This window comes from Mesorhizobium sp. WSM3879, from assembly GCF_002294915.1.
In the GTDB taxonomy this organism is placed as follows: Bacteria; Pseudomonadota; Alphaproteobacteria; order Rhizobiales; family Rhizobiaceae; genus Mesorhizobium.
On record NZ_NSFZ01000003.1, the window covers coordinates 331,570 to 441,627 of the forward strand.

The 110,058-nt window shown below is 64.8% G+C and carries 121 protein-coding genes and 1 tRNA gene (2 of these 122 cut by a window edge); 70 read left to right on the forward strand and 52 right to left on the reverse strand.

The window, feature by feature from the left end; all coding sequences use genetic code 11:
- Positions 1-51: the beginning of an arginase gene (gene rocF, locus CK218_RS08210; RefSeq protein ID WP_095827391.1), read on the reverse strand. It extends 882 nt beyond the left edge of the window; 51 of the gene's 933 nt are visible here — the first part of the coding sequence; the start codon lies at positions 49-51; its stop codon lies beyond the left edge, outside the window.
- 132 nt (positions 52-183) lie between these two features.
- Here rocF and CK218_RS08215 point away from each other — a divergent pair, with 132 nt between their 5' ends.
- Positions 184-624 (forward strand): Lrp/AsnC family transcriptional regulator, encoded by a 441-nt coding sequence (locus CK218_RS08215; RefSeq protein WP_095827560.1) that lies wholly within the window; start codon positions 184-186, stop codon positions 622-624.
- A gap of 228 nt (positions 625-852) precedes the next feature.
- Positions 853-1,146: a hypothetical protein gene (locus tag CK218_RS08220; RefSeq protein ID WP_095827392.1), complete on the forward strand. Its 294-nt coding sequence runs from the start codon at positions 853-855 to the stop codon at positions 1,144-1,146.
- Between the two features lie 67 nt (positions 1,147-1,213).
- On the opposite strand, the gene CK218_RS08225 is transcribed toward CK218_RS08220, so the two are convergent.
- A tRNA-Gly gene (locus CK218_RS08225) sits at positions 1,214-1,288 on the reverse strand.
- A gap of 209 nt (positions 1,289-1,497) precedes the next feature.
- Here CK218_RS08225 and CK218_RS08230 point away from each other — a divergent pair.
- The 4 genes from CK218_RS08230 (at position 1,498) to CK218_RS08245 (ending at position 4,270) form a co-directional block, all read left to right on the forward strand.
- The gene (locus CK218_RS08230) at positions 1,498-1,995 is read left to right on the forward strand and encodes a prolyl-tRNA synthetase associated domain-containing protein (RefSeq protein ID WP_066991899.1); all 498 of its coding nucleotides are present in this window, start codon (positions 1,498-1,500) and stop codon (positions 1,993-1,995) included.
- Between the two features lie 86 nt (positions 1,996-2,081).
- The gene (trxA, locus tag CK218_RS08235; protein ID WP_095827561.1) at positions 2,082-3,077 is read left to right on the forward strand and encodes a thioredoxin; all 996 of its coding nucleotides are present in this window, start codon (positions 2,082-2,084) and stop codon (positions 3,075-3,077) included.
- Between the two features lie 196 nt (positions 3,078-3,273).
- Positions 3,274-3,945 (forward strand): LON peptidase substrate-binding domain-containing protein, encoded by a 672-nt coding sequence (locus CK218_RS08240; protein ID WP_095777066.1) that lies wholly within the window; start codon positions 3,274-3,276, stop codon positions 3,943-3,945.
- A gap of 79 nt (positions 3,946-4,024) precedes the next feature.
- Entirely contained in the window at positions 4,025-4,270 is a 246-nt protein-coding gene (locus CK218_RS08245) for a Trm112 family protein (RefSeq protein WP_066991609.1), read from the forward strand.
- A 24-nt stretch (positions 4,271-4,294) separates the two neighbouring features.
- Here CK218_RS08245 and CK218_RS08250 read toward each other — a convergent pair whose 3' ends face one another.
- The 3 genes from CK218_RS08250 to CK218_RS31065 are packed head-to-tail and all read right to left on the reverse strand — an operon-like array spanning position 4,295 to position 10,138.
- Positions 4,295-7,627: an error-prone DNA polymerase gene (locus CK218_RS08250; protein WP_095827393.1), complete on the reverse strand. Its 3,333-nt coding sequence runs from the start codon at positions 7,625-7,627 to the stop codon at positions 4,295-4,297.
- Complete coding sequence (locus tag CK218_RS08255) at positions 7,624-9,099, reverse strand: DUF6504 family protein (RefSeq protein ID WP_095827394.1); 1,476 nt, start codon at positions 9,097-9,099, stop codon at positions 7,624-7,626. Before CK218_RS08255 ends, CK218_RS08250 begins: the two co-directional genes overlap by 4 nt.
- On the reverse strand, positions 9,041-10,138 hold the full coding sequence (locus tag CK218_RS31065) for a hypothetical protein (protein ID WP_095827562.1): 1,098 nt from the start codon (positions 10,136-10,138) through the stop codon (positions 9,041-9,043). The genes CK218_RS08255 and CK218_RS31065 overlap by 59 nt, the downstream gene beginning before the upstream one ends.
- Before the next feature lie 183 nt (positions 10,139-10,321).
- On the opposite strand from CK218_RS31065, the gene CK218_RS08265 reads away from it, so the two are divergent.
- A complete protein-coding gene (locus CK218_RS08265; protein ID WP_095827395.1) occupies positions 10,322-10,759 on the forward strand; it encodes a metallopeptidase family protein in 438 nt (145 codons plus the stop codon).
- 25 nt (positions 10,760-10,784) lie between these two features.
- On the opposite strand, the gene CK218_RS08270 is transcribed toward CK218_RS08265, so the two are convergent.
- Positions 10,785-10,991 (reverse strand): DUF1737 domain-containing protein, encoded by a 207-nt coding sequence (locus tag CK218_RS08270; protein WP_095782767.1) that lies wholly within the window; start codon positions 10,989-10,991, stop codon positions 10,785-10,787.
- Between the two features lie 55 nt (positions 10,992-11,046).
- Positions 11,047-11,928: a CoA ester lyase gene (locus CK218_RS08275; protein WP_245434945.1), complete on the reverse strand. Its 882-nt coding sequence runs from the start codon at positions 11,926-11,928 to the stop codon at positions 11,047-11,049.
- Between the two features lie 537 nt (positions 11,929-12,465).
- Here CK218_RS08275 and CK218_RS08280 point away from each other — a divergent pair.
- From CK218_RS08280 to CK218_RS08290, 3 genes are read left to right on the forward strand one after another with little or no spacing between them, the layout of a single operon-like run.
- Positions 12,466-13,164, forward strand: a complete 699-nt coding sequence (locus CK218_RS08280) for a response regulator transcription factor (protein WP_095827397.1) — start codon at positions 12,466-12,468, stop codon at positions 13,162-13,164.
- The gene (locus CK218_RS08285) at positions 13,152-14,723 is read left to right on the forward strand and encodes a HAMP domain-containing sensor histidine kinase (RefSeq protein ID WP_095827398.1); all 1,572 of its coding nucleotides are present in this window, start codon (positions 13,152-13,154) and stop codon (positions 14,721-14,723) included. The genes CK218_RS08280 and CK218_RS08285 overlap by 13 nt, the downstream gene beginning before the upstream one ends.
- Positions 14,724-14,746: 23 nt before the next feature.
- Positions 14,747-15,913 carry an FAD-binding oxidoreductase gene (locus CK218_RS08290; RefSeq protein ID WP_095827563.1) on the forward strand — a complete coding sequence of 389 codons (1,167 nt, stop codon included), beginning with the start codon at positions 14,747-14,749 and terminating at the stop codon, positions 15,911-15,913.
- Here CK218_RS08290 and CK218_RS08295 read toward each other — a convergent pair.
- From CK218_RS08295 to CK218_RS08315, 5 genes are all read right to left on the reverse strand, one after another.
- Positions 15,832-16,641 carry a DUF72 domain-containing protein gene (locus CK218_RS08295; protein WP_095827399.1) on the reverse strand — a complete coding sequence of 270 codons (810 nt, stop codon included), beginning with the start codon at positions 16,639-16,641 and terminating at the stop codon, positions 15,832-15,834. The genes CK218_RS08290 and CK218_RS08295 overlap by 82 nt on opposite strands.
- Positions 16,642-16,683: 42 nt before the next feature.
- Positions 16,684-17,172, reverse strand: a complete 489-nt coding sequence (locus CK218_RS08300) for an SRPBCC domain-containing protein (protein WP_095776713.1) — start codon at positions 17,170-17,172, stop codon at positions 16,684-16,686.
- A 34-nt stretch (positions 17,173-17,206) separates the two neighbouring features.
- Positions 17,207-17,656: an SRPBCC family protein gene (locus CK218_RS08305; protein ID WP_095776712.1), complete on the reverse strand. Its 450-nt coding sequence runs from the start codon at positions 17,654-17,656 to the stop codon at positions 17,207-17,209.
- Positions 17,653-17,973, reverse strand: coding sequence for a metalloregulator ArsR/SmtB family transcription factor (locus CK218_RS08310; RefSeq protein ID WP_066991637.1), 321 nt, complete (start codon positions 17,971-17,973; stop codon positions 17,653-17,655). Before CK218_RS08310 ends, CK218_RS08305 begins: the two co-directional genes overlap by 4 nt.
- A gap of 75 nt (positions 17,974-18,048) precedes the next feature.
- Positions 18,049-18,474 carry a GNAT family N-acetyltransferase gene (locus tag CK218_RS08315; protein ID WP_095827400.1) on the reverse strand — a complete coding sequence of 142 codons (426 nt, stop codon included), beginning with the start codon at positions 18,472-18,474 and terminating at the stop codon, positions 18,049-18,051.
- 179 nt (positions 18,475-18,653) lie between these two features.
- Between CK218_RS08315 and leuD the strand changes: the two genes are divergently transcribed.
- The 6 genes from leuD (at position 18,654) to CK218_RS08345 (ending at position 22,950) form a co-directional block, all read left to right on the forward strand.
- On the forward strand, positions 18,654-19,259 hold the full coding sequence (leuD, locus tag CK218_RS08320) for a 3-isopropylmalate dehydratase small subunit (protein WP_066991643.1): 606 nt from the start codon (positions 18,654-18,656) through the stop codon (positions 19,257-19,259).
- A 73-nt stretch (positions 19,260-19,332) separates the two neighbouring features.
- Complete coding sequence (locus CK218_RS08325) at positions 19,333-20,277, forward strand: hypothetical protein (protein WP_095827401.1); 945 nt, start codon at positions 19,333-19,335, stop codon at positions 20,275-20,277.
- A gap of 128 nt (positions 20,278-20,405) precedes the next feature.
- Positions 20,406-20,789, forward strand: coding sequence for a RidA family protein (locus CK218_RS08330; protein WP_095827402.1), 384 nt, complete (start codon positions 20,406-20,408; stop codon positions 20,787-20,789).
- Between the two features lie 62 nt (positions 20,790-20,851).
- Positions 20,852-21,205 carry a VOC family protein gene (locus CK218_RS08335; RefSeq protein WP_095827564.1) on the forward strand — a complete coding sequence of 118 codons (354 nt, stop codon included), beginning with the start codon at positions 20,852-20,854 and terminating at the stop codon, positions 21,203-21,205.
- 138 nt (positions 21,206-21,343) lie between these two features.
- The gene (gene leuB, locus CK218_RS08340; protein ID WP_095827403.1) at positions 21,344-22,447 is read left to right on the forward strand and encodes a 3-isopropylmalate dehydrogenase; all 1,104 of its coding nucleotides are present in this window, start codon (positions 21,344-21,346) and stop codon (positions 22,445-22,447) included.
- Positions 22,448-22,452: 5 nt separating this feature from the next.
- On the forward strand, positions 22,453-22,950 hold the full coding sequence (locus CK218_RS08345) for a GNAT family N-acetyltransferase (RefSeq protein ID WP_095827404.1): 498 nt from the start codon (positions 22,453-22,455) through the stop codon (positions 22,948-22,950).
- Here CK218_RS08345 and CK218_RS08350 read toward each other — a convergent pair.
- Complete coding sequence (locus CK218_RS08350) at positions 22,940-23,647, reverse strand: DUF805 domain-containing protein (RefSeq protein WP_095827405.1); 708 nt, start codon at positions 23,645-23,647, stop codon at positions 22,940-22,942. The genes CK218_RS08345 and CK218_RS08350 overlap by 11 nt on opposite strands.
- A 147-nt stretch (positions 23,648-23,794) precedes the next feature.
- On the opposite strand from CK218_RS08350, the gene CK218_RS08355 reads away from it, so the two are divergent.
- On the forward strand, positions 23,795-25,204 hold the full coding sequence (locus CK218_RS08355) for a glycosyltransferase (RefSeq protein WP_095827406.1): 1,410 nt from the start codon (positions 23,795-23,797) through the stop codon (positions 25,202-25,204).
- A 285-nt stretch (positions 25,205-25,489) separates the two neighbouring features.
- On the forward strand, positions 25,490-26,524 hold the full coding sequence (locus CK218_RS08360) for an aspartate-semialdehyde dehydrogenase (protein WP_095827407.1): 1,035 nt from the start codon (positions 25,490-25,492) through the stop codon (positions 26,522-26,524).
- Positions 26,525-26,769: 245 nt separating this feature from the next.
- Here the strand turns inward: CK218_RS08360 and CK218_RS08365 are convergent, their stop codons facing one another.
- Complete coding sequence (locus CK218_RS08365; RefSeq protein WP_095827408.1) at positions 26,770-27,177, reverse strand: ACT domain-containing protein; 408 nt, start codon at positions 27,175-27,177, stop codon at positions 26,770-26,772.
- 141 nt (positions 27,178-27,318) lie between these two features.
- Here CK218_RS08365 and CK218_RS08370 point away from each other — a divergent pair, with 141 nt between their 5' ends.
- Positions 27,319-27,729, forward strand: a complete 411-nt coding sequence (locus tag CK218_RS08370; RefSeq protein ID WP_095827409.1) for a DoxX family protein — start codon at positions 27,319-27,321, stop codon at positions 27,727-27,729.
- Positions 27,730-27,964: 235 nt separating this feature from the next.
- Positions 27,965-28,228 (forward strand): YMGG-like glycine zipper-containing protein, encoded by a 264-nt coding sequence (locus CK218_RS08375; RefSeq protein ID WP_066991674.1) that lies wholly within the window; start codon positions 27,965-27,967, stop codon positions 28,226-28,228.
- 76 nt (positions 28,229-28,304) lie between these two features.
- Here the strand turns inward: CK218_RS08375 and rpsP are convergent, their stop codons facing one another.
- From rpsP to CK218_RS08405, 5 genes are all read right to left on the reverse strand, one after another.
- A complete protein-coding gene (rpsP, locus tag CK218_RS08380) occupies positions 28,305-28,706 on the reverse strand; it encodes a 30S ribosomal protein S16 (protein WP_066991677.1) in 402 nt (133 codons plus the stop codon).
- Between the two features lie 107 nt (positions 28,707-28,813).
- Positions 28,814-29,140 (reverse strand): chorismate mutase, encoded by a 327-nt coding sequence (locus CK218_RS08385; RefSeq protein WP_066991680.1) that lies wholly within the window; start codon positions 29,138-29,140, stop codon positions 28,814-28,816.
- A gap of 7 nt (positions 29,141-29,147) precedes the next feature.
- Positions 29,148-30,737: a signal recognition particle protein gene (gene ffh, locus CK218_RS08390; protein WP_095827410.1), complete on the reverse strand. Its 1,590-nt coding sequence runs from the start codon at positions 30,735-30,737 to the stop codon at positions 29,148-29,150.
- A 374-nt stretch (positions 30,738-31,111) separates the two neighbouring features.
- The gene (locus CK218_RS08400) at positions 31,112-32,053 is read right to left on the reverse strand and encodes a glycosyltransferase (protein ID WP_095827411.1); all 942 of its coding nucleotides are present in this window, start codon (positions 32,051-32,053) and stop codon (positions 31,112-31,114) included.
- 67 nt (positions 32,054-32,120) lie between these two features.
- Positions 32,121-33,062, reverse strand: coding sequence for a CPBP family intramembrane glutamic endopeptidase (locus CK218_RS08405; protein WP_095827412.1), 942 nt, complete (start codon positions 33,060-33,062; stop codon positions 32,121-32,123).
- Between the two features lie 258 nt (positions 33,063-33,320).
- Between CK218_RS08405 and CK218_RS08410 the strand changes: the two genes are divergently transcribed.
- Positions 33,321-34,385: a TraB/GumN family protein gene (locus CK218_RS08410; protein WP_095827565.1), complete on the forward strand. Its 1,065-nt coding sequence runs from the start codon at positions 33,321-33,323 to the stop codon at positions 34,383-34,385.
- A 545-nt stretch (positions 34,386-34,930) separates the two neighbouring features.
- On the opposite strand, the gene lpdA is transcribed toward CK218_RS08410, so the two are convergent.
- The 13 genes from lpdA to CK218_RS08480 all read right to left on the reverse strand — a co-directional run bounded on the left by lpdA (position 34,931) and on the right by CK218_RS08480 (position 48,949).
- Entirely contained in the window at positions 34,931-36,337 is a 1,407-nt protein-coding gene (gene lpdA / locus CK218_RS08420) for a dihydrolipoyl dehydrogenase (protein ID WP_095827413.1), read from the reverse strand.
- A 24-nt stretch (positions 36,338-36,361) separates the two neighbouring features.
- Positions 36,362-37,117, reverse strand: coding sequence for a glucose 1-dehydrogenase (locus tag CK218_RS08425; protein WP_095827414.1), 756 nt, complete (start codon positions 37,115-37,117; stop codon positions 36,362-36,364).
- Positions 37,114-37,536, reverse strand: a complete 423-nt coding sequence (locus CK218_RS08430; RefSeq protein ID WP_245434960.1) for a hypothetical protein — start codon at positions 37,534-37,536, stop codon at positions 37,114-37,116. Before CK218_RS08430 ends, CK218_RS08425 begins: the two co-directional genes overlap by 4 nt.
- Before the next feature lie 124 nt (positions 37,537-37,660).
- Positions 37,661-38,947 (reverse strand): 2-oxoglutarate dehydrogenase complex dihydrolipoyllysine-residue succinyltransferase, encoded by a 1,287-nt coding sequence (odhB, locus tag CK218_RS08435; RefSeq protein ID WP_095827415.1) that lies wholly within the window; start codon positions 38,945-38,947, stop codon positions 37,661-37,663.
- A gap of 51 nt (positions 38,948-38,998) precedes the next feature.
- Complete coding sequence (locus CK218_RS08440; protein WP_066991705.1) at positions 38,999-41,986, reverse strand: 2-oxoglutarate dehydrogenase E1 component; 2,988 nt, start codon at positions 41,984-41,986, stop codon at positions 38,999-39,001.
- A gap of 126 nt (positions 41,987-42,112) precedes the next feature.
- Positions 42,113-43,015, reverse strand: coding sequence for a succinate--CoA ligase subunit alpha (gene sucD / locus CK218_RS08445; RefSeq protein WP_095779971.1), 903 nt, complete (start codon positions 43,013-43,015; stop codon positions 42,113-42,115).
- Between the two features lie 12 nt (positions 43,016-43,027).
- A complete protein-coding gene (locus CK218_RS08450; protein ID WP_066991709.1) occupies positions 43,028-43,525 on the reverse strand; it encodes a DUF1579 family protein in 498 nt (165 codons plus the stop codon).
- A gap of 4 nt (positions 43,526-43,529) precedes the next feature.
- A complete protein-coding gene (locus CK218_RS08455; protein WP_066991712.1) occupies positions 43,530-43,901 on the reverse strand; it encodes a cupin domain-containing protein in 372 nt (123 codons plus the stop codon).
- A gap of 5 nt (positions 43,902-43,906) precedes the next feature.
- On the reverse strand, positions 43,907-45,100 hold the full coding sequence (sucC, locus tag CK218_RS08460; protein WP_066991715.1) for an ADP-forming succinate--CoA ligase subunit beta: 1,194 nt from the start codon (positions 45,098-45,100) through the stop codon (positions 43,907-43,909).
- A 25-nt stretch (positions 45,101-45,125) separates the two neighbouring features.
- Positions 45,126-46,094, reverse strand: a complete 969-nt coding sequence (mdh, locus tag CK218_RS08465) for a malate dehydrogenase (protein WP_040996351.1) — start codon at positions 46,092-46,094, stop codon at positions 45,126-45,128.
- Between the two features lie 404 nt (positions 46,095-46,498).
- The gene (zapE, locus tag CK218_RS08470; protein ID WP_095827416.1) at positions 46,499-47,695 is read right to left on the reverse strand and encodes a cell division protein ZapE; all 1,197 of its coding nucleotides are present in this window, start codon (positions 47,693-47,695) and stop codon (positions 46,499-46,501) included.
- A 78-nt stretch (positions 47,696-47,773) separates the two neighbouring features.
- Entirely contained in the window at positions 47,774-48,313 is a 540-nt protein-coding gene (locus tag CK218_RS08475) for a protease inhibitor Inh/omp19 family protein (RefSeq protein ID WP_095779966.1), read from the reverse strand.
- Positions 48,314-48,505: 192 nt separating this feature from the next.
- On the reverse strand, positions 48,506-48,949 hold the full coding sequence (locus tag CK218_RS08480) for a hypothetical protein (protein WP_245434947.1): 444 nt from the start codon (positions 48,947-48,949) through the stop codon (positions 48,506-48,508).
- A 133-nt stretch (positions 48,950-49,082) separates the two neighbouring features.
- On the opposite strand from CK218_RS08480, the gene CK218_RS08485 reads away from it, so the two are divergent.
- From CK218_RS08485 to CK218_RS08520, 8 genes are all read left to right on the forward strand, one after another.
- Complete coding sequence (locus CK218_RS08485; RefSeq protein ID WP_095782739.1) at positions 49,083-50,096, forward strand: MBL fold metallo-hydrolase; 1,014 nt, start codon at positions 49,083-49,085, stop codon at positions 50,094-50,096.
- Positions 50,097-50,155: 59 nt separating this feature from the next.
- The gene (locus tag CK218_RS08490; protein ID WP_066991727.1) at positions 50,156-50,317 is read left to right on the forward strand and encodes a DUF1328 family protein; all 162 of its coding nucleotides are present in this window, start codon (positions 50,156-50,158) and stop codon (positions 50,315-50,317) included.
- 116 nt (positions 50,318-50,433) lie between these two features.
- Positions 50,434-51,318: a diaminopimelate epimerase gene (gene dapF, locus CK218_RS08495; RefSeq protein ID WP_095827417.1), complete on the forward strand. Its 885-nt coding sequence runs from the start codon at positions 50,434-50,436 to the stop codon at positions 51,316-51,318.
- Positions 51,318-52,646, forward strand: a complete 1,329-nt coding sequence (mtaB, locus tag CK218_RS08500; RefSeq protein ID WP_095827418.1) for a tRNA (N(6)-L-threonylcarbamoyladenosine(37)-C(2))-methylthiotransferase MtaB — start codon at positions 51,318-51,320, stop codon at positions 52,644-52,646. Before dapF ends, mtaB begins: the two co-directional genes overlap by 1 nt.
- 13 nt (positions 52,647-52,659) lie before the next feature.
- Positions 52,660-54,570 (forward strand): signal recognition particle-docking protein FtsY, encoded by a 1,911-nt coding sequence (gene ftsY, locus CK218_RS08505; protein ID WP_095827419.1) that lies wholly within the window; start codon positions 52,660-52,662, stop codon positions 54,568-54,570.
- 42 nt (positions 54,571-54,612) lie between these two features.
- Entirely contained in the window at positions 54,613-55,278 is a 666-nt protein-coding gene (locus CK218_RS08510; protein WP_095779961.1) for a septation protein A, read from the forward strand.
- Positions 55,279-55,302: 24 nt separating this feature from the next.
- Positions 55,303-55,923 (forward strand): pyridoxamine 5'-phosphate oxidase family protein, encoded by a 621-nt coding sequence (locus tag CK218_RS08515; protein ID WP_066991742.1) that lies wholly within the window; start codon positions 55,303-55,305, stop codon positions 55,921-55,923.
- 40 nt (positions 55,924-55,963) lie between these two features.
- Positions 55,964-56,497 carry an NADPH-dependent FMN reductase gene (locus tag CK218_RS08520; RefSeq protein WP_095827420.1) on the forward strand — a complete coding sequence of 178 codons (534 nt, stop codon included), beginning with the start codon at positions 55,964-55,966 and terminating at the stop codon, positions 56,495-56,497.
- A 12-nt stretch (positions 56,498-56,509) separates the two neighbouring features.
- Here the strand turns inward: CK218_RS08520 and CK218_RS08525 are convergent, their stop codons facing one another.
- Positions 56,510-57,427 (reverse strand): SMP-30/gluconolactonase/LRE family protein, encoded by a 918-nt coding sequence (locus CK218_RS08525; RefSeq protein ID WP_095827421.1) that lies wholly within the window; start codon positions 57,425-57,427, stop codon positions 56,510-56,512.
- A gap of 229 nt (positions 57,428-57,656) precedes the next feature.
- Between CK218_RS08525 and CK218_RS08530 the strand changes: the two genes are divergently transcribed.
- Complete coding sequence (locus CK218_RS08530) at positions 57,657-57,824, forward strand: hypothetical protein (protein WP_082953829.1); 168 nt, start codon at positions 57,657-57,659, stop codon at positions 57,822-57,824.
- Between the two features lie 81 nt (positions 57,825-57,905).
- On the opposite strand, the gene CK218_RS08535 is transcribed toward CK218_RS08530, so the two are convergent.
- The 4 genes from CK218_RS08535 to ccmA all read right to left on the reverse strand — a co-directional run bounded on the left by CK218_RS08535 (position 57,906) and on the right by ccmA (position 60,094).
- Entirely contained in the window at positions 57,906-58,487 is a 582-nt protein-coding gene (locus tag CK218_RS08535; RefSeq protein ID WP_095782731.1) for a DsbE family thiol:disulfide interchange protein, read from the reverse strand.
- Positions 58,484-58,657: a heme exporter protein CcmD gene (gene ccmD / locus CK218_RS08540; RefSeq protein ID WP_095782730.1), complete on the reverse strand. Its 174-nt coding sequence runs from the start codon at positions 58,655-58,657 to the stop codon at positions 58,484-58,486. Before ccmD ends, CK218_RS08535 begins: the two co-directional genes overlap by 4 nt.
- A gap of 128 nt (positions 58,658-58,785) precedes the next feature.
- Positions 58,786-59,451: a heme exporter protein CcmB gene (gene ccmB, locus CK218_RS08545; protein WP_095827422.1), complete on the reverse strand. Its 666-nt coding sequence runs from the start codon at positions 59,449-59,451 to the stop codon at positions 58,786-58,788.
- Between the two features lie 40 nt (positions 59,452-59,491).
- Positions 59,492-60,094 carry a heme ABC exporter ATP-binding protein CcmA gene (ccmA, locus tag CK218_RS08550; RefSeq protein ID WP_066991924.1) on the reverse strand — a complete coding sequence of 201 codons (603 nt, stop codon included), beginning with the start codon at positions 60,092-60,094 and terminating at the stop codon, positions 59,492-59,494.
- 283 nt (positions 60,095-60,377) lie between these two features.
- Here ccmA and acnA point away from each other — a divergent pair, with 283 nt between their 5' ends.
- From acnA to CK218_RS08570, 4 genes are all read left to right on the forward strand, one after another.
- Positions 60,378-63,068, forward strand: coding sequence for an aconitate hydratase AcnA (acnA, locus tag CK218_RS08555; RefSeq protein WP_095782728.1), 2,691 nt, complete (start codon positions 60,378-60,380; stop codon positions 63,066-63,068).
- A gap of 350 nt (positions 63,069-63,418) precedes the next feature.
- Positions 63,419-64,207 carry a thioredoxin family protein gene (locus CK218_RS08560; RefSeq protein ID WP_066991763.1) on the forward strand — a complete coding sequence of 263 codons (789 nt, stop codon included), beginning with the start codon at positions 63,419-63,421 and terminating at the stop codon, positions 64,205-64,207.
- A gap of 64 nt (positions 64,208-64,271) precedes the next feature.
- On the forward strand, positions 64,272-64,865 hold the full coding sequence (locus CK218_RS08565; protein ID WP_095827423.1) for a GNAT family protein: 594 nt from the start codon (positions 64,272-64,274) through the stop codon (positions 64,863-64,865).
- A 427-nt stretch (positions 64,866-65,292) separates the two neighbouring features.
- Positions 65,293-65,679 (forward strand): DUF2794 domain-containing protein, encoded by a 387-nt coding sequence (locus CK218_RS08570; protein ID WP_095779977.1) that lies wholly within the window; start codon positions 65,293-65,295, stop codon positions 65,677-65,679.
- On the opposite strand, the gene CK218_RS08575 is transcribed toward CK218_RS08570, so the two are convergent.
- From CK218_RS08575 to CK218_RS08590, 4 genes are all read right to left on the reverse strand, one after another.
- The gene (locus CK218_RS08575) at positions 65,676-66,251 is read right to left on the reverse strand and encodes a GNAT family N-acetyltransferase (protein ID WP_095827424.1); all 576 of its coding nucleotides are present in this window, start codon (positions 66,249-66,251) and stop codon (positions 65,676-65,678) included. The genes CK218_RS08570 and CK218_RS08575 overlap by 4 nt on opposite strands.
- 113 nt (positions 66,252-66,364) lie before the next feature.
- Complete coding sequence (locus CK218_RS08580; protein ID WP_067323688.1) at positions 66,365-67,105, reverse strand: Bax inhibitor-1/YccA family protein; 741 nt, start codon at positions 67,103-67,105, stop codon at positions 66,365-66,367.
- 244 nt (positions 67,106-67,349) lie between these two features.
- Positions 67,350-69,890 carry an ABC transporter permease gene (locus CK218_RS08585; protein ID WP_095827425.1) on the reverse strand — a complete coding sequence of 847 codons (2,541 nt, stop codon included), beginning with the start codon at positions 69,888-69,890 and terminating at the stop codon, positions 67,350-67,352.
- Positions 69,890-70,588 carry an ABC transporter ATP-binding protein gene (locus CK218_RS08590; RefSeq protein WP_095827426.1) on the reverse strand — a complete coding sequence of 233 codons (699 nt, stop codon included), beginning with the start codon at positions 70,586-70,588 and terminating at the stop codon, positions 69,890-69,892. Before CK218_RS08590 ends, CK218_RS08585 begins: the two co-directional genes overlap by 1 nt.
- Positions 70,589-70,672: 84 nt before the next feature.
- Here CK218_RS08590 and CK218_RS08595 point away from each other — a divergent pair, with 84 nt between their 5' ends.
- Together CK218_RS08595 and thpR are read left to right on the forward strand one after the other, a co-directional pair.
- On the forward strand, positions 70,673-71,314 hold the full coding sequence (locus tag CK218_RS08595) for an arylesterase (protein WP_067323694.1): 642 nt from the start codon (positions 70,673-70,675) through the stop codon (positions 71,312-71,314).
- Positions 71,315-71,435: 121 nt separating this feature from the next.
- Positions 71,436-72,032, forward strand: coding sequence for an RNA 2',3'-cyclic phosphodiesterase (thpR, locus tag CK218_RS08600; RefSeq protein ID WP_066991784.1), 597 nt, complete (start codon positions 71,436-71,438; stop codon positions 72,030-72,032).
- On the opposite strand, the gene CK218_RS08605 is transcribed toward thpR, so the two are convergent.
- Entirely contained in the window at positions 71,936-72,454 is a 519-nt protein-coding gene (locus tag CK218_RS08605) for a low molecular weight protein-tyrosine-phosphatase (protein ID WP_082980364.1), read from the reverse strand. The two genes, thpR and CK218_RS08605, sit on opposite strands and share 97 nt — an antisense overlap.
- Before the next feature lie 49 nt (positions 72,455-72,503).
- Here CK218_RS08605 and CK218_RS08610 point away from each other — a divergent pair, with 49 nt between their 5' ends.
- From CK218_RS08610 to CK218_RS08620, 4 genes are all read left to right on the forward strand, one after another.
- Positions 72,504-72,797 carry a 4a-hydroxytetrahydrobiopterin dehydratase gene (locus CK218_RS08610; protein ID WP_066991930.1) on the forward strand — a complete coding sequence of 98 codons (294 nt, stop codon included), beginning with the start codon at positions 72,504-72,506 and terminating at the stop codon, positions 72,795-72,797.
- Positions 72,798-72,926: 129 nt separating this feature from the next.
- Positions 72,927-73,289 carry a YkvA family protein gene (locus CK218_RS08615; RefSeq protein WP_066991933.1) on the forward strand — a complete coding sequence of 121 codons (363 nt, stop codon included), beginning with the start codon at positions 72,927-72,929 and terminating at the stop codon, positions 73,287-73,289.
- On the forward strand, positions 73,286-73,495 hold the full coding sequence (locus CK218_RS29995) for a hypothetical protein (RefSeq protein WP_127214559.1): 210 nt from the start codon (positions 73,286-73,288) through the stop codon (positions 73,493-73,495). The genes CK218_RS08615 and CK218_RS29995 overlap by 4 nt, the downstream gene beginning before the upstream one ends.
- 59 nt (positions 73,496-73,554) lie before the next feature.
- The gene (locus CK218_RS08620) at positions 73,555-74,061 is read left to right on the forward strand and encodes an invasion associated locus B family protein (protein ID WP_066991787.1); all 507 of its coding nucleotides are present in this window, start codon (positions 73,555-73,557) and stop codon (positions 74,059-74,061) included.
- Positions 74,062-74,158: 97 nt separating this feature from the next.
- Here the strand turns inward: CK218_RS08620 and CK218_RS08625 are convergent, their stop codons facing one another.
- Complete coding sequence (locus CK218_RS08625) at positions 74,159-75,505, reverse strand: chloride channel protein (protein WP_095827427.1); 1,347 nt, start codon at positions 75,503-75,505, stop codon at positions 74,159-74,161.
- A 181-nt stretch (positions 75,506-75,686) separates the two neighbouring features.
- A complete protein-coding gene (locus CK218_RS08630; RefSeq protein WP_245434949.1) occupies positions 75,687-76,124 on the reverse strand; it encodes a hypothetical protein in 438 nt (145 codons plus the stop codon).
- An 87-nt stretch (positions 76,125-76,211) separates the two neighbouring features.
- On the opposite strand from CK218_RS08630, the gene rlmN reads away from it, so the two are divergent.
- Complete coding sequence (rlmN, locus tag CK218_RS08635) at positions 76,212-77,447, forward strand: 23S rRNA (adenine(2503)-C(2))-methyltransferase RlmN (protein ID WP_095827428.1); 1,236 nt, start codon at positions 76,212-76,214, stop codon at positions 77,445-77,447.
- A complete protein-coding gene (locus CK218_RS08640; RefSeq protein WP_066991800.1) occupies positions 77,444-77,911 on the forward strand; it encodes a hypothetical protein in 468 nt (155 codons plus the stop codon). Before rlmN ends, CK218_RS08640 begins: the two co-directional genes overlap by 4 nt.
- Positions 77,912-77,925: 14 nt before the next feature.
- On the opposite strand, the gene CK218_RS08645 is transcribed toward CK218_RS08640, so the two are convergent.
- Entirely contained in the window at positions 77,926-78,567 is a 642-nt protein-coding gene (locus tag CK218_RS08645) for a LysE family translocator (protein WP_066991805.1), read from the reverse strand.
- Between the two features lie 180 nt (positions 78,568-78,747).
- On the opposite strand from CK218_RS08645, the gene CK218_RS08650 reads away from it, so the two are divergent.
- Entirely contained in the window at positions 78,748-79,971 is a 1,224-nt protein-coding gene (locus CK218_RS08650; protein ID WP_095827429.1) for an argininosuccinate synthase, read from the forward strand.
- Between the two features lie 258 nt (positions 79,972-80,229).
- Positions 80,230-80,721 (forward strand): hypothetical protein, encoded by a 492-nt coding sequence (locus CK218_RS08655; RefSeq protein ID WP_245434950.1) that lies wholly within the window; start codon positions 80,230-80,232, stop codon positions 80,719-80,721.
- A 113-nt stretch (positions 80,722-80,834) separates the two neighbouring features.
- Here CK218_RS08655 and CK218_RS08660 read toward each other — a convergent pair whose 3' ends face one another.
- Positions 80,835-81,632: a lytic transglycosylase domain-containing protein gene (locus tag CK218_RS08660; protein ID WP_066991813.1), complete on the reverse strand. Its 798-nt coding sequence runs from the start codon at positions 81,630-81,632 to the stop codon at positions 80,835-80,837.
- A 467-nt stretch (positions 81,633-82,099) separates the two neighbouring features.
- On the opposite strand from CK218_RS08660, the gene CK218_RS08670 reads away from it, so the two are divergent.
- Both CK218_RS08670 and CK218_RS08675 read left to right on the forward strand, forming a co-directional pair.
- Positions 82,100-83,194, forward strand: a complete 1,095-nt coding sequence (locus CK218_RS08670) for a putative zinc-binding metallopeptidase (RefSeq protein ID WP_095827430.1) — start codon at positions 82,100-82,102, stop codon at positions 83,192-83,194.
- Positions 83,195-83,258: 64 nt separating this feature from the next.
- Entirely contained in the window at positions 83,259-83,864 is a 606-nt protein-coding gene (locus CK218_RS08675) for a DUF1236 domain-containing protein (RefSeq protein WP_095827431.1), read from the forward strand.
- 185 nt (positions 83,865-84,049) lie between these two features.
- Here the strand turns inward: CK218_RS08675 and CK218_RS08680 are convergent, their stop codons facing one another.
- On the reverse strand, positions 84,050-84,988 hold the full coding sequence (locus CK218_RS08680) for a tyrosine recombinase XerC (RefSeq protein ID WP_095827432.1): 939 nt from the start codon (positions 84,986-84,988) through the stop codon (positions 84,050-84,052).
- A 98-nt stretch (positions 84,989-85,086) separates the two neighbouring features.
- Between CK218_RS08680 and rimM the strand changes: the two genes are divergently transcribed.
- Together rimM and trmD are read left to right on the forward strand one after the other, a co-directional pair.
- Positions 85,087-85,683 (forward strand): ribosome maturation factor RimM, encoded by a 597-nt coding sequence (gene rimM / locus CK218_RS08685; protein WP_095827568.1) that lies wholly within the window; start codon positions 85,087-85,089, stop codon positions 85,681-85,683.
- Positions 85,680-86,381 (forward strand): tRNA (guanosine(37)-N1)-methyltransferase TrmD, encoded by a 702-nt coding sequence (trmD, locus tag CK218_RS08690; protein ID WP_095827433.1) that lies wholly within the window; start codon positions 85,680-85,682, stop codon positions 86,379-86,381. Before rimM ends, trmD begins: the two co-directional genes overlap by 4 nt.
- On the opposite strand, the gene CK218_RS08695 is transcribed toward trmD, so the two are convergent.
- Positions 86,363-87,115 (reverse strand): sulfite exporter TauE/SafE family protein, encoded by a 753-nt coding sequence (locus CK218_RS08695; protein ID WP_095827434.1) that lies wholly within the window; start codon positions 87,113-87,115, stop codon positions 86,363-86,365. The genes trmD and CK218_RS08695 overlap by 19 nt on opposite strands.
- A gap of 322 nt (positions 87,116-87,437) precedes the next feature.
- Here CK218_RS08695 and rplS point away from each other — a divergent pair, with 322 nt between their 5' ends.
- The 5 genes from rplS (at position 87,438) to leuC (ending at position 92,681) form a co-directional block, all read left to right on the forward strand.
- The gene (gene rplS / locus CK218_RS08700) at positions 87,438-87,956 is read left to right on the forward strand and encodes a 50S ribosomal protein L19 (RefSeq protein WP_040974610.1); all 519 of its coding nucleotides are present in this window, start codon (positions 87,438-87,440) and stop codon (positions 87,954-87,956) included.
- 344 nt (positions 87,957-88,300) lie between these two features.
- Positions 88,301-89,098 carry a transporter substrate-binding domain-containing protein gene (locus tag CK218_RS08705; RefSeq protein ID WP_095782807.1) on the forward strand — a complete coding sequence of 266 codons (798 nt, stop codon included), beginning with the start codon at positions 88,301-88,303 and terminating at the stop codon, positions 89,096-89,098.
- A gap of 266 nt (positions 89,099-89,364) precedes the next feature.
- Entirely contained in the window at positions 89,365-90,177 is an 813-nt protein-coding gene (locus tag CK218_RS08715) for an amino acid ABC transporter permease (protein WP_095827436.1), read from the forward strand.
- Positions 90,178-90,233: 56 nt separating this feature from the next.
- The gene (locus CK218_RS08720) at positions 90,234-90,869 is read left to right on the forward strand and encodes a methyltransferase domain-containing protein (protein WP_095827437.1); all 636 of its coding nucleotides are present in this window, start codon (positions 90,234-90,236) and stop codon (positions 90,867-90,869) included.
- A gap of 402 nt (positions 90,870-91,271) precedes the next feature.
- Entirely contained in the window at positions 91,272-92,681 is a 1,410-nt protein-coding gene (leuC, locus tag CK218_RS08730) for a 3-isopropylmalate dehydratase large subunit (RefSeq protein ID WP_095827438.1), read from the forward strand.
- Between the two features lie 60 nt (positions 92,682-92,741).
- Here the strand turns inward: leuC and CK218_RS08735 are convergent, their stop codons facing one another.
- Complete coding sequence (locus CK218_RS08735) at positions 92,742-93,056, reverse strand: hypothetical protein (RefSeq protein WP_066991843.1); 315 nt, start codon at positions 93,054-93,056, stop codon at positions 92,742-92,744.
- A gap of 126 nt (positions 93,057-93,182) precedes the next feature.
- Between CK218_RS08735 and CK218_RS08740 the strand changes: the two genes are divergently transcribed.
- Positions 93,183-94,376 (forward strand): GGDEF domain-containing protein, encoded by a 1,194-nt coding sequence (locus CK218_RS08740; RefSeq protein WP_066991846.1) that lies wholly within the window; start codon positions 93,183-93,185, stop codon positions 94,374-94,376.
- A 114-nt stretch (positions 94,377-94,490) separates the two neighbouring features.
- Positions 94,491-95,693, forward strand: a complete 1,203-nt coding sequence (locus tag CK218_RS08745; RefSeq protein ID WP_095827439.1) for a GGDEF domain-containing protein — start codon at positions 94,491-94,493, stop codon at positions 95,691-95,693.
- Here CK218_RS08745 and CK218_RS08750 read toward each other — a convergent pair.
- Entirely contained in the window at positions 95,677-96,030 is a 354-nt protein-coding gene (locus CK218_RS08750; RefSeq protein ID WP_095779929.1) for a hypothetical protein, read from the reverse strand. The two genes, CK218_RS08745 and CK218_RS08750, sit on opposite strands and share 17 nt — an antisense overlap.
- A 247-nt stretch (positions 96,031-96,277) precedes the next feature.
- Here CK218_RS08750 and CK218_RS08755 point away from each other — a divergent pair, with 247 nt between their 5' ends.
- From CK218_RS08755 to CK218_RS08785, 7 genes are all read left to right on the forward strand, one after another.
- Positions 96,278-96,751, forward strand: coding sequence for a hypothetical protein (locus tag CK218_RS08755; RefSeq protein WP_095827440.1), 474 nt, complete (start codon positions 96,278-96,280; stop codon positions 96,749-96,751).
- A gap of 222 nt (positions 96,752-96,973) precedes the next feature.
- Positions 96,974-97,396, forward strand: a complete 423-nt coding sequence (gene sdhC / locus CK218_RS08760; RefSeq protein WP_066991855.1) for a succinate dehydrogenase, cytochrome b556 subunit — start codon at positions 96,974-96,976, stop codon at positions 97,394-97,396.
- Positions 97,396-97,791 carry a succinate dehydrogenase, hydrophobic membrane anchor protein gene (gene sdhD / locus CK218_RS08765; protein ID WP_066991857.1) on the forward strand — a complete coding sequence of 132 codons (396 nt, stop codon included), beginning with the start codon at positions 97,396-97,398 and terminating at the stop codon, positions 97,789-97,791. The genes sdhC and sdhD overlap by 1 nt, the downstream gene beginning before the upstream one ends.
- A 4-nt stretch (positions 97,792-97,795) precedes the next feature.
- Complete coding sequence (gene sdhA / locus CK218_RS08770) at positions 97,796-99,631, forward strand: succinate dehydrogenase flavoprotein subunit (RefSeq protein ID WP_095827441.1); 1,836 nt, start codon at positions 97,796-97,798, stop codon at positions 99,629-99,631.
- Position 99,632: 1 nt separating this feature from the next.
- Entirely contained in the window at positions 99,633-100,067 is a 435-nt protein-coding gene (locus tag CK218_RS08775) for a DUF3052 family protein (RefSeq protein WP_095779925.1), read from the forward strand.
- Positions 100,067-100,846: a succinate dehydrogenase iron-sulfur subunit gene (locus tag CK218_RS08780; protein ID WP_095779924.1), complete on the forward strand. Its 780-nt coding sequence runs from the start codon at positions 100,067-100,069 to the stop codon at positions 100,844-100,846. The genes CK218_RS08775 and CK218_RS08780 overlap by 1 nt, the downstream gene beginning before the upstream one ends.
- A 295-nt stretch (positions 100,847-101,141) precedes the next feature.
- Positions 101,142-101,771 carry a DUF480 domain-containing protein gene (locus CK218_RS08785; RefSeq protein ID WP_095782700.1) on the forward strand — a complete coding sequence of 210 codons (630 nt, stop codon included), beginning with the start codon at positions 101,142-101,144 and terminating at the stop codon, positions 101,769-101,771.
- A gap of 218 nt (positions 101,772-101,989) precedes the next feature.
- Here the strand turns inward: CK218_RS08785 and CK218_RS08790 are convergent, their stop codons facing one another.
- Positions 101,990-102,415, reverse strand: coding sequence for an OsmC family protein (locus tag CK218_RS08790; RefSeq protein ID WP_095782699.1), 426 nt, complete (start codon positions 102,413-102,415; stop codon positions 101,990-101,992).
- 215 nt (positions 102,416-102,630) lie between these two features.
- Here CK218_RS08790 and CK218_RS08795 point away from each other — a divergent pair, with 215 nt between their 5' ends.
- The 3 genes from CK218_RS08795 to CK218_RS08805 all read left to right on the forward strand — a co-directional run bounded on the left by CK218_RS08795 (position 102,631) and on the right by CK218_RS08805 (position 103,837).
- Positions 102,631-102,849 (forward strand): hypothetical protein, encoded by a 219-nt coding sequence (locus tag CK218_RS08795; protein ID WP_095782698.1) that lies wholly within the window; start codon positions 102,631-102,633, stop codon positions 102,847-102,849.
- Positions 102,850-102,851: 2 nt separating this feature from the next.
- Complete coding sequence (locus CK218_RS08800) at positions 102,852-103,208, forward strand: YciI family protein (protein WP_095782697.1); 357 nt, start codon at positions 102,852-102,854, stop codon at positions 103,206-103,208.
- 98 nt (positions 103,209-103,306) lie between these two features.
- On the forward strand, positions 103,307-103,837 hold the full coding sequence (locus CK218_RS08805) for a hypothetical protein (RefSeq protein WP_067322954.1): 531 nt from the start codon (positions 103,307-103,309) through the stop codon (positions 103,835-103,837).
- A 271-nt stretch (positions 103,838-104,108) separates the two neighbouring features.
- On the opposite strand, the gene CK218_RS08810 is transcribed toward CK218_RS08805, so the two are convergent.
- A complete protein-coding gene (locus CK218_RS08810; RefSeq protein ID WP_095827442.1) occupies positions 104,109-105,371 on the reverse strand; it encodes a ubiquinone biosynthesis hydroxylase in 1,263 nt (420 codons plus the stop codon).
- Positions 105,372-105,478: 107 nt separating this feature from the next.
- Here CK218_RS08810 and tesB point away from each other — a divergent pair, with 107 nt between their 5' ends.
- The 5 genes from tesB to CK218_RS08835 form a co-directional block, all read left to right on the forward strand.
- Positions 105,479-106,342: an acyl-CoA thioesterase II gene (tesB, locus tag CK218_RS08815; RefSeq protein WP_066998363.1), complete on the forward strand. Its 864-nt coding sequence runs from the start codon at positions 105,479-105,481 to the stop codon at positions 106,340-106,342.
- A gap of 248 nt (positions 106,343-106,590) precedes the next feature.
- Positions 106,591-106,929 (forward strand): P-II family nitrogen regulator, encoded by a 339-nt coding sequence (locus CK218_RS08820; protein ID WP_095827443.1) that lies wholly within the window; start codon positions 106,591-106,593, stop codon positions 106,927-106,929.
- Between the two features lie 196 nt (positions 106,930-107,125).
- Positions 107,126-108,307 carry an ammonium transporter gene (locus tag CK218_RS08825; protein ID WP_245322420.1) on the forward strand — a complete coding sequence of 394 codons (1,182 nt, stop codon included), beginning with the start codon at positions 107,126-107,128 and terminating at the stop codon, positions 108,305-108,307.
- A 294-nt stretch (positions 108,308-108,601) separates the two neighbouring features.
- On the forward strand, positions 108,602-108,877 hold the full coding sequence (locus CK218_RS08830; RefSeq protein WP_066998346.1) for a hypothetical protein: 276 nt from the start codon (positions 108,602-108,604) through the stop codon (positions 108,875-108,877).
- A 210-nt stretch (positions 108,878-109,087) separates the two neighbouring features.
- Positions 109,088-110,058 carry the start of a DNA translocase FtsK gene (locus CK218_RS08835; RefSeq protein WP_095827444.1) on the forward strand. The gene runs 1,687 nt beyond the window's last position, so 971 of the gene's 2,658 nt are visible here — the first part of the coding sequence; its start codon is at positions 109,088-109,090; its stop codon lies off the right edge, out of view.

Here is a 110,058-nt window from a genome sequence, read left to right on the forward strand (position 1 = left end):
CATCCTGCCCGCGCCGTCCTGCACCGGCGCGCCGACGATCCTGCAGCGCATCACTTCTTTCCGCTTTTGCGTTTGATTTGCCGAAGTGAACCACCGCTGCCTGGCGGTTTGAACAGGATAAATTGGCATTTCGAAAAGGTCGATTTATCATAGTGGGCATATCGGCTGCTCGAAATGGTCAAAATGGACGCGCTCGACGAGAGACTGGTGACGCTTCTGAGGCACGATGCGCGGCGCAGCGTCTCCGATCTTGCGCTCGATCTCGAGGTCTCGCGCGCGACGGTCAGGGCGCGGATGGAGCGGCTGGAAAAGTCCGGCGAGATCATCGGCTACACGGTGGTGCTGCGCGCCGACGCGGTTGACCAGAGGATACGCGGCGTGATGATGATCGAGATCGAGGGCCATGCCGCGGACCGCGTCATCCGCGCGCTCGGCGGCTTTCCGGAGGTGTCGACCATCCACACCACCAACGGCCGCTGGGACCTGGTGGTCGAGCTCGGCACCGCCTCGCTCACGGATTTCGACGCCGTGCTGCGTCGCATCCGGCTGATCCCCGGGATCACCGGCAGCGAGACGAGCCTGCTGTTGGCGACGCCGAGGACGACGAGGGCGAGGCTTGGGTAGAGCGGTTCGTTTTATGGAAACGCCGAACCGCTCGAGTTCCTTTTTTGCGCAATTCCGGACTGAAGGCTTCGGCGAGGAGGACGAGCCGTTAGGGACTTTCCTGAATTTGTTCCAGCAAAGGCGCCAACCCGTCAGGATCAGGCGGCAGGGCGCTTCCTTTCCGTCGCGACGTTCCTCTATTTTGCCCGGCCAGCATGGGCCGAGCAACAAATCGCGGAGAGCAGCGTCATGCTGAAGACAATCGCGGCCGGCGTCGGCCTGGGCCTTGTCGGGTTCCTCATCGCGCTTTTCACGATGGGCGCAGGGCACGGAACGAACGTTCCCGGTTTCGTCGTGGTCCCCTGGATGATGCTGCTGATGATGGCGGGCGTTGGCGCTTTGCCCGGGTTGCTCGCGGCATGCGCCCAATTCACGATCTACATCCTTCTGATCCGCTCCAAGCCGTTGCTGGCGCTGCCGATCGGGATCGTTCACTGCGTCGCCACGGTATTGGGGATGGCGGGGAACGGAATCTTGTTCTGAAGGCTACAAACGCGAAAAAGCCGCGGAAAACCGCGGCTTTTCGTTTGCTTGATCCCCTGAAGGAAACTGGAGCGGGTGAGGCGATTCGAACGCCCGACCCCAACCTTGGCAAGGTTGTGCTCTACCCCTGAGCTACACCCGCTCGCGCGGCCTTGGGCCGCAAGCCGCGCCTATATGGCCGAAGAGCGCGGCGATTGCAACAGGGAAATGACGGTCTTTTTCGAGCTAGCTCTTCGTATGGCGAGGGGTGCGTTTCGACCCGGCGAATTCGGTTGGCTCAACCGGGCGATCTTGCCCCAAGGGCATCGTTGGCCGTAAACGGCACAAGCTTTCCAGATGATGCGAGGACCGATGCCGAAGACCGAAGCCGAGCTTTATGCCTTTCTTGCCGATCTCGGCATTTCCGTCTCGACGGTGCGCCACCCGCCCTTGTTCACGGTTGCCGATTCGCAGGCGCTGCGCGGAGAGATCCCGGGCGGCCACACCAAGAACCTCTTCCTCAAGGACAAGAAGGACAATTACTTTCTCGTCACCGTCGGCGAGGAGGCCGTGGTGGATCTCAAGCAGATCCACCATCTGATCGGCGCCGCCAGCCGCGTCTCCTTCGGCAAGCCGGAAATGCTGATGGAGCTGCTCGGCGTCATTCCCGGCGCGGTTACCATCTTCGGCCTGATCAACGACACGGCCGGGCGGATCAAGGTGGTTCTGGACCAGGAATTGATGAGCCACGAGGTCATCAACGGTCATCCGCTGACCAATGAGGCGACGACGGCCATCGCCGCTGCCGATCTCGTCAAATTCGTCGAGGCAACGGGCCACGATCCTGTTATCTTGAAAGTCTCGGGCTGATCGCCACATGGATGGCGAAACCGAAATCCGACAATAACGCGCCGCACTCCCGAAGCGGGCGACGACGCGACCGAAAGGGCGACGACATGAGTGACAACAATCCGTTCAGCGGCTCATTTGGCGGCAATGCCGGCCAGTACGCCCAATCCGTGCAATATGGCGGGGCGGACCGCGGCAAGGCCTCGCTCGGCGAGGCGCCTGCGGCCACGGATCTCGTCAAGGACACGACGACCGCGACGTTCGCGGCCGACGTCATCCAGGAATCGCGCCGCCAGCCGGTGCTGGTCGACTTCTGGGCGCCCTGGTGCGGGCCGTGCAAGCAGCTGACGCCGCAGCTCGAAAAGGCGGTCAAGGCTGCCGGCGGCAAGGTCAAGCTGGTCAAGATGAACATCGACGACCATCCCTCAGTCGCCGGCCAGCTCGGCATCCAGTCGATTCCCGCGGTCATCGCCTTCAAGGATGGCCAGCCGGTCGACGGCTTCATGGGCGCCATTCCGGAAAGCCAGATCACGCAGTTCATCCAGAAGGTCGGCGGCAAGGGCGGCGGCGGCGCGCCGCAGATCACCGAAGCGCTGGCCGCGGCCGCCGAGGCGCGCGAGGCAGGCGACACCCAGACCGCGGCCGACATCTATGATGCGATCCTCGAGCAGTCGCCCGAAACCATCGAGGCCATCGCCGGGCTCGGCGAGATCCTGTTCGAGGCCGGCGACAGCCAAGGCGCCGAGGCGGTGCTTGCCAAGGCGCCGGAGGACAAGAAGGACGCGCCGGCGCTTGCCGCGCTGCGCGCCAAGATGACGCTCGCGGCGGAAGCCGCCGCGCTCGGCAATCCGGCCGAGTTCGAACGCCGGCTCGCCGCCAACCCGAACGATCACCAGGCGCGGTTCGACCTGGCGATGGTGCAGAATGCACGCGGCGAGCGGATGCAGGCCGCCGACAACCTGCTGGCGATCGTCAGGGCCGACCGGACGTGGAACGACGATGGCGCGCGTGCGCAGCTCTTGAAGTTCTTCGAGGCATGGGGGATGACCGACGAGGCGACGCTGTCGGCGCGGCGCAAGCTGTCGTCGCTGTTGTTCTCCTGAGCGTTTTGCCGGCTTTGCTGCCGGCCCCTTTTGCCAAGAGGGTCTTGCGCAAGGCGGCGACTACGCCAGATAGGCGGCAGCGGCTTGCCCCTGCCGGTTAAGGGTTTAAACAGGCTGGGTTGCGTAAGAGGAGATCGCAGATTGATACGCTGCCCGGCGACACTTTCGAGAGTTGAAGCGCAGGCGGAGGGTTGAGGTGCAGGTCGGAAACGCCCGCTACCGGCTCGCGAGGGATCTGCCGTCGAGGATCCCGGTGTTTCCGCTCGCCGGGGCGCTGCTGCTGCCCGGCGGCCGCATGCCGCTCAACATTTTCGAGCCGCGCTATCTGGAGATGATCGATGAGGCGATGGCCGGGCCGCGGTTGATCGGCATGATCCAGCCCAGCCTCGACGGCGCGCTGCGCGACGACGGCGAGCCCGAGCTTTGCAGCGTCGGCTGCGCCGGGCGCATCATCTCGCTTGCCGAGACCGGCGACGGGCGCTACCTGATCTCGCTGCAAGGCGTCTGCCGCTTCCGTGTCACAGATGAGCTGGCGGTCAAGACGCCGTTCCGGCAATGCCGGATGGCGCCCTTCCTCGCCGATCTCGAGGAGGATCCGGCCGGTGCCGAGGTCGACCGCCCTGCCCTGCTCAAGGCGTTCCGCGCCTATCTGCAGGCCAATGACCTCGAGGCCGACTGGGAAAGCGTGAGCCGCGCCGAGAACGCCATGCTGGTCAACGCGCTGTCGATGATGGCGCCCTATGGGCCGGCCGAGAAGCAGGCCCTGCTCGAGGCGGCGGATCTGAAGACGCGCGCCGAGACGCTGATCGCCATCACCGAAATTACGCTGGCGCGCGAAGATGAGGATTTTGGCTCGAGCCTGCAGTAAACGTAATGATTCGGGTGAAATCGGCCTGACCTGAATCTCAACACTTAGGCCGGCGGCAGTTGGACAATGGAAAAGTGCGATGGCGGCGGACGGACGTGACGGGCGCAAAGCCACGGTCGACCCGAAATTGCTGGAACTGCTCGCCTGCCCGCTGACCAAAGGACCGCTGACCTGGGACGCCGAGCGCAGCGAGCTGATCTCGCGCGTGGCGAAACTTGCCTATCCGGTGCGTGACGGCATCCCGATCATGCTGCCTTCGGAAGCACGCACGATCTCGGCCGAAGACGCGCTCAAGCCGCCGCCGCGGCTCGGCGGGCCGTCGTGAATCGCGCTGGCGGACCGGTTGCCGCTACTGGAAATTGCGCCCCTTGGGCATGACCTGTTGCGCCGCGCCCGACAGGGCGTCGACATCCTGCCGCCCCGGCAGGCCGCAGTTCGCGGAGCGCTCCGGTCCATTCGATGACCCGGCGGGCTGATGCTCGATGGTGGGCGGCTCCTGCAGGAGGACGCTCAGCCAGGGCGTCAAATCCTCGATCCTGTCGGCGACGATGTGGATGACATCCGATTCCTGCTGCAGCTTCCCGGTGACGCGAATGAAGCGTGCGCCCATCACGATAGAGCGGAAGCGGTCGAAGACGCGCGGCCAGATGATGACATTGGCGATCGCCTTTTCGTCCTCCAGCGTTAGGAAGATCGCATTGCCCTTGCCGGGGCGCTGGCGCACCAGCACCAGGCCGGCGACGGTGACGCGGCGGCCGTCGCGCACCGACGGCAGGCGGACATTAGGGGTGATGCCGGCGCGGTCAAGCCGCTCGCGCAGGAAGGCGACGGGATGTTCCTTCAGCGACAGGCCGAGCGAGCGATAGTCGTGGACGACATGCTCGCCGAGCGGCATTTTCGGCAGCTTCGTCTCGGGCTCCAGCTCGCGCAAGCGGAGCGTGGGCTGGTCGAACAGCGGCAGTTTCTCGGCAGCGCTCCTGCCGTCCAGCGCGCGCACCTCCCAGAGCGCCGCGCGGCGGTCGAGGCCGAGCGAGCGGAAGGCGTCGGCCTGGGCCAGCCTTTCGATCTCGCCGACATCGAGGCCTGAACGCAGCCAGACATCCCTGACCGATCGATAGCCGTCGCCGCGCCGGGCGACGGCGGCCTCCATCCCTTCCTCCGAAAGCCCCTTGATCTGACGGAAGCCAAGCCGCACCGCATGAGCCGTCTCGATGACGCCGCGCATCGAGGCATGGCGTTCGAGGATGCGCGAAGGATCGAAACCGGCCCCCTCCAGCGTGCAATCCCAGACGGAATGGTTGATATCGACCTCGCGCACCTCCACGCCATGGTCGCGCGCGTCGCGAACCAGCTGGGCGGGCTGATAGAACCCCATCGGCTGCGAGTTCAAAATCGCGGCGCAGAAGACGTCGGGATAGAAGGTCTTGAACCAGCAGGAGGCATAGACCAGCAGCGCGAAGGAGGCGGCATGGCTTTCCGGAAAGCCATATTCGCCAAAGCCTTCGATCTGCTTGAAGCAACGTTCGGCGAATTCCTTTTGGTAGCCCTTGTCGACCATGCCGTCGATCATGCGCTGGCGGTAGTTGCCGATCGTGCCGGTGCGCTTGAAGGTGGCCATGGCGCGCCGCAGCTCATCGGCCTCGCCCGGCTGGAAGCCGCCGGCAACGATGGCGATCTTCATCGCCTGCTCCTGGAACAGCGGCACGCCCAGCGTCTTGCCGAGAATCTCCTTCAGTTCCGGCTTCGGGTATTCGGCGTTCTCCTTGCCCTGCCGTCTACGCAGATAGGGGTGCACCATGTCGCCCTGGATCGGGCCGGGCCGCACGATAGCCACCTCGATGACGAGATCGTAGAATTCACGCGGTTTAAGCCGCGGCAGCATCGACATCTGGGCGCGCGACTCGATCTGGAAGACGCCCAGCGTGTCGGCCCGGCAGATCATGTCGTAGACGCGAGGGTCCTCCGGCGGGAGCGAGCTCAACTGATGCGGCCGGCCGTATTTGTCACGCGCCTGCGGATAATGATGCGTGAGCAAGGTCAGGGCTCGCTTCAGGCAGGTCAGCATGCCGAGCGCCAGCACATCCACCTTGAGGATCTTCACCGCGTCGAGATCGTCCTTGTCCCACTCGACCATCTTGCGCTCTTCCATCGCCGTCTTGACGATGGGCACGACCTCGTCGAGCCGGTCGCGGGTGATGACGAAGCCGCCGACATGCTGGGAGAGATGGCGGGGGAAGCCGATGATCTCGTTGGCGCGTTCCAGCACCTGCCGCGACAGCGGATCGGCGCGGTCGAGGCCGCCGGCATTGGCTTCCCTTTCGCCGAGCTCCGAGGTCGACCAGCCCCAGATGGTGCTCGACAGGGCGCTCCTGACGTCTTCGGACAAGCCCATGGCCTTCGCCACCTCGCGCAGGGCGGAGCGGCCGCGATAGCTGATGACGGCGGCGGCCAGCGCCGTGCGCTTGGCGCTGTATTTCTCGTAAATATAAGCGATGACCTCGTCGCGCCGTTCATGCTCGAAGTCGACGTCGATGTCGGGAGGCTCGTTACGTTTCTCGGAGATGAAGCGCTCGAAGAGGGCATCGATCCGGTCAGGGCCGACCTCGGTGATGCCGATGCAGAAGCAAATGACCGAATTGGCGGCCGAGCCGCGCCCCTGGCAAAGGATACCCTTGCTGCGGGCGAATTTCACGATGTCATAGACGGTCAGGAAATAGCGCGCATAGTTCAGCCGCTCGATCAGAGCGAGCTCGCTGCCGATGCGCCGCAGCACTTCTTCCGGGATTCCGGCCGGATAGCGCACGGCCGCTCCTTCCCGCGCTAGGCGTTCGAGCTCGGCCTGCGGTCCGAGGCCGGATTCCGTCGGCTCGTCCGGATAATTGTATTCGAGGTCGCTGAGCGAGAAGGTGAGCTCGTCGGCGAAGCGCAGCGTCTCCGCCAGCGCTTCAGGGTGTCGGCGGAAAAGCCGCGCCATCTCCAGCGGCGTCTTCAGATGACGCTCGGCATTTGCCGTCAGCTCCAACCCGACCTCGGAAACCGGCGTGTTGAGGCGGATCGCGGTCAGCACGTCCTGCAGCGGGCGGCGGTCGGCGGCATGATAGAGCACGTCGTTGGTCGCCATCAGCGGGATGTGCAGATGGTGGGCCATCGCCGCCGCCTGCTCGATACGGAAGCGGTCGTTGCCGCCGTAATCAGGCGCCACGGCAAGCCGAAGCGCGGCGCCGAAACGATCCTTAAGCCGGCTAATGAGCGTCAGATTGTCTTCCGCGCCTCCCGACAGGTTGGGCAGGATGGCCAACGACATCAGATCGCCCCATTCGAGAAGGTCGCTGAGTTCGAGCAGCGTCGCGCCCTTCTCGTTCTCGTCGCGCAGATTGGCCTGCGTCAGCATGCGGCAGAGATGCCCCCAGCCCTTGCGGTCGCGGGGGTAAGCCACAATGTCCGGCGTGCCGTCGCAGAAAACCAGGCGGCAACCGGGATGATAGGCCAGCTTCTCGACCCTGGCCTGCTGCCAGGCCCGCACGACGCCGGCGACCGTGTTGCGGTCGGCAAGGCCGATCGAGGAAAAGCCGTAGAATTTCGCCGTGACCACCAGCTCCTCGGGCTTGGAGGCGCCGCGCAGGAAGGAAAAGTTCGACTGGATGCCGAACTCGGCATAGGGGATGGCGGTCAGCGCGTTCATGCGAAGACCCCGTGCATGAACCAGCGCGGCGCGGCATGCGAGGCGCTGCTGTAGAGGCCCTGGCGGTAGAGCCAGTAGCGGCGCCCCTCGCTGTCCTCGATGCGGTAATAGTCGCGTGTCGGCGCCTCTTCCTCACCGGGCAGCTGCCGCCACCATTCGGCGGCGATGCGCTCCGGCCCTTCGGCGCGGGCGACGCGATAAAGCGCGCGCCGCCAGCGGAAATTCATCGGCGGGCCCTCGGGGATCTCGGTCGCCGGCACCTCGATCGGCTCGGGCGAGCGGAACAGCCGTACCGGCCGCTCCGGCGGGAAGATGGTCATCGGCGGTGCTGTCCGGTCGGGCTTCGGCGGCCTGCGCCTTTGCGGCGCCTCCGCGAAAGGAACCGTGGTAACGGCGCGCTCCGGCAGGTGGCTATCGACGACGACCGGCTTCAGCACGGCGGCTTCGCCGAGGCGGGCACGCACGCGGTCGGCGAATAAAGCGATGTCGGCGTCATCGTCGCTTGTCTCGCCGGCAAGGTCGCCCTGCAGCATGTCGAAGGCGGCGACCGAAAGCACCGACAGCCGCACGAGGTCGAAGCCGAAGCCGGCATCGATGGTCTGTTCCAGCGCGGTCAGCCGTTCGTGGAACAGTTTTCGGATCAGCTGCGGCTCGCGCATGGGGCGCGAGGTGCCGACCGCGATGCGGCTGACGGCGCCGTCGACGCGAAAGAGGAGAAGGGCGAGCGCCCGCGCCCCTTCGCCGCGGCGCTCGAGGTCGGCCTTCAAGGCCACGGCAAGCCGGCTCACCAGCCGCTCGATGTCGTCGGTGAGCACGATCGGCTCGGCAAGATGGCGCTCGACCGAGAGCGGCGCCACGGGAAGGCGCGGCGACACCGCCTCGTCGAGCCGGCCGAGCGCCTGGTCGAGGCGCAGAAGCAAGGTGGCGCCGAAGCGGCGGGCGAGCGGCGCGCGGGGTGCGGCCATCACCGCCCCCGCCGTGCGCAGGCCGACGCTTTCTAGGCTGGCGCGGGTTTCCGGCGCGATGCGCAGCGCCGAAAGCGGCAGGGGCGAAAGCAGCGCCGCCTCCTCGCCGCCGGCAACGATGCGGTCGCCGTGGAAGCGCGCCGCCGCCCAGGCGGCGCCCGGCGTCGAGGCGAGGCCGGCGCGAACATCGAAACCCTGCTGGAAGAAACGGGTGAGGATCTCGTCCTGCATGGCCCGCTCGCCACCAAACAGGTGCGTGCAGCCGGTGACGTCGAGAAACAGCCCGTCCTCGCCGTCGATCGCCACCAGCGGCGTGTAGCGGTCGCACCAGTCGGCGAGGCCTTCGAGCAGGCGGCGGTCGGCCTCCGGGTCGGCCTCCACCACATCGATCGACGGATGCATGGCGCGCGCGTCGGCAATGCCCATGCCGCGCTTCAGCTTCAGCGCCTCAGCCCGCTCGTCGAGGGCTGCGATGCGCTGGGCGTTGCTGTCGCGATGGCTGATCACAAGCGGTGGGCAAGATGGGGGCAGGTGATGCGAGGGCCGGGAACGCCAGGACCGCCCCAGACGCTGGCGCAGGATCCGCTCCGCGCAAAGATAGGGGAACCACAGCGACAGAATTCGTTGCCCGCTCTTCCTCGGGCCTTCTTTCGGCAAAAGCGTGCTCATCGGGGTTCCACTCCAGTGTGAATTGTCCGGGCAGGGCCGTGCGGCTCTTGCCGATATCGACGGTGAAGGCGGGGCGGCCGATCGAGCCGGCCAGCGCGCCGGCGAGCGTTTCGCGGCTCGCCGCGGGCGCTGCCGAAACAATGAGGCGCACGGGCGCCGCGGTGGGCTCGGCCTGGCCGGCCTGACGCAGCAAAAACACTGGCCGGCCGGCGCTCTGGGCACGGGCGTGCAGCCGCCGCGTCGCGGTAAGGTCGAGAAGCCGCGGGCTGCCGCGGATCTCGAGGAGGACGGCGGCGAAGGCCGTCATGCGGGCGGCCTCCTCGGCGATCCACAGCGCGTCGACCAGTTTCGGCGCTTCGGAAAACAGCAATTGTTCGGGCTCGATGCCGAAGAAGGCGTTGAGGCCCCTGGCATAGGGAAAGCCGGCCTCGCGGAAAATCTCCGCCGTTCCGATCCAGAGGACCGGCAGGCCCTGCTTCTGTTTAAGGATCAGGCTGGCGAGCGACAGCGCAAAGCCGGCGACGGCGCCGGCATCGCGGGTCTCCAACCCATGGATTTCACTGAGCGCCGCCTTGGGCACGCCGCCGCCGAGGGCGGTGTCGAGGCGTTCTATGCCGGTGTGCAGGAAGGCAGGCGAGGCCACAGCGAGGCCGCGCCGGACGATGGTGATTTCGGGGGTGGCGTCCGATCCCGCGGCATCGCCAGCTATTTGTTTTTCCGCAAGTCCGGACGGAAAACCGCTTCGCACTGTTCCTGGAATCGCTTTTGGCGCGCCGGAAGCCGGCGCTTCCAGGCGCTCGGGCAGCGTTCCCTCGATCTTCGCGATCTGGCGGCGCAGGGCAAAAACAGTTTCCCGCGCCACGGCGCTTATCGCCATGACGTTCACTTCCGGCAGTAGTTGTTCCTGTTATGTTCTTATAGATTCCAGAGGGGCCTGGAAGAGTCAAGCGGAGTCGCAAGGAATTTATTCCTTCGGCTTTCAGCTTCCAAGACCCAGCCAGCCGGGCCCATTTGCCTCGACCGGCGCGAAAGCCTATATGCCGAGGTCAAAGGAAACCTCATGGCCCGCATCTACAAGACCCGCATCTGGCATGACCAACTCTCGCCATCGATGGATGAGTTGGAACTTCTGGCGCTGGAGGCCTACGCCCATCTGCCGGAGGAGTTCCGCAAGCTCACCGGCGAGATCATCATCCAGATCGCCGATTTTCCGACCGACGAGATCATGGACGACCTGTCGCTGGAGACGCCCTTCGATCTGCTTGGCCTGTTCGAGGGGCGCGGCATCGCCGAGCGCTGGAACCCGCAAACCGGCGAGGGACCGAACCGCATCACGCTCTACCGCCGCGCCATCCTCGACTATTGGGCCGAGAACGAGGAGACGCTGGGCGACATCGTCACCCACGTTCTGATCCACGAAATCGGCCACCATTTCGGCCTGTCGGACGACGACATGGAGCGGATCGAGGAAGCGGCGGAGCAGGCAGCGGCGGGGTGACGACTGAGAGGGCTGCCGCCCTTTCCTACCACTCGCTGAGCTTGGTGTCGGGCGTATATTCCTGGCCCTCGACATCCTTCACCACGGCCTGGCCGCAGCGCATCGACTTGGTCGTCTTGTCATAGGCATAGGTCGGCGAGCCGAACAGGTGCCAGCCCTTGTTCAGGGCCGAAGTCACCTTATGGCAGAAAGTGGAATCGTCCGGACCGGACAGAAAGCGGTAGAGTTTCATTTTCGACCCTGTCGTGACCAATGCTTGTCTATCTTCCTGGAATCGCTCGAGCGCATCATGCGCCGATGATTGCGGCCTTCGCCAGAAGTTTCTCGGCTTCCGCCAGATGCAGCCGCTCGACCATGCGGCCGTCCAGCGCAATGACGCTTTTGCCGGCATTTTCGGGCCGTGAGAACGCCTCCCTGATCGCGCGCGCCTTGGCCAGCGCCTCCGGCGCCGGCGCAAAGGCGCGGTTCGCCGGCTCGATCTGGGCGGGGTGGATCAGCGATTTGCCGTCGAAACCCATGGCGGCCGCCTCGGCGCATTCCCGCGCCAGGGCGTCCAGGTCGCGAAAGTCGTTGGCGACGCCGTCGATCACGTCGAGGCCGCCGGCGCGGGCGGCGAGCACAAGCTGCAGCAGCCAGGGCGTGAGATAGCGCCGGTCGGGCGTTGCCAGAATGCCGGTTGCCTTCACCAGATCGTTCGTTCCGGCGACGAAACAAGCAAGGCGGGAGGCGGGATCGCGGCCAAGCTCGGCGATGGCGCCGACGTTGAGCAGGGCCTTGGGCGTCTCGATCATCGCCCAGAGTTTCACGGTATCTGGGGCGAAATTGTCGTCGAGCAGGTCGCCGGCCTCGAGGATGTCGCGCGGCGTGCCGATCTTGGGCAAAAGAATGCCGTCGGGCTCTGCCTTGGCGACGGTTAACAGGTCGTCGATGCCCCATTCACTGCCGAGCGGATTGATGCGCACCACCATCTCGCAGCGGCGCGCCGGCCGCGCGGCGAGGATGCCGGTAAGCTTGTGGCGGGCGGAAACCTTGTCGGCCAGCGCCACGCCATCCTCGAGGTCGATGATGACGGTATCGCAGGCGAGCGAGGCGATCTTGGCCAGCGCCTTGTCGTTTGAAGCGGGCACGTAGAGCACCGAGCGGCGCGGGCGGTAGGTGTCAGAGGTCATGGCCGATCTATGCAGGCTGGAGACGAGTGAGGCAAGGCGCGGCACCATAGAACTCATTTGCGTTCTGGCTAATTGTCGAAGCGAAGCCGGCGATGGCAGCGCCCCTCTCCCCGTCACTATACGGGGAGAGGATGCCGGCAGGCAGGTGAGGGGCGGCGCCAGCCTGAAACGACTTTGCTGCTGCACGAAATCTGCAAATCCTTGCGGAAAACCTCCTCCAATCCGCCGCGCGCTTTCCGCAGCCGCCGGCGAAACAGGCGGCATGCGAACACATCACAGATCCCGCTGGTCCCTGCCCCGGCGCCTCCGCAACGAAGGCTGGTGGTTGGTCGAGCCGCAGAGGCCGCGCATAACGGCGGTCATGCTTCCTTTCATCCCAAGATCACGGCTGCGGCATGCCATGCGAGCGGCGGCGCTCGGGACGGTTCGGTCTTGACGCCAGCTTTCACGACTGGCGGCCTTTGCGCGCTCTCGACAAGCACGGCCCGCTTGCTAATCCTGTCATGACAAAACCGTATTCAGCGAGCTGCCGATTCCATGCCGCACAACATCCTCGTCGCCGACGACGATCCGCATATCCGCGAGATCATCTGCTTCGCGCTGGAAAAGGCCGGCATGAAGACGGCCGCCGTCGCTGACGGCGCCGCCGCGCTGCAAGCGGTCGAGCGCCGCGCGCCCGACCTCATCGTGCTGGACATCGGCATGCCGGAAATGGACGGGCTGGAGGTCTGCCGCAGGCTGCGGCAGCGCTCCGACGTGCCGGTGCTGTTCCTGTCGGCCCGCGATGAAGAAATCGACCGCATCCTCGGCCTTGAAATGGGCGGCGACGACTATGTGACGAAACCGTTCAGCCCACGCGAGCTGGTTGCCCGCGTCAACGTCATCCTGCGGCGGGCGCGCCCGGCGGTGGTGGAGGAAGGCGCAGACGACCGTCGGTTCGCGCATGGCAAGCTGGTGCTGGTTCCGGCAAGCCATGCGGCGAGCTTTGAAGGCAAGCCGCTCACCCTAACAGCGATCGAGTTCGCGATTCTGAAAGGGTTTCTTGGCCGCCCGCAGCATGTGCTTGGCCGCGATGCGGTGATGGCCAATGCTTACCAGTCCAACATCCATGTCTCGGAACGCACCGTCGACAGCCATATCCGCAACATCCGCGCCAAGCTGGCGGCGGTCGGCTGTTCGGATGCGATCGCGACCGTGCATGGCGTCGGCTTCCGGCTCGGCCGATGCGGTGGCTGAGCAAGGAGAAATGGCGGCCCAGGCTCGCCACCGTGGTCGTCGCCATCCTGATCGTGGTGATGGCGCTGCCGCTGGTCGGGCTGTTCTTCTTCCGGCTCTATGAAAATCAGCTGATCCGCCAGACCGAGGGCGAGCTCATCGCACAGGGCGCGGTGATTGCCGCCGTCTATGCCGATGCGGTGCGCGCGGCCGGCATTGCACCGGAACGGTTGGGAACACCGATCTCGGCGGATCCGGCAAAGGACAATAATTACCCCTATCAGCCGATCGAGCCGCAGCTCGACCTTGCCTCCGACAATGTCATGCCGTCGCGGCCGGCGGCCGTTCCCGCCACCGCCGATCCGGACTTCGCGGCCATAGGCGCAAAGCTCGACGGCATTCTGGACGAGGCGCAGAAGACGACGCTTGCCGGCTTCCGGCTGCTCGATCCGCATGGCGTGGTGATTGCCGGCGGCGCTGAGGTCGGACAGTCGTTCGGTGAGGTCGAGGAGGTGCGGCAGGCGCTCGCAGGCGTCTATGCAAGCGAGCTTCGCCTGCGGATTCCCGACCAGCCGCCGCCGCCGCTCTATTCGGTGAGCCGCGGCACCAAGGTGCGCGTCTTTGTCGCCTTGCCGGTCGAGCTCGACGGCAGGGTCGCCGGCGTGGTCTATATGTCGCGGACGCCGAACAACATCGTGAAACATCTCTATGGCGAGCGCGGCAAGGTCACGCTCGCGGCGATCGCGATTCTCGGCGGCACGCTGCTGATCGCGCTGGTGTTCATCCGCACCGTCAGCCGGCCGATCTACGCGCTGATCGAACGCACCAAACGCATCGCCGCCGGCGACCGCGAGGCAATGCGGCCACTCGCCCATCACGGCACGCGCGAGATGGCGGCGCTGTCGGCCGCCTTTCTCGACATGGCGCAAAAACTCCAGGCGCGCTCCGACAGCATCCAGACCTTCGCCACCCATGTCTCGCATGAGCTGAAATCGCCGCTGACGGCGATCCAGGGCGCGGCCGAGCTGCTGAGGGATTCCAGCGGGACGATGGACGAGGCCGAGCGACGGCGTTTTTCCAACAACATCGTCACCGATGCCGGACGGCTCAATCTGTTGGTGCGCCGGCTGCTCGAACTGGCGCGTGCGGAAAACCTGGCGCCGAGCGGCGAAAGCACGACAATCGGCGCGGCGCTGGCGCTGCTGCCGGTCGACGCCAGGCTGGAGGTACGCGTCGAATCGGGCAGCGATATCGGCCTCGGCATCTCGGGCGAGAATCTCGCGATCGTGCTCGCCAACCTCGTCGACAATTCCGCACGGCACGGCGCGAATCAGGTGACGGTCGGCGCCGAAAAGGCGGGCGAAAGGGTGGCTCTCCATGTCGGCGACGACGGCGGCGGCATTTCGGCGGCCAATCGCGCAAAAATCTTCGAGCCGTTCTTCACCACAAGGCGCGAGGCCGGCGGCACCGGCATGGGCCTCGGCATCGTGCTGGCCCTCCTGAAAGCGCATGATGGCACGATAACGCTGGTTGACTCCGAACGCGGCGCGCGCTTCGAGATCAATTTGCCGGTCGCGTGAGGACCGGCGAATCGGAGAACAAAGTGCGTTACGACATCGTCATCATCGGCGGCGCCATCGTCGGGTCCTCGGTCGCCTACTATCTGCGCGAAGAAGGTTTTACCGGCTCCATCGCGCTGATCGAGCGCGATCCGCAATTCTCGCAAGCGGCGACGACGCTGTCCCTGGCCTCGATCCGCCAGCAATTTTCCATTCCTGAAAACATCCGCCTGTCGCAATTCACGCTGAAGCTGTTCCGGCGGCTGAAAGAGACTTTCGGCGCCGATGCCGATATCGGCTTTCGCGAGGGCGGTTATCTGATCCTTGCCGGCGAGGCGGGGCTGCCGATCCTCAAGGCCAATCACGAGGCGCAGATCGCTGAAGGCGCCGATATCGTGCTGGAGGATGCAGGCCAGCTCGCCCGCCGCTTCTCCTGGCTTTCGACCGAAGGCATTTCCGCCGGCGCCTATGGCCGCGGCGGCGAGGGCTGGTTCGACGCGCATGCGCTGCTGATGCTGTTCCGCAAGGCGCTGCGCGAGAGGAGGATCGACTTCACTACCGCGTCGGTCACCGGTATCGCGCGCCAGGGCAATCGCGTCACCGGCGTCGCCCTCGACAATGGCGAGACGCTGGAAGCGGGCATCATCGTCAATGCCGCCGGCCCGAACGCCGGCAAGGTGGCCGCCCTTGCGGGGCTCGCGCTGCCGGTCGAGCCGCGCAAGCGCAACGTCTTCGTCTTCGAGGCGCGGGAAAAATATGCCGACATGCCGCTGCTGGTCGATCCCTCCGGCATCTATGTACGGCCGGAAGGCTCGGTCTACCTCACCGGCGGCGCCGAGCCGGAGGAAGGCGACCATGCACCCGATCCCAATGATTTCGAGGTCGAGTGGCCGCTGTTCGAGGACGTGATCTGGCCGACTTTAGCCACCCGCGTCCCGGCCTTCGAGGCGATCAAGCCGACGCGCGCCTGGGTCGGGCACTATGATTACAACACGCTCGACCAGAACGCGGTGATCGGGCCGCATCCGGAGGTGAAAAACTTCCTCTTCGCCAACGGCTTCTCCGGCCATGGCCTGCAACAGGCGCCGGCGGTGGGCAAGGCGCTCTCGGAACTCATCGTGCATGGCGGCTATCGGACGATCGATTGCACGGCGTTCGGATATGAGCGCGTCGCTGAGGGGCGGGCGTTCAGGGAATTGAACGTCATCTGACGCATAATCGCATCGACCGCCAGCGCGTTGCCGAGCGCGTGCCCGCGCGCCGTATTGTCGAAAATGCACCACACCTCGGTGGCTGAGGCGCCCGCGTCGGCGAGCTGGGCGCTGATTTTTAGCAGCCGGCCGGCGTCGTAGTCCGAAAAATAGACATGCGGCGCGCCGTGAAAGCGGAAATAGGCGAGCTCATGCCAGCCGCCGGGCGCGGAAGCGGCGGGAACTGAGGCAGGGTCCGCCGCCACGCGCCCGACGCGGAGGCGGCTCAGCAAAGCGTCTGCTCCCGGCTCGAACCAACTGGCGTGACGCGGTTCGCAGACCAAGCGGCAGTCGATCTTGTCGTGCAACAAGGCGAAGAACTTTTTGGCTATCTGCCTGTCGAACTGCAGACTGGGCGGCAGCTGGACCAAGAGCGCGGCCAGCCTTTCACCTAGACCTCCGACCTCACCCATGAAAGCATCCAGAAGATCATGGCAATCTACCAGGCGGCGCTCATGGGTCGCGGCTTTGGGGATTTTGACAGAGAACCGAAAACGATCCGGGACCGAGCACGCCCAGCGCTCATAGGTTTCGCGCTGATGCGGTTTGTAGAACGAGGAGTTGATCTCCACGACAGGAAGACGCGAAGCGTAACGCTCCAATTGCGAGCCCGTCGCCGGAACAGAGGACCTGTGCGCTGCCGGTATGGTCCATCCGGCTGTTCCGACAAAAGATTTGTTTTGTGCCATGTCCACAATCTGGACAGGCGCGCGTGCAGGTCAAGGCGGGGCTCAGGCGGCGAGGCGGCAGCCCAGATGTGCCTGTAGCCAGCCGAGCACGCGCGCCCAGCCTTCGGCGTGCTCCGCCGCGGCGTCCGGGAAGCCGGCGAAGCCGCCATGGCACACGGTGAGCCGCGTGCCGGCAGAGGTCGGCTCCAGCAGATAGGCAACCGTCGTTTCGTGACGGCCGAGCGTCGGGTGATCCCAATCGTAGCGCCTCGTCTGCACGACCCTGAGCCCCGTCTCGATCTCGAGGAAGCTGCCGCTGGCGGGCAGGGTCCTGCCGTCGGCCGTCCTCACGATGACGCGCCACGATCCGCCGACGCGCAGATCGGCGGCCCAGCCGATCATCCGGTAGGTCTCGGCCGACCCCCACCAGCGCTCGACGTCGCTGGTGAGAAGCGCGGTGACGACTTGTTGCGGCGAAGCGGGAAGTTCCGCCGAAGCCATGACCGTCTCGGTGTTCGCCATGGCGCGCGGCCAGCTATGCGGCAGTATCATTGCCAACCTCCTCCGCGGCCGTTCAATGCGTCGTTCAGCCCTTCGATGGCGGGCGCTCGAAACCCTTGCCGGTCTCCAGCAGGCTCTTGAGGCTCGCCAGCACCAGCGGCCAGCCCTTGGACACGTTCGGAATCAGCCGGTGCGGGCCGTCGGCCTCGTGGGTGACGGCAAGCTTCATCAGCTCGCCGTCCTTTTCGATGGTGAAGGTACAGCGCGTGTAGCCGTCTTCCTTCACTTCGGGCAGCCATTCGTTGCGCCATTTGATGACCAGACGCCGGGGCGGATCGATCTCGAGGATCTCGCCCGAGTCGGCCACGCGGCCGTCCGGGAAGATCAGCTTCCAGCTCGAACCCACCTTCCAGTCGCTCTCCTGGTAGGAGCAGAGGAAGAACTGCCGGTTGAACTCCGGATCGGTCAGCGCCGTCCAAAGCTTTTCGGGCGTGGTGCGGATGTAGGTGACGTAGACGAAAGTGTTGTCGCTCACGGCTCTTCCCTTTCAAGTCGTTTCTTCAGGTCGCTCAAGGCATCCAGCCGATGGCGCTCGAATTTGCCGATCCAGCGCTCGGCGATCTCGTTGATCGGAACGGGGTTGAGGTAATGCTCCTTCTCGCGGCCACGGCGAACGGTGGCGACGAGGTTCGCCTCCTCGAGAATTGCCAGGTGCTTGGTCACCGCCTGGCGCGTCATGTCCATCCGCTCGCAGAGCGCGTTCAGCGTCTGTCCGTTCCTGGCATAGAGGCTGTCCAGCAATTGGCGGCGGGTCGGGTCGGCCAAAGCGCGAAAGACGGCATCCATGGTCATGGCCTTAATATGCAACCATTTGGTTGCATGTCAAGCGTCGCGACAGATCGACCGATCACTTGCCAGTGAATGGCATCAGCGCTTGCGGGAGAACCAGAAGGCGTCGGGCATGCGTTTCATGCCGATGCGCTCGTAGAAGCCGACCGCGTCAGGCATCGAGATCAGGCTGATGGCGACGGACGTGCCGAGCTGGCGGCGCGCCTCGTCCATCAGGCCTTTGCCGATGCCGAGCCCTTGCGCCGAGGCGGACACGGCCAGCTCGGAGATATAGCAGACCCAGGAGAAGTCAGTCACCCGGCGCGCGACGCCGACAAGCGGCTTGCCCTCGCTGTCGAGACGCGCCGTCAGCACCAGGTTGGCATTACTGAGCATCGTCTTCAGGCGCGCCTCGTCATCGATCGGGCGCGTTTCGCCGAGGCCGGATTCGACCAGCACGCGGCGGAATTCGGCGACATTGAGGGCGGGCTCGCTGGCGTAGAGGACTTTGGAAGGACGGGCCATGGTCGCAGACTGCACCGGCCGCACAGAATTTCGAAGCCGTTTTTTGAGGTGTTCCAGTTCCGTCCACCCTGCCCGCCTTTGGCCCAAGGGCAGTGCACGAACAGTTGCCTTTCATTTGCCGCCGGCTTTGTGTAAAGCCGTGCGCAAAATTCCCCGCAGAGAGAAGACGGGTAAGGACCATGGACAAATTCACCAAGCTCACCGGCGTCGCGGCGCCCATGCCGATCGTCAACGTCGATACGGACATGATCATCCCGAAGGATTATCTGAAGACGATCAAGCGCACCGGGCTTGGCACCGGCCTGTTCGCCGAGATGCGCTACAAGGACGACGGCTCGGAGAACCCGGATTTCGTGCTCAACAAGCCGGCCTATCGCAAGGCGCAGATCCTGGTCGCCGGCGACAATTTCGGCTGCGGCTCGAGCCGCGAGCACGCGCCCTGGGCGCTGCTCGATTTCGGCATTCGCTGCGTCATCTCGACGTCGTTCGCCGATATTTTCTACAACAACTGCTTCAAGAACGGCATCCTGCCGATCACGGTCAGCCCGGAAGACCTGGACAAGCTGATGGACGACGCCTCGCGCGGTTCCAACGCCACGCTGTCGATCGACCTCGAAGCCAAGGAGATCCGCGGCCCGGATGGCGGCGTGGTCAAGTTCGATCTCGACGACTTCAAGCGCCATTGCCTCTTGAACGGCCTCGACGATATCGGGCTGACCATGGAGAAGGCCGGCGCCATCGCGTCCTTCGAGAAGAAGAACGCCGAGCTGCGCCCCTGGGCCTGAACGGCTGAGGCACGGTGATAGATAGCCCGGCCGCAAGCGGCCGGGTCCGTGGCGGCTGAACGGAGGGACAGTCATGACACGCTCGCTTCTGGCCGGCGCCTGCGCCTTGGCGGCGATCCTTCTGGCGGTGTCCGGGGCGACCGCGCAGAGCCAGACGGCGCCGCAGGCGCCCGCGGCTTCCGACCAGCCCGCCGCCGATCAAGGGGCGGCCGATCAAGGCGCATCGAGCACTTCCGACGCCGCTCCCGCCGACGCTGACAAACAGGCGCCGATCCCGTTCGAGGACGGCCAGCTCACCATCACGCAGCCGGAGCAGGACGGCGAGAAGGTGCTGGCCTATGACGGCAAGCAGCTGGCCAGCAATTACGACGTCTCCTTCGACAGGATCGTCAAGATCGGCGACATCAACGTGGCGCTGGTCGATGTCGGCGACGGCGGCAACCAGTGCGGCCCGGCCAAGGTCATCGTCTGGAAACCGAAGGACGGCGAGATCCGGACCACGACGGTCGAGCAGGACGAATGCGGCGCGCCGCCGGCCGCGGTTTCCGACGACGCCATCTATTTTGTGCCTTTCTTGCTGCCCGGAGCAACCAAGCCGGCCTTGCAATGGTCGCCGACCGAAGGGCTGACGACCTCCGGAAACCTGACCTACACGCCGGAACCCGGCACCGACTGGAAGGACGTCGATTCGTCGAAATACGACAACATCATCGACGCGTTCCACAACGAAGCGGTTTACAAGGCGGCGCAGGCGCTGCTGGGCGACGATATGCCCGACATGGCGACCAGCCTGCTGGTCGGCGGCGGCACCGAAAAGACCGCTTCCGGCGCCTTCTATGCCACCGGCTGCGTGCCGCATGACTGCGGCGGCAATGACGGCTTCATGGCGGTCGACCCGGTCGAGCACAAGGTCTATTTCGCCCGCCGCGGCCAAAATGGCGAGCCGGATGCCTGGCCGCCGGTAAAGGACTGGCCGGTGGATATCAAGAAGGCCTATGACGACACGCAGGGGAATTAGCCCGAGCGTCAATTGCCAGCTTGCGTTCCTTCGCGCCTCCCCTCTGTCCCGCCAGCATCGCGTTGTCTGGCTCACGACTGGGCTGTGGATGCGTTTCAGAATGACCGAACAAATCCTGCGAGGCCCCCATGCGCAAGCTGATCTCCACCGGTTCCCCCTTCGAGAAAGCCGCCGGCTATTCGCGCGCGGTGGTGCAGGGCGACTGGTGTTTCGTCTCCGGAACGACCGGCTACGACTATGCCACGATGACGATGCCCGACACGGTCGAGGCGCAGACGCGCAATTGTCTTGCCACCATCGCCAAGGCCCTTGCCGACGGCGGCTTCGACATGGCCGATGTGGTGCGGGCGCATTACTATGTTACCGACCAGGCCTATGTTGACGTGGTCTTCCCGATCCTCGGCGAGGCGTTCGGGGACATCCGCCCGGCGGCGACGATGATCATCTGCCAGCTCAACAAGCCGGAGATGAAGATCGAGATTGAGGTGACGGCGCTCAGGCGCACTGTCTGATGCCAGTCGCCCAGGCTGCGAAGCGGCTGGGCACAACGACGGCGTGGAGCGAGGAGCGGCCCATGGTCAAGGTCAGACGCATCGTCGCCAATATCGAAACGCCCGACATTGCGGCGGCAAAGCGCTTCTATCAGGACGTGCTTGGCCTCGATCAGCTCATGGATATGGGCTGGATCGCCACGTACGGCTCCCAGCAGACCATGGCCGTCCAGATCAGCTTCATGTCGCAAGGCGGCTCGGGCACGCCGGTGCCGGACCTCTCGATCGAGGTCGACGATGTCGATGATGCGCTGGACCGCATGCGCAAGGCTGGCTTTGCCGTCGAATACGGCCCGGCCGACGAGCCCTGGGGCGTGCGGCGCTTCTATGTGCGCGATCCGTTCGGGCGGCTGGTGAATATCCTGTCGCATCGGTGATGGCGCGCCTACCGGCCTCTTGCGAGATGCTGGCAGGGCAGAGGGGGTGTGAAGGATCTCGAGGCTCGTCCCCTTGCGCACAGCCCGCCCGGCGTTTAGCAAGGCCGCGGTTCAATTCTCTCCCCAGGACGGTTCTCCATGGCTTCGAAAAATCTCTTCCTGCTCGCCGGCGACGGCATCGGCCCCGAGGCCATGGCCGAAGTGAAGAAGTTGATCGCGGCCATCAACGCGAAGCTCGGCAGCGGATTTGCCACCGACGAGGGGCTGGTCGGCGGATGCGCTTACGACGCGCATGGCGCGGCGATCTCCGATGCCGACATGGAAAAGGCTGTTGCTGCGGATGCCGTGCTGTTCGGCGCCGTCGGCGGGCCGAAATGGGACAAGGTGCCCTACGAGGTGCGCCCCGAGGCCGGCCTGCTGCGCCTGCGCAAGGACATGGAGCTGTTCGCCAACCTGCGTCCGGCGATCTGCTATCCGGCTTTGGCCGCCTCCTCCTCGCTCAAGCAGGAGGTGGTCGAGGGCCTCGACATCTTGATCGTGCGCGAGCTGACCGGCGGCGTCTATTTCGGCGAGCCGAAGCAGATCATCGACCTCGGCAACGGCCAGAAGCGCGGCATCGACACCCAGGTCTACGACACGTTCGAGATCGAGCGTATCTCCGGCGTCGCTTTCGAGCTGGCACGCACGCGCAAGAACCATGTCACCTCGATGGAAAAGCGCAACGTCATGAAGTCGGGCGTGCTGTGGAACGAGGTGGTCACCCAGACGCATCAGGCGAAATATGCCGACGTCAAGCTCGACCACATGCTGGCCGATGCCGGCGGCATGCAGCTGGTGCGCTGGCCAAAACAGTTCGACGTCATCGTCACCGACAATCTGTTCGGCGACATGCTCTCGGACATCGCCGCCATGCTCACCGGCTCGATCGGCATGCTGCCGTCGGCCTCGCTCGGCGCGCCGGACGTCAAGACCAAGCAGCGCAAGGCGCTCTACGAGCCGGTGCACGGCTCGGCGCCCGACATCGCCGGCAAGGGCGTCGCCAATCCGATCGCCATGATCGCCTCCTTCGCCATGTGCCTGCGCTATTCCTTCGGCATGACGGTGGAAGCCGACAAGCTCGAAGCGGCGATCGCCGCCGTGCTCGACGACGGCCTGCGCACCAAGGACATCATGTCCGAGGGCATGACCGAGGTCGGCACCACCGAAATGGGCGATGCCATCATCGCCAAGTTCCTGGGCTGATCCCCATGGCAGAGGCGGCGGTTGACGTCCGCTGGGCGACGACCGAAGACGCCGAGGCGCTCGCCACCGTGCTTTGCGCAATGGCGGCGCATTACCGGCAGTCACCGCTCGACCATGTCCGGGCGACGGCCACGGCAAAGCAGTGGCTCGGCGAGGAAAGCCCGGCCTATCCGCATTTCGCGCTGGCCTTCGCCGGTGGCGAGGTGGCCGGCCTGGCCTCGGTCGCGATCGCGCATCCGGGCATTGATCTCGACCGGCTGATGTTCTTGAAAGACCTGTTCGTACGCCAAGAGGCACGAAACGCGGGAGTGGGTGAGGCGCTGATCGGCTTTCTCGCCGGCTATTGCCTCGACAAGCGCATTGGCCGCATCGACCTCACCGCCGAGGACTGGAGCGAGGGTGCGCTGCGCTTCTACGAGCGGCTCGGCGCCGAACGCCATGGCCAGAAGATCTTCCTCAGGCTGTCGGGCGAGGCACTAAGGACGGCGGCCGTCAGAATCTAACTCCGCCCGGCACCGGCCCCCACTTGTTGTCGCCGGCCTGGCTCGGGATCAGGCCGAAGACCAGGGTGGCGAGCCAGCCGACATAAGGCACGAAGCAGAGGATGGCGAGCCAGCCGGTCAGGCCGAGATCATGCAAGCGGCGCACGACGAGCGCGACCCACGGCAGGAACGTGAGCAGGACGTAAAGACCGAGCAGGCTGAACATGACGACCGGCTCATCGCCGCCGCCCTCGACGTTGCCGCGCGACAGGTCTGCGGAGAAGCCGACGCCGATGGCGACGACAAGACCGATCGTCCAGAACAGGCAAAAGCCCCAGAACTCCTTGCGCCGGGCGCGGCCGGAGAAGTTGACGTAGTTCGTCGTCACGCCACGCCAGAAATAGCTCCAGAGGCCGGTCGATTCCACCGTTTCGGCCTCGGCGTTGCGGCCGAAATGCGGCTGCCCCGCAGGCGAGCTACCCGGCAGCGGACGGGCAGGAACTGGAACGGCGTTGTCAACCGGATCGATCATCCGGCCGCGGACCGAGAAGACATTGCCGGCACGTTCGCCGTTCGGCTGGAACTCGACCTCGGCTCCCCTGGCAAGCGTTGTCTCGCGACGCAGGTCCTCGCGCGCGAAACTGTAGCGCCTGCCGTCGGCGCCGCTGATGAAGCCGAAGCCCTGGTGCTCGTCATAGTGAAGAACTTCGCCACGCATCAGATCCCCCCGAGCGTCGAATTCTTTCCCTTTGCTCGATTTGACATGAGCGCCGGCCGGCGGGCAAGAGCGATGGCGTTCAGCCGGCTATCGTAGAGGCGGCAAATCGGGATAGAAGCCGCAAGTCGCCTCACAGACCGCGAAGCAATGGCCCAGAAGGACTCGACACTGCTGCCAGAAGCGGCCGACGCTCCCGGCGGCCAAAGACGGAAAATCTGCATCGACGCGACCGGCCTGCTCGCCTGGCGCGGCGCGCTGGCCGGCATCCAGCGGCTGGAAGACTTCATGGTCAGGGCAGCGCTCACCGATCCCGACCCGGATGTCGAGGTGGTGACGCTCGATCTCTCCAGCCATCGTTTCCGGGTGCTCGAAAAATTCGAGATGGAGCAGTTGGATGTCAGCGAGATCGCGCCGTTCCGGCAGCGGCCACGACTGCAAGCCGCTGCCGCGCTGCGACAGGGGTTCCAATCGGTGCGGCGCCATCCAATGGCCAAGAGTGAAGCCGATCGCCAGCTTGCGGGAATGGTGACGAACGGCCGTCCCGGCTTCACCTTCACGGTGTCGAAGGTGTTGCTGCGGGCCTATCGCTTCTCTAGGCGAGCCGGTCTCCGGGCGGGTTTGCTTCGCGGCGATGCGGCGCAGCCGACGAAGGATGTCGGGCCTCGAACGGTGCTGATCAGCAACCAGCTGCTGGTCGGCGAAAAGTTAGCGGCGGTTTGCGCCGGCCCCGACAATATAGCCTTTCTTTGCCACGACATGATCCCGACCATGCGGCCCGACCTTGTCGCCAAGAACAGATGGCAGGCCGCCTTCGGGCCCAATCTCGAACGGCTGGTGCGGTCCGGCGCGGCGGCCTTCTGCACCTCCGAGACCGCGGCGACGATGCTTGGCGATCACATGCGCAAGGCCGGCATAGATCTGCCGGCCGTCCATCGCTTCCCGATGCCCTCGCTGCTGCTTGAGAAGGCCGCGCGGCTGAGGATGACGTCGCGGCTCGAGGCTGGCGAGCCCTACATCCTTTATTGCTCGACCGTCGAGATCCGGAAGAACCACATCATGCTCGCCCGCATCTGGCAGCAGGCGCTCGACGAAGGCGTTCGGTTGCCGAAGCTCGTCTGCGTCGGCCGCTGGGGCTGGATGGTCGAGGAGCTCAGCGCCTATCTCAAGGCTCATCCGGGGCTGAAAGAAAAGATCGTCTTCGCGGGTCCGGTCAGCGACGAGGAGCTTATCGGCTATTATCGAAGTGCCAGCTTCGGCGTTTTCCCCTCGCATATCGAGGGCTGGGGCTATGCCGCTTCGGAGTGTCTGGATTTCGGGGTCCCGGTCATCGTCTCGACCACGCCGTCGCTGATCGAAGCGACCGGCGGCCTGATGCCCGCGGTCGGTTCGACCGATCAGATCGGCTGGTATGGCGCAATCCGACGGATGACAGACGATGATGCCTGGCGCGATTTGCTGGCCGGGCGTATCGCCGAAGAGCACAGGCCGACATCGCCTGCCGAAAGCTGGGCGGCGATAAAGGCCGGGCTCAAGGCGGCAGCAGCCTGCGCCAATTGACTCTTTACGCAAAGCGCGTAAAAGCCGGCAGCGAACGGGATCGTCTTCAATGCGCGGCCATTTGGCTCTTCTGGCATTCGATGTCCCCAGCCACGATGCACAGCATCGGGCCGGGCGTTTCGACGCGTCCGTCTGTTCTCGCAAAACTACGGCCAAAACCACCACCAAAACGGTGTGATTCCCTTGGCCTAACCACCCTCTCCCGGGTTCGGCCCGGGGGACAGAACCCGCATGAGGCCGGCGGGTTTTCTCCAACAACCAAGCGGAGAGGGACAGGAGATTTCGATGAGTTTCAAGGTTGCGGTAGTCGGCGCCACGGGCAATGTGGGCCGCGAAATGCTCAACATTCTGGACGAGCGCGGCTTCCCGGCGAGCGAAGTGGTGGCGTTGGCCTCGCGCCGCAGCCAGGGCACCGAAGTGTCCTTCGGCGACCGCACGCTGAAGGTCAAGGCGCTCGACACCTACGATTTTTCCGACACCGACATCTGCGTCATGTCGGCCGGCGGCAATGTCTCCAAGGAGTGGTCGCCCAAGATCGGCAAGCAGGGCTGCGTCGTCATCGACAATTCGTCGGCCTTCCGTTACGACCCTGACGTGCCGCTGATCGTGCCGGAAGTGAATCCGGACGCGGTCGAAATCTTCTCGCGCAAGAACATCATCGCCAATCCGAACTGCTCGACGGCGCAGCTCGTCGTGGCGCTGAAGCCGCTGCACGATGTCGCCACCATCAAGCGCGTCGTCGTCGCCACCTACCAGTCGGTCTCCGGCGCCGGCAAGGAAGGCATGGACGAGCTGTTCACGCAAACCCGCGCGGTTTTCGTCGCCGACCAGGTCGACGTCAAGAAGTTCACCAAGCGCATCGCCTTCAACGTCATCCCGCATATCGACGTCTTCCTCGACGACGGTTTCACCAAGGAAGAGTGGAAGATGGTCGCCGAGACGAAGAAGATGCTCGATCCCAAGATCAAGCTGACGGCGACCTGCGTGCGCGTGCCGGTGTTCATCGGCCACTCGGAAGCCGTCAACATCGAGTTCGAGAAGCCGATTACCGCCGACGAGGCGCGCGAGATCCTGCGCGAGGCTCCTGGCTGCCAGGTCTTGGACAAGCGCGAGAACGGCGGCTACATCACGCCGCTCGAGTCGGCCGGCGAGGACGCCACCTTCATCTCGCGCATCCGCGAGGATTCGACCGTCGATAACGGCCTGTCGATGTGGGTCGTCTCCGACAATCTGCGCAAGGGCGCGGCGCTCAACGCCGTCCAGATCGCCGAGCTGTTGGTCGAACGGAGCCTCATCCAGCCGAAGAAGAAGGCGGCTTAATTTCGCTCACGGGCCGCGCCGCCGCTTCGCGGCTGGCCCTCCGCGAGGGCGCCGGACGACCGGCGGCCCGCGGTCGCGGGCTCGGCCTTCGGCCGTTGGGCTCTCGCTCACGGGCCGCGCGTCAGGGGCTCGGCCTTCGGCCGATAGCTCTCTTTCCCGTTCACGGGAAAGGTCGCGGCAGGAGGATGAGGTGGCGCCGCAATGGGTGTGACGAGCGATGCCCGCTGATTCCATGTGCCGAGGCGCTAGCCACTGCTCTCCGCAGCCAGTTGCCGCAGGAGGCCGAGCGCCTCGTCCGCTCGCTCCGCCGGGACGAACAGATGGTCATGATAAAAGGCCGAAACCGGATTGACGCCCATGCCGGCAGCGGCGAGCCGCGTGGTGATCGCGGCCAGAAAGCCGACGGCGTCGAGCGACGAATGGATGTCGAGCGTGATCATCCGGCAGCGGAACGTGCCGGCGAGGCCGGCTACCTTCGCTTGGTCCTCCGTCACGATCAGCGTCGTGCCTTCCCGCTCGCGAAACTGCATGACCGGATCAAGACCGTGCGGCACGGCCACACCCGGCGCCAGCGTCGCGAAAACATGGACATCGGGGAGCAGTTTCGGCGTCATCGACGCCAGTAGTCTTTTGAGATTGGTCTCGCCGGTCATTCTCTCTCCTCCGGTCATGCATTCTCACTCAATCATGCGTTCGGAAAAAGCGCACCGACCCTTGTAGGATCGCCGCCCTGCCCGCCGTCCTTGGCTCGAAGCTGGCAAAACAGCCAGGCTCCAACCAAGGAGGGAACACCAATGAGCATTTCAGAAGCCGCTCCCGTCTCGAACGGCACCTTGTGGACCGGGCGCGCGCTTAGCGCCATTGTCATCCTTTTCATGATCTTCGACGGCGTCATCAAGCTGCCGCCGCTGCAGATCGTCACCGAGACGATGACGCAGCTCGGCTGGCCAGATGACCCAAACACCGCGCGGCTGCTCGGCATCGTCGGCCTGATCTCGACTGTGCTTTATGCGCTGCCGCGCACGTCCGTGCTCGGAGCCATCCTGCTCACCGCCTATATGGGCGGCGCCATTTCCACGCATGTGCGCATCGGTAACTCGCTGCTCTCGCACACGCTGTTCGGCGTCTATCTCGCTGTTGTCCTGTGGGGCGGGCTCTATCTGCGCGACCCCAGAGTGCGCGCGCTGATCCCGTTCAGCCGCTGAGGTGGTTCGTTCTGGTGATTCCACCGGCTGCGGCGACCGCAAGGCTTCGAAGCCGGGTTGCCAAGCTGCGTTACCGAACGCTAATTCGTGAGCACTCTCAATGCTGTCGAGGCCGGTTGGCGCAACCCGCGCCTGCCTTCGAAACAGCAATATTGGTTCCCTTCGGGATCAAATTAGCCGTTTGCGAGTTAAAGCTTGGCGGCGAGGACGGCGATCCCGTGAGAGAGGAACTGAAATGAAGAAAGCGATTACCATTCTGGTGCTGACGGTGGCGCTGGGCGCCTGTTCGCAGACGGAAAAAGGAGCGGCGATCGGCGGCTTGGGCGGTGCTGCGGTCGGAGCGGCCGTCGCCAATGACCCGGTCGAGGGCGCAGTGGTCGGTGGCGCTGTCGGCGCCGTGGCAGGCGCGTTGATCGGCCGTGCGAGCGAAAGCGGCAAGTGCCGTTATCGGGACCGCTACGGGCGCGTTTATATTGCTCGTTGCCCGTCGGGATATTGAGGTATCGACGGGCCTGACCAAAAGAACGGCGGGGTTGGCCCGCCGTTCTTTTGACCTGTTTTGACCGAGGCCGAGATTACTCGGCGGTGGCGGCTTCCGCCTCGGCGGGTGCTGCGGACGCGGCCGCAACGGCAGCGGCGGCGTCTTCCTGGGCCTTCTTCAGCAGGGCTGCGCGCTCCTGCGCCTTCTTGCCGGGCAGGGCCTTGTTCGGGTTGGAGCGGGCCGGACGCTTGGCGATGCCGGCCTCGTCGAGGAAGCGCAGCACGCGGTCGGTCGGCTGGGCGCCGTGCGAGAGCCAGTGCTTAACGCGGTCGGCATCGACCTTCACGCGTTCGCCGTCCTTCGGCAGCAGCGGGTTCCACGAGCCGAGCGCCTCGATGAAACGGCCGTCGCGCGGCGAACGGGCGTCGGCGACGACGACGTGGTAATAGGGACGCTTCTTCGAGCCCGCACGGGCCAGTCTGATCTTCAGTGCCATTCTTTATCTCCTAACAAGCTCTGAGTTCGTTGATTGGGTTGCGGCTTTGGCCTTGTGCAAGTCGTAATCCCAAGACCGCTGCGCAGTTTGGGCGACATGCACCAGCTTCAGCCGGTTTTCGTCACGCCGTTGTTAGCGGCGATCTGTTCGTGATGCCGGATGACTTCGCGGATGACGAAGTTCAGAAATTTCTCCGCAAAATCCGGATCGAGATGCGCATCCTTCGCCAGTTGGCGCAGGCGGGCGATCTGCTGCTGCTCGCGCGCCGGGTCGGCTGGCGGCAGGCCATGCTCGGCCTTCAGCACGCCGACCGCCTTGGTGCAGCGGAAGCGCTCGGCCAGCATATGAATGAGGGCGGCGTCGATGTTGTCGATCGAAGCGCGGTAGCCCGCCAGAACGGCGCGTGCCTCGGCCATATCCTTCTCCTCGTTCATCGCCCCCTCACTTCTTCTTGCCAAGGCCAGGCAGCCCGCCGCCGCCGAGACCGGGAAGGCCCGGCAGTTTCATGCCGCCGGGCAGGCCCGGCAACCCGCCCCCGGGAAGTCCGCCGGGCAGTCCACCCGGCAGGCCTTTGCCGAGACCGGCAGCCTGGGCCTGCTTCTGCAAGGCCTCCAGCTGCTTCGGATCCATCTTGGAAAGGTCGGGCATGCCGCCGCCGGGCATCATGCCGCCAAGGCCCATCTTCGAGGCAAGGCCGCCCATCATGCCGCGCATCATGCCGCCGCCTTTGCCCTTGCCGCCCATCGCCTTCATCATGTCGGCCATGCCGCGATGCATCTTCAAGAGCTTGTTGATCTCGGCCGCGTCGGTGCCGGAGCCGGCGGCGATGCGCTTCTTGCGCGAGTGCTTCAAGATATCGGGGTTGGCGCGCTCGGCCTTGGTCATCGAGGAGATGATGGCGAGCTGCCGGCGGAACATCTTGTCGTCGAAGCCGGCCGCGGCGAGCTGGTCCTTCATCTTGCCCATGCCGGGCATCATGCCCATGATGCCGCCCATGCCGCCCATTTTCGACATCTGCTGAAGCTGCGCGGCAAGGTCGTTCAGGTCGAACTTGCCTGACTGCATCTTCTTGGCCATCGCCGCCGCCTGCTCGGCGTCGATGGTCTCGGCGGCCTTCTCGACTAGGCTGACGATGTCGCCCATGCCGAGGATGCGGTCGGCGATGCGCTTGGGGTGGAATTCCTCCAGCCCGTCCATCTTTTCGCCGGTGCCGATCAGCTTGATCGGCTTGCCGGTGACGGCGCGCATCGAAAGCGCGGCGCCGCCGCGGCCGTCGCCGTCCATGCGGGTCAGCACCAGGCCGGTGATGCCGACGCGCTCGTCGAAGCTTTTCGCCAGGTTGACGGCGTCCTGGCCGGTCAGCGAGTCGGCGACCAGCAGGATTTCGTGCGGCGACGACACCTTCTTGATGTCGGCCATCTCGACCATCAGCGGCTCGTCGATATGGGTGCGGCCGGCGGTGTCGAGGATGACGACGTCGTGGCCGCCGAGCTTTGCCGCCTGTACGGCGCGCTTGGCGATATCGACCGGGCTTTGGCCGGCGATGATCGGCAGCGTGGCGACCTTGGTCTGCTCGCCGAGCTGGCGCAGCTGCTCCTGCGCGGCCGGACGCCGCGTGTCGAGCGAGGCCATCAAAATTTTCTTGTTCTGACGCTCCGTCAGGCGCTTGGCGATCTTGGCCGAGGTCGTCGTCTTGCCGGAACCCTGCAGGCCGACCATCATGACGACGACGGGCGCGGGCGCGTTGAGGTCGATAGCGACGCCCTCGGCACCGAGCATATCGACCAGCTGGTCATGGACGATCTTGACGACCATCTGTCCGGGCTTGATCGACTTCAGCACCGCGGCGCCGACCGCCTTCTCGCGCACCTTGTCGGTGAAAGAGCGAACCACCTCGAGCGCCACATCGGCCTCAAGCAGTGCCCGGCGCACCTCGCGCAACGCCGCAGAGACGTCCGCCTCCGACAGCGCACCGCGGCCGGTCAGGCCGTTCAGGATGGAGCCAAGGCGCTCTTGCAGGGACTCAAACATTGATCAGACCGCCGTGCGAGAGCGCCTTGGATTCATGCCGATCGCTGTCGGGCCTGCGGCCCTCCACGCCTCTTGTGCGCTCCTGCAGTGATTCAAACATCTTGCTTCCTTCGATCTCGGTTCATTCGACCCGAGAGGTAGTGCGTTCGCGCCGGGTCGCCAAGCCAAAGCGCAAAGCCAAAAAGCACCCGGGGGCGCATCGCGCTGCCGGGTGTTGGCCTCCAGGATCGGTTTACAGCTCTCGCCTCAAAGAGGCTTCGGCGTCCTGGTCGGCTTTCGCGGAGAGGGTCTCGTCGCGGAATTCGTGCGCGTCTAGACAGGAAATCGGCGGCGGAGTCAAGGCTGGGGCGGTTTTCAAGAGCAAAAGAGGAGGTTCAGGGCAGCTTTTCGCCATCCAGGATGCGCGTATAGAGATCGAGATAGCCGTTTGCCGTCCTCGCGATGGGAAATCGCGCGGCGGCGGATGCGCGGCACTGCTCAGGCGACAAGCCGGCGATGTCGGCCAAGGCCTTGGCGAACTCGGCATCGGTGTCGAAGAGGCGTCCGGTGGCGTCGTCGACGATTTCGGGCAGCGCGCCGCGCCGTGTCGTCAACACCGGCGTGCCGCAGAGCATCGCTTCGACCGGCGCCATGCCGAACGGCTCTTCCCAGGCGATCGGGTTGAGAAAAGCTCTGGCCTCTCCCAGCAGGCGCAGCTTCTCGTCGCCGTCGACGATGCCGCGGTAGCGGAAGCGGCGGCCGAGGCTCTTGAAGAAGACACCCTGGCGGCGAACCTTGGTGCGCTGCAGGAGCTGCCAGCGCGAGCCGCCGGCGATATCGAGCTGGAAATCGAAGGCACGGGCGAGATCGACAGCCCGGTTGAGGTTCTTGCCGGCGCGGGCGATGCCGGCCAGAAACAGAAGCCTGTCCGTCTTGCCGACGGACAGCCGATAGGCGTCGACCGGAAAGCCGTTGTGGACGAAGGTTTCCCGCCCGTGGTTGCGCGCATGGCTGGCGCTGACGAAGTTCCAGTTTGGCCTGTTTTGCGTGAATTCCGGGTCGAAGCCGTGCATCGTATAGAGCGCCGGTCGCGAAATCTCGATGTACCAGCCATTGAAATGCACGATATCGGTGTCGGCCGGGATCGCAGCGCGGCATTCGGCGGCCGAAGCGGCCTGCCGCACTTCGCACAGCGGATGGCTCGAGCCGCGACCGGCGATCAGGACCACCTTGTGGCCGAGACGCGAAAGCTCCGTTGCCAGCCAGTCGACCTGCCGCTCAGTGCCGCCATAGCCTTTGCAGGGAATGGTGCGTTCCGCCACCAGCGTGATGCGCATCAGGCGAGCCCGTCGGTTTTCCGCCTGACCACGATCCGATCAAGAAACCGGTTTCCGCTTTTTTGGATCATGGCTCGTCCGGCCCGACCGTCAGGGGGGAGCGGCGATGCAGAAGCAGGAGCATCGTCAGCAGCGTGCTTACGATGCCGATCGCGGCGATGAGAACGGCGTCCCAATTGGTCCAGCCGGGGCCTTCCAGCGGCTTGGCGTTGAACAGGGCGAAGGAATTGTAGCTCTGCTGGTGCGAGATCAGCAGGAAGCCGGTCAGGTTGTTGCCGAGATGGGCGCCGAATGCAGCGCCGAGATTGCCGGTCACATAGACCAGCAGCGTCAGCAGCAGCGCGAAGGCGGCGATCGAGACCAGCACGCAGGCATTGATGGCAAGCGTCGAGGCCGGGCTCCAATGCAAGGCGGTGAACAGAAGCCCCGGCAGCGCGGCCCAGATCAGCGGGCTGCCAAAGCGGCTGGCGAGGCCACGCAGCAGATAGCCGCGGAACAGAGCCTCCTCCGATGAGGTCTGCAGAAAGGCGAGCGGCACGATCGCGAGAAGCAAGAGCAGCCAGGACGAGAACGCGATCGATCCGCGGACGATCTCCGGCTGCAGCCAATAGAGCAGCACCTCGGAGAATAAGGAGGTGATCAGAACCGCGATCAGGCCTTTGAGAAACCCGCCGCGCGAGATGCGGCGGTCTGGGCCGATCAGCGCCGAGAGCGGCTCGCCATGAACGAAGCGCATCGCGGCCCAAAGACCGATCCAGATGCCGAGAAAGGACGCCAGCGCGGTGAGGATGCCGGCGGGAGAGGCAAGGAAATCCTGGATCGGCTGTCCGGTCGCCGGTCCCGGGAGGCGCAAGACGATGAAGGCGGCGGTGCCGGCGACGAGCACGACCAGCGTCACGGCGAGCCAGAAGAGAACGACGATCGCCGTTCCGAGCAGGAGCCGGAGCAGGGTGGTTTTCTCGTTCGGCGAGCGCCGGTAGCGCTCGAAGGCGGCGTTGTCGATGATCACACGGGGTCCCCTGCCGGGCGCTTTACGGTCGCATGATCTAGGGGATCGGCGTTTTCGGCGCAATCGCTCCCGTCAGATCCAGCGACCAACTGGGCCGCTCGACCGGAGGGATCATCGAAACTGGCGGCAGATCAGCCACGGCCTTCCATCGGCGCAGGGCCACCCGTCTAACGCTGCTGCCGGGAATCCGAGCCGGTCGACAACAATTTCGGCTCTCGATTAACCGTTTTGCCGCTTTTTGCGCTTAAGAAGCTTGCCATGAAACGCGTTATCGCCATCGCCGACCGCGCGGCCCTCGTCTCGTTGAAGCTGCTCGCAGCGCTCAACGTGCTGTTTTTCCTTTCGTTTCTGCTTGTGCTGCTGCTGGCCGGCCGCGCGCATGCCGAAGCGCCCGCCTGCGGCGGCAGCGATCTGCTGGCAGGTCTTGCAAAAAGCGATCCCGCCACCTTCAAGAAGGTCCAGACCGAAGCCGCCGCCGTTCCGAACGGCCGGGGGCTGTTGTGGAAGCTCGAGAAACCGGGCGAGGAGCCGTCCTATCTCTTCGGCACCATGCACATGACGGACACGCGCGTCACCACGCTGCCTGCCGCGGCCCAAAAAGCCTATGACGCCGCCGACACCATTATCATCGAAACCACCGACGCCCTCGACAAGGCCAAGATGATGGCCGCCATGGCCGCCGAGCCTGGCCTGATGATGTTTACGGACAAGACGACGCTGTCCTCGCTGCTGTCGCCCGAGGATGCAGCGGTGCTGAACAAGGGGCTTGACGCACGCGGCATTCCGCCTCTGACGGTGGCCAAGATGAAGCCGTGGATCCTGTCGGCCATGGTGGCGCTGCCGGCCTGCGAGGTGGCGCGCCAGAGCGCCGGCGCGCCGGTGCTGGACGTCAAGCTGGCCGCCGACGCCAAAGCATCCGGCAAGGACGTCGAGGGGTTGGAAACCGCCGTCGACCAACTGCGCGCCATGGCTTCGCTGCCGCTCGCCTACCACATGAAGGGGTTGGTCGAGACGCTGAAGCTCGGCGACAAGGTGAACGACGTCAACGAAACCATGATCGTGCTCTACCAACGCGGCGAGGTCGGCATGTTCTGGCCGCTGTTTCGCGCCGTGCTGCCCGACACGGCGGATGACCAGGCCGGCTACGCCGCCTTCGAGCAGACCATGATCACCAGCCGCAACAAGGTCATGGTCGCGCATGCCATGCCTATCCTGGCCAGGGGCAATGCCTTCATGGCGGTCGGCGCGCTGCATCTGCCCGGCCCTGACGGACTGGTCGAAGATTTCCGCAAAGCGGGGTATAGTGTTACCGCCGTCAACTGAGTCGTCTGGCGGCTGGGGAGCGGAAAATGCCGGTTTTTCAGCGCTTTCCGTCCGCCTGCGTGAAACCCATTAGGGGATCCGCGCGTTGATGGCTGCTATTTGATGCCTTTCATTCCAAGGAGGACACGTTTCATGGCGAACCCTAACGACCCCTACACCCCGTCGAGCACGCCGCCCTCGAGGGGCGGTGGTGGCGGCAGCGGGTGGCTGATCGCCCTAGTTGTCATTATCCTGGCCATTGTTGCGTATTATGTTTTTGGCAGAACCGGCGGCGAGCACGCCCCGGCGACTTCCGAGCCGCCGGCCGCGACGACGCCGGCCCCGGCGCCTGCAACGCCTGAACCTGCGCCCGCAACGCCTGCTCCAGCTCCGACGCCAGCCCCGGCACCCGCGCCCACTCCGACGCCTGCCCCGGCTCCGGCACCTGCGCCGTCTCCGTGATCAGGCTATAGCTCCACGACGAACGGCCCGCCGAAAGGCGGGCCGTTTTTGTTTAACTACATCTTCGCCATCCTCGGGCGTTCGGCGTCGGCCGTGACGAGCACCTAAATATGGATCGGCTTGAAGAACGTGGCCAGCGCCGCTTCCTTGACCGCCTCCGACATGGTCGGGTGGGCGTGGCAGGTGCGGGCGAGGTCTTCCGAGGAGCCGCCGAACTCGATCAGCACCGCCGCCTCGTGGATCATCTCGCCGGCGCCGAAGCCGACGATGTGAACGCCGAGCACGCGGTCGCTCGTCTTGTCGGCGAGGATCTTCACGAAGCCGTCGGTGTGCAGCATGGCCCGCGCGCGGCCATTGGCGCTGAAAGGGAACTTGCCGACCTTGTAGTCGATGCCGGCCTTTTTAAGCTCCTCTTCGGTCTTGCCGACCGAGGCGATTTCGGGGCTGGTGTAGACGACGCTCGGGATAACGTCGTAGTTCACATGACCGGCCTGGCCGGCGATCGTCTCGGCTACCGCCACGCCCTCGTCCTCGGCCTTGTGCGCCAGCATCGGCCCGGCAATGACGTCGCCGATGGCATACATGCCGGGCACGTTGGTCCTCAGATGCCCGTCGGTCTTGACCCGGCCGCGCTCGTCCATCTCGACGCCGGCGTCTTTCAATCCAAGGCTGTCGGCGTAGGGGCGCCGTCCGGTCGCGACCAGCACGACATCGGCCTCGATCGTTTCCGCCGCGCCGCCCTTGACCGGCTCGAACGTCACGCTGGCGCCCTTCTTGGATTTGGCGACGCCGGTGACCTTGGCGCCGAGCTTGAACTCGAAGCCCTGCTTGGACAGCAGCCGCTGGAATTGCTTCGAGACCTCGCCATCCATGCCGCCGAGGATGGTGTCGAGGAACTCGACAACCGTGACCTTGGAGCCGAGCCTGGCCCAGACCGAGCCGAGCTCGAGCCCGATGACGCCGCCGCCGACCACCACAAGACTGCCCGGCACCTTGGCCAGCGACAGCGCGCCGGTCGAGGACACGATCACCTTCTCGTCGAAGTCGACCTTGACACCCGGAATGCCGGCGACGTCGGAACCGGTGGCGATGACGATGTTCTTGGTCTCGATCTCCTCGACCTTGCCGTCCTCGCCGGTGACCGACACCTTGCCGGCGCCGATCACCTTGCCGGTGCCGCGGAAAGAGTCGATCTTGTTCTTCTTGAAGAGAAAAGCGACGCCGTTGACGTTGGAGGCCACGGTCGCATCCTTATGCGCCAGCATCTTCTTCAGATTGAGTTTTGGCGCGCCGACCTCGATGCCGAGCGTATCGAAGGCATGGCCGGCTTCGGCGAACATCTCGGAGGCGTGGAGCAGGGCTTTCGACGGGATGCAGCCGATATTGAGGCAGGTGCCGCCGAAGGTGGCGCTCTTCTCGACCACCGCTGTGTTCAGGCCGAGCTGTGCCGCCTTGATGGCGCAGACATAGCCGCCCGGTCCCGATCCGATGATTACGACGTCATAAGCCATGATGGTGTCCTTCTGGTCTGGCCTTCAGCGGCCGCCGCTCACATTCAGGATCGCGCCCGTTATATAGGAGGCCGCATCCGACAAAAGGTAGACAACCGCGCTCGCGACCTCGTCGGCCGTGCCCGCGCGCTTCATCGGCAGCAGATCCTGCATCCGCGCCACGCGCTCGGGCTGGCCGCCGGAGGCATGAATGTCGGTTTCGGTGATGCCTGGGCTGACGGCATTGACGCGGATGCCTTCCAGCGCCACCTCGCGCGCCAGACCAACGGTCAGCGTGTCGATCGCGCCCTTGGAAGCGGCGTAGTCGACATATTCGCCGGGCGAGCCCAGTCGTGCCGCTGCCGAGGACAGATTGACGATGGCGCCGCCCTTGCCGCCCTGTCGTGTCGACATGCGCTTGACGGCCTCGCGGGCGCAGAGGAAGGAGCCGACGACGTTGATGCGCATCATGCGCTCGACCCGCTCGGCGCTCATCTCGTCGACGCGCGCCTTGACGTCGACGATGCCGGCATTGTTGACGAAGGCGTCGAGCCGGCCGAAAGCCTTGTCCACCGCCTCGAACATCGCCACCACATCGGCCTCGTTGCCGACATCGCCCCTGACCGCGAAGGCCTCGCCGCCCACGGATTCGAGCTCGGCGGCAAGCGCCCCGGCAGCGTCCTGGTTGGAGACATAGTTGATCGCTACCCGGTAACCGGCCCGACTGGCCTGCCGGCAGATCGCGGCGCCGATGCCACGGCTGCCGCCGGTGACCAGCAGCGTCTTCTTGTCGGCATTCATTCCTGGCAGCCTTTCAGGGCAAAGACGTCCCACGGTACTTTTGAGAAGCCCGCCGGACCGTAAGCGGCTGACATTTCGAGCGACGGTCCGAGATCGGGAAAGATCAGGCTGTTCGGTGCATCCGCGCCCTCGGACGGCAGCAGACCCACGACGCCCTTCTCATCGGCGCTATAGATCACGCCTTCCCAGACCGTGCAGGCGGCGAGCTCCTCGCCGGTGACGTCGCCGGTCGGGCATTTGTACATCAGCGAGCCATGCGGCCGCCCGGCGGAGCCCTCGGTCCACATGGCGATGCCATCGAGCACGGTATTGTTGTCGAGTATCATGCGGAATGTGTTGGTGATCGTCGCCGAGGTACCCGTCGGGCTGAAATCGATCTCGGCGCCGCTTTTCGCCTCGCCATAGACGGCGAGCTGGATCGGGCAGGCGGCCTGGGCATCGGCTGATACGAGAGCCGCACCGGCGGCAAGCCCGACCGGTCTCGCGGTGCTGAGCCAACGGGCCTTCACTCGCCGCCCCGCCCGCGAGCCTTCATGCTCCACCTCAGAGATCGAGCACCAGCCGCTCGGGATCCTCCAGGCTTTCCTTGACGCGGACGAGGAAGGTCACCGCTTCCTTGCCGTCGACGATGCGGTGGTCGTAGCTCAGCGCCAGATACATCATCGGCCGGATGACGATCTGGCCGCCGACCACCACCGGCCGTTCCTGGATCTTGTGCATGCCGAGGATGCCGGACTGCGGCGCATTCAGGATCGGCGTCGACATCAGCGATCCATAGACGCCGCCGTTGGAGATCGTAAAGGTGCCGCCCTGCATGTCGGCGACCGAGAGCTTGCCGTCGCGCGCGGCGAGGCCCAGCCGGCCAATCTCCTTCTCGATCTCGGCGATCGACATCTGGTCGGCGTCACGCACCACCGGAACCACCAGGCCCTTGTCGGTGCCGACGGCGACGCCGACATGGGCAAAGTTCTTGTAGATGATGTCGGCGCCGTCGATCTCGGCGTTGACCGCCGGGATCTCCTTCAGCGCATGCGTGACGGCCTTGGTGAAGAAGCCCATGAAGCCGAGCTTCACGCCATGCTTCTTCTCGAACACGTCCTTGTACTTGGCCCTCAGCGCCATCACCGCGCTCATGTCGACCTCGTTGAAGGTGGTGAGCATGGCGGCCGTCGACTGTGCCTCCTTGAGCCGGCGCGCGATCGTCTGGCGCAGCTTGGTCATGCGCACGCGCTCCTCGCGCGAAGCATCGTCGGCCGTCGACGGCGCGCGGGCCGCGACCGGTGCGGGAGCAGGAGCCGCTTTCGGCGTCTCGGCCGGCTGCGAGGGCGCGCCCTTGGCGATGGCATCAAGGACGTCGCCCTTCAGCACCTGGCCGCGCTTGCCGGAGCCCGTCAGTTGCTCGACCGAGAGATTGTGCTCGGCGATCAGTTTGGCCGCGGCCGGCGCCGGCGGCATGGTGCGCGGCTCGACCGGGCCGGCGTCGCCGGCCATCTTGGCGGTTTCGGCGGCAGCCTGCTTGGTCGTGGATGCGGCGTCCGGACTGGACGCCTGCGCCACCGCCTGCGGCTTGGTGGCGGGAGCGGAGGCTGCGCCGCCGGCCGAAATCGAGCCGAGCAGCGCCCCGACATTGACCGTCTCGCCTTCCTTGACGGTGATCTCGGAGAGCGTCCCGGCGCCCGCGGCGGGCACCTCCACCGTCACCTTGTCGGTTTCGAGCTCGACCAGCGGCTCATCGGCGGCGATCGCGTCGCCGACCTTCTTGAACCACTTGCCGACGGTCGCCTCGGTGACGGATTCGCCGAGAGTGGGGACGCGGATTTCGGTAGCCATTATGCCTGTCCGTTCTCTTGTCTTCTTGAGGTCTGTTTGGTCCGGGTCTGCTTATTCGCCCAGCGCGTCGTCGAGCAGGGCGGAAAGCTGGCTGAGATGCTTCGACATCAGCCCGGTGGCCGGCGAGGCCGAGGCCGGCCGGCCGGTATAGCGCACCCGCTGATGCTTGGCGTCGATATGCGCCAGCACCCATTCGAGATAAGGATCGATGAACGACCAGGCGCCCATGTTCTTGGGCTCCTCCTGGCACCACACCATCTCGGCGTTGCGGAAACGCGACAGCTCGGTGATCAGCGCCTTGGCCGGGAACGGGTAGAGCTGCTCGACGCGCAGCAGGTAGATGTCGGTGATGCCGCGCTTCTCGCGCTCCTCATAGAGGTCGTAATAGACCTTGCCGGAGCAGAGCACGACGCGGCGGATCTTGGAATCCTTCACCAGCTTGATCGGCTGGTCGGCCAAGAGCTGCGCATCGTCCCACAACAGGCGGTGGAACGAGCTTTCGCCCGCCATCTCCGACAGCGTCGACACCGCCCGTTTGTGGCGCAGCAGCGACTTCGGCGTCATCAGGATCAGCGGCTTGCGGAAGTCACGCTTCAACTGCCGGCGCAGGATGTGGAAATAGTTAGCCGGCGTCGTGACGTTCGCCACTTGCATGTTGTCCTCGGCGCAGAGCTGCAGGAAACGCTCGAGGCGGGCCGAGGAATGCTCCGGCCCCTGACCTTCATAGCCATGCGGCAGGAGGCAGACGAGACCCGACATTCTCAGCCACTTGCGCTCGCCGGACGAGATGAATTGGTCGAACACCACCTGGGCGCCGTTGGCGAAATCGCCGAACTGCGCTTCCCAAAGCGTCAACGCCTTGGGCTCGGCGAGGCTGTAGCCATATTCGAAGCCGAGCACCGCCTCTTCCGAGAGCATCGAGTTGATGACTTCGTAGCCGGCCTGCGCCGCCGACAGATTGTTGAGTGGAATGTAGCGCGTCTCGTCGCGCTGGTCGTAGAGCACGGAATGGCGCTGCGAGAAGGTGCCGCGCTCCGAATCCTGGCCGGAGAGCCGGATCGGATTGCCGTCGAGCAGGATGGCGCCGAAGGCCAGCGCCTCGGCGGTCGACCAGTCGATGCCGTCGCCGGATTCGATCGCCTGGCGGCGGTTCTCGAGGAAGCGCAGGATCGTCTTGTGCGCCTCGAAATCCTTCGGCACCTCGGTCAGCTTCTTGCCGATTTCCTTCAGCGTGCGGACCGGCACCGCGGTCTTGCCGCGCCGCTGTTCGTCCTGGTTGTCGGCGGTACGCAGGCCGGACCAGGCGCCGTCCAGCCAGTCGGCCTTGTTCGGCTTGTAGGACTGGCCGACTTCCCACTCCTGTTCCAGATGCGCGCGCCAGTCGGCCCGCATCTTGTCGACCTCGGCCTGGGTGATGTGACCCTCGGCGATCAGCCGGTCGGCATAGACCTGCACAACCGTCTTATGGCTGCGGATGTTGCGGTACATGATCGGTTGCGTGAAGGACGGCTCGTCGCCTTCATTGTGGCCGAAGCGGCGGTAGCAGAACATGTCCACCACCACCGGCTTGTGGAACTTCATGCGGAATTCCGTCGCCACCTTCGCGGCATGCACCACCGCTTCCGGATCGTCGCCGTTGACGTGGAAGATCGGCGCTTCGATCATCTTCGCCACATCCGACGGATAGGGCGAGGAACGCGAGAAGCGCGGATTGGTGGTGAAGCCGATCTGGTTGTTGATGATGAAGTGCAGCGTGCCGGCGACGCGGTGGCCGCGCAGGCCGGAGAGCCCGAACATCTCCGCGATCACGCCCTGGCCGGCAAACGCCGCGTCGCCATGCAGCAGCAGCGGCATTACCTTGGCGCGCTCGGACAGCGGCACGATCTCGCCGCGCTCGCGGCCAGCGAGCTGGTCCTGCTTGGCGCGCGCCTTGCCCATCACGACCGGGTCGACGATTTCCAGGTGCGAGGGGTTGGCCGTCAGCGACAGGTGCACCTTGTTGCCGTCGAACTCGCGGTCCGAGGAGGCGCCGAGATGGTACTTCACGTCGCCCGAGCCCTCGACGTCGTCGGGAGCGGCCGAGCCGCCTTTGAATTCGTGGAAGATGGCGCGGTGCGGCTTGGCCATGACCTGCGAAAGCACGTTGAGGCGGCCGCGATGGGCCATGCCGAGCACGGCCTCCTTCAGGCCGAGCTGGCCGCCGCGCTTGATGATCTGCTCCAGCGCCGGGATCAGCGACTCGCCGCCGTCGAGGCCGAAGCGCTTGGTGCCCTTGTACTTGACGTCGATAAATTGCTCGAAGCCTTCGGCCTCGACCAGCTTCGACAGGATCGCCTTCTTGCCGGTGGCGGTGAAGGTGATCTCCTTGTCGGCGCCCTCGATGCGCGCCTGGATCCAAGCCTTTTCCTCAGGGTCGGAGATGTGCATGAACTCGACGCCGAGCGTCGAGCAATAGGTGCGGGTGAGGATATCCAGCATCTGCCGGATGGTGCCGAACTCGAGCCCCAGCACATTGTCGAGGAAGATCGGCCGGTCGTAGTCGGCTTCGGTGAAGCCGTAATTCTCCGGCGACAGCTCGTTATAGTCCTCAAGCGGCTTGGCGATGCCCAGCGGGTCGAGATTGGCGTGCAGGTGGCCGCGCATGCGAAAGGCGCGGATCATCATGATGGCACGCACGGAATCGCGCGTCGCCTGGTGAACGTCCGCATCGGAAAGGGCCGCGCCGTTGACGACCGCCTTTTCCTTCACCTTCTTTTCGATGTGCTTTTCGACCAGGCCCCAATTGCCGTCGAGCGCCGAAACCAGCTCGCCATTGGCCTGCATCGGCCAGGAAGGCTTCGCCCAGGAAGCGCCCTTGGCGTTCTTGCGCACGTCGCCCGCATCGTCCTTCAGCGCGGCGAAGAAGTCCTGCCATTCCGGATCGACGGAGCCGGGGTTGTCCTCATAGGCGACATAGAGCGCGTCGATATAGTCGGCATTGCCGCCATAAAGGAACGAGGTGAGCGAGAATTGGTCGTTGGCCTGATCTTGTCTTGCCATTTTCGTCTGCGGAGCCTGGCTCCGTCTCCTTTTATGGAAGGGAGTAGGGGAGTAAGGCAGTAGGGGAGTAGGGCCTTTTTGCCACTGATCTTCCCTGCTGCCCTATTCCCTTACTCCCCTACTCCCTTAACCCTTGATCGCCTCGACCAGCGTCGTGCCGAGCCGCGCCGGTGACGGCGAAACCTTGATACCGGCCGATTCCATCGCCGCGATCTTGTCTTCCGCGCCGCCCTTGCCGCCGGAGATCACCGCGCCCGCATGGCCCATGGTGCGGCCAGCGGGCGCCGTGCGCCCGGCGATGAAGCCCGCCATCGGTTTCTTGCGGCCGCGCTTTGCCTCGTCCTTCAAGAACTGCGCGGCGTCCTCCTCGGCCGAGCCGCCGATCTCGCCGATCATGATGATCGACTTGGTCTCGTCGTCGGCGAGGAACATCTCGAGCACGTCGATGAACTCGGTGCCCTTGACCGGGTCGCCGCCGATGCCGACAGCAGTGGTCTGGCCGAGGCCGACATTGCTGGTCTGGAAGACCGCTTCATAGGTAAGCGTTCCCGAGCGGGAAACAACGCCGACCGAGCCCTTGCGGAAGATGTTGCCGGGCATGATGCCGATCTTGCATTCGTTGGGGGTCAACACGCCCGGACAGTTCGGGCCGATGAGCCGCGAGGAGGAACGGTCGAGCCGCGCCTTGACCTTGACCATGTCCATAACCGGGATGCCTTCGGTGATGCAAACGATCAGCGGGATCTCGGCCTCGATCGCCTCGATGATCGCATCGCCCGCGCCTGCCGGCGGCACATAGATGACGGAGGCGTTGGCGCCGGTCTTGTCCTTGCCCTCGGCGACGGTGGCGAAGATCGGCAGGGTCTCGCCCTTCGCGCCGGTCCAGGTCTCGCCGCCCTTCTTCGGATGGACGCCGCCAACCATCTTGGTGCCGTGATAGGCCAGCGCCTGCTCGGTATGGAAGGTGCCGGTCTTGCCGGTCAGGCCCTGCACCAGCACCTTGGTATTCTTGTCGACGAGAATGGACATCGCGGCCCTTTTCTAAAAACCGTTGATCGAGGAAGGCGAAACGCGCCGGTAGAGGCCGCTCACCATGTCTTGCCAGGCGTCGCTGCCGGCGGGCTTGTAGTGCAATCGCATGCGGTAAGTATCAGTGCCGTCAAAGCTGTAAGTCACGCGAGCCGAGCCGCGCGGCGACGACCGTTCCAGCACAAGCTCGTTGCCGTTCCATGTGCCCGTAGCCGGTGAGGCCGGCACAAAGCCCATCGAGTCGAACTGATGCATGGTGACGACGTCGTTCGGCTGGTCGAAGCCGAACACATTGTGCGCGCCGAACGAGATCGTGCCGTCGCGGCGCTGGCGGTAGCGCTGGACCACGAACTGGCCGCCGAACTGCGCGTCCGCAAGCACTTCCGAAGTCGCGGCGCCGGCATCGGTCCATTGCGTCGCCGCGACATCTTCCTCGCCACGCCACGCGCCGACCAGCGCCTGCAGGCGCTGGTGACCGGCCGAAAGCGATGAGAAAGGCGTCGCGTTCATTGGTTCAGAGCCGCTTCAGATCGGCGACGGTGAGGTCGCTTTGGGCATTGCCGGTGTTCAGAGTCGTTGCCGGCTCGAACATAAGCACCACCGGCTCGACCGTCAGCGACCGCGGCCGATGCTCGACGCCGCGCGGCACGACAATGAAATCGCCCTCGCCGAGCTCGACCGGTCCATCGCGGAAATCGATGGCGATCTTGCCGCGCAGCACGAGGAAGGCCTCGTCCTCGTCATCATGCGCGTGCCAGTCGAAAACCTCGCCGAACTTGGCGACCTTGGCTTGGCTGTCGTTGACGTCGCCGGCGATGTGCGGATCGAAGACCTTGGCGATCTTCGCATCCGCCGCCTCGACCAAGTTTATCTTGCGCGGAGGCATCCGCTTTAGCCCTTCACCGCCTTGACGATCTTCTTGGCCGCGTCGTCGAGATCGTCTGCCGAGACGACGTTCAAGCCGCTTTCGTTGATGATCTTCTTGCCGAGCTCGGCATTAGTGCCTTCCAGCCGCACGACCAGCGGCACCTTCAGCCCGACTTCCTTGACCGCGGCGATCACGCCCTCGGCGATGACATCGCACTTCATGATGCCGCCGAAGATGTTGATCAGGATGCCTTCGACCGCCGGATCCTTGGTGATGATCTTGAAGGCCGCCGTCACCTTCTCCTTCGAGGCACCGCCGCCGACATCGAGGAAGTTGGCCGGCTCGGCGCCGTAGAGCTTGATGATGTCCATCGTCGCCATGGCGAGGCCGGCGCCGTTGACCATGCAGCCGATATTGCCGTCGAGCGCGACATAGGCGAGGTCGTATTTCGACGCCTCGATCTCCTTCTCGTCCTCTTCGGTGGTGTCGCGCAGCTCCATCACGTCGGGATGGCGGAAGAGAGCGTTGTTGTCGAACGACACCTTGGCGTCCAGCACGCGCAGCCGGCCGTTCTTCATGACGATCAGCGGATTGACCTCGAGCAGGCTCATGTCCTTCTCGACGAAGGCCCTGTAGAGCAGCGGGAACAGCGTGCCGCCGTCTTGCGCCGCATCGCCGTCGAGCTTCAGCGCGGCGTTGAGCTTCTTCACATCATCGGCCGTCACGCCCTTTTCCGGATCGATGGCGACGGTGAGGATCTTCTCCGGCGTATCATGCGCGACCGCCTCGATATCCATGCCGCCCTCGGTCGAGACGACGAAGGCGATGCGCCCGACGGAACGGTCCACCAGGACCGACAGATAGAGCTCACGGTCGATATCGGCGCCGTCCTCGATATAGAGGCGATTGACCTGCTTGCCGGCGGGTCCGGTCTGCTTGGTGACCAGCGTATGACCGAGCATTTCGTTGGCGTTGGCGACCACTTCCGCCGCCGACTTCGCCAGTCGAACGCCGCCCTTGGCGTCGGCAGGCAGTTCCTTGAACTTGCCCTTGCCGCGACCGCCGGCATGGATCTGGCTCTTCACCACATAGAGCGGGCCGGGCAGCGTCTTGGCGGCGGCTTCCGCCTCGCTTGCCTTGAACACCGGGACGCCGCTTGCGACGGGCGCGCCGAACGACTTCAGCAGCGCCTTGGCCTGATATTCATGGATGTTCATGCGCTTGGTCTCCGGAGAGGGACGATTACTTGCCGGCGAGATGCGGGGCGATCTTGGTGCAGGCCTCGGTGAGGCCCTGCACGGCCGCCACCGAATTGTCGAACATCTTCTGCTCGGCCTTGGAGAGGTCAATCTCGATGACGCGCTCGACACCGCCGGCGCCGATCACCACCGGGACGCCGACATAGGTCCCCTTGACGCCGTACTGACCGGACAGGTGCGCCGCGCAGGGCAGCACGCGCTTCTTGTCTTTCAGGTACGATTCCGCCATCGCGATGGCCGAGGCCGCCGGCGCGTAATAGGCTGAGCCGGTCTTCAAGAGGCCGACGATCTCGGCGCCGCCGTCGCGGGTGCGCTGCACGATCTGGTCGAGCTTCTCCTTGGAGGTCCAGCCCATCTTGACGAGGTCGGGCAGCGGGATCCCCGACACGGTCGAATAGCGGATCATCGGCACCATCGAGTCGCCATGGCCGCCGAGCACGAAGGCGGTGACGTCCTCGACCGAGACCTTGAACTCTTCCGCCAGGAAGTAGCGGAAGCGGGCGCTGTCCAGCACGCCGGCCATGCCGACGACATGGCTGGTCGGCAGGCCCGAAAACTTCTGCAGCGCCCAGACCATGGCATCGAGCGGGTTGGTGATGCAGATGACGAACGCCTTCGGCGCGTATTTCTTGAGACCCGCGCCGACCTGTTCCATGACCTTGAGATTGATGCCGAGAAGATCGTCGCGGCTCATGCCAGGCTTGCGCGGGACGCCGGCGGTGACGATGCAGACATCCGCGCCCTCGATGCCGGCATAGTCGTTGACGCCTGTCAGTCTGGAGTCGAATCCGTCGACCGGCGAGGACTGGGCGATGTCGAGACCCTTGCCCTGCGGAATGCCCTCGGCGATGTCGAACAGCACCACGTCGCCGAGATCCTTCAGGCCGATCATATGGGCGAGCGTGCCGCCGATCATGCCCGAGCCGATGAGCGCTATCTTGTTGCGTGCCATGTCAGGATGTTTTCCCTTTGTCTGTGACGGTGCCGTGACGGGGGCCGGGGGCCGGAAGGAATGCGGGAAACCGCGGGATTTCGCCGAACCCAATAGCTCCGGCATGGAGAAAATTCAAACGGTTATTTTGCGCCCAGTGTTTTCAATCGGTTAGATGCATTGGGAATTACGTAAACGTCAAAATTTTCGAGCTAACTGAACAGAATTTATACAATAAACGATGAAATCAGAAGGCTTTCATCCCGGCGATGACGCCGTTGTGATTTTAGGAGGGGCGGACAGAGCCAAGTGGGGCGGCTGAGCGGTTCGGGAGGTGCCCATTCAAGCGAGGAAGTGCTTATCGCTTGCTCATCCCAGGTCTTGGCTCCGCGGGTCGCTCCGCCTAGGACTGGACGCGGCTACGTTCACGCCTGCCGCGCCTCCGCGGGCTCCGACCCGACTTGCCGCCTCTCCGCCCAGCCTTTCAGCCAGTCGCGGCTCTGCATTTCGATCAGCCGCGAGGCGGTGCGCTCGAATTCGAAGACTTCCGTGCCGCGCCTGGCGGTGTAGAGCCCCTCGGGGGGCGCCGCGGCGCTCACAACCAGCCGCATGTGGTGATCGTAAAGCGTGTCGATGAGCAGAATAAAACGCTTGGCTTCGTTGCGCTTGCCTTCGCCGAGCACCGGCACATGGTCGATGAAGACGGTCGCGAAGCGGTCGGCGATGGCCAGATAGTCGCGCGCGCCGAGCGGCTTTTCGCAGAGATCGGCGAAGGAGAAACGGGCGGCATCGCCGGCAGCGCGCGGCACCCCGAGTTGACGCCCTTTCAGCGTCAGTGTCATCGCCTCGGTCGGCCTGCCATGTGTCATCGTCTTCCAAGCGTCGTCCAGCGCGCGGTCGGCCGCGGCGTCGGCCGGCGTGACATAGATTGGCAGGCGGTTGAGCTTTTCCTGCCGGTAGTCCTTTTCGGCATCCAGCGTCAGCACATGCGCATTGCGTTCGAGCAGGCCGATGAAGGGCAGGAAAAGCTGCCGGTTGAGGCCGTCTCGATAAAGGTCATGAGGCCCGACGTTGGAGGTGGCGACCAGCACGACGCCTTTGGAAAACAGCGCCGAGAACAGGCGCGACAGGATCATGGCATCGGCAATGTCGGTGACCGAAAACTCGTCGAAGCACAGCACCCAGGCCTCCTCGGCCAGCGCCCGCGCCACCGGCGGGATCGGATCGTCTTCCTTGACATCGCCGTTCTTGCGCGCCGCCCGGTGTTTTTGGATGCGGTCCTGCACGTCGGCCATGAAATCGTTGAAATGGACGCGGCGCTTTCGCCTGACCGGCAGGAGATCGAAGAACATGTCCATCAGCATCGTCTTGCCGCGCCCGACGCCGCCATGGATGTAAAGGCCCTTGACGGCCTCGCGCGGCTTGTTGCTGCGCGCGAACAGCCAGCCCAGCGCGCTCGATTTCTGCGCCAGCCTTTTTGCGGAGATCTCGTCGGTCAGCCGGTCGAGCGCGGCGACGACGCGCTCTTGCGCCGGATCGCGTTCGACCACGCCGGTTTCCACCAGATGGTCGTAGCGCTGCCTGACGGTCGCATGCGTCTGAAGGCCGTCACGCAGGTGCATAGGTCACGTCGTTCTCGGGCAATTTCGGAAAGCGGCTTGCCGTCCGAAACTGCGTGAAACAATAGGGAAAGGTCCAGCCTACCTTGTAAGCGAGATCGGCTGGCCGTTGGAAGTCTGGCCGTCGAACTTTTCGCCACCGGAGGAATAGAGCCTGGCCAGCGTGCCGCCGTTTTCGTCGTAGAGCGTCAGCTGCTTGCCGGCGACATTCCACGACTTGATGCCGTCGATCGGAGCCGGGCAATGCAGCGGACCGGCGCGGTAGCCGGCGCCGAACTTGGTCTGCGGCGTCGCCACTTTGCAGCTCTGGCCGGAGACACTGACATTCCAGACGCCGGCGACGCTGGCCGCGGTCAGGTCCGCGGCGCCCGTGGGCGCCGAACCGTCCGGCGGCAGAGAAGCCATCTGACTGTTCTTCGGCGCGGTGGGGAATTGCGACGGGTCGGTGGTGCCCGGAGCAGCCGGTGGCGGCAGCTGGTTCTGCGTCACCGTGCCGGAGGGCGCCGGCGTGAGCGGCGCCGGCTGCTGATCGTCCATCGATGAGAAGCGCGAGGTCGAGCAGCCGCTTGCAACGAGCGCGGCCAGCGATACGGCCAAAAGGCCAGTCTTCGAAAAAGTCATTCCAACCTCCGTCGGATCCGGTGGGGGGGCGCCGTCCGCGTAAACACTCGCTTCACCAAGATGGCGAAGGTGGCAGAATTTCAACCCGATATGGTTAAAATAGGGTTTTCGGAGCTGGTGTTGCAAATTTGTCGCGACGGCCTTCCTCACCGGGGCGCCAACTGCGAAGTTGGACCGTAACCTGTTGAAATGTCAGGCTTGCAGCCGCGCGCTGGGCACGAAGACATACCCGTCCGGACCAACGATATGGCATTCGCGCAGGCCATGCGGCTTGTCGATCGAGCCGGCCAGCACGATGTGGCCGTGTGCTGCCGCCTTTTTTTCGACCGCATCCGGATCGGCGCCATAGAGGCGCAGCTCGATGCCGGCGCCACGCGTTTCGGCTCCGGCAAAGACGCCGGTCATCGGATTGTCGAGATAGGAATGGTCGGCATGCAGCATCAAGATCGAGCCGAGCAGCTCGATGGCCGCGAAATCCTCGTCGGCATAGATGATGCGCGCGCCTAGCACATCGCGGCAGAAAGCCTCCATCGCCGCCATGTCGGTGACAAGCAAGTTGACGCCCAGCCCATGCGGCAGCGAGCGGCCGAAATCATCGGCCTTCATCCACGGTGTCCCGGTCCGTTTCTTGGCCACGGTCTTGTCCCTCCACATCGTCGATCCTAGTCGAAGCCGACCGTTGGCCCTTGGCATTCCCCCAGCAAAATGCTTGCGCCAGGCGGCGGCGTCCTTATTTCAGGACAAGCGACAGGGAGTGGGCGGAGAAACGATGGCCGCAGGAACAAGAGCAGCCAACCGCTACTATAGCGGCCCACTCAGCGATCATTTCGACGGCAGCCTCTTTTTCAATCCCGACGGCAGGCCGCCGGCGCGCTTCACCGATTTGCTGAAATGGCAATTGAGCGGTGGGCGCTCGAAATGGCCGGCGGCCTGGCCGAGCCCATATCCCCAGGCGAAGCCCGAACAACGGATCGACGGCGCCGCGCTTCGGCTCACCATGGTGGGTCACGCCTCGCTGCTCATCCAGACAGCCGGCCTGAACATCCTGACCGACCCGGTTTGGTCCGAGCGTGCCTCGCCTTTCGGCTTCGCCGGACCGAAGCGGGTCAACGCGCCGGGCATCGCCTTTTCCGACTTGCCGCCGATCGACCTGGTGCTGCTCAGTCACAACCACTACGACCATCTCGACCTCGCGACCCTCAAGCGGCTGAAGCAAAGCCACGACCCGATGGTGATCACGCCGCTCGGCAACGATGCGATCATCGGCACTGCCGTGCCCGGCATGCGAGTGTCGGTACATGATTGGGGCGACAGCGTCGAAGTCGCCAGCGGCGGCATCATCCACATCGAGCCGGTGCATCACTGGTCGGCGCGCGGCGGGCGCGACCGCCGCATGGCGCTGTGGGCGGGCTTCGTCGTCGATACGGCGGGCGGCAAGGTCTATTTCGCCGGCGACACCGGCTTCCATGGCGGCACCAACTACCGCCGAATGGCGGAAAGGCATGGCGGGTTTCGGCTGGCCATCCTGCCGATCGGCGCCTATGAGCCGCGCTGGTTCATGGCCCCGCAGCACCAGAATCCGGCGGAAGCCGTCCAGGGCATGAGGCTGTGCGGCGCCGTCCATGCTGCCGGCTGCCACTGGGGCACCTTTCAGCTCACCGACGAACCGATCGAGGAGCCGGCGCAGAAGCTCGCCGAGGCATTGGCGGCCGAAGGCATTTCGCCGGAGCGTTTTCGCGCCATGCGCCCGGGCGAAGCATGGGATGTGCCGCCGCCTGGCTAAGGAACCCAGCCCGGGCAAACGCGTTGGTTGCACAACGCAAATCCGCCTCGGAGCCTTCCATGATCAAGTGGATCATCATCCTTCTTATCGTTGCCGCTGCGGCAAGCCTGCTTGGCATGCCCGCGCTGGCCGGCGCCGCCGCCACAGGTGCCCGCATCCTGATCGGTATCGTGCTGATCATCTTCCTGCTGATCGTGCTCGGCGTCTTCGCCGTGACTTAGCCCGCATATTCGCCGCGGCAGGCCAGAGCCGCGTCCTGGCCGGGAGTCGCGTTGCACTGGTAATTCCCGCCCGTTTCCGCCATATAGCGCCAAACGGAATTGGAACGACCGGTTAGATGGCAGGCACTGCCCCATTCGCCAAGATGAACGGCATCGGCAACGAGATCATCGTCGCCGATATGCGCGGCCGTGCCGACAAGGTGACGGCAGCCGCGGCGATTGCCCTCAATGCCGACGCGGCGACCAAGTTCGATCAGATCATGGCGATCCATGATCCGCGCACGACCGGCACTGCTTATTACGTCGATATCTTGAATTCGGACGGCACCGGTGCGCAGGCCTGCGGCAATGGCATGCGCTGCGTCGTGCAGGCGCTTGCGGCCGAGACCGGCCAAAAGACCTTCACCTTCGAAACCCGCGCCGGCATTCTCAATGCTCAGGAACATGCCGACGGCTCGATCTCGGTCGATATGGGCAAGCCGCGTTTCGGCTGGCAGGAGATCCCGCTTGCCGAGGAGTTCCGCGACACCCGCATGGTTGAACTGCAGATCGGCCCGATCGATGCGCCGGTGCTGCATTCGCCTTCGGTCGTCTCGATGGGCAATCCGCACGCGATCTTCTGGGTCGACCGCGACGTCTGGTCCTACGAGCTCGACCGATTCGGTCCGCTGCTCGAGAATCATCCGATCTTTCCCGAGCGCGCCAACATCACCATCGCCCAGGTCACCTCGCCCGAGACGATGATCATCCGCACCTGGGAGCGCGGCGCGGGTCTCACCAAGGCCTGCGGCTCCGCGGCCTGCGCCGCCGTGGTGGCAGCCGCTCGCACCAAGCGCACCGGCCGCAGCGTGTCGCTGATCACGCCCGGCGGCGGCGAGCTCAATGTCGAGTGGCGCGACGACGATCACGTCATTTTGACCGGCGCCGCCGAATGGGAGTTTTCCGGCAGCTTCGACCCTTCGACCGGCGCCTGGGCCCGTGACACCGAAAGCGCCGCCTGATGTCCGCTCTTCAAAAGGGCCCGGCGCCCGAAGGGCCTATCGGCAACGGTATCGACGTCGTCACGTTCGGCTGCCGCCTCAACACCTATGAATCGGAGGTGATGCGCCGCGAGGCCGAGAGCGCCGGCCTCGGCGCGCTGGAAGGCGGCGCCGTCATCTTCAACACCTGCGCCGTCACCGCCGAAGCCGTGCGCCAGGCCAAGCAGGCGATCCGCAAGGCCCGTCGCGAGAACCCTGAAGCGCGCATCATCGTCACCGGCTGCGCCGCGCAGACCGAGCCGCAGAACTTCGTCGCCATGGACGAGGTAGACCTCGTGCTCGGCAATGAGGAGAAGCTCAAGGCGAACTCCTACCGCGCGCTGCCGGACTTCGGCGTCAACGATACCGAGAAGGCGCGCGTCAACGATATCTTCTCGGTGCGCGAGACGGCGAGCCACATGGTCGACGCCATCGAGGGCCGGGCGCGCGCCTTCGTGCAGGTGCAGAATGGCTGCGATCATCGCTGCACCTTCTGCATCATTCCTTACGGCCGCGGCAATTCGCGCTCGGTGCCGATGGGCGCCGTGGTCGAGCAGGTCAAGCGTCTCGCAGGCAACGGCTATGCCGAGATCGTGCTCACTGGCGTCGACATGACCAGCTTCGGCGCCGACCTGCCGGGCAGCCCGAAGCTTGGGAAGCTGGTGAAGACGATCCTGCGCCAGGTGCCCGAGGTGAAGCGCCTGAGGCTGTCGTCGATCGATTCCATAGAAGCCGACGACGAGCTGCTCGACGCGATTGCCACCGAGCCGCGGCTGATGCCGCATTTGCATTTGTCGCTGCAATCGGGCGACGACATGATCCTGAAGCGCATGAAGCGGCGGCATTTGCGCGATCAGTCGATCCGCTTCTGCGAGGACGTGCGGAAGCTGCGTCCCGGCATCGTCTTCGGAGCCGACATCATCGCCGGCTTCCCGACCGAGACCGAGGCGATGTTCAAAAACTCGGAGAACATCGTCGAGGAATGCGGCCTGACGCATCTTCACGTCTTCCCGTTCAGCCCGCGCGAGGGCACGCCCGCCGCGCGCATGCCGCAGCTGCGCCGCGAGGTGGTGAAAGAGCGCGCCGCACGGCTGCGCGCCGTCGGCGAGGCCGCCTATCGCCGCCATCTGGCCGCCCTTGCAGGCACGCGGCAGTCGATCCTGATCGAGCGCGACGGGCTCGGCCGCACCGAAGGTTTTACGCTTGCCGCGATTGGCGTTGGGCAGCCGGGTGAGATCGTCGAGGCGGTTGTCACCGGCCATGACGGCGCCCGGCTGATCGCGGCGCCGCTCGCCGCGCAAGCCGCCTGAGACTGCAAGACGTATGGCTGGTTTCTTCAAGAAGATATTTTCGTTCGGCAAGAAGGAAGTCGTCGAGGAGCGCGTCGACGAGACCGCGCCCCTGCCGCCGATCAAATGGGACGCGCTCGAGGCGCTGAAACCGGAAGCCGAGCAGGAGCCTGTGTCCCGCAGCGCCGACGCCGGCGCCAATCACCCTCGAGCTGCGCTCGGGACCTCCCCCATCGAGGGGGAGGCAGGACCTGCGCCACAACCGGTTCCCGAGGAGCCGAAGCCCGAACCCGCACCGGACATTCCGCCGGCGCCGGAACCCGTCATCCCGCCGGCACCGGAGCCGGTTGTTCCATCCGAGCCGGAGCCGCTGCCGCAGCCCCAGCCGGAAGAAGAGCCGCGGCCCGCCCCGGAGCAGCCGCAGCCGCCTGCACCCGAGGAAGTGCCCGCTCCGCCCGGACCTGCACCTGAGTCGGTGCCCGCGCCGGCACCGCAGGAGGTGCCTGCACCCGCGCCGGCCGAGCCGGAGATCGAGCCTTCGCGTCCGGAGCCGCAGCCGGTGCCGGGGCCCGTCGAAGTGCCGACGACGCCCAGCGAAGTCCCGGCCGAGGCGCCAGCGCCGATCGAAGTTCCACCGGGCGAGGCACCTTCTATCGAGCCATCTTTAGAGGTCGGCGCCGCGCCTCATCCGCCTGCCGGCACCTTCTCCCCGTATAGTGACGGGGAGAAGGAAGAAGCGCAAACGCCGACGCCCCCTTCTCCCCGTTCTTCACGGGGAGAGGATGAGGGTGAGGCGCAGCGTCAGCCTGCGGAGGATTTGCCGCCACCGGAGCCGGCTCCGCCAGCGGAAGCCCTGCCTCCCATTCGCCAGGCTGCGCCGGTCGAGCCGGGGCGGATCCTTGCCGAGATCGCGCCCGAGCCGGAAGCCGTCCCCGCGCCGCCGCCGACCCCCGCTGCCGGGAAGGTGACGGTCGCCAAAAAGGTCGAGCAGAAGGCCGAGCCGCAGAAGGCACCGGAGCCGGCCCCGCGACGCTCCTGGTTCCAGCGCATGCGCGACGGGCTTGCCCGTTCCTCGCGCGAGCTCACCGGCAACATCGCCGGCGTCTTCACCAAGCGCAAGCTGGACGAAGACACGCTGCAGGATCTGGAGGATGTGCTGATCCGCGCCGATCTTGGCGTCGAGACGGCGCTGCGCGTCACCGATTCTCTCGCCTCAAGCCGATACGGCAAGGACGTTTCCGACTCGGAGGTCCGCGCCGTGATGGCGGCGGAAGTCGAAAAAGTCCTGACCCCGGTCGCCAAGCCGCTCGAGCTCGATCTCAGCCACAAGCCGCATGTCATCCTGGTCGTGGGCGTCAACGGCACCGGCAAGACCACGACCATCGGCAAGCTGGCGGCCAAGCTGACCGAAGGCGGGCTTTCGGTCATGCTGGCGGCCGGCGACACGTTCCGCGCGGCCGCCATCGAGCAGCTGAAGATCTGGGGCGAACGCACGAAGTCGCCGGTCATCGCCACCAAGCTTGGCGCCGACGCCGCCGGCCTCGCCTACGATGCCTTCGAGAAGGCGAAGGAGGCAGGCTCCGACGTGCTGATCATCGATACGGCCGGCCGCCTGCAGAACAAGACCGAGCTGATGGCGGAGCTGGAAAAGATCGTGCGCGTGCTGGGCAAGCTCGATCCGGAGGCGCCGCACACCGTGCTGCAGACCGTCGACGCCACCACCGGTCAGAATGCGCTCAGCCAAGTCGAGATCTTCCGCAACGTCGCCGGCGTCAACGGCCTGGTGATGACCAAGCTGGACGGCACGGCGCGCGGCGGTATTCTGGTGGCGATCGCCGCCAAGCATAGATTGCCGGTCTATTTTATCGGCGTCGGCGAGCAGGTCGACGACCTCGAACCCTTCTCGGCCAGCGAATTCGCCAGAGCGATCGCCGGCGTTGCTTGAACGATCCCAAAAGCGCCGACTTTCGGGACAACAAGGACTTTCATGAACATCCTCGAACGCGACCCGTCCGACCCGCAGAAACAGAAGAAGGAGGGCATCAACCCGCCGCTCAAGCTGGTGCTCGAGCTCGGGCCGCTGCTGGTCTTCTTCTTCGCCAATGCGCGCGGCGAATGGCTGGCGCAGAAATTTCCGGCCTTGGCCGAGCTCGGCGGCCCGATCTTCGTCGCCACCGGCCTGTTCATGGCCGCCACCGCGTTGGCGCTGATCGCCTCGTGGCTGCTCACCCGCACCTTGCCGATCATGCCGCTGGTGTCGGGCGTCGTCGTCCTTATCTTCGGCGCGCTGACGCTCTATCTGCAGGACGACGTCTTCATCAAGATGAAGCCGACCATCGTCAACACGCTGTTCGGCGGCGTGCTGCTCGGCGGCCTTTTCTTCGGCAAGTCGCTGCTTGGCTATGTCTTCGACTCGGCTTTCAGCCTCGATGCCGAAGGCTGGCGCAAGCTCACCTTCCGCTGGGGCCTGTTCTTCCTCTTCCTGGCCCTCGTCAATGAAGTCGTGTGGCGGAATTTTTCAACCGATGCCTGGGTTACCTTCAAGGTCTGGGGCATCATGCCGATCACGCTTCTCTTCACCTTCAGCCAGATGCCGCTGATCATGCGCCACTCGCTGGAGGAAAAAGCCAAGGAAGAGCAGGCGAGTAAATAGAGCAGGTTCCGGGGAGGGGGCGGCATGGAATTCCTCACCACGCGCGATGAGCTGAGGACGATCTACAAGACGCCGCGGCCGACCGACGGGTCGATCCGCAAGGAACTCAAGGCGCTCGATGGCCACTGCCGTTCCTTCATCGGCAAGAGCCCATTCGTGCTGATCGGCTCCTCCGACGGCGCCGGCAATGCCGACGTGACCCCGAAGGGCGACAAGCCCGGCTTCACCGCCATCCTCGACAGTTCCACCATCGCCATCCCTGACCGTCCAGGCAACAACCGGCTGGACACGCTGGAAAACATCGTTCGTTACCCGTCGGTAGGGCTGCTCTTCCTCATTCCCGGCATGAACGAGACGCTGCGCGTCAACGGCGAAGCCCACATAACCATCGACGCCGGACTGCGCGCCCGCCTGGCCGTCGACGGCAAGGAGCCGCTGAGCGTCATCGTGGTGACGGTCAAGGCGGCTTACATGCACTGCGCCAAGGCCTTTATGCGCTCCGAGCTGTGGGAGCCGGAGACCTGGTATGACCGCGCGAGCCTGCCGACGCTCGGCCAGATCATCCGCGACCAGCTGGCGCTTACAGAGAGCGCCGGCGAGATCGACCGCGAACTGGACGACGATTACCGGCAGACCATGTGGTAGGCTCCCGGGCACGATTCGTCCGAACCGCCCCGTCACACCCTTGCTGAACCTCCTCGCCATATCCGGCAGCCTGCGCGCCGCCTCGACCAATTCGGCCCTTGTCGCGGCGCTTGCCGCCAACGTGCCCGCGGATTGCCGCGTCACCGTCTATGACGGGCTCGGCCGCTTGCCGATCTTCAACCCGGATGAAGAGGGCGAGCGCACGCCGTGTGAGGCAAGATACCTGATCGAGGCCGTCACCCGCGCCGATGGCGTCATCGTCTCCTGTCCCGAATACGCCCATGGCGTGCCGGGCGGCATGAAGAACGCGCTCGACTGGCTGGTGTCGCGCGACGCCGCCGTCGGCAAGCCGGCGTTGCTGGTGCACGCCTCGCCGCGCTCGCTCTTTGCCCGCGCCGCCCTTGCCGAGATCATGCGCACGATGTCCTTCGCGCTTCACGAAGAGACCGCGCTGGAGATCGCGCTGCTCGGCAAGAAGCCGCCGGAGGTGGAAGAAATCCTGGCTGAGCCGACCAGTCGGCAGGCGATGCGCGACGCGGTTCGGGCTTTCGCCGGCTTTATCCGCGGCCGCTGACGCCGTTGCCGGTCAATAGGTCTTCGCCCCATTCACCATCAGCCAGACCACATAGAGCGAGCTGGTGCCGCAGATGTAGAGGCGGTTGCGCTTGGCGCCGCCGAAGACGCAATTGGCGACGACTTCCGGCACTTTGATCTTGCCGATCAGCGTGCCGTCCGGATCGTAGCAATGGATGCCGTCGGCGGCGCTCGTCCAGATGCGCCCGCTTTCGTCCAGCCGGAAGCCGTCGAACAGGCCGGCCGTGCAGTCGGCGAAGACCTTGCCGCCCGAGACCTTCTTGCCGGCCTTGCCGACATTGAAGACGCGGATATGCGCGGGGTTCTTGGCGCCATGGGTGCGGCCCGTGTCGGCGACATAGAGCAGGCTTTCATCGAGCGAGAAGGCGAGCCCATTGGGCCTGACCATGTCGGTGATGACGGCGTCGATCTCGCCCGTGCCGGGGTCGACGCGGTAGACATTGCAGGCGCCGATCTCGCTCTCGGCGTGGTCGCCTTCATAATCGCTGTCGATGCCGTAGGCCGGATCGGTGAACCAGATCGAGCCGTCGGAACGGACGACGACGTCGTTGGGCGAGTTGAGCCGCTTGCCGTGCCATTTGTCGGCGATTGTGGTGACCGAACCGTCATGCTCGGTGCGGCTGACGCGGCGGCCCGAATGCTCGCAGGTGATCAGCCGGCCCTGCCGGTCGACGGTGTTGCCGTTGGAATTGCCGGACGGCTGGCGGAAGACGCTGACGCTGCCATCGGTTTCATCGTAGCGCAGCATGCGGTTGTTGGGGATGTCGGACCAGACGAGGTAGCGGCCGGCGGCGAACCAGGCAGGGCCTTCCGCCCAGCGGCACCCGGTGAACAGCTTCTCTACCCGCTCATTGGCGTTGAACAGCCGCGAGAAACGCGGATCGAGAAGTTCATAGTCAGCGGCCGTCATGCTTTCCCTCCCGGCAATCAAAAGACGCGCGATCAAGCCAGCACACAGCGGAGAAGGCAAGATCGCCGATGCCTCTCACGGCATGTTGACGCGTGGAGGGGCTAAGACGCCATTAACCGGCTATGCGCTGCTTGCAATGGTGCATTGCAACATCTTTCTTTTGCAATGCACCATTCCTATGTCATTCTCGCAATCGATCAGGGAGGAATAACTCAGAAGGAACCTCGTCATGATCTTCGACAACCTCGTCACCCGCGCTCGCACCAACCTCGCCAAGCGCCGCCACTACAATCGTCTCGTCGCAGAAATCGAGAACCTGTCGAGCCGCGATCTCGCCGATCTGCGTGCCGACCGCTCCGAGATGCTCTACCAGATCCACAAGCAGATTTACGGTTGAGTCCGAGGCCGGTCGAGCCGGCCTTTGCGCCGCGTCGCTTCGCTCCTTGCCTCGCACTGGAATGACGACGCAAAGGGGCGCCTAACCCGAAACCGCCAGGGCCTTCTCGATCTGCGGCAACAGCAAATCCTTCGCCGATTCCGGCGTCAGCGGCCCGACATGCTTGTAGGCAATCTTGCCGTCCTTGCCGATGACGAAGGTCTCAGGCACGCCGTAGACGCCCCAGTCGATCGCCGCGCGCCCGGCCGGATCGACGCCGATCGCCTGGTAGGGATTGCCGAGATCGCCAAGGAAGCGACGGGCGTTTGCCGGCTCGTCCTTGTAGTTCAGCGCGGCAAGCGTGAACCGCTTGTCCTGCGACAGCGCCAAAAGCACCGGATGCTCTTCCCGGCACGGCGCGCACCATGATGCGAAGACGTTGACCAGCGTCACCTTGCCGGCGAAGGATTTCGAGTCCAGCCCTGGCAGGTTCGAGCCTTCGAGCGGCGGCAGGTTCGTCTGCGGCGCCGGCAGGCCGATCAGAGCCGAGGGAATTTCAGACTCGTCGCGGCCGGACAAAAGCTGCGACAGGAACAACCCCGCCAAACCCAGGAATACCAGCAGCGGAAGCAGCACGAACAGGCGGCGACGGGGCGATGCCGGGGCTCCGGTTTCCGCGCTCACGGCTTCGCCGTCCCGGCCTTGTCGGAGCGCCGCCGCACGCCGGCCGCGTCGAGCGCCGCGAGCTCACGCTTGCGCGCCCGCTGGTCGAGCAGGATCCAGCCGATCAGCCCGACGAGCACGATCGCGCTGATGGCATAGGCGGCGGCGACATAGAGAGCATGCGCGCTCATATCAGCCGCTCCATCTGCGCACCTTCCGCGCCTGCCATGCCAATCCGTTCGACCATGCCTTCCCTTAACTCTGCGTCACATGCCGCGCAATCAGGCGCGGCGCCGCAGTTGAGAAACGCCCCAGCGCCTCAATCCGTCCCGTGCCGCAACGCCAGCGCCGCGGCCAGCGGTCCGACCACGGCAAGAAACAGCGTCAGCGCGGCAAGAATGAGGAAGGGCTGCAGGAACGGCGCGGGATCGGCCACCGCGCCATAGCTCGCCGAGACGCCGAAGATCAGCACCGGAATGGTGAGCGGCAGCACCAGCACGGAGATCAAGAGCCCGCCGCGCGGCAGCGCCACAGCCACAGCCGCTCCGGCGGCGCCGATGAAGGTTATGGCCGGCGTGCCGACAAGAAGCGTAAATGCCGTCGCGCCGATACCGAGCGGCTCCATGTTCATGAACAGGCCGAGCAAAGGTGCCGCCATCACCAGCGGCAGCACGCTGCCCGCCCAATGCGCCAGACACTTGGTCAGCACCGTCAACGCCAGCATGTGACGGTCGCCGTTGAGCACCAGAAGATCGAGCGAGCCGTCCTCCCGATCGGCCTGGAAGAGGCGGTCGAGCCCAAGCAGGCAGGCGAGCAGGGCAGCGATCCACAGGATCGCCGGACCGATGCGCGACAACAGGTTGAGGTCGGGCCCGACGCCGAACGGGATTGTGGCAATCACCGCCAGGAAGAAGATGACGCCGATCAGCGCGCCGCCGCCGGCGCGGATGGAGAGGCGGACATCGCGGAGGAAGAGGGCTAGCATGACTTGGTATGCCTTCGCCCAGGGGTGCCTCGCGCCGACATCAGTCACCCATCCTCAACGTCTTTGCTCCCTCGAGCCCGAGCGGCAAATGCGTGGCCGCCACGATGATGCCTCCCTCTCGGCAATGCCCTCTCATCAACCCGGCAAACCGCTCCTCCGAAGCCTTGTCCAGCCCTGCGGTCGGTTCGTCGAGCAGCCAGACCGGCCGGCGGCTGACCAGGAGCTTCGCGATCGACGCGCGCCGCCTTTGCCCGGTCGAAAGGTAGCCGAACGGCAGGTGCCCGAGCCCATCCAGTCCGACCGTCTCCAGCGACTGCCCCACGCTCAAACCAGCCTCGCCCTGGAAGGCGCGCCAGAAGCCCAGGTTTTCTTCGACGCTGAGGGCGGTCTTCATCGCATTGAGATGGCCGAGATAGTGCGAGGCCGAAGCGACCGATGGAAACTCGTCGCCGCCGCCCTCGACCTTCACCTTGCCTTCGGCCGGCGGCAGCAAGCCGGCGATGACCCGCAAAAGGGTCGATTTGCCGGCGCCGTTCGGCCCGGTGACGACGAGTGCCTCGCCCCTGTCGAGGGCGAATTCGATGCCGGAAAAAACCGTCTCGTCGCCGCGCTCGCCGCCCAGATTTTCGGCGATCAGCCGCATCCTTGCCCGTCCCGAAAGCACCGTTTCGCGGCCGCCGCCGCATCGCACAAATTTGCTTTTCGACTGTCTAGAACTATTCTAGAAAATTCTCTATATGCGGTTCATCCGTGCCAGCGGTCGGCGCGGGAACAGAACTAGCGCCGAACCAGCGCACGCGCCGCCTTCAACGGCTCGGGTTGCTCGGGAGCGGACAGCGGAAATGGCCGTACCCGCACCTTTGCGCGTGATTGCATGCCAACGGCGTCCGTTCCCTTTCAGGCTGAACAGACAAGGACGGATCGCCGTGACGAAATCCCTCGATAGTTTCAACTGCCGCCGCACCCTGACCGTGGGTGGCGCGGACTATGTCTATTTCGACCTCGCAGAGGCGGAGAAAAACGGCCTTGGCGGCATTGCCCAGCTGCCCTATTCGATGAAGGTGCTGCTGGAGAACCTGCTGCGCAACGAAGACGGCCGCTCGGTCACCAAGGAAAGCATCCAGGCGGTCGCGGCATGGCTCACCGACAAGGGCACTGCCGGCGTCGAGATCGCCTACCGCCCGGCGCGCGTGCTGATGCAGGATTTCACCGGCGTTCCGGCCGTTGTCGATCTCGCGGCCATGCGCGACGGCATCAGGGCGCTCGGCGGCGATCCGGAGAAGATCAACCCGCTGGTGCCGGTGGATCTCGTCATCGACCACTCCGTCATCGTCGACGAATTCGGCACGCCGATGGCCTTCGCCCGCAATGTCGAGCTCGAATATGAGCGCAACGAGGAGCGCTACAAGTTCCTGAAGTGGGGCCAGCAGGCCTTCCGCAACTTCCGCGTCGTGCCGCCGGGCACCGGCATCTGCCACCAGGTCAATCTCGAATATCTGGGACAGGTCGTGTGGACCAACGCGGAAGAGGGCGAGACCACAGCCTATCCCGACACCTGCGTCGGCACCGATTCGCACACCACCATGATCAACGGCCTGGGCGTGCTCGGCTGGGGCGTCGGCGGCATCGAGGCCGAGGCCGCGATGCTTGGCCAGCCGGTCTCCATGCTTCTGCCGGAAGTGATCGGCTTCCGCCTCACCGGCAAGCTCAAGGAAGGCGTCACCGCCACCGACCTGGTGCTCACCGTCACCCAGATGCTGCGCAAGAAGGGCGTCGTCGGCAAGTTCGTTGAGTTCTTCGGCCCAGGCCTCTCCAACATGACGCTGGCCGACCGCGCCACCATCGGCAACATGGCGCCGGAATATGGCGCCACCTGCGGCTTCTTCCCGGTCGATAGCGAGACCATCCGCTATCTGACGATGTCCGGCCGCGAGGAAAGCCGCATCGCGCTGGTCGAGGCCTATTCCAAGGCGCAGGGCATGTGGCGCGACGCCGGCTCGGCCGATCCGGTCTTCACCGATCTGCTCGAGCTCGATCTCGGCGACGTCGTGCCGTCGATGGCCGGCCCGAAGCGCCCGGAAGGCCGCGTCGCGCTGCAGGATATTCCCGCCGGCTTCGCCAAGGCGATGGAGACCGAGTACAAAAAGGCCGTCGAGATCTCGAAGCGTTACGCCGTCGAAGGCACCGCTCACGATCTCGGCCATGGCGACGTCGTGATCGCCGCCATCACTTCGTGCACCAACACCTCCAACCCGAGCGTCTTGATCGGCGCCGGCCTGTTGGCCCGCAACGCCAACCGGCGCGGCCTGAAGCAGAAGCCGTGGGTGAAGACCTCGCTGGCGCCCGGAAGCCAGGTGGTCGCCGAATATCTCGAGAAATCCGGCCTGCAGAAGGAACTCGACCAGATCGGCTTCAACCTGGTCGGCTTCGGCTGCACCACCTGCATCGGCAATTCCGGCCCGCTGCCGGCGCCGATCTCCAAGACCATCAACGACAAAGGCTTGATCGCTGCCGCGGTGTTGTCCGGCAACCGCAACTTCGAAGGTCGCGTTTCTCCGGACGTCCAGGCGAACTATCTCGCCTCGCCGCCGCTGGTGGTGGCGCATGCGCTGGCCGGCACCGTCACCAAGGACCTCACTACCGAGCCGCTCGGCGAGGGCAGCGACGGCAAGCCGGTCTATCTCAAGGACATCTGGCCGACCTCGGCCGAGATCCAGGAGTTCATCGAGAAGAACGTCACGCGCGAGCTTTTCGCCCGCAAATATGCCGACGTCTTCAAGGGCGACGAATATTGGCAGAAGGTGAAGGCGCCGGAAGGCCAGACCTATGCCTGGGACGATCATTCGACCTATGTGCAGAACCCGCCTTATTTCGCCGGCATGGGCCGCGCCTTCGGCAAAGTGGGCGACATCAAGGGCGCGCGCGTGCTTGGTCTCTTCGGCGACAAGATCACCACCGATCACATCTCGCCGGCCGGCTCGATCAAGGCGGCTTCGCCGGCAGGCAAGTACCTCACCGAGCACGGCGTCGGCGTCGCCGACTTCAACCAGTACGGCACGCGGCGCGGCAATCATGAGGTGATGATGCGCGGCACCTTCGCCAACATCCGCATCCGCAACCACATGCTGGGCGAGAACGGCCGCGAAGGCGGCTACACGATCCACTATCCCTCGAAGGAGGAGATGTCGATCTACGATGCCGCCATGGAATACAAGAAGGAAGGCGTGCCGCTGGTCATCTTCGCCGGCGTCGAATATGGCAACGGCTCCTCGCGCGACTGGGCAGCCAAGGGAACCAACCTCCTTGGTGTCCGCGCCGTCATCGCCCAGTCCTTCGAGCGCATCCACCGCTCGAACCTGGTCGGCATGGGGGTCATCCCCTTCGTCTTCGAGGACGGCACCTCATGGGCTTCCCTCAACCTCAAAGGCGACGAGCTGGTCGAGATCGACGGCCTGGATGCCATCAAGCCGCGCCAGAAGATGACGGCCAAGGTCACCTATGGCGACGGTACGCTGAAGAACGTGCCGATCATCTGTCGCATCGATACGCTGGACGAACTCGACTACTTCAAGAACGGCGGCATCCTGCAATACGTGCTGCGCGATTTGGCTGCGTAGCGACAGGGAATAGGCGGTAGGCATAGGCAGGGGGAGATTTTCCCACTGCCTGGTGCCTGCTGACGTCCTAGTTAAACTGCGGCAGGCCAAGCATTCTCCGGCCCGGCTCAAAGTCCAAGTCCGATTGGCGCGCAATAGAAATCCTCCGGAGCAGCAAACTTACCCCTTCGCGGCGATGCGGTCCCGAAATCGAACCGGGTCGAAGAATGCAGTGGCCCCTCCTGTCGCCGCCTTACCTGCGGTCGGCGACAAAATTTCACCGCAACGTGACTTCCCGTTGACTGTCCGTTCTGCCACATATTTTAGCAACCAGAACAAGGCCGGCGTGACCGGCGGGAATCGGAACGGTCATGGCATTGCGAGGACCATTGCGGCTTACGGCAGTTGCGCTGGTCCTCACGGCGTTGAGCCGCGTGGCCTCAGCAGCCGAGCTTGAGAAAGTCGCGACCGGCAAGCCGCAGACTGAAAAGCCTTTGGGCGTCGTCGAGTTGTTCACCAGCCAGGGCTGCAGCTCCTGTCCGCCGGCCGATGAATTCTTCGCCGAGCTGGCGGCGAAGGAAAATGTCGTCGCGCTCGCATATCACGTCAATTACTGGGACTATCTGGGCTGGCAGGACACGCTGAGCAACAAAGAGAACACCGAGCGGCAGTATGACTATATGCGCGCCTTCGGCAGCCGTTCGGTCTATACCCCGCAAGCCGTCATCAACGGCCGCAGCCATGTCAACGGCGCCAACCGCAAGGAGATAGACGGCGCGCTGGCCCGCATGGACAGGACCGGCGAGGGCATGCGGGTCGGCATCAAGGTGAGCCGCACCAGCGATCGGGTCATGATTGACGCCGGCGATGCCGGCAATGGGCCGACCGATGCCCATGTGGTGATCGTCTATTTCGATCCGCCGCAGATGGTGAAGATCGGCCAGGGCGAAAACAGCGGCCGCAACATGACCTATTGGAACGCCGTTTCCGACATCCAGATCGCCGGCATGTGGAACGGCAAGGCGCAGCGCTACGAGCTGCCGATGACGGAGATTGCGAAGAAGGGCGGCTGTGCCGTGCTGCTGCAGTCCGTCGGCAAGGACGGCGTCCCGGGACCGATTCTCGGCGCCGCGCTCATCCGCAAGCCTGACCGGCTCTGACGGCTCCGCTGACAAAACCTGATCGCCGACGAAAGCCGGCCGGGGCCCACGAAGCAGAGCATCCATGGCAAAGCGACCCGAGCCGCACCCGATTCTCCTGACGACGCGGCTGCGCCTGCGTCAGTTCAGGGCTGAGGACACGGATGCGATGCACGAATGCTTTGCCGACCCGGAGGCGATGCGGTTTTGGAACGCACCAGTCCACACCAAGCGGACCGAGACCGAGCGCACCGTGCTCAGATATGTCGCCTGCACCCCGTCCTACCATCGGCACTGGGCGGTCGCCGACATTGAGACTGACCGCTGCCTCGGCCTCGTCAGCTATCACGATGGCCACATCCGCAACAAGCGTGCGGCCATCGGCTATTTCATCAACCCCGCATATCAGAGCCGGGGCATGGCCACCGAGGCTGTCTCGGCGATGCTCGACTTCTGTTTCGACGATCTCGGCCTGCACCGTCTGCAGGCGTTCATCGATCCCAACAACACCCCGTCGCGCAAATTGGTCGAGAAACTCGGATTCGGGCGCGAAGGCCTACTGCGCGATCATCTGCGTGTCGGCGGCATCTGGCGCGGTGAGATCCTGTATGCGCTCCTTAGGACTGGTCGCTCATCCAGCGCAGCGGTTCCAGCTCTCATTCCTGATCGTGCATTGTGATGACGCCCGCCTGGCCGCGAGACAGGGGCCGGCGGGCCAGAGCGGACAGGCATGAAAAAACCGGCGTCAGCTTGCTTCTGACGCCGGTTATTCAGGTTTTGGGATCGTCGCACCTGATTTTTCCAAGGAAAAACCGAGGTTGGTTCGATCCGACGCTGACCCGTGGGCGGGGGGCTTGGGGTTTACGAGCCGGTGCCGGACCGAACCGTCTCAGGCAACGCGGGTAAACTCGTCGGACATTGGGGCATGAGCGCGGATAATTTGTGGCGACAATGTGGCAGAGCATCACCAATTCCAACACGCGTTTTGCAAACGTGACTGGACCTTTCGGAAACGGCGGACCGCAAGCCTGCTTCGCCGGCCCTTGCAATTCGGCCGCGAAAGCGCGAACCTTGGCCGGCGCAAGATTCAATCGAAGGATCGCGGCATGACCGATCACAGCAGCGGGACGGAGGATGGGGAAGCATCCGGAATACTGATCCCGCTGCATGAGGCGCGCAGCGCACGCCTCGACCAGCCGGTGCGCTTCGACCGGCGCGAGCTCGACCAGATCCTAAGGCTTTACGGACGCATGGTGGCGGCCAATGAATGGCGCGACTATGCGATCGACCATCTTTCCGATCGCGCTGTCTTTTCGGTCTTCCGCCGCGCCAGCGAAGTGCCGCTGTTCCAGATCGTCAAGGACCCGAAATTGGCGCGCCGACAGGGCGCCTTCGCCGTCATCGCCGCCGGCGGACGGATCCTCAAGCGCGGTCAGGAACTCGGCCGCGTGCTCGGCGTCTTCGATCCCAAGCTGAAGCTGGTCGAAGCTTAACTATCCAATTTGCCGCGAAATCTCCGCTCCGGCAGTGACTCCGGATCCGGCGGCACTTCCGCGCCGCCGTTGAGCGGCAGCTGCATGAACACGGTGTCCAGCCAGCGCCCATGCTTGTAGCCGGAGCCTTCCAGGCGCCCGGAGTGACGAAAGCCGAGCTTCTCGTGCAGGCGCACCGAGGCGCTGTCGGCATGGCCGTCGCCGATCACCGCGACGATCTGGCGAAAGCCGGCCAGGCGTGCCGCCTCGATGAGCGCCAGCATCAGCAGGCGGCCGATGCCCTGGCCCTTGGCCTCGGGCGCCACATAGACCGAGTCCTCGACGGTGAAGCGATAGGCGGGCCGGGGCCGGAACGGTCCGGCATAGGCGTAGCCGAGCACGACGCCCTCCCTTTCAGCCACAAGATAGGGAAAGCCGCCTCGTGCCAAACTGTCGAATCGATCGCCCATTTCGGCGCGGCTGGGCGGCTCCAGTTCGTAGCTTGCGGTGCCGCGCGTGACCGCGTCCGCATAGATTTCGGTTATTTGGTCGAGGTCGGCCGCAGTAGCGGCTCTGATCGCCAGATTGCTCATAATTTGTGCAGTTCTTCCTGTTGCCTCAATATCAGCAGAGGAGCGCACAAAAGGAAAGGGCGGCCGTTGGGCCGCCCTTTCCGAAGTCTATGGTCCAGCCGGACGGCTACCGTTTAGCGGCGGTCGCCCATGAACTGCAGCAGGAACATGAACAGGTTGATGAAGTCGAGATAGAGCTGCAGCGCGCCCATGATCGCCTTGCGGCCGGCGACATCCGCGACGTCACCCTCGAAATACATCTCCTTGATGCGCTGCGTGTCGTAGGCGGTGAGGCCCGCGAACACCAGCACGCCGATCGCCGAAATGGCGAAGGCCAGCGCCGACGACGCCAGGAAGATGTTGATGACCATCGCGATCAGCAGCCCGATCACGCCCATGATCAGGAACGAGCCGAACGCGCTCAGGTCGCGCCTGGTCGTGTAGCCGTAGAGCGACAGGCCCCCGAAGGCCGCGGCCGTGGCGAAGAAGGTCTGGGTAATGCTGGTGCCGGTGTAGACGAGGAAGATCGTCGACAGCGACAGGCCGACAAGGCCGGCATAAACCCAGAACGTGGTCTGCGCCGCAGCCACGCTCATCGATTGGATCCTGAAGGACAGGAACATCACGGCAGCGAGAGGCGCCAGGATAACGACCCAGCGGAACGCGCTAGCATAGATGAGCTGGCCGAAGGCGGTGAGCTGGCCGTCGCCGGTGACGGCAAGCTGGAATGCGCCCCAGGCGGCAATGCCTGTGATGAGCAGGCCAAGCCCCATCAGGTTATAGACTTTGATCATATAGGCCCGCAGGCCCTGATCGATATCGACGCGCGCGCCGGAGGCGGCGGACGTCTGGTAGTTGCGAATGGGATCAGCCATTGGAAATCCTCTATTGCTTCTGCCCCGTCCGGTGACAGGTCCTTGGAGCGACCTCCTTGGACCAGGCGCCGCTGGCGGGACTCCAGCATGCCTAGCGCGAAATATGAGCGTTCTCGACCTCAAGAACAAGACGGTAACGAGCGGTAACGCTTCGTGAGAAGGCAAAAGCCCGATTTTCAGCCTTTTCCCGCCGGCATTCTTACCAAGATTTAACGCAGACAGGCGATCGAAGGGCGCCGCCGGATCAAAGCTCGCGCAGCACCGGCGCCGCCTTGTGGCCAAGCACCCGCCAGGTGCCGGCAAGGCCGATGCCGACGGTGACGGCGAGCGAGACGAGGATCGTCGCCACCGCAACTTCCGGCATGAAGTGCGACGGCAGCGTCATGATGCGGGCCACCACGAACCATGCCGCGACGCCGCCCGCGGCAAGCGCGAACAGCGCTGTCGCAAGACCGATCAGCACATATTCCAGCGAGAAGGCCGCAATCAGCGTCCTCCTTGTCGCGCCGAGCGTCTTCAGCACCACCGCGTCGTGGATGCGCGCCCGGTTGCCGGCGGCCAAAGCCCCGGAGAGCACCAGCACGGAGGCGATCAGCGCCACGCCGGCTGCGGCGCGGATCGCAGTGCCCAGCTGCGCGACCAGCCGGTTGACGATGTCGAGCGCGTCCTTGACCCTCACCGTCGTCACTGCCGGAAAGGCGCGGGTGACAGCGTTGAGCAGCCGCGCGTCGTCGGCCGTGGTGGCCTTTCTGTCGGTCAGCGTCGCCAGCCAGCCATGCGGCGCGCCGGCGAACGTATTGGGCGAGAAGATCATGACGAAATTGATACCCATGGTTTCCCACTCGACCTGGCGGAAGCTGGCTATTCTTGCCGTCACGTTGCGGCCGAGCACGTTGACCGTGACCGTGTCGCCGAGCTTCAGCCCGATCGCTTTGCCTTCCTCGGCCGAGAACGACACCAGCGGCTCGCCGGAATAGTCCTGCGGCCACCATTTGCCTTCGGTCAGCGTAGCGTTTTCCGGCTGCTTTGCGTCATAGGTCAGCCCGCGGTCGCCGCGCAGCACCCAGGCGCCGTCGGCGGGGACCTTCACCTTGTCGACGTCGATGCCGTTGAGCGCCATGATGCGGCCGCGCAGCATCGGCACCTTGACCAGCATCCCTTGCGGCGCTTCCTTTTCGACCAGGCCGGCAAAGGCATCGACATCGCTGCTCTGGATGTCGACGAAGAAGAAGTTGGGCGCCCGCTCCGGCAGACTGCCGGAGATCTGGCGTCTGAGATTCCCGTCGATCAGCGCCAGCGTCACCAGCAGCGTCAGGCCGAGCCCGAGCGACAGCACCACCGATGGCGTCAGCGCGCCGGGCCGGTGAATATTGCCGAGCGCCAGCCTGAGAGAGACCGAGCGCAGCCGCGGGCTTCGCCGGGCCAGCCATTGGACCAGCGCAGCCACCAGCCGCAGCACCAGGAAGGCAAAGGCGGTGGCGCCGACGAAGATCGAGGCGATGCGCCGAGCGTCGGCGAAAAGGATGGCGAGCGCCGCCAGCGCGAGCACGATCGTCAGCGCGGCGCCGACATAGGGCAGGCGCGGCAGGCCGCGGCTTTCGAACCCCATTTCGCGAAACAGCGCCGTTGCCGGCACGTCGCGGGCGCGGCCGAGCGGCAGCAGCGCGAAGGCCAGCGTCACCAAAAGGCCGAACAGGGCCGCGATCGCAAGCGCGCCGGGATAAAAGCCGCCTTGCGCCGGCACCGGAATGACCGACTGCAGGAGCGCGCTCGCCACGAACGGCATTGCCGCACCCAGGATCAGGCCAAGCACGATGCCGAGGCCGGCAATCAAAAGGATCTGCACGAGATAGATGGTGAAGACGAAGCCCCCGGAGGCGCCGAGGCTCTTGAAGGTGGCGATGACGCCGCGCTTGCCGTCGAGATAGGCGCGGACCGCATTCGCCACGCCGACGCCGCCGACCACAAGCGCCGTCAGCCCGACCAGCGTCAGGAACTGCGAGAAGCGCTGGATGTTGGCGGAAAGCGCCGGCGCTGCGTTGCTGCGCGTGCGGATCGACCAGCCGGCCTGCGGAAAATCCTTCGCCGCTTCGGCCTGAATGCCTTTGATGCGCGCCTCGCTCGCGCCATCGGGCAGTCGAACCTTATAGGCGTTCTCGACCAGGCTGCCGGGCTGAACCAGCCCTGACGCGACCAGCCCGTCGTGCGAAATCATCAGCCGCGGCGCGAAGCCGAAACCGTCGGAAATCGCGTCGGGTTCGCTGACCAATCGGGCCCTCAGCTCGAACGTTGTGCCGCCAAGCTTCAAGCGGTCGCCGATATGCAGATTGAGGCGATCGAACAAGAGATCGGGCGCGGCGGCGCCGAAGATGCCGGATCTCTCGCCGAACAACTCATTCCTGGGCAGCTGCGGATCGGTCTCCAGCGTGCCGTAAAGCGGATAGGCGTCGTCGACCGCCTTGGCTTCGACCAGCGCCTGGTCGGAGCCGTCCTCGAGCCGCGCCATCGAGCGCATGCCGGAATTCAGCGAGACCGTGCCGAGGCTCTTGATGAAGCCGAGCTCGGCGTCCGAAGCGCTGCGCTGGTTGATCTGGAAGCGCAGGTCGCCGCCGAGCAGCGTCTGGCCCTGGTTGGCGACGCCGGCGGTAATCGCCTGCGCCACCGAATTGACGCCGCCGATCGCCGCGACGCCAAGCGCGATGCAGGCGAGGAAGATCATGAAGCCGGACAGCCCGCCGCGCATCTCTCGCAGCGAGAAGCGGAGGGCCAGTCTCAAAGTCCGCATCAGGCCGGCACCTTAGCCTGTCTTGGCGCGTCCTCGATGCGTCCCGAGCGCATCGACACCTGGCGCGAGCAGCGGGCCGCAAGCGCCGGATCGTGCGTGACCAGCACCAGCGTCATGCCGCGCTCCGTCGCCTTGGCGAAGAGGAGGTCGGCGATCTGCTTTCCCGTCGCCTGGTCGAGGTTGCCGGTCGGCTCGTCGGCAATGAGGATGCGCGGCGAAGGCGCCAGGGCCCTGGCGATCGCCACGCGCTGCTGCTCGCCGCCCGAAAGCTCTCCCGGATAGTGCGTCACGCGGTCGCTCAAGCCGACCGCCGCGAGCTCCTGCGCGGCCACCCCGAACGGGTCGTTGTGCCCGGCGAGCTCCAGCGGCACCGCGACATTCTCGAGCGCCGTCATGTTGGGGATGAGGTGGAAGGATTGGAAGACAATGCCGATGTTTCGCCCCCGAAATGAGGCAATCTGGTCCTCGCTTTTGCCGTTGAGCAATTCTCCGGCGATCCGAACCGTGCCCGAATCGACCCTTTCCAGCCCGGCCAGAACCATCAGCAAGGTGGACTTGCCGGATCCCGACGGGCCGACGATCCCGGTGGCTTCGCCGGCGGCCACATCGAGGCTGACACCCTTCAGCACATGGACGGAGGAAGCGCCCTCGCCGAGCGTCAGCGAGACATCCCTCAATGCGATGACGGCTTCTGTCACAATGAATGCGCCCTATATGGTGGAAGAAGGAGGCAAAAAATGTCTCCTTTGCATGAATCGTGTCGGTCATATGGGGCTCGCCGCATGGCTTTCAAACACTCAGCTGCCGCAGCCCTCACTCTTCTCCTGGTGGTTTGCGGTGCCATTTCGCCGGCGCGCGCCGATACGTTCAAGATCGTCGGCTTCGGCGACAGCCTGATGGCGGGGTTCAGCCTTGGTCCCGATGAGGGCTTCACCGATAAATTGCAGGCGGCCTTGAAGGCAAAAGGCCTCGACGTCGCCGTCGGCAATGCCGGGGTTTCCGGCGACACCACAAGCGGCGGCCTCGCGCGGCTCGACTGGTCGGTGCCCGACGGCACCGGGCTCGTCATCCTTGAGCTCGGCGCCAACGACATGCTGCGCGGCGTCTCGCCCGAGATCGCCGAGAAAAATCTCGACGCTATGTTGGCCAAGTTGAAGCAACGGAACATCCCGGTGCTCCTGGCAGGCATGCTTGCAGCGCCCAATCTCGGCGCCGAGTACCAGAAGGCCTTCGACGCCATCTACCCGAAGCTTGCCGCGAAATACGCCGTTCCGCTCTATCCGTTTTTTCTTGATGGGGTCGCCGGCCACCCGGCCATGCAGCTGGAGGACGGCCTTCATCCCAACCCGAAGGGAATAGACGTCATGGTCAAAGGCATTCTACCGGTCGTGGAAAAGGCCATCGCCGCCAAGGGCGGCGCGTGATGAGACCAAAACGCCACGGTTTCCCCAGGGGAAAGCTTGTGGACAACAAACCGCTTGCCCCGCATGGCTATCGATGATTCGCTAGGGGCGAGAGTTTCGATTCGAGGACAGGAGGCTTCCCATGCCACGTCTTTTCACCGCCCTCGAAATTCCGCGTGATGCCGCGCTTTCACTCTCGCTGCTCCGGGGCGGCCTGCCCGGAGCCCGCTGGATCGACGTCGAAAACTATCATCTGACGCTGCGCTTCATCGGCGATGTGGAGGGCCATATCGCCGACGACATCGCCAATGCGCTCGATCGCGTCAACCGTCCCTCCTTCCCCCTGGCGCTCTCCGGCGTGGGCGCTTTCGGCGGCAAGAAGCCGCACGCCGTATGGGCCGGCGTGTCCGCCTCGCCGGACCTGGTGGCACTGCAGGGCGAGATCGACCGCATCTGCCAGCGGCTCGGCCTGCCGGCCGATCCGCGCAAATTCTCGCCGCATGTGACGCTCGCGCGCCTGCGCAATTCGAGCCCGGCGGATGTCGCGCAATATCTGTCGGCGCGCGGCAACTTTTCCACGCTGCCCTTCCGGGTCGGCCGCTTCGTCTTGATGTCGTCGCGCGATTCGGTCGGCGGCGGCCCCTACATCGTCGAGGAAGCCTGGCCGCTGGTCGGCGCCGATCCGCTCGCTTCCAGCCGCTTCGCCAGCGCCTCCGACGCCTCGCGGATCATGCGGTAGACCGAAACGAAGGCCTGCTGGTCTTCGTAGTAAGGGTCCGGCACATCGCGCGCATTTCCGCTGGCAAACTCCAGGAAGAGATGGATGCGGTCGCGCGCGGCCTGCGGCGCCAACGCCTTCAGATCGCGCACATTTGTCCGGTCCATGCCGAGAATCAGGTCGAAGCGCGAGAAATCGTCCAGCGCTATCCTGCGCGCCTTTTGCGCGGAAATGTCGATGCCGTGCCTTGTGGCAACCGCGATCGAACGCGGATCGGGCGCGGAGCCGACCTCCCAGCCGCTGGTCGCGGCCGAATCGAGAAGGATGTCCCGACCTTCCCCGCGCTCGGCCCACACGGCGCGGAAGACGCCTTCGGCCAAGGGCGAGCGGCAGATGTTGCCGAGGCAGACGAACAGAATGGATTTTATGGGCTTTGCGCTCATCGATCCGGCGCTATGGTTGGATTACCTCCGAATAGCACGGGAACCCGACATGACCAGGGAAAAACTCAACAAGGAAGCGATCACCGCAGCGCTGGCGGAACTCGAAGGCTGGTCGCTGGCCGCCGACGGCGCCTCCATCAAGCGCAGCTTCGGCTTCAAGAACTTCTCCGAGGCCTTCGCCTTCATGACCCGCGTGGCGCTGGCCGCCGAGAAGATGGACCACCACCCGGACTGGTCGAACGTCTACAAGACCGTCGACGTCACGCTGAACACGCATGACGCCGGCGGCGTCACGGCGCTAGACATCGAACTGGCGAAGCGAATGAACCGCTATTTCGGCTAACGACTGCCGATAAGTCCGTTCCGATTTTCCGGGTCGGCAACGGTGGAGACTCTTGCAGGGGGGTGCCGCTTTCACCACATCTTCCGCGGTGGCCGCAACGCAAGCTGGCGCGTGGCCGAGGAGAGATTGATGGCGCAGGAATCCCGTTTCGATTTCTTTGGCTTCGGCGACAGGCTCGCCGGCGAAGGTGAGGTGCGCGAGAAGTTCTGGCGCACCGCCAAGAAGGCTGCCCGGCAGATACCGTTCATGGAGGAGGTGGTCGCCGCCTACTATTGCGCCATGGACAAGGACACGCCGCTGCGCACCAAGGGTACCCTGCTTGCCGCGCTCGGCTATTTCGTGCTGCCGGTGGATTTCATCCCCGACTTCGTACTCGGTCTCGGGTTCACCGATGACCTTGCCGTGCTTACCGCGGCGATCACCGCCGTCAGCGCCCATATCACGCCGGCGCACCGGCAGGCCGCCAGGGACGCCCTCGCCGACAAAGGTTGATCCTGGCTGACTTTTCGCCACAACGAAACCGCGAAACCGCCCGCGCGAAAAGACAAACTCTTGCCGCTTTCGTGCCCTCCAAGTTCGCGCCGGGACATCGCGACCGCCGCGTGGAAGCGGCGGCGCGAATGGCGGCGGTTTCCTGGGGTGAGTTCCTTTTGTTGGGAAAAATTCACCGTTTGGTAACCCTGATTAAATCAAAATGAAGCGACGGCAGGACGCCATGCGGCCCGCCTCCGCACCATTTCGGAATACGGGAAGAACGATGCGCGGATTGATTGCTACAGTTTCCAGCCTGGTCCTGGCGGCCGCCTTCGCGGCGCCGGCGCTGGCGCAGCAGGCGACCAAGATCGGCCAGCACAACGCGTGGGGCACCTACAGCTATCAGTCGGCAGGCGGCAAGGTCTGTTATGTGCTCACGGTGCCGACCGACAAGCAGCCGCCGAAGCTCGACCATGGCGACATGTTCTTCTTCGTCAGCCAGCGGCCCGGGCAGCAGGTGTCCTATGAGCCGCAGTTCATCGCCGGCTACAACTTCCAGGAAGGCTCCAAGGCCACCGTCACCATCGACAAGAAGTCCTTCTCGATGTTCACCCGCGGCAAGTCGGCCTGGGTCGAGAACGCCGCTGAAGAGCCGGTGCTGATCGCCGCCATGAAGACGGGCACCGACATGAAGGTGCAGGCGAAGTCCGGCCGCGGCAACCCGACTTCCTACGTCTTTTCGCTGAAGGGCATCTCGGCCGCGCTGGCCTCGATCGCCAAGTGCAAATAGGCTGAGGCTCCCTTGGCGGAGGATAGCAATATCGAAGTCCGCCTCCCGCAAGCGCGGCCAGGGACAAGCGACTAAGGCGAAGCGCCAAGCTCGCCATTCAGCCTTGCTGCTCGACGGCCCTGCGCCGCCTGATCGCCTCGGCGATGAACACGCGCGACAGCGCGTGATAGAGCGGCTCGTTGGAAATCAGCCGCGCCGTGCCGTAGCCGAGCATCGCCGCGCACATCAGCGCGATGACGTTGTCGTGGTTGCCGGTCATTTCGAGGATGATGACGAAGGCCGTCATCGGCGCCTGCACGACGCCGGCGAAATAGCCGGCCATGCCGAGCAGCGCGGCGAGGCCTGTGCCGGCGCCGAACGCCAGGCCAAGCGTGCTGCCGAGGCCGGCGCCCACCGCCAGCGACGGCGCGAAGATGCCGCCCGGAATGCCCGACACCATCGACAGCACGCCGGCCGCGAATTTTTCCAGGAAGAAGAACGCGGGTAGCGGCGCGCCTTCGACGGCGCCGCGGGCCTGAGTGTAGCCGGTTCCGAAGGTAAGGCCGCCCGAGACGAGACCGATCGCGGCAACCGCCAGGCCGCAGATGCCTGCCACGAGCAGCGCGCGCCACAATGGCTGCAGGCCATTCCAGCGTCGGACGCGCCGCGTGATCCTCAGCGCCAACAGCGAAAACAGCGCGCCGAAGCCGCCGCCGATGACGCCGCAGGCAATCACCAGCGGCCAGTCGGTGGCGAAGGCCACCGTCCCCGTGGCGACGCCGAAATAGGTGTAGTTGCCGAGCAGGCCGAGCGAGGCGAGGCCGGCGAGGATCACCGCCGTCAGCACCAGCCCGTTGGTGCGCGACTCATAGGCGCGACCCATCTCCTCGATGGCGAAGACGATGCCGGCGAGCGGCGTGTTGAAGGCGGCGGCGACGCCGGCAGCCGAGCCGGCCAGGATCAGGCCGCGCGCCTGCGCCATGCCGCCCCAGCGCGCCGCCTGAAGCATGAGTGAGGCGCCGACCTGCACCGTCGGGCCCTCGCGGCCGATCGATCCGCCGCAGGCGAGACCGATGACGGTAAGCGCAACCTTGCCCGCTGCCAGGCGCAGCGAAAGAAGGTGGCCGCGATCCTCGTCATCGCGCAGGTGACGGGCGGCGATCGCCTGCGGAATGCCGCTGCCTTGCGATCCCGGAAAGAAGGAATGGGCAAGCCAGGCGCAAATCACGAAGCCGGCGGGCGTCATGACCAGCGGCAGATAAAAGCGCCAGCTGCCGCTATCGCCGCCGGTGACGACGTGGAACAGCGCCTGCGCCCGGTCGGCCAGCATGGCGAACAGCACGCTGATCAACCCGATCGAGATGGCGCCGGCCCAGAACACAAGGCGCGGCTGCCAGACGCGGCGCGACGCCCACATAGCCTGCGAGCGCCGCAGCATCGGGTATCTACGCGATATGCCGGCCATGCCTGTCCTCTGGGTGATGACCCGCCCCTAGCACATTGAGAGGGAGGATCAAGCCTGCGAGGTCAGGTCGGGTCGATGCGAGCGACGAAAATCGGAGATCGAGGAGCCAGGGCAGGACCGCGGTTTGGATATCCCGCCGGCCTGCGCCGGCGGGCAGCAGGGTTGGCGAGTCCGACCACTCTCACATCGCCATCTTTTCACATTCGGCCTGGGCCTTCTTGGTCGACGTATCGATCATGTAGGCTTTGCCTTTGGCGTCGGTGATTATCATCATGCAATGCTTGATCGGCTTCGCCATCTTCATCATTTCGGCGCTCATCTTGGCGTCAGGCATCATGGTGCCCATATGGCCGTCGGGCATGATCGCCGTCACTTGCCCACCCTTCATCATGGTCATCGTGCCCATCGTATCCTCGGCGAACGCCTGCGAGGCAAAAAGGCTTGCGAGACCGGCGACGGCAACAAGCTTGATCGAATGCATTCCGCTTACTCCCATTTCTGCAAGGGCATAGTCGCCCCTTTCAGGTTCGCGGGTGCGCTTCGCGCTGTTACGCCAACACGAATATGTGATCTCAGCCGGGGCGGGAATAGCGACACCGGCCGCCTGTGCCGCCGACATGACTCCGGTCGCAAGCTGTGCTATGCGCGCGTTTCATTTCAGGCACGATGCTGAAATCGGCCGCAAACCGCTTATATTGGCGCAACCATGACCCTTTCATTCGATCTGACCGCCGAAGGCGCTCGCGACGCCTTGCGCGCCCGCGCCACGCCGGCCGAAAAGCCGTCGCTGATCGGTCTGACGCGTGCCGAGCTTGGCGCCGCTCTGGTTCACGCCGGCATCGTGCCGGAGCGCCAGGCGAAGATGCGCGCCCAGCAGCTCTGGCACTGGATGTATGTGCGCGGGGTCTCCGACTTCGCCCATATGTTCAACATCTCCAAGGATCTGCGCGCCGAGCTCGACAAGCATTTCACCGTCGCGCGGCCCGAGATCGTCGAGGAGCAGATCTCTTCCGACGGCACACGCAAATGGCTGTTTCGCTTTCCGCCGCGCGGCGCCGGCCGTCCGGTCGAGATCGAGACCGTTTATATTCCGGAGGAAGGCCGCGGCACGCTCTGCATCTCCTCGCAGGTCGGCTGCACGCTGACCTGCTCTTTCTGCCACACCGGCACGCAGAAGCTGGTGCGCAACCTGACGACGGAAGAGATCCTGGCGCAGCTGCTTACCGCGCGCGACCGGCTCGGCGATTTCCCCGACCGCGACACGCCGGACGGCGCCATCGTGCCGGCCGAGGGCCGCAAGGTATCCAACATCGTCATGATGGGCATGGGCGAGCCGCTCTACAATTTCGAGGCGGTGAAGAAGGCGCTGCTGATCGCTTCCGACGGCGACGGACTTTCCCTTTCGAAAAGACGCATCACGCTGTCGACCTCGGGCGTCGTGCCGGAGATCGCCCGCACCGGCGAGGAGATCGGCGTCATGCTGGCGATCTCGCTGCATGCCACCAATGACGACCTGCGCGACCTGCTGGTGCCGATCAACAAGAAGTATCCGCTGAAGGAACTGATCGCTGCCTGCCGCGCCTATCCGGGTCTCTCCAACGCCCGCCGCATCACCTTCGAATATGTGATGCTGAAGGACGTCAACGATTCCCTCGAGGACGCCAAGGAGCTGGTCAAGCTGCTCAAGGGCATTCCGGCCAAGATCAACTTGATCCCGTTCAACCCGTGGCCCGGCACCAACTATCAGTGCTCGGACTGGGAGACGATCGAGAAGTTCGCCGATTACGTCAACAATGCCGGCTATGCCTCACCGATCCGCACGCCGCGTGGCCGCGACATCCTCGCCGCCTGCGGCCAGCTCAAGTCGGAATCGGAACGCATGCGCAAGGTCGACCGGCTGGCGCTTGAAGCGATGATGATCGCGGGGCACGGCGAGGCGTGAGGCGTATCATCGCCTATCTCGTCCGCTTCGCCGCCATCCTGATCGGCTATGTCATCGCCTCGCTGGCGGCGAGCGCCTTTCTCAACGTGCTGTTCCTCGGCTATTTCGGCTATGCGCCGGAGCCCGGACATCAGACGATCGCGCCCGCGCTCTATTTTTCGGTGCCTTTCCTGGCACTGTTCGTCGCCTATTTCGGCTTCATGCCGGCGGCGATCGTCATCCTGATCGCCGAAGTGCTCGGCCGCCGCGACTGGCTGTTCTATGCGCTGGGCGGCGCCGTGATCGCCGTCGTCTTCCTCGGCTTCGCGCATAACATCGGCGACGGCGATTTCGATGTCGCCGACAACAATGTCAGGCTCGCGCTGATCGGCAGCGGCATGGTCGGCGGCATCTTCTACTGGCTCTCCGCCGGCCGCTGGGCCGGCAGTTGGCGCCGCGAGGCGCTGCCCGATCTGGAGCCCTGAGCTCGGCGCGGGCTCTACTTCGCCTGTGCCGTCAGGATCTTGAGCGCGAAGGCCGAGAACACGCCGCCGAACAGATAGTCGACCACGCGCGTGACGCGCGGGCTCGCCTTCATCGCCGCCGCGAATTTCTCCGCCGCGAGCACCATCGGCGCCGTCACCGGAATCGACAGCACGATGAACGTGACGCCGAGGAAGAACAGCTTGCCGGGCGCGTACGGGTCATGCGCGGAGACGAATTGCGGCAGGAACGTCATGAAGAACAGGATGATCTTCGGGTTGAGGAGATTGACCCCGAGCCCGGCCGCCCAGCTGCGGAACAGCGAGATTTGCGGTCCCGTCTTCTTCTCCGGCGAAAAGGCCGAGCCTTTGGTCACCGCCTGCCAGGCTAAAAACACCAGATAGCCGGCGCCGAAAATCTTCAGCGCAAAGAAGGCCATGGGAGAGGCCACGATCAGCGCCGAGACGCCGACCACCACCAGCGTGGTGTGGACCAACGTGCCGCATAGCGCGCCTGCCATCGAGGCGAAGCCGGTGGCTCGGCCCTGGCTCAGCGTGCGCGACACGAACAGCGTCATGTCCGGTCCCGGCGTGATCGCCAGGATGAGCGTGGCGATGGCGAACTGGATGAGCGTCGAAGTGTCGGGAATGAAGGACATGGGTCGCCTCGGAGTGGATCGCGCAGCTCTATAACGCGGCGATTTTTGCGTCGCCAGCGTCTGTTCAGGCAAACATCTGGCCCAGCCTGTGCCACCGGCGGGCATCTGTTCGTCTCTTGCGCCGCCCGGAAGGGCCGTGATACCTCGCCCGCGAAGCCATCTTCCCGCGGAACCGCCAAAATGTCCAAGACCAAAGACGTCAAGAAAGTCGTGCTCGCCTATTCCGGCGGCCTCGACACCTCCATCATCCTGAAATGGCTGCAGACCGAGCTCGGCGCCGAAGTCGTCACCTTCACCGCCGATCTCGGCCAAGGCGGCGAGCTGGAGCCGGCGCGCCGCAAGGCCGAGATGATGGGCATCAAGGACATCCGCATCGTCGACGTGCGCGAGGAATTCGCTTCGGACTTCGTCTTCCCGATGTTCCGCGCCAACGCCGTCTATGAAGGCACATATCTGCTCGGCACTTCGATCGCCCGGCCGCTGATCTCCAAGCATCTGGTCGAGATCGCCAAAGAAACAGGTGCCGACGCCATCGCGCATGGCGCCACCGGCAAGGGCAATGACCAGGTCCGCTTCGAACTTTCGGCTTACGCGCTGAACCCCGACATCAAGGTCATCGCGCCATGGCGGGACTGGTCGTTCAAGTCGCGCACCGATCTCATCAACTTCGCCGAGCAGCATCAGATCCCGGTGCCGAAAGACAAGCGCGGCGATGCGCCGTTCTCGGTCGACGCCAACCTTTTGCATTCCTCCTCGGAAGGCAAGGTGCTCGAGGATCCGTGGAGCGAGCCGCCGGAATTCGTCCACCAGCGCACCGTCTCGCCGATGGACGCGCCGGACGTCGTCACCGAGATCGAGATCGAATTCCTGAAGGGCGATCCGATTGCGCTCAACGGCAAAAAACTGTCGCCGGCGACCATGCTGGCGGCGCTCAACGACCTCGGCCGCGACAACGGCATCGGCCGTCTCGACCTTGTCGAAAACCGTTTCGTCGGCATGAAGTCGCGCGGCGTCTACGAGACCCCCGGCGGCACCATCCTGATCGCCGCCCATCGGGCGATCGAATCGATCACGCTCGACCGCGGTGCCGGGCACCTCAAGGACGAGTTCATGCCGCGCTACGCCGAGCTCATCTACAACGGCTTCTGGTTCTCGCCCGAGCGCGTGATGCTGCAGGCGATGATCGACAAGAGCCAGGAAGACGTCGAAGGCACGGTGCGGCTGAAGCTCTACAAGGGCAATGTCATCGTCACCGGCCGCAAGTCGAAGAAGACGCTCTATTCCGACGCGCTGGTCACCTTCGAGGACGACCGCGGCGCTTACGACCAGAAGGACGCCGCCGGCTTCATCCGTCTCAATGCGCTGCGGTTGCGGACGCTGGCGGCAAGGAACCGCGAAGGCTGATATCCGAACGTCGAAAGTTGAGATAAGCGGGAAAACCCGGCGGAGACGCCGGGTTTTATTTCGCGTATCTAATCTAGAAAAGTTCAGACTACTTCAGAGAAATTATCGTTTGACCTTTCCGCCGCTCCAATTAAGTTCGCTAGCGGGATGCGGGGGGGTTTTAACAGTGAAAAGTAGTATTTCTCTTCTGGTCGCGACGGCGTTGACCTTGATGACGTGCGCTCGCAAGCAGCCACGAAGCAGGCGTCTGCGGCTAATTTGGACGGGTGCATCTCCGCTGTCCATTTATGGAGCATCACGTTCAAGCACGAAATCGCCTCCTTCATGGGCGTCTCGCAGGAGCGCATGCCGGCCTTGTTCTGCCAGCGCATAGCCGAGGGGATACGCAGCGGCCGCATCAGCTACTCCGACATAAACAGGCTGCAGCTCGACCAGCCGACCGAAATCTGGTTGGTCATCAAGGGCAAGTCTAAGGCGGCTGCTGCGGCCACACCGGCGCCGCGGAACTCTAAATTCCGTACCTGCTCAAATGTTATCACCGGCTCCTTCGAGGTTGCCGCTTCCGAGAAATGCCCCTTAGTCGGCAGCTACTCGCAAGCTGCCGGAGTCCCGACGGTGATCGAGGACAGGCCAAAGGCGGCTACTCCAGCGCCGCGGAACCCCAAATTCCGTACCTGCAACGGCACTACCGGTACCTTCCAGATTCCCGTTTCCCGGAAATGTCCATTGAGCGGCTACGCGAATGATTGAGAGTTAGGTGATGAGATCGAACCTGGTCGTTCCGGGTGGTTGGGTTTTGATCCTTGCTCCGTAACAAAAAGCCCGGCGCAGGCCGGGCTTCTCCTCGGAATGGAGATATTGCATCAGTTGGCGTCGATCGCCTCGGCGATGCGGGCGATGGCCTGCTGATAGACGCTTGCCGAATTCCAGCCGGCGATGGCGCCCATATTCGCCTCATATCCCGCGCCGGCCTGCCAGCCATGGGCTTTGAGGAAGTTGGCGGTGGAAGCCAGCGCCGTGTTCCTGTCGCGCAGATTTCCGTTGCCGACGCCATACTTCAGAACATTTCCGGGCAGGAACTGCGTATGGCCGATCTCGCCATGCATGGCGCCGACCGAGGAGGCGGTCAGCGCGCCGCGATCGACCAGCTTCAGGGCGGCGATGGCATGCGGGGTGAAATAGTCCGGGCGGCGGCAATCATAGGCCAGCGTCAGAATGGCGGAGACCGTGTTCTGGTTGCCCATCGACGCGCCGAAGCCAGTCTCCATGCCCCAGATCGCAAGCAGGACGCCCGGCGGCACGCCGTAAGTCTGTTCGATCCTGTCGAACATCGCCGCGTTCTGCTTCTTCAACGCACGGCCCTTGGAAATGATCGCGGCCCCGCCACGACGCTGCATGAACGCTTCAACCGAGCCGCTGAAAGCCTTGTGGATCGCGCGGTCGGCAGCGATCGTCCTTGTCGCGTAAGTCGCGCCGGCCAACGCGGACAGACCCCTCTGGCCCACGCCCTCGGCTTGTGCTTCCGCGGCAAATTGCTGTTTCCATGCGTCGAAGCCGGCGCCGTTCTTGCCGCAGCTGGCCGCGGCCTGCGCGCCTGTCGCCAGCCCGAAAGCCGCCACAACGGCGGCCATGAAAATCCTTCCCTTGGCAAAAAATGCCATATCGTTCTCCTGGTTGCCTGAATCACGTCCCGGCTGCAAATCTGCCAGTGAAGCGCCCGGTTGTCACCGCCCGCGCGGGCTGCGCGGCGCTTGAAGCTGGCGAATGCCGGGGAATTTGCCCACGATCAAGCATAAATTATGGCGCAAGGATTTATTGTGGCGTGTCTTGAGGGAAGACGTCGATATTGTGATCATTGGCGCAGGCTCGCCTATGCGGCTGCCCATCCCGGCCGTTCCGAAGCGCGCGCCGCACTGATGCAGGCGGTAGCGGAGAAGATCTTCTGCGCCGGCGAGCATGTCGCCGGACCGCTCACCCAGGCTTTGTTGCGGCGCGACATTGTCAGGCGAAAGCGTGGCCAGGCGGGGCGTCGCCCTGCTCGCGACGAAATAGAAACGGAACGAGGGCCGGTGACGGGCGTTTGGGCGATGCCCAACTCCGGTGACCTTTTCCCGCGGTTCGATGACCGATGAAGCTGTTCGACTGCCCTCATTGCGGCCACCGTCTCTATTTCGAGAACGCGCAATGCCTGAACTGTTCAAGCCTGGTGCTTTACGATCCGGGGCGGGCGTGTTTCGTGCTTTCCGGCGGCGACGCCGTTCCATGCGGAAATGCCGACGAGTGCGCCTGCAACTGGCGGGCCGAGCCGGGCAGGATTTTCTGCCGCGCTTGCGCGCTCAACCAATTGATCCCCGACCTTTCGGTGGAGGGCAACCGCCGGCGCTGGATCCGCGTCGAGGCGGCCAAGAAACGCGCCGTCTATTCGCTACTCGCCTTCGGCCTGCCGGTCGCGCCCAAGGCCGGACCGCAGGACGAGGCCGGGCTCGCTTTCGACTTCCTCGCCGATCCGATCGGCGGCGGACCAGGCGGCGAGCGCATCCTGACCGGCCACGACAACGGCAGGATTACCCTCAACGTCGCCGAGGCCGATTCCGCCGAGCGCGAGCGGCGGCGCGTCGAGATGGGCGAGAACTACCGCACCTTGCTCGGCCACTTCCGCCACGAGCTCGGCCACTATTACTGGGATCGGCTGATCCGCGACGATCCCGAGCGACTTTCGGGCTTTCGCGCTCTGTTCGGCGACGAGCGGGTCGACTACGAGCAAGCGCTGAAGGCCCACTACGCCAACGGCGCGCCGCCGGACTGGGAGCAGCGCCACATCTCGGCCTATGCGGCGTCCCACCCCTGGGAAGACTGGGCCGAGACCTGGGCGCACCACCTGCATATCACCGACACGCTGGAGATGGTGCATGCGCTGAATTTTCCCCTCGGCCGGCTGGAGACAGTGGAAGCCAATGACCTGCCGCCCGGCGATACAGGGGGACATCCGCTGCGGGAGCCCGCCGAACCCGATCCGACGCCGGAACCGTTCGAAAGGATCCTCGCCCGCTGGCTGGTGCTGTCGGAGGCCTCCAATTCGATCAACCGCTGCATGGGTCTGCCCGACCTTTATCCCTTCGTCATTTCGGAGATGACGGCGCAAAAACTGGCCTTCGTTCACCAGCTTTTGACCGACTTGCCCAAAACAAATGGAACAATTCGTGAGCAGGCGACGGCACTTTAGCCGGAACGCATAAGGTTCTGGTTCGTTTTCGAGCCCGAGGGAGCGTTGAGAACGGAGAGAAATCATGAAAAGTCTATTGTTTCCGGCACTTGCCGGTGCGCTGCTTGCCATGTCGGGCGCGGCGCTTGCCGACACGCCCGTCTCGGCAGTGACGGATCTGAATGTCCGCGCCGGCCCCGGCCCGCAATATCCCGTTATCGGCGTGCTGGCTGCCGGCCAGTCGGCGACGCTCAGAGGCTGCATCGAAGGCAGCAAATGGTGCACCATCGCCGAAGCCGGCGGCAAAGGTTGGGTCTATTCCGACTATGTGACTGCCGAATTCGGCGGCAGCCGTGTTGTCGTGACGCGCCGGCCGGCCGACGCCGGCATTGCCGTCGTGGCTCCGCCGACCGATGATATCTACACCACTGACACCTACACCGGCGCCATCGTTTCCGGCGACGACGCCATCGAGCCGATCGCCAGGCCGCCGGCCGAGGTCGGCACCTATGTCACCACGCACCGGGTCGATCCGGTCTATCTCGAGGGCGAAGTAGTGACCGGCGCGGTGCTGCCCGACACGGTCGAGCTGCGCGAGATCCCGGATTACAACTACCGCTATGTCTATGTGAACAACCAGCCGGCGCTGGTCGATCCGGGCACGCGGCGCATCGTCTACGTGATGCGCTGACCTAGGGTATTCGAGAGGCGGCCGTCGGGAAACGGGCGGCCGACTTTCGAAGAATGTCAAGGTTGGGTCAGGCTACCTGCAGCTGCTCGACAGCCGCCGGTTTCGACCTGCAGCACGATTTCAGGGTTCACTCCGCTCGTTGCTCCGTCTTGGCACGAGGAAGCGGGGCGGCTTCGCCAAACGCTTCACGCCCTTGGATGCGCCCGGTCGTAGATGTCGAGCAGCCTTGCCGTATCGACGCCGGTATAGACCTGGGTGGTCGACAGGCTGGCATGGCCGAGCAGTTCCTGGATGGTGCGCAGGTCGCCGCCACGGCCGAGCAGATGCGTGGCGAAGGAATGGCGCAAGGCATGCGGCGTCGCGGTTTCCGGCAGGTTGAGGGCCGAGCGCAGCTTCGCCATCTCGCGCTGGACGATGGCCGGATTGAGCGGGCCGCCGCGAGCGCCGCGGAACAGCAGCTCTTTCGGATCGATGTGGAAGGGACACAGCCGCCGGTATTCGGCGACCGCCCTGAGCGCCACCGGCAGCACCGGCACCAGCCTTGTCTTGCCGCCCTTGCCGGTGATGCGCAGGACCGTGTCAGCCTCGGTGGCGAGATCGGCCCCGGCCAAGCCCAGCGCTTCCGAGATGCGCAGGCCGGAGCCGTAGAGCAGCGTCAGCACGGCGGCGTTGCGGGCGGCGATCCAGGGTTCCTCCGCCAGTTGGCCCTCGACAGTCACGACCTGCTTGGCATCGCTCGCCGTCAGCGGTTTCGGTAGCGATTTCGGCTGGCGCGGCGCGCGCAGGGCGGCCGCGCCCGCCGCGTTGACGAGGCCGCGCTTTTCGAGAAAGCGCAGCAGCGAACGGATGCCGGCCAGGCCGCGGCCAAGCGTGCGGGCGCCGGCGCCGCCGTTGCGGCGCGCGGCGAGGAAGCCGCGCAGGTCGGCCGGCCGCAGGTCGGCGATATCGGAAATGCCGGGCGGGCCGCCGCAATGCCCGGTCAGAAAATGCAGGAACTGGCGCGTGTCGCGCTCATAGGCTTCGACCGTTTCCGGCGACAGCCGGCGCTCGCGCGCGAGCATCTTGAGCCAGCTCTCGCGCGCCGCCTGGAGGTCGGGTTTTGCCGGGATGAGGAATTCCTGCATGCCGGCATTTTCGGGCAGTCAGGTTAGGAAGCGGTGAAGAGCCGATCATTGAAATGACGGCTTCAGAGGGTTAGAGCAGGGCAAAGGAAGTGATGCCGATGTCGAAGCTCGAGAACCCTGTACAGATGGCCGTGATCGGCGCCGCACACGGCATCAAGGGCGAATTGCGGGTAAAGACCTTCACCGGCGATCCGTTGGCGCTCGCCGACTACGGGCCGCTGCATACCAAGGATGGCCGTGCCTTCCAGATCCTCGACATCCGGCCGGCCGGCACGGTCGTGGTGGTGCGCTTCAAGGGTGTCGGCGACCGCAACACCGCCGAGGCGCTTGCCGGCACGGAACTGTTCGTCGACCGTTCGGTGCTGCCGGACGACGGTGAGGAGGACGAGTTCTACCATGCCGACCTCGTCGGCCTGGAGGTCAGGGACGATACCGGCGTCATCGGCAGGATTGTCGCCGTGCACAATTTCGGCGGCGGCGACATACTCGACGTCACGCTCGCCGGCCGCAAGGGCGTGCTGATCCCGTTCACGCAAGCCGCCGTGCCGCATGTGTCGATCGCCGACGGCTTCGTTCAGGTCGATCCGCTGGCGGCGGGGCTGGCCGATGACGAGGAGAGCGAGGCGCCCGGTCAGCCCGGGTTCGACCCGAAGGGGCGGCCGCGCGGGCCGAAGGATGCCGGGGGCAACCGGTGAGCTTTGCCGCCTCGGTGCTGACGCTCTATCCGGAGATGTTTCCGGGTGCGCTTGGGCTGTCGCTTGCCGGCCGGGCACTGGAAGCCGGCACCTGGTCGCTGGAAGCGATCCAGATCCGCGACTTCGCCACTGACCGGCATCGCACCGTCGACGATACGCCGGCCGGCGGCGGCGCCGGCATGGTGATGCGCGCCGACGTGCTGGCCAGGGCGATCGACCACGTTTCGCCGCAGGGCGATGAACGTCCAAGGTTGCTGATGAGTCCGCGTGGAAAACCGCTTACGCAGGCCCGGGTGCGCGAGCTCGCCGCCGGGCCGGGTGCCGTCATCCTATGCGGCCGCTTCGAGGGCGTCGACCAGCGGCTGATCGAGGCGCGCGGCCTGGAGGAAGTCTCGATCGGCGATTTCATCCTGTCGGGCGGCGAGCCGGCCGCGCTGGTGCTGCTCGATGCGGTGGTGCGGCTGCTGCCCGGGGTGATGGGCAACGCCGTCTCAGGCGAGGAAGAAAGCTTTGAGAACGGCCTGCTCGAGCACCCGCATTACACACGGCCGCAGGAATTCGAGGGCAGGCAAATCCCCGAAGTGCTGACCTCCGGCAATCACAAGAAGATCGCCGCGTGGCGTCGTGCCGAGGCGGAGAAGCTGACGCTGGAGCGCCGGCCCGATCTGCTGGCGGGTGCTCAGCCCTTGGTGAAGTAATAAAAGGCCAGAAACAGGCCGACGCCGACGACGAAGCCGCGCACGACGCCTTGCGGCACGCGCCTGGCGATCCACACCCCGGCATAGCCGCCCAGCGCCCCGCCGGGGATCATGATGATCGCCTGCGGCCAGGCGACGACGCCGCCCGAAACGAAAACCAGGATGGCGATCGCCGCGATGACCACCGCCAGCATGTTCTTCAACGCATTGAGCTTGTGGTAGTCGCCGGCCTGCGTCAGGCCGAGGGTGGCAAGCATCATCACGCCCATGCCGGCGCCGAAGAAACCGCCATAGACCGAGGTCAGGAACTGCGCCAGCGACCCCGCGAGCGAGCCGAGCGAGGCCTGGTGCTCCGGTCCGGCCGCCGGCTTCAGCCACGGACCGGCCGCGAACAGGGCGGTCGCGGCGATCAGCAGCCAGGGCACAAGCGCACGGAAGGACGTGTTGGAGAGCGCCAGCAGAATGAGCGAACCGGCCAGCGCGCCGAAGCCGGATATCACGCAGAGCACAAGCGCCTGGCGCCAGAAATGTCTGATGTCGTCGAGATAGGCGAGCGTCGAGGTGATGTAGCCCGGAAACTGTGTCACCGAGGACGTTGCGTTGGCAACGATCGGCGGCAGGCCGACCAGCGTCATGGCACCGAAGGTGACGAAAGTGCCCCCGCCGGCGACGGCGTTCACCGCGCCCGAGACAAAGCCCGCGAAGAAGAGCAGGACGGCATCGAAGAATGTCATCGAGCGAGGCCTGGGAAATAGCTTTCTCCGACTTAGAAAGCTTGCATGGCGCGCGCAACCCGGCACGGCGGCAATATGATGAGGCCATAGTTTTCAAAAATTAGGCGTCAAAGGCGTGACAAAGCGCCGAAATAGCTGTATGTCGCCGCCCGAACCGGAAGAACGATCTTCCGGACCCGTCAACAAATGGCGGTGTAGCCGTCCCTGTCCGATGCCCCCGATTTGAATGTCTGGGCAAAGGACATAGCCGAGCGGTCGTTGGAACTGCAAGGCAAGTCGAGGACGCTCTGGCTGTCGGAAGAACAAGAAGTGGATATTTGAGATGGATCTCATCCGTCAGCTCGAGGCCGAGCAGGCCGCCAAGATCGAAGCCAAGCGCAAGCTGCCCGAATTCCAGCCTGGCGACACCGTGCGCGTCCAGGTGCGCGTCACCGAAGGCAGCCGCACCCGCGTCCAGGCCTATGAGGGCGTGGTCATCGCCCGTTCCGGCTCCGGCTTCCAGGAGAATTTCACCGTCCGCAAGATTTCCTACGGCGAAGGCGTCGAGCGCGTGTTCCCGGTCTACTCGCCGATGGTCGAAGGCGTCGAGATCGTGCGCCGTGGCAAGGTGCGCCGCGCCAAGCTCTATTACCTGCGCGACCGTCGCGGCAAGTCGGCCCGCATTTCGGAAAACACCGGCGTGCGCGCCCGCAAGCTGAACGATGAAGAGCGTGATGCGCTGAACGCCGAACGCGCCCGCATCGAGGCCGAGAAGGTCGCGGCCGCCGAGGCGCTGGCTGCGGAGAAAGCCGCGCAGGACGCCGCCGAGAAGAAGGCTGCGGAGTCTGCGTCGGCCGAATAAGGCGCTTCCGCAGATTGTTTTGGAAAGGCGGCTTCGGCCGCCTTTTTCGTTTGGATGTGCAAGCGGCGCTTGCCTGCAGCATGCCGCCGGAACGCGCCGAGCTGAAAGCCCTGCATGGCACGCCGACCCGGCTGGTCGCCGGGTTGCGCGAAGCGGTCGCGGATTCCGCGGGATGGTCCGTCGCAGGCTGGGTTCGGGAAGCGTGCCGATCAGAGCATGGGGATCCGCTTTGGCGCTCATCGATGCAGCGGATCGGCTTGCAAGGCGCTTGCGGAAAGCTAAAGTCGGCGCCGGTTTTTCTCTTGGGCGAGCGTAGCGCCGCCAGTCACGTTCGGGAGTTCGTCATGATCAAGTCGAAACTGCTGCTGGCCGGCCTATTGGCCTGCCTTCTCGCGCCCGCTGCGGCGCTCGCCGACACGCTGCCCGATCTCGGCGGCAGAAAGGTCGTGGTGGTGACCGAAAACGCTTACCCGCCGCTGCAGTTCATCGACAAGAAGACCGGCAAGCAGATCGGCTGGGAATATGACGCGATGGATGAGATCGCCAAGCGGCTGAATTTCAAGGTCGAGTACCAGAACACCTCCTGGGACGCGATGATCCAGGCCGTTTCCGACAACCAGTACAATATCGGCATGACCGGCATCACCATCAAGGACGAGCGCAAGGCGAAGGTCGACTTCTCGGACCCTTACATGCGATCGGAACAGTTCATGCTGGTGCGCGGCGACGAGAGCCGGTTCACCGACGCCAAGAGCTTTGCCGCCTTCAAGGACGGGCTGATCGGCGCGCAAGCCGGCACGACGCCCTTCTACACCGCCGTCTACAGCGTGCTCGACGGCAATGAGCAGAATCCGCGCATAAAATTGTTCGAGACCTTCGGCGCCAGCGTGCAGGCGCTGAAGTCCGGCGATGTCGACGTGGTGCTGACCGACGGCACCGCCGGCAAGGGCTATGTCGATGCCTCCGAAGGCAAGCTGAAGCTGATCGGCGGGCCGCTCGGCAGCGAGGATTTCGGCTTCATCTTCCCCAAGGGCTCGGACCTGGTGAAGCCGGTCAACGCCGCGATCGCCGCGCTCAAGGCCGATGGCACGCTCGATGCGCTGAACAAGAAGTGGTTCCTCGACTACAAGATGGGGCAGTAGGCTCCTTTGCTGCGAATGATCGGCGACGGCGGCGGGCGGAAAACCGCGAAAGTCTCATTCCTTCCCACCCCCCTCTGTCCTACCGGACATCTCCCCCGCAAGGGGGGAGATTGGCTGTCGCCTTCGCTTTCGCAAATCGCCGACGTTGCAAGAAGAGCGCCGGCGACAAAGCTGCTGATCTTCCCTCCTGCGGGGGAGATGCCCGGCAGCGCAGAGGGGGCTGTGCCGGAACGCGGCCTTCGCAACGATGCTGGCGGCACATCCTGATGTCCGCCACGACGTCCACCGCCAAATCCGAATTCCCCTGGTGGCTGGCCGCAGCGGCCATCCTGGCGCTCGCTGCGGCGCTGGCCATCGCCGCCAGCGACCTTTACGCCGAGGTCTTCGCCACCGTCGCCATGGGCATCGGCATCACTGTCTTCGTCACCGTGGTCGGCTTCGCGCTGGCCTCGGCGCTTGGACTCGGCATCGCGCTGATGGCCTTGTCGGGGTCGCAATGGCTGCGCCAGATCGCGCGCTTCTATGTCGAGATCATCCGCGGCGTGCCGATCCTGGTGCTGCTGTTCTGGATCGCGTTTGCCGGGGCGCCGGCCTTCGTCGCGGCGTGGAACGCGCTGACGGCGCCGCTGCAGAGCGCCGGCCTGATCGGCGAGCTCCTGGTGCGCGACATCTCGCTTCTGTGGCGCGCCATCATGGCACTCACCATCGGCTATTCGGCCTTCATCTCGGAAGTGTTCCGGGCCGGCATCCTGTCGGTCGAGAAGGGTCAGATCGAGGCGGCCAAGGCGCTCGGGCTGACGCGCGTGCAGCGCTTCCGGCTGATTGTCTTTCCGCAGGCGATCCGCACCATCCTGCCGCCGCTTGGCAACGATTTCGTCGCCATGGTCAAGGACTCCTCGCTGGTCTCGGTGCTGGGCGTCGCCGACATCACGCAGATCGGCAAGGTCTATGCCGCCGGCTCGTTCCGCTTCTTCGAGACCTATTCGATCGTCGCCTATATCTATCTGATCTTGACGGTCGGCCTGTCGCTGGCGCTGCGGGCGCTCGAGAAACGGCTGCGACGGCAGCATGAGCAATAGCCCCCGGGCCAAGAGCGCGCTACGCTTCCTGGGTTGGTACGTCCAGGAGCTGACCCATGAATTTCGACAAGGCCAATGCGGCGCTGGACTCCGTCTATTCGGCCGAGACGCCGGAGGCGCTCGCCAAGGCTTATGCCGAATGGGCGGCGACCTATGACAGCGAGACCGCCTCGCTCGGTTATCTGCTGCCCTTCCTCATCACCGCCTGGGTGGCGCGGCATGTGCCGGCGGGCGAAGGCCCGCTGCTCGACGCCGGCTGCGGCACCGGCCTGTCCGGGCCGTCATTGAAAGCGCTGGGCTATGGCGACATCGCCGGTCTCGACCTTTCCGACGACATGCTGAAGATCGCAGGCAGCCGCAATGCCTATGGCGAGCTGAAGAAGGCGATGCTCGGCGGTCCGCTGCCTTGGCCCGACAGTCATTTCCGCGCCTTCTTCTCGACCGGCGTCTTCACCATCGGCCACGTGCCGGCAGAGGGCCTGCACGAGCTGGTGCGCATCACGAAGAGCGGCGGCCACGCCATCTTCACCGTGCGCGACCAGGTTTTTGAAAGCGGCGGCTTCCAGGGGGTGTTCGACGCACTCAGGCAGGCAAGGAAATGGCGGCTGGCCGAAGAAAGCCCGTGGTTCCGCTGCTATGCGATCGGCGACCCGGACGCGCTGGTGAAGACTTTTGTGTTCGAGGTGCTGTGAGCGCGGCTTCCCCTTCTCCCCTTGTGGGAGAAGGTGTCGCCGAAGGCGACGGATGAGGGGTGCTCCAGGGAAAGCCAGCGTCTCACTCCGCTGGAACAGCCCTCATCCGTCTCGGCGCTGCGCGCCGATCCACCCTTCTCCCACAAGGGGAGAAGGCAAAGCTACCGCAATTGCCGAAAAGCCAAAACGTTGATATGAGCAGCGCCATGGAAGAGCTTTTCGGCGATCCGGCCTATAAGGGTTTCGTGCTGCAGGACAGGAAGCGCCTGCCGTCGCGATTTGCCGCGCGGGTCTGCGGCGCGCTCACCAGCCGACTTAGCTGAGGCGACCGATCCGGTCGCTTCGCCGGTCAGAAGCCCCGGCGCCAGCTTTTGCCATTCTCATATCGACGGATTTACGCACATGAGCGCACCGCGCACCCTCTACGACAAGATCTTCGACGACCATGTCGTCGACCGCCAGGACGACGGCACCTGCCTGCTCTATATCGACCGCCACCTCGTCCACGAGGTCACCAGCCCGCAGGCCTTCGAAGGCCTGCGCATGAGTGGCCGAGACGTTCGCCATCCTGAGAAGACGCTCGCCGTGGTCGACCACAACGTGCCGACCTCGCCCGAGCGCAAGTTCGGCATCAAGAACGAGGAAAGCCGTATCCAGGTCGAGGCGCTGGCCAAGAATGCCAAGGATTTCGGCATCGAATATTATTCGGAGAACGACGTCCGCCAGGGCATCGTCCACATCATCGGGCCGGAGCAAGGCTTCACGCTGCCCGGCATGACCATCGTCTGCGGCGACAGCCACACCTCCACGCACGGTGCGTTCGGCGCGCTGGCGCACGGCATCGGCACTTCGGAAGTCGAGCATGTGCTGGCGACGCAAACCTTGATCCAGCGCAAGGCCAAGAACATGCTGGTGCGCGTTGACGGCCAGCTTCCGGAAGGCGTCACCGCCAAGGACATCATCCTCGCCATCATCGGCGAGATCGGCACTGCCGGCGGCACCGGCTACGTCATCGAATATGCGGGCGAGGCGATCCGCTCGCTGTCGATGGAAGGCCGCATGACGATCTGCAACATGTCGATCGAAGGCGGTGCGCGCGCCGGCTTGATCGCGCCGGACGAGACCACCTTCGCCTATGTGAAGGACAAGCCGCGCGCGCCGAAGGGCGCCGCCTGGAACGCCGCGCTTGCCTACTGGAAGACGCTGCATTCCGACGAAGGTGCGCATTTCGACAAGGTGGTCGTGCTCGATGCGCAAAAACTGCCGCCGATCGTCTCCTGGGGCTCCTCGCCCGAGGATGTCGTCTCGGTGCAGGGTTTCGTGCCGAATCCGGCCGACATCGCCGACGAGAACAAGCGTTCCTCGAAGCTGCGCGCGCTCGACTATATGGGGCTGACGCCCGGAACCAAGATCACCGACATCACGCTCGACCGCGTCTTCATCGGGTCCTGCACCAATGGCCGCATCGAGGACCTGCGCGCCGCCGCCAAGGTTGTCGAGGGCAAGAAGGTCAATCCGCGCGTGAACGCCATGATCGTGCCGGGCTCCGGCCTGGTGAAGGAGCAAGCCGAAGCCGAAGGGCTCGACAAGATCTTCGTCGCCGCGGGCTTCGACTGGCGCGAGCCCGGCTGCTCGATGTGCCTGGCGATGAACGACGACCGGCTGAAGCCGCATGAGCGCTGCGCCTCGACCTCGAACCGCAATTTCGAGGGCCGGCAGGGTTTTAAGGGCCGCACCCATCTGGTCTCGCCGGCCATGGCGGCGGCGGCGGCAATCGCCGGCCATTTCGTCGATATCCGCGACTGGAAGTAACGGCCTGCCGCGGAGGCGATCAAAGGCCCGGAGCGCACCGCGTTCCGGGCCTTTTGTCGCTCAGCGGTCGCCGAGCCGGATAATCTCGTGGAACTCCTCACGTCGGCCAGGCTCGTCGGCAGCGACGATCAGCGCCAGTTGCTGCTCGTCGAAAATCTTGAACCACTCGTCCCATTCGACCAGCTCGTAGCCGCCGGCGTTGGGAGGCCGCTCCGGGCGGTCGTCGTCCTCATAGGCGTTCTGGCCAAAAACCAGGCGCAGCATGGGTTGCGTGCCGGCCTCGGGCGAAATGTCGACAATGGCCGGAAATCCGGCGCGCGCCGCCGCCCAGGAACGGATCGCATCGTGCTCGGTCAGGGTGATTGTACCGGCCATCGGCGTTCTCCTGTTTTGTGTTGAGAACGCCGGTCTCCCGGAGCTGTTCCGTGCCGTCGCTTAACCGCTTGTTTGTGCTTCCCGACTAGCATCTCCCCTTGGGTAACTTGGGGAAGTCACGGTCCGTTGGACACCGGTCTGCTCATAGCGCTGCTCAATCCGACGATAGCGCTGGCGCTCGGCGCTGCGTTCCTCGTGCTGTGGTTCCATCAGCGCCATCGTCCGTATCTGGCGGTGCTGGCGGCGAGCTACTGCCTGTCGGCGTCGGGTTTCCTGCTGCAATATTTCACGTTGCCGCTCGGCATCGTGGCGACCAAGCTGATCTCCAACATATGTTTCACGATAGCCGCCTGCTGCCTTTCCGGCGCGATCATCGCGCGCTACGGCCGGCGCGTGCCCTATTTCGGCATCGGTGTCATGGCCGGCGGCGGGCTCGCCGCCTTCGCATGGTTCATGTTCGTCCAGCCGGATCTTACCTGGCGCGTGCTCAGCATGAATTTCGGCTTCGGCGGCCTGAGCCTGCTCGTCGCCGTCGAGCTCAGGACAGTGCGCAACAATGGCCCTGAGAAAATCCTATTCGCGCTGGCCCTGCTTTCCGCGCTGAACTTCACGGCCCGTACCCTGATCGTCGTCATCGCGCATGGACCGTTCCCAAGCTATGACGGCTTCTACGGCTCGTCCTACTGGACGACGGCGCTGCTCTCGCACGCGCTTTTGTCGCTTCTGATCGCGCTCTGCCTGTTCACGGCGGCCGCCCTCGACGTGCTGAAGGCACTGAAAGCCGAGACGCACACCGACCCGTTGTCCGGCCTTCTCAACCGCCGCGGCTTCCAGGAACGGGCAGCACTTCTGCTCGATCAATGCGCCAAGGCCGGGTTTCCCGTCGCGCTGGTGCTTGCCGACCTCGATCACTTCAAGGCGCTCAATGACCAGCACGGACATGAGGCGGGCGACCGAGTGATTGCCGATTTCGCTGCCAAGCTGCGCTTTGCCACCGGTGCGCGCGGCGCAGCGGGGCGCATCGGCGGCGAGGAGTTCGCCGTGCTTCTGCCGCTCAGTGATCTCGCCGCGGCGCGCCTTTTCGCCGAAGCGATCCGCACTTTCTATTCGGCCGGAGCCGTCGACGGCCTGCCGCCCGGCACCAGGGTGACAGCGAGCTTCGGCGTTGCGGCCCGCAGCGGCGCGGAAGGTCTGGCGCCGCTGATGCGGCGCGCCGACGAGGCGCTCTACAAGGCCAAGAGGAATGGCCGTGACAGCGTCCGCCTTTCCTACGAGCGCCCCGAAACCGCCTTCGTGCCCGAAGCGGTGAGCGTCGGCTGAAATCGGAGACTCCAGAGCACCTGACAACAGCCAGCATCCCCGCCCGAAGGCATGCGGCGTTAACGTGTTTTTCGCCCGTCGATGGTTTTCTGCCCGGGGGGCTTCGAAGGGAACATGGGCAGCGCTGATTTCATCCTGATGATCAATCTCGTCGTCGCCGGGCTGTTGGCCGCGGCCTTCGTGGCGATCGCCGTCCACGACGTCGGGCGTGTGTCGGCGCGCTGGCTGGCTTTCGGCTATTTGCTCGGCATGGCCTATTTCGCCATCGAGTTCAGTATCCCCGCTTTTGCCGATGCCCGGCTGCCGGTTGTCATGGCCTTCGCTGTCTTCCTCGGCGCGACCATCGCCTTCAACGGCGGGGTTGCCCACAAATATGGCGTGACGCCGCCCTGGGCGCCGATGCTGGTCTTCCTGACCGTGGCCTCGGCCGCCGTCTATCTGGTGCAGGACCTGCCGCGATACTCGCTCACCCGCATGTTGGCCTATCAGCTTCCTTATGCGGCCATGCAGTGCACCGCGCTTGGCATCGTGCTGTCCTCCAGGCAGCGGCTCGAGCGGCTCGATCACCTCCTGATGCTCGTGCTCGCGGCAAGCGCCCTGCAGTTCGCATCAAAGCCTTTCATCGCCGGCGCGTTGGGCGGCTGGGGCGCCAATCCGCAATCCTATGTGCAGACGGGTTATGCGCTGGTGTCGCAGTCGCTTGGCACCGTGTTCGGTCTGGCGCTGGCGCTGCTCGCGCTCGCTATCCTGGTGCGCGACGTGCTGGCCGAGGCGATGTCGAAATCGGAGACGGACACGCTGTCGCGGCTCCTCAACCGCGGCGGTTTCGAACGCCATGCCGAGCTGGCGTTGCGGGATGCGGTGCGCCGGGGCGTACCGGTGGCGCTGGTCATCGCCGACCTCGACCACTTCAAGAGGATCAACGACAGCTACGGCCATGCCTGCGGCGATCGTGTCATCGAGACGTTCGCAGGCTTGCTGCGCGAGGCGGCGGCCGAGCATCACGTCGCCGGCCGCATCGGCGGCGAGGAATTCGCCATCATCCTGCCCGGTACCAACCTCACTGCCGCGCGATTGTTCGCGGAAGGCGCGCGCAGCGCGTTTGGCGGGCTGCCGATCGAGGGCCTGCCCGCCGAGCATCGCTGCAGCGCGAGCTTCGGCGTCGCCGAGCTTGCCGTGGCTGAGGATTTTTCAGATCTGCTGCGGCGCGCCGATGAAGCGCTTTACGCGGCCAAGAATGCCGGCCGCGACTGCGTGCGCGTCTCGCTCGGGACCGCGCGCCGGCAGTTCCCGGCGGCGGTCAGCGGCAGGGGCTGAGGTTGGGCATCTCGCCGTCGGAGAGGCCGTACATATAGGAACGGCCCTTGATGAAGACCGGCGGCTGGTAGCAGCCCGGGGCACCGGCTGCGTCGGAATCGTAGATGACGTCGGGCTGGCCGGCGCCGGTGAAGTTCGAGAGCTGCTTGGCGTGCCGGCCCTCGCCGACGATGATGCGCTTATAGCCGGCGGCGCTGTCGATGACGAGATTGCCGAAGGAATCGGCATAGACGCGGTCATGATGGCGCAGGCCGGCTTCGGCCGGCACAGCAATGGCGGTGGCAAGTCCAGCCAGCGTCGCGACCGCCAGGCCTGCCCGCACTGAATTCGAACGCATGTCGCTCTCCCTTGGACGGTGCGACCCTCGGGATCGCCCTGCAAACGTCGTGCGAATCGGAAATTAACCCTTTCTTAACCTTTGTTAAGGGGCAGACAGGCTTCAGGAGGGGAACTTAATGAACATGGTTAATTTCGGCGCCTTGGCTCCACTCCGTCCATCGCCCCGCCCCGGCCCAGCTGACCCAGGCGAGCTTGATCTTTGGCGCATTGCGTGGCTAGCGTGCCGCGCACGAAAGGGGCAGCACATGATGTTTGGCCGCGCGATTTGGGTGTCGCTCGTTGTTCCGCTGCTTCTTGCGGCTACGGCCTGCGTGCCGCAGGACGGCGTGCCGAAGGCGGCGAATACTTTATCGCCAACAGTCTCGCCCGTTCCAACCAGCCAACCCGTCGCTCCCGGGGCCGGAGCTGCCGCAACGCCCAAGACATCGGCAACAGCTTCGCCACCCGCAACCAAAATCACCACCGACTTGACCACGCCGCGAGCCGGCGTCGGAACGGCCACCTACAGATGCGGCAATGGCGGCATGATCACCATCCAAAATCTCGGCTCTTCTCTGCGTGTGCTCGGGCCGGATGGCTCGGCCGAAGTGTTTCCAGCGTCGCCCGCCAATCAAACCAGCCGCTACCAGGAAGCGGCGACCCATGACGCAATCGTGATCGACGGTCGCGAGGCGCTGGTGATGAAGAAGGGGTCCACGCCGCAGAGCTGCAAAAGATAACGGATCTTATTGCACTGCAGCGACGTTGCGCCGGCTGCAGATCGGCCGCTAATCGATTGAAGCTGAATTTCCCCGTTTTGTCAGACTAAATGACGTTTTCAAAACGATTTTCCGGCTTTGACGCGGTGCAAAAAGCGCATTAGAAACCCGCTATCCGAGGCCCTATGTTGTGCGGCAAAAGCCGCATCCTTCGCGGCTCAGGAACGCCGATCTGGGGGAGCCATGAGCAAATCACCAGCCACCCGCGCAATTGCCAGACGTGAACGGCCGCTTTCGCCGCACCTGACGATCTACAGGCCCCCGATCACGATGACGATGTCGATCATCCATCGCATCACCGGCGGCGCGCTCTATTTCGGCACGCTCCTAGTGGCGGCCTGGCTGATCGCTGCGTCGAGTTCGCAGGTTGCGTTCGACTGGATCAACTGGGCCTTCGGCTCGTGGCTCGGCCGGCTGATCCTGTTCGGCTACACCTGGGCGCTGATGCACCACATGCTGGGTGGGTTGCGCCATCTCGTCTGGGACACCGGCGCCGGGCTCGAAAAACACACCGCCTCGAGGATCGCATGGGCAACGCTCGCCGGCTCGATCGTGCTGACGCTTTTGATCTGGATCGCGGGCTACATGGCGCGGGGGGCACTCTGATGACCGCAAAGAATTCGGACATGCGCACGCCGCTCGGGAAGGTTCGCGGCCTTGGTTCGGCGCGTGAGGGTACCGGCCATTTCTGGCGCCAGCGGTTGACGGCGGTGGCCAATATCCCGCTCATCCTGTTCTTCGTCGGCTTCCTGATCGCCCTCAACGGCCACGGCTATGCGGAAGTGCGGGCGTCGCTCGCGAACCCCTTCGTGGCGCTGGTGCTGTCGTTGGTGCTGATTTCCGCGCTCTACCACATGCGGATCGGCATGCAGGTCATCATCGAGGACTATGTGCATGGCGAGGGCATGAAGCTGGCGCTGATCGCCCTCAACACATTCTTCTCAATTGCAGTCGGCGTCGCCTCGCTCTTCGCTCTGCTCAAACTCGCATTCGGAGGCTGACGTCTTGGCCAGCGCAAACACAGCCAGCACGGCTTCGGCCTACACCTTTGTCGATCACAAATTCGATGTGGTGATCGTCGGCGCCGGCGGCGCCGGGTTGCGCGCCACGCTCGGCATGGCCGAGCAGGGGCTGCGCACCGCCTGCATCACCAAAGTATTCCCGACGCGCTCGCACACGGTCGCGGCGCAAGGCGGCATCGCCGCCTCGCTCTCCAACATGGGCCCGGATTCCTGGCAGTGGCACATGTACGACACGGTCAAGGGCTCGGACTGGCTGGGCGACGTCGACGCCATGGAATACATGGTGCGCGAGGCGCCGGCCGCCGTCTACGAGCTCGAGCATTACGGCGTGCCATTCTCGCGTACCGAAGAGGGCAAGATCTATCAGCGTCCGTTCGGCGGCCACATGATGAATTATGGCGACGGCCCGCCGGTGCAGCGCACCTGCGCCGCCGCCGACCGCACCGGCCACGCCATCCTGCATACGCTCTACGGCCAGTCGCTGAAGAACAACGCGCAGTTCTTCATCGAGTATTTCGCGCTCGACCTGATCATGGAGCCGGACGGCACATGCACCGGCGTGGTGGCGTGGAATCTCGACGACGGCACCATCCACCGCTTCTCGGCAAAGATGGTGGTGCTGGCCACCGGCGGCTATGGCCGCGCCTATTTCTCCGCCACCTCGGCGCATACCTGCACCGGCGACGGCGGCGGCATGGCCGCGCGGGCCGGGCTGCCACTGCAGGACATGGAGTTCGTGCAGTTCCATCCGACCGGCATCTATGGCGCCGGCTGCCTGATCACCGAAGGCGCGCGCGGCGAGGGCGGTTATCTCGTCAATTCCGAGGGTGAGCGCTTCATGGAGCGCTACGCGCCGTCGGCCAAGGACCTCGCCTCGCGCGACGTGGTCTCGCGCTGCATGACGCTGGAGATCCGCGAGGGCCGCGGCGTCGGCAAGAACAAGGACCACATCTTCCTGCATCTCGACCATCTCGATCCGGCGGTGCTGCACGAGCGGCTGCCGGGCATCTCCGAATCGGCCAAGATCTTCGCCGGCGTCGACCTGACCAAGGAGCCGATCCCGGTGCTGCCGACGGTCCACTACAATATGGGCGGCGTGCCGACCAATTATTGGGGCGAGGCGCTCAACCCGAGCTTCGACAACCCCGACCGCGTGTCGCCCGGCCTGATGGCGGTGGGCGAGGCCGGCTGCGCCTCCGTGCATGGCGCCAACCGGCTCGGCTCCAACTCGCTGATCGATCTCGTCGTGTTCGGCCGCGCGGCCGCAATCCGCGCCGGCCAGGTGATCGATCGCAAGTCGGCGATTGCGTCGCCCAATCAGGAATCGGTCGACAAGATCATGGACCGCTTCGACAAGCTGCGCCACGCCAGCGGCTCGACCCCGACCGCGGCGCTGCGCGAAAAGATGCAGCGGGCGATGCAGGAAGACGCGGCGGTGTTCCGCACGCAGGAATCGCTGGAAAATGGCTGCAAGCGCGTTTCTCAAATCTGGAGCGAGCTCAAGGACGTCAAGGTCTTCGACCGCTCGATGATCTGGAACTCGGACCTGGTCGAGACGCTGGAGCTCGAAAACCTGATGGTCAACGCCATCGCCACGGTCTACGGCGCCGAGGCGCGCAAGGAGAGCCGCGGCGCGCACGCGCGAGAGGATTTCTCGGCGCGCGACGACGCCAACTGGCGCAAGCACACGCTGGCCCAGGTCGGCGAGGACGGCAAGGTGACGCTTTCCTACCGCCCGGTGCACACCGACCCGCTGCTGGCGGAAAAGGATGGCGGCATCAGCCTGGCCAAGATCGCGCCAAAGGCCAGGGTCTACTGACATGGCATTGGCGGCCGCGGGATATTCCGGCACGCCCCTTCCGGCCAAGCTCGGCCTGAAGGACGGCATGGTCGCCGCCTTCATCGCCCTGCCGCCGGAGCTCGACGAGTTGGCTGGGGCCGTCGCGTTTGCCGGGGTCGATCGGCTGCCCAACTGGTCGGCGATCTCGGGCAACCGGAAATACGATGCCGTGCACGCGTTCACCCGGCAGCGCGCCGAGATCGAGGACGGCCTGGCCGGCATCGAGACGGCGATCAAGCGCGACGGCATGGTCTGGGTCTCCTGGCCGAAGAAGGCTTCGAACGTGCCGACCGACGTCACCGAGGACGTCATCCGCGCCGAGGCGCTCAAGCGCGACCTTGTCGACGTCAAGGTCGCGGCCCTCAACGAAATCTGGTCCGGGCTGAAGCTCGTCATCCGAAAGGACCGCAGGTAATGGTCGAACTCACGCTTCCCAAGAATTCGAAAGTCCAGCAGGGCAAGACCTGGCCGAAGCCGGAGGGCGCCACCAATCTGCGCGAATACCGCATCTACCGCTGGTCGCCGGACGACGACGAGAATCCGCGCATTGACACTTATTTCGTCGACATGGACGATTGCGGGCCGATGGTGCTCGACGCGCTGCTGTGGATCAAGAACAAGATCGACCCGACGTTGACGCTGCGCCGCTCCTGCCGCGAAGGCATTTGCGGGTCCTGCGCCATGAACATCGACGGCTCGAACACGCTCGCCTGCACCAAGGGCGCCGAAGACATTTCCGGCGCGGTGAAGATCTATCCGCTGCCGCATATGCCAGTGATCAAGGACCTCGTGCCCGACCTTACCAACTTCTATGCCCAGCATGCCTCGATCGAGCCCTGGCTGAAGACGGTCTCGCCGACGCCCGCCAAGGAATGGCTGCAAAGCCATGAAGACCGCGAGAAGCTCGATGGGCTCTATGAGTGCATCCTGTGCGCCTGCTGCTCGACCTCGTGCCCGAGCTACTGGTGGAACGGCGAGCGCTATCTCGGCCCGGCAACGCTGCTGCAGGCCTATCGCTGGCTGATCGATTCCCGCGATGAGGCGACCGGCGAGCGGCTCGACAATCTCGAGGATCCGTTCCGCCTCTATCGCTGTCACACCATCATGAACTGCGCGCAAACCTGTCCGAAGGGGCTCAATCCGGCGAAGGCGATCGCGGAGATCAAGAAGATGATGGTTGAGCGGCGCGTCTAAAGTTTAGCGGCTCAAGTTCGTACGCAGCGATTCTTCGCGCCCCCCTCTGGCCTGCCGGCCATCTCCCCCACGGGTGGGGAGATTGGCTGTCATCGCGGCTTTCGCCAATCGCCAACGTTGAAGGATGAGCGCCGTCGGCGCAGCTGCTGATCTCCCCCCAAGTGGGGGAGATGTCCGGCAGGACAGAGGGGGGCGCTGTCCCGCCGACGTTCCGAAGGTTCTGCCTTGTCGCGGCGATCCGATTTCTGTCAAAATCGGTACCCGGAGAACCGACCTTATCGAAAAGCCAAACCCAATGACCGATCTTCCCGTCCTCTCTTCCGTCGAAGCCCGCGTGCTCGGCTCACTGATCGAGAAGAAGGAGCTGACGCCGGATGTCTATCCGCTGACGCTCAACGGTGCGCATGCCGCCGCCAACCAGAAGACGGCGCGCGAGCCGGTGATGGCGCTGGAGCTGACCGACGTTAGGCGCGCGCTCAGCTCGCTCGAACAGAAGGGTCTGGTGCGCCAGGCTTTTGCTTCGCGGGTCGAGCGCTACGAACATCTGATGGCGCAGCGCTTTTCGCTGACCACGCCGCAGATCGCGATCGTCGGTCTGCTGCTCCTGCGCGGCGCGCAGACGGCGCATGAGCTGCTCGCCCGTTCTGAGCGCATGGCGCGCTTCGGGTCGATCGAAGAGCTTCGCGATAATCTCGACCTCCTCATCGGCCGCCGGCCACCGCTCATTCTGCTGCTCGAACGTGCGCCCGGGCAGCGCGAGGAGCGGTATGTGCATCTGCTCAGCGGTCCGGTGGAAGTATCAGCGGCGGCAGCGCCATGGGAACCGCCGGCGTCCTCCGACGCTTCCGATCTCGAAGCGCGGGTGCGGGCTCTGGAGGAAGAGGTTGCTTCGTTGCGGGCGAAGATCGAGGCGCTGGGCGGCTAGCGTGAGATGATGGCGGGACAGCGCCCCCCTCTGTCCTGCCGGACATCTCCCCACAAAGGGGGGAGATTGGCAGTTCCAGCGCCTCGCTCGTTCCTGCGGCGTCGGCGATTGGCGAAAGCCGGCGCGATATCCGATCTCCCCCCTCGTGGGCCCTCGTGGGGGAGATGCCCGGCAGAGCAGAGAGGGGCGCGACGGATCGCTGCCCCGCGCAGTCTAAGTCAGCCCAGCCTGGCGTCGAGCGAGACCTTGATGGCGCCGAGCGCCTTTGAGACCGGGCACTCGGCCTTGGCCTTCTCGGCCAGTTCCTGGAACTTTGCCGCATCGATGCCCGGGACCTTGCCGACCAGGGTGATGGCGCTGCCGGTTATGCCGGTGCCGGGCACCAGTGTCACAACAGCCTTGGAGTCGAGCGCGATGGCCGGGGTGCCGTTCTCGGCGAGGAAATGCGACAGCTGCATGGCGTAGCATCCGGCATGGGCGGCGGCGATCAGCTCTTCCGGATTGGTGCCGGATTTGCCGCTCTCATCCTCGAAGCGCGCCTTGAAGGAATAGGGTATGCCCTTCAGAGTCCCGCTCTGCGTTTCCAGCGTGCCCTTGCCCTCTTTCAGATTGCCTTTCCAGACGGCGTTTGCGGTGCGGTCCATGAAGTCCTCCTGGCTTGTCGGGGTTCGCGCCGGCGGGCGCCGGCGTTCCGCTGAACTATAGCGCGAGCGCGCCGGAAGACCATGGCGCGATTGTGCCCGCGAAGTCGACGCGCGCGAAAAAATTCTCGAAAAAAACGCGTGCAAAAATGTCGACTTCCCGGCGGCCGGACCGTCCTGGGGGCGGCCACGAAGTTCGGGGCCGAAGGAGGTTGAAGATGAACAATCTGTTTTTCGCACTTTGGAGGCGCCCCGGCCGAAGGGTGCAGCGACCGGAAGAGTTCTGGCTGGATCCCCCGGCCTTCGGCCTCGGCCGGCTGGCGGCGGCCGTGGCCATAATCGGGATTGCGGCATGCCTGCTCGATCATGCGGCGGCCAGAAGCAAGGCTGACAGCATCGCGGTCGCCTCCTATGGTTCATCGCAGGAAGGGAACTGACAATGAAATATGTCCTGCTGGTCTACGGCGAGGAAAAGGACCTCTTCGCGCTCACGCCGGAACGATCCGCCAAGCTCGACGCCGATTCGCTCGCCTATGACAGGGAACTCGATCGACAAGGCAAGCTGATCATCGCGCAGGCGCTGCAGCCGGTGAAGATGTCGAAGTCGCTCAGGCGTCGCAAGGGCAAGCGGCTGGTTACCGACGGGCCGTTCGCCGAGACGAAAGAACAGCTGCTCGGCTTCGTCATGGTCGAGGCCGCGGATCTCGACGAGGCGATGGCGATCGCAGACGGCATTCCGCTGGCCGAGCTCGGCACCGTCGAGGTCAGGGCTGTCTACGACATACCGGGGTCATGACCCGGAGTTATTAGCGGTTTGTTCATCGCCGCAATTGTCGCGAGTTGAAGCGATGCTGTACTTCTTCTATCGTTGCCGCGGTTTCGGGGGAATTCGGCATGCCTTTTCTGCTCGCTATGCTTGGCCTGCTCGGCGTGGCGGCCATCTGGTGGTACCGGCTGAAGGCGATGAACGAGGCGGCCAGCGAGGTCGCCGACGTTATCGGCCGCGTGCAGGGCAATATCCGCCGCAAGAAGCTGCGCAAACAGGCGGCACTTTCGCCGCTGACGGCGATCGACGATCCGGTCGTGGCCGCCGCGACGCTGATCACCGCGATCGTTTCGGAACATGGCCCGATCCTGCCGCAGCGCGAAGCCGTCATCCGTGAGGTGATCGCGCAGATTGCCGACAACCCTAAGAAAACCGACGAGGCCGTCGTCTACGCCAAATGGGCGGCCGCGCAGGTCGACGACACCACGATCGTCATCGACAAGCTGGCGCCGTTCCTGCGCGAGCGCCTCGAGCCGCACGAACGGGACGATCTGCTCAGCATGCTGAACCGGGTGGCACAGGGCGGCGAGCAACGCCTGCGGATCGCCGACCAGCGGATGGTGAGGCTGCGGCAGAAGCTGGGTTTTGAGGTCAATTAAGCTGAAGCAGTGGCGGCCGGATCGCCTACCTTCGTGATTGGCCGAAACGCTTCTCGCCTCCTCATTCTATGGCGGAGCAAGGAGCGAAGCGGCGCGGCGCAGACCATAGAATCCATTCCGTTACCTATAAGCGTTGCAGCGGTGCAGGATTCTGCTCGGCGGCATTCTTCGACCAAGGTCACGGCATGGATCCTCGGGTCTTCGCGTCCGCTTCGCTCCCGCTCCCGCCGTGGATGACGACGTCGCGTAGGCACCGGCCAATTGCTAGGCGCTAGATCGCTTCGCCCTTCAATAGCCGCGGCATGTCGCCTGACAGGCCAGACGCCTGACGGATGAAGAAGTCCTTGAGCTTCGGCATGCGCTCGACGATACCGAGGCCGAGGTCGCGCACGGCGCGCAGCGGGCCAATGTCGTTGGAAAACAGGCGGTTCAGCACGTCGGTGGTGACGCCCATCTGCAGCGTGTCGAAGCGGCGCCATTGCTGGTAGCGCTCGAGCACGTCGAGCGCGCCGATGTCCTGGCCGAGCCGGTCGGCCTCGACCACCACTTCGGCAAGTGCTGCGACATCCTTGAAGCCGAGATTGAGGCCCTGACCGGCGATCGGATGGATGCCGTGAGCCGCATCGCCGGCGAGCGCGATGCGCGGTGCGACGAAGGCGCGCGCAAGGATCAGGCCGAGCGGCCAGGCGCGCGGCTTGTCGGCGACGCGGATCTCGCCGAGCTTCAGCCCAAAGCGCTGCTCCAGCTCATGCTCGAAGACGAACTCGTCGCCCTCGACCAGCTTCTGCGCGTCTTCCGTGCGCTCCACCCAGACGATCGAGGAGCGATTGGTGCCGTCCTCTTCAGGCTTCAGCGGCAAGGTGGCGAAGGGGCCGGCGGGCAAAAAATGTTCCTCGGCGCGGCCATTGTGCGGGCGCTCATGCGCGACCGTGCAGACGATGCCGGACTGGCCGTATTCCCATTTCACCGTCTTGATGCCGGCCATGTCGCGCAGCTTCGAATTGACGCCGTCAGCGGCGACGAGCAGGCAGGCCTTAAGCGCGGCGCCGTCGGCCAGATGCACGGTGATGCCGGCGCCGTTCGTGTCGAAGGCGCTGACGGCCATGCCTTCGATGACGTCGATGCCGAGTTTTTCGGCGCGGCGGCGCAGCGCGCCGTTGAGAACCCGGTTGGCCACCATATGGGCGAAGGGTTCGCCGGCCGCCACCTCGCCGTCGAAGGTCAAAAACACCGGGCGCACCGGATCGGCGGCGCGCGAATCGGTGATCACCATCTCGGTGATCGCCTGCGCCTCGGGCGCGATCTCGTCCCAGACGCCGAGCTGCTCCAGCATGCGGCAGGCTGCGGCGGCGATCGCCGAGGCGCGGCCGTCCTTCTGCCAGACGCCGGCAGGTGCCGCATCGACAATGGCGACGGCAAGGCTCGGTCGTGCCTGCTTCAGCGACACGGCCGCGGCAAGGCCGACATAGCCGGCGCCCGCCACCAGCACGTCCACCGAGGTTTTGTCCGCTGCATCCGCCTTGCGGTCGACCATGGCACTTTCCTTTCGCGACCTACGGCCACCGCGGCGGCCGTTGCAGCTTGACTGCCCGGCTCTCCTGTCCGAAACCCGCCATGACACATCTTCAAAGGACGTGGAACATGACGGCGGCCATGGACGAGCTTCTCGACATTCTCGACCTCGAGCAGCTCGAACACAACCTGTATCGTGGTCGCAGCCCCAAGCTCGACTGGCAGCGCGTGTTCGGCGGCCAGACGATCGCTCAGGCGCTGGTCGCCGCCCAGCGTACTGTCGAGCCGGGGCGCCATGTGCATTCGCTGCACGGCTATTTCATGCGGCCCGGCGACACCAAGGTTCCGATCGTCTATGAGGTCGACCGCATCCGCGACGGCGGCTCTTTCACCACGCGCCGGGTGGTGGCGATCCAGCATGGGCAGGCGATCTTCTCGCTGGAAGCCTCGTTCCAGCAGGACGAGGTCGGGCTGGAGCATCAGCTGCCGATGCCACGCAACGTGCCGGCGCCCGACACGCTTCTGTCGCAGCGCGAGCTGCTCGGCAAGTTCGGCGAGGCGGTGCCGGAAGGCATCAAGCGCTACTGGGAGCGCGACCGGCCGATCGAGATGAAGCCGGTAATGCTCAAGCACTATACCAGCCGCGAAAAGCTGGAGCCGGAGCAGAATATCTGGATCCGCACCACGGGTCCGGTGCCGGAAGACCGCGCCACGCAGGCGGCGGTGCTTGCCTATCTCTCCGACATGACGCTGCTCGACACCTCGACCTTCGCGCATGGCCGCGCCATCTTCGATCGCGACATCCAGGCGGCCAGCCTCGACCATGCCATGTGGTTCCACCGCAGTCATTCGCTGGACGACTGGATCCTCTACACGCAGGACAGCCCCTCCACGCAAGGCTCGCGCGGTTTCACCCGCGGATCGCTGTTCGCGCGCGACGGAACGCTGATTGCCTCGGTCGCGCAGGAAGGCCTCATCCGGCTGAAACGCTGAGCCGGCTTCGAGGCATGGCTAAAAAGCAGGCATTTTCGAAATTTTGCTCACTTTTTAATCATGAGCCATTAAGGCGCTGCGCCCGTTTGTTGAGCAAGCGCTGCTGATCACCTTTGTTTACAACAGGTTAACGCTCTGCTTCGGCAATTGGCACGGAGCTTGAATCCTGTCCTGCACTCTCCGGCTCTCCTCGGGATCGGTGAAGGTGTGCAAACGCGGGGGACCGCAACAGCAAAGGGTGAAACCTTATGAAAATCGTGATGGCAATCATCAAGCCGTTCAAGCTCGACGAGGTGCGCGAAGCGCTCACCGCCGTCGGCATCCAGGGCCTGACCGTCACCGAAGTCAAAGGCTACGGGCGTCAGAAGGGACATACGGAAATCTATCGCGGCGCCGAATACGCGGTCAGCTTCCTGCCCAAAATCAAGATCGAGGTCGCCGTCGGCGCCGACACGGTCGACAAGGCCGTCGAAGCCATCAGCTCCGCCGCCAAGACCGGCCAGATCGGCGACGGCAAGATCTTCGTCTTCGGCATCGACCAGGCGGTGCGCATCCGCACCGGCGAAACAGACACCGACGCGCTCTGAGCGGCGACCAGCTATTCCAACGGAGAGTTCAATGAATATTCCTTCCCCCTTGAAGACGACGGGACGCGCGGCCGCTGCGCTCGCTCTCGTAGCGTTCAGCACCGCCGCCGCCTTCGCGCAGGAGGCCGCTCCGGCAGCCACGGCCGCAGCGCCGGCCGCCCCGGCGCCCGCGCTCGACACCGGCAACACCGCCTGGATGCTGACCTCGACGGCGTTGGTGCTGATGATGACCATCCCGGGCCTGGCGCTGTTTTACGGCGGGATGGTGCGCAAGAAGAACGTGCTCGCCACCATCATGCAGAGCTTCGCCATCACCTGCCTGGTGACGGTGCTGTGGTTCATGTTCGGCTACTCGCTGGCCTTCTCCGACGGCGGCGGCATGAACAAGTTCATCGGCGGTGCCTCGAAATTCTTCCACCACGGCATCACCACTTCCTCGCTGTGGGCGCCCGGTGTGGCGAACATCCCTGAATTCGTCTTCTCGATGTTCCAGATGACCTTCGCCATCATCACCCCGGCGCTGATCGCCGGCGCCTTCGCCGAACGCTTGAAGTTCTCGGCGCTGCTCATCTTCATGGCGCTGTGGCTGCTGGTCGTCTACGCGCCGGTCGCGCACTGGGTATGGGGCGGCGGCTTCCTCGCCACCGCCGGTGTGCTCGATTTCGCCGGCGGCACCGTCGTCCATATCAATGCCGGCGTCGCGGGCCTGGTCTGCGCGCTCGTTCTCGGCAAGCGCGAGGGCTACGGCACCACCAACATGGCGCCGCACAACCTGGTCTATTCGGTGATCGGCGCCTCGCTGCTGTGGGTCGGCTGGTTCGGCTTCAACGCCGGTTCGGAACTGGCGGCCGACGGCCTCGCCGGCGCTGCAATGTTGAACACGCAGGTCGCCACCGCCGCGGCGGCACTGGCCTGGATGTTCGCCGAATGGATCGTCGCCAAGAAGCCTTCGGTGCTCGGCATCATCTCGGGCGCCGTTGCGGGCCTTGTCGCGGTGACGCCGGCTTCCGGCTTCGTCAACCCGACCGGCGCGTTCTTCGTCGGCATCATCGCGGGCGTCGTCTGCTACCTGTCGGCGGTCAAGCTCAAGCATGCCATGGGCTATGACGACTCGCTCGACGCCTTCGGCGTCCACGGCGTCGGCGGCATCGTCGGCGCACTGCTGACCGGTGTGCTCGCCGATCCGGCGATCAACAGCCTGTCGTCGGGCGCCTCGCTCGCCAAGCAGGCATACGGCGTCGCTGTCACCATCGTATGGACGGCGGTCGCCACCTTGGTGATCCTCTACATCGTCAAGGCGCTGGTCGGCCTGCGTCCGAGCACCCAGGAAGAGGTCGAGGGTCTCGACGTCACCCAGCACGGCGAAGTCGTGCCGTAAGGCCGACCCGGCCAAGGACCGGCGGATACTCCTCCCGCCGGTCCGGATATCAAGGGAAGCCGCGGCGCGGCTTTCCCGATTTGCTCCCAAGATCCCGTCGTGATGCTCTCGAAAGGGGCTCACGCCTTGAGGCCCGGAAGATCTTCCGGGCCTCCTTTTTCTCGGATATGAGCATTGAGCGTTTCGATCACATTCACTTGATCGCGAATGTGTGAAACGTCCGCCCTTCCGGTTCCGTACTGGGATTGCGACAGCCATCGTGGTGTCGCCAAATATCAGGGAAGGAATCGACCAATGAACTGCAAGAATATCTTCCTGGGAGCAATGGCTCTGTCGATGGTCAGCGGTGTTGCACTTGCCGGCGCGCTCGACTCGCCTGACAATATGGCTCCGTTCTTCACCGATTCCAGCATGAAGACCATGAAGTCCGAGGCCGATTTCAAGGCCGCCTGGGCGACGACGGCAAAGGACAAGCAGGACGCGATGATGAAGGAGTGCCAGGACGCGGCGATGAGCAAGCCGCATGCCGAATTCTGCGCCAACCTGATGCAGTACGCCGGCCATAAGTGATTTGCGGCAGGTCGGGTCCTTACGGGCCTGATCGTTTCATCTTTGCCAATGAGATGGCGAGCTTCGTGGGCCCGCCATCTCCCTTCGGGGGAGCATGTCGGTAAAAAGCCATGGTTAATGCGGCCTTAACCTTCCCGCCGATAGTCTGGGAGACGAATCTCCCGGCATGCGTCACGCATCCGGCCAGGCATCGACACACGGGGAAGAGGCATGCGTTCAGGCGCTTCAGCACCGCTCGCGCTGACCGATACGGGGCACGGCATCCAGGCGTTCGCGCGGCGGCAGGTTGGGCGCCTGGTCGGTGCCGGGATGTTCGTGTTCACCGCTTTCGGCGTCGCCAGCCTCGCTACCTGGAACGTCGCCGATCCGAGCTTCTCGCACGCCACCAACAATCTCGTCACCAACGCCATGGGCTATGCGGGCGCGGTGTTTTCCGACCTTGCCATGCAGTTCTTCGGCCTTGCCGCCGTCGCCGGGCTGGTGCCGGCGGTGATCTGGGGTTTTCTGCTCTTCTCCGCCCGCGGCGTCGACAGGCTGGGCAAGCGCGGGCTTGCCTGGTTCGGCTTCGCGCTGCTTGCCGCGGCGATCGTCGGTTGCGTGACGCCGCCCAACACCTGGCCGCTGCCGACCGGTCTCGGCGGTGTGTTCGGCGATATGGTGCTGAAGATCCCGGGCATCGCCGTCGGCGGCTATCCGAAGGGCCTCTTCGCCACCGTCATCGCCGTTGTGCTCGCCACACCGGCGCTCTGGCTGTTCACCTATGGCTCGGCGCTGATCGCGCGCAAGAACGGCTTTGCCGTCATGGAGCGCGCCGAGCCGGAGCCGCGCGAGCAGGACGATCTGCTCTTCGATGAGGATGAAGACGAGGGCGACGAAGGCATTCTTGCGCTCGGCGCCATCACCCATTGGTGGCTGTCCTTCCGTGCATGGATGCATCGGCGTGCCGCGCGCCGCAGGCAGGAGCGTGACGAGTTCGAGCCTCAGATTGAGCCGCGGGCCAGCGCCTGGCGCCGCGCCGCCGAACGGGTCGAATCGGCCGAGTACGCTGAATCCAGGATGAGCCCCGGCGGCCGCGCCCGTGTCGAGCCGGAATTCTTCGCCGCAATGGTCAACGACCGCAGCGCTTCGGTCGATCCGGTGGACGACAATGACTTCGACGACGAAGAGGCCGATCTCGACGA

Coding starts and splice junctions, on each gene's coding strand:
- CK218_RS08215 (WP_095827560.1), top strand. CDS start 184: ATGGACGCGCTCGACGAGAGACTGGTGACGCTTCTGAGGCACGATGCG.
- CK218_RS08220 (WP_095827392.1), top strand. CDS start 853: ATGCTGAAGACAATCGCGGCCGGCGTCGGCCTGGGCCTTGTCGGGTTC.
- CK218_RS08230 (WP_066991899.1), top strand. CDS start 1,498: ATGCCGAAGACCGAAGCCGAGCTTTATGCCTTTCTTGCCGATCTCGGC.
- trxA (WP_095827561.1), top strand. CDS start 2,082: ATGAGTGACAACAATCCGTTCAGCGGCTCATTTGGCGGCAATGCCGGC.
- CK218_RS08245 (WP_066991609.1), top strand. CDS start 4,025: ATGGCGGCGGACGGACGTGACGGGCGCAAAGCCACGGTCGACCCGAAA.
- CK218_RS08250 (WP_095827393.1), bottom strand. CDS start 7,627: ATGAACGCGCTGACCGCCATCCCCTATGCCGAGTTCGGCATCCAGTCG.
- CK218_RS31065 (WP_095827562.1), bottom strand. CDS start 10,138: ATGGCGATAAGCGCCGTGGCGCGGGAAACTGTTTTTGCCCTGCGCCGC.
- CK218_RS08265 (WP_095827395.1), top strand. CDS start 10,322: ATGGCCCGCATCTACAAGACCCGCATCTGGCATGACCAACTCTCGCCA.
- CK218_RS08270 (WP_095782767.1), bottom strand. CDS start 10,991: ATGAAACTCTACCGCTTTCTGTCCGGTCCGGACGATTCCACTTTCTGC.
- CK218_RS08275 (WP_245434945.1), bottom strand. CDS start 11,928: ATGACCTCTGACACCTACCGCCCGCGCCGCTCGGTGCTCTACGTGCCC.
- CK218_RS08280 (WP_095827397.1), top strand. CDS start 12,466: ATGCCGCACAACATCCTCGTCGCCGACGACGATCCGCATATCCGCGAG.
- CK218_RS08285 (WP_095827398.1), top strand. CDS start 13,152: ATGCGGTGGCTGAGCAAGGAGAAATGGCGGCCCAGGCTCGCCACCGTG.
- CK218_RS08295 (WP_095827399.1), bottom strand. CDS start 16,641: ATGGCACAAAACAAATCTTTTGTCGGAACAGCCGGATGGACCATACCG.
- CK218_RS08300 (WP_095776713.1), bottom strand. CDS start 17,172: ATGATACTGCCGCATAGCTGGCCGCGCGCCATGGCGAACACCGAGACG.
- CK218_RS08310 (WP_066991637.1), bottom strand. CDS start 17,973: ATGACCATGGATGCCGTCTTTCGCGCTTTGGCCGACCCGACCCGCCGC.
- CK218_RS08315 (WP_095827400.1), bottom strand. CDS start 18,474: ATGGCCCGTCCTTCCAAAGTCCTCTACGCCAGCGAGCCCGCCCTCAAT.
- leuD (WP_066991643.1), top strand. CDS start 18,654: ATGGACAAATTCACCAAGCTCACCGGCGTCGCGGCGCCCATGCCGATC.
- CK218_RS08325 (WP_095827401.1), top strand. CDS start 19,333: ATGACACGCTCGCTTCTGGCCGGCGCCTGCGCCTTGGCGGCGATCCTT.
- CK218_RS08330 (WP_095827402.1), top strand. CDS start 20,406: ATGCGCAAGCTGATCTCCACCGGTTCCCCCTTCGAGAAAGCCGCCGGC.
- CK218_RS08335 (WP_095827564.1), top strand. CDS start 20,852: ATGGTCAAGGTCAGACGCATCGTCGCCAATATCGAAACGCCCGACATT.
- leuB (WP_095827403.1), top strand. CDS start 21,344: ATGGCTTCGAAAAATCTCTTCCTGCTCGCCGGCGACGGCATCGGCCCC.
- CK218_RS08345 (WP_095827404.1), top strand. CDS start 22,453: ATGGCAGAGGCGGCGGTTGACGTCCGCTGGGCGACGACCGAAGACGCC.
- CK218_RS08350 (WP_095827405.1), bottom strand. CDS start 23,647: ATGCGTGGCGAAGTTCTTCACTATGACGAGCACCAGGGCTTCGGCTTC.
- CK218_RS08355 (WP_095827406.1), top strand. CDS start 23,795: ATGGCCCAGAAGGACTCGACACTGCTGCCAGAAGCGGCCGACGCTCCC.
- CK218_RS08360 (WP_095827407.1), top strand. CDS start 25,490: ATGAGTTTCAAGGTTGCGGTAGTCGGCGCCACGGGCAATGTGGGCCGC.
- CK218_RS08365 (WP_095827408.1), bottom strand. CDS start 27,177: ATGACCGGCGAGACCAATCTCAAAAGACTACTGGCGTCGATGACGCCG.
- CK218_RS08370 (WP_095827409.1), top strand. CDS start 27,319: ATGAGCATTTCAGAAGCCGCTCCCGTCTCGAACGGCACCTTGTGGACC.
- CK218_RS08375 (WP_066991674.1), top strand. CDS start 27,965: ATGAAGAAAGCGATTACCATTCTGGTGCTGACGGTGGCGCTGGGCGCC.
- rpsP (WP_066991677.1), bottom strand. CDS start 28,706: ATGGCACTGAAGATCAGACTGGCCCGTGCGGGCTCGAAGAAGCGTCCC.
- CK218_RS08385 (WP_066991680.1), bottom strand. CDS start 29,140: ATGAACGAGGAGAAGGATATGGCCGAGGCACGCGCCGTTCTGGCGGGC.
- ffh (WP_095827410.1), bottom strand. CDS start 30,737: ATGTTTGAGTCCCTGCAAGAGCGCCTTGGCTCCATCCTGAACGGCCTG.
- CK218_RS08400 (WP_095827411.1), bottom strand. CDS start 32,053: ATGCGCATCACGCTGGTGGCGGAACGCACCATTCCCTGCAAAGGCTAT.
- CK218_RS08410 (WP_095827565.1), top strand. CDS start 33,321: ATGAAACGCGTTATCGCCATCGCCGACCGCGCGGCCCTCGTCTCGTTG.
- lpdA (WP_095827413.1), bottom strand. CDS start 36,337: ATGGCTTATGACGTCGTAATCATCGGATCGGGACCGGGCGGCTATGTC.
- CK218_RS08425 (WP_095827414.1), bottom strand. CDS start 37,117: ATGAATGCCGACAAGAAGACGCTGCTGGTCACCGGCGGCAGCCGTGGC.
- odhB (WP_095827415.1), bottom strand. CDS start 38,947: ATGGCTACCGAAATCCGCGTCCCCACTCTCGGCGAATCCGTCACCGAG.
- CK218_RS08440 (WP_066991705.1), bottom strand. CDS start 41,986: ATGGCAAGACAAGATCAGGCCAACGACCAATTCTCGCTCACCTCGTTC.
- sucD (WP_095779971.1), bottom strand. CDS start 43,015: ATGTCCATTCTCGTCGACAAGAATACCAAGGTGCTGGTGCAGGGCCTG.
- CK218_RS08450 (WP_066991709.1), bottom strand. CDS start 43,525: ATGAACGCGACGCCTTTCTCATCGCTTTCGGCCGGTCACCAGCGCCTG.
- CK218_RS08455 (WP_066991712.1), bottom strand. CDS start 43,901: ATGCCTCCGCGCAAGATAAACTTGGTCGAGGCGGCGGATGCGAAGATC.
- sucC (WP_066991715.1), bottom strand. CDS start 45,100: ATGAACATCCATGAATATCAGGCCAAGGCGCTGCTGAAGTCGTTCGGC.
- mdh (WP_040996351.1), bottom strand. CDS start 46,094: ATGGCACGCAACAAGATAGCGCTCATCGGCTCGGGCATGATCGGCGGC.
- zapE (WP_095827416.1), bottom strand. CDS start 47,695: ATGCACCTGCGTGACGGCCTTCAGACGCATGCGACCGTCAGGCAGCGC.
- CK218_RS08475 (WP_095779966.1), bottom strand. CDS start 48,313: ATGACTTTTTCGAAGACTGGCCTTTTGGCCGTATCGCTGGCCGCGCTC.
- CK218_RS08485 (WP_095782739.1), top strand. CDS start 49,083: ATGGCCGCAGGAACAAGAGCAGCCAACCGCTACTATAGCGGCCCACTC.
- CK218_RS08490 (WP_066991727.1), top strand. CDS start 50,156: ATGATCAAGTGGATCATCATCCTTCTTATCGTTGCCGCTGCGGCAAGC.
- dapF (WP_095827417.1), top strand. CDS start 50,434: ATGGCAGGCACTGCCCCATTCGCCAAGATGAACGGCATCGGCAACGAG.
- mtaB (WP_095827418.1), top strand. CDS start 51,318: ATGTCCGCTCTTCAAAAGGGCCCGGCGCCCGAAGGGCCTATCGGCAAC.
- ftsY (WP_095827419.1), top strand. CDS start 52,660: ATGGCTGGTTTCTTCAAGAAGATATTTTCGTTCGGCAAGAAGGAAGTC.
- CK218_RS08510 (WP_095779961.1), top strand. CDS start 54,613: ATGAACATCCTCGAACGCGACCCGTCCGACCCGCAGAAACAGAAGAAG.
- CK218_RS08515 (WP_066991742.1), top strand. CDS start 55,303: ATGGAATTCCTCACCACGCGCGATGAGCTGAGGACGATCTACAAGACG.
- CK218_RS08525 (WP_095827421.1), bottom strand. CDS start 57,427: ATGACGGCCGCTGACTATGAACTTCTCGATCCGCGTTTCTCGCGGCTG.
- CK218_RS08530 (WP_082953829.1), top strand. CDS start 57,657: ATGATCTTCGACAACCTCGTCACCCGCGCTCGCACCAACCTCGCCAAG.
- ccmD (WP_095782730.1), bottom strand. CDS start 58,657: ATGAGCGCGCATGCTCTCTATGTCGCCGCCGCCTATGCCATCAGCGCG.
- ccmB (WP_095827422.1), bottom strand. CDS start 59,451: ATGCTAGCCCTCTTCCTCCGCGATGTCCGCCTCTCCATCCGCGCCGGC.
- ccmA (WP_066991924.1), bottom strand. CDS start 60,094: ATGCGGCTGATCGCCGAAAATCTGGGCGGCGAGCGCGGCGACGAGACG.
- CK218_RS08560 (WP_066991763.1), top strand. CDS start 63,419: ATGGCATTGCGAGGACCATTGCGGCTTACGGCAGTTGCGCTGGTCCTC.
- CK218_RS08565 (WP_095827423.1), top strand. CDS start 64,272: ATGGCAAAGCGACCCGAGCCGCACCCGATTCTCCTGACGACGCGGCTG.
- CK218_RS08570 (WP_095779977.1), top strand. CDS start 65,293: ATGACCGATCACAGCAGCGGGACGGAGGATGGGGAAGCATCCGGAATA.
- CK218_RS08575 (WP_095827424.1), bottom strand. CDS start 66,251: ATGAGCAATCTGGCGATCAGAGCCGCTACTGCGGCCGACCTCGACCAA.
- CK218_RS08580 (WP_067323688.1), bottom strand. CDS start 67,105: ATGGCTGATCCCATTCGCAACTACCAGACGTCCGCCGCCTCCGGCGCG.
- CK218_RS08585 (WP_095827425.1), bottom strand. CDS start 69,890: ATGCGGACTTTGAGACTGGCCCTCCGCTTCTCGCTGCGAGAGATGCGC.
- CK218_RS08595 (WP_067323694.1), top strand. CDS start 70,673: ATGGCTTTCAAACACTCAGCTGCCGCAGCCCTCACTCTTCTCCTGGTG.
- thpR (WP_066991784.1), top strand. CDS start 71,436: ATGCCACGTCTTTTCACCGCCCTCGAAATTCCGCGTGATGCCGCGCTT.
- CK218_RS08605 (WP_082980364.1), bottom strand. CDS start 72,454: ATGAGCGCAAAGCCCATAAAATCCATTCTGTTCGTCTGCCTCGGCAAC.
- CK218_RS08610 (WP_066991930.1), top strand. CDS start 72,504: ATGACCAGGGAAAAACTCAACAAGGAAGCGATCACCGCAGCGCTGGCG.
- CK218_RS08615 (WP_066991933.1), top strand. CDS start 72,927: ATGGCGCAGGAATCCCGTTTCGATTTCTTTGGCTTCGGCGACAGGCTC.
- CK218_RS08620 (WP_066991787.1), top strand. CDS start 73,555: ATGCGCGGATTGATTGCTACAGTTTCCAGCCTGGTCCTGGCGGCCGCC.
- CK218_RS08625 (WP_095827427.1), bottom strand. CDS start 75,505: ATGGCCGGCATATCGCGTAGATACCCGATGCTGCGGCGCTCGCAGGCT.
- CK218_RS08630 (WP_245434949.1), bottom strand. CDS start 76,124: ATGTCGGCGGCACAGGCGGCCGGTGTCGCTATTCCCGCCCCGGCTGAG.
- rlmN (WP_095827428.1), top strand. CDS start 76,212: ATGACCCTTTCATTCGATCTGACCGCCGAAGGCGCTCGCGACGCCTTG.
- CK218_RS08645 (WP_066991805.1), bottom strand. CDS start 78,567: ATGTCCTTCATTCCCGACACTTCGACGCTCATCCAGTTCGCCATCGCC.
- CK218_RS08650 (WP_095827429.1), top strand. CDS start 78,748: ATGTCCAAGACCAAAGACGTCAAGAAAGTCGTGCTCGCCTATTCCGGC.
- CK218_RS08660 (WP_066991813.1), bottom strand. CDS start 81,632: ATGGCATTTTTTGCCAAGGGAAGGATTTTCATGGCCGCCGTTGTGGCG.
- CK218_RS08670 (WP_095827430.1), top strand. CDS start 82,100: ATGAAGCTGTTCGACTGCCCTCATTGCGGCCACCGTCTCTATTTCGAG.
- CK218_RS08675 (WP_095827431.1), top strand. CDS start 83,259: ATGAAAAGTCTATTGTTTCCGGCACTTGCCGGTGCGCTGCTTGCCATG.
- CK218_RS08680 (WP_095827432.1), bottom strand. CDS start 84,988: ATGCAGGAATTCCTCATCCCGGCAAAACCCGACCTCCAGGCGGCGCGC.
- rimM (WP_095827568.1), top strand. CDS start 85,087: ATGTCGAAGCTCGAGAACCCTGTACAGATGGCCGTGATCGGCGCCGCA.
- CK218_RS08695 (WP_095827434.1), bottom strand. CDS start 87,115: ATGACATTCTTCGATGCCGTCCTGCTCTTCTTCGCGGGCTTTGTCTCG.
- rplS (WP_040974610.1), top strand. CDS start 87,438: ATGGATCTCATCCGTCAGCTCGAGGCCGAGCAGGCCGCCAAGATCGAA.
- CK218_RS08705 (WP_095782807.1), top strand. CDS start 88,301: ATGATCAAGTCGAAACTGCTGCTGGCCGGCCTATTGGCCTGCCTTCTC.
- CK218_RS08715 (WP_095827436.1), top strand. CDS start 89,365: ATGTCCGCCACGACGTCCACCGCCAAATCCGAATTCCCCTGGTGGCTG.
- CK218_RS08720 (WP_095827437.1), top strand. CDS start 90,234: ATGAATTTCGACAAGGCCAATGCGGCGCTGGACTCCGTCTATTCGGCC.
- leuC (WP_095827438.1), top strand. CDS start 91,272: ATGAGCGCACCGCGCACCCTCTACGACAAGATCTTCGACGACCATGTC.
- CK218_RS08735 (WP_066991843.1), bottom strand. CDS start 93,056: ATGGCCGGTACAATCACCCTGACCGAGCACGATGCGATCCGTTCCTGG.
- CK218_RS08745 (WP_095827439.1), top strand. CDS start 94,491: ATGGGCAGCGCTGATTTCATCCTGATGATCAATCTCGTCGTCGCCGGG.
- CK218_RS08750 (WP_095779929.1), bottom strand. CDS start 96,030: ATGCGTTCGAATTCAGTGCGGGCAGGCCTGGCGGTCGCGACGCTGGCT.
- CK218_RS08755 (WP_095827440.1), top strand. CDS start 96,278: ATGATGTTTGGCCGCGCGATTTGGGTGTCGCTCGTTGTTCCGCTGCTT.
- sdhC (WP_066991855.1), top strand. CDS start 96,974: ATGAGCAAATCACCAGCCACCCGCGCAATTGCCAGACGTGAACGGCCG.
- sdhD (WP_066991857.1), top strand. CDS start 97,396: ATGACCGCAAAGAATTCGGACATGCGCACGCCGCTCGGGAAGGTTCGC.
- CK218_RS08775 (WP_095779925.1), top strand. CDS start 99,633: ATGGCATTGGCGGCCGCGGGATATTCCGGCACGCCCCTTCCGGCCAAG.
- CK218_RS08780 (WP_095779924.1), top strand. CDS start 100,067: ATGGTCGAACTCACGCTTCCCAAGAATTCGAAAGTCCAGCAGGGCAAG.
- CK218_RS08785 (WP_095782700.1), top strand. CDS start 101,142: ATGACCGATCTTCCCGTCCTCTCTTCCGTCGAAGCCCGCGTGCTCGGC.
- CK218_RS08790 (WP_095782699.1), bottom strand. CDS start 102,415: ATGGACCGCACCGCAAACGCCGTCTGGAAAGGCAATCTGAAAGAGGGC.
- CK218_RS08795 (WP_095782698.1), top strand. CDS start 102,631: ATGAACAATCTGTTTTTCGCACTTTGGAGGCGCCCCGGCCGAAGGGTG.
- CK218_RS08800 (WP_095782697.1), top strand. CDS start 102,852: ATGAAATATGTCCTGCTGGTCTACGGCGAGGAAAAGGACCTCTTCGCG.
- CK218_RS08805 (WP_067322954.1), top strand. CDS start 103,307: ATGCCTTTTCTGCTCGCTATGCTTGGCCTGCTCGGCGTGGCGGCCATC.
- CK218_RS08810 (WP_095827442.1), bottom strand. CDS start 105,371: ATGGTCGACCGCAAGGCGGATGCAGCGGACAAAACCTCGGTGGACGTG.
- tesB (WP_066998363.1), top strand. CDS start 105,479: ATGACGGCGGCCATGGACGAGCTTCTCGACATTCTCGACCTCGAGCAG.
- CK218_RS08820 (WP_095827443.1), top strand. CDS start 106,591: ATGAAAATCGTGATGGCAATCATCAAGCCGTTCAAGCTCGACGAGGTG.
- CK218_RS08825 (WP_245322420.1), top strand. CDS start 107,126: ATGCTGACCTCGACGGCGTTGGTGCTGATGATGACCATCCCGGGCCTG.
- CK218_RS08830 (WP_066998346.1), top strand. CDS start 108,602: ATGAACTGCAAGAATATCTTCCTGGGAGCAATGGCTCTGTCGATGGTC.